The organism is Nocardia sp. NPDC060255 (assembly GCF_042727395.1).
GTDB lineage: Bacteria > Actinomycetota > Actinomycetes > Mycobacteriales > Mycobacteriaceae > Nocardia.
On the sequence record NZ_JBHXAU010000016.1, the window covers coordinates 115,344 to 220,565 of the forward strand.

The following is a 105,222-nucleotide window of genomic DNA, read 5'->3' on the forward strand; positions in this document are numbered from 1 at the left end:
CGCGGAGTTATCCGCGTCGGCTCGTGCTCGCGGCGAGTGCTCACCGCTCGAACCCGACTGCAGGGCCGACCGATGGTCGGCGCCACGTGGCGCGTCCGCTACGCCGGAGCGACTCGGCTCGGACCTGGTCCGCGGCGCGGTGCCGTCGCCACGGACCTCACTCGCGCGGGGGCGATCGGTGCCCGCGCGCCCGTCGCCCGCCGGTCGTCCATCCGGAGTGCCGGCCCGCGGTTGCTCGACGCGCGGCGCGTCTGAGCCGGTGTGTGCACGCACCTCACCGGATGCTGGCCGCGGTGAACTGGATGATGCTGGGGTGCTGCGACTTTCGCCAACCGTCGCGGGGTTGGCCGAGCTCGGATGGGCAGGCGCAGCGCCCGGATTGGCGGGCGTCGGATGGACAGGCGCGTTGGCGACCAGTCCGCCATCGCCATTGTGCAGCGAAACCTGGTCTTTGCCAGTCGATGTGGCATCTAACCGACCGTCGGAACCCGCGCCACGCACGGCATCCGCCTCTGGCGCCACGCCCGCCCGCTGGGTTGCGGCATCGCCCGAATCGGCATGCCCCGCAGCGCGGTCGGCACCGTCGACCGGTCGAGCGCTGCCGTCACCGACCCTGGCTTGGCCGTCGCCATCGCCATGGGCCCGCGTCGAATCCCCGGCCGCCCGGTCCGCGTCGCCCGATCGACTTCCAGCGTCGCCAGCTCTCTGACTGTCGCCAGATCCGTTGGTATCGCCTGAGTTCCGGCCGTCACCACGGCTGTCATCGGACCCATTGATTCCGTCCGAGTTCCGACTGTCGCCCGCTACGCGACTATCCCCAGACCCGTCGGTATCGCTCGAATTCCGCCCGTCACCCGCTCCACGGCTATCCCCAGACCCATTGGTCTCGCCCGGGTTCCGGCTGTCTCCCGCCCCGCGACTATCGCCAGATCCATTGGTCTCGCTCGAGTTCCGCCCGTCACCCGCTCCACGGCTATCGCCAGACCCGTTGGTCTCACCCGAATTCCGACTGTCACCGGATCCGGTGCTCTCACCCGAATTCCGCCCGTTGCCCGCGTCCGCGCCGTTCTGTCGGCCGCTGGTATCTCCCCCGGCACGGCTGTTCGCATCTCCGGCCCCGGCAGGCCTGGTCGCACCGCCGTCACCGGTCGTGCCGCGGCCGCTGCCATCCCCCGCGCCGGCGGGCAGTCCGGCGCCATCCGGCCGAAATCCAACGCGGACACCGTCACTCGAATTCGCCCCGGCACCGCCCGAGCCGTTGAAAATATCGTCGAAGCGGGCGCCGAACCCGGGCCTGTTGAACAGGTCCGGCCGCATCTTGCTCCAAGCATGCTGTGCGCCGACCTTGTTCAAGCCGGACATCGCGCCGTTCGACGCGCCCGCGGTGAACATCCGCCAATCGACCTGGGTGTTCTTCAGGTTGTTCCACGCGTCGCCCAAGCCGTGATGTGCGGTGTCGAGCCCGAATTGCGTGCCGGTCGCGGCGACGAATCCCGCACCGGCGCCCAGCAGACCGGCAGCGGGGCCGGTGATCGCGGCACGCATCCACGGCTTCATCTCCGAGCTCAGCCGGTGGCCGAGCCACTCCCCGAACGGGCCCGCCACCGCACCGCCCGCGGCCGAGCTCACCGCGGTGACGACGACCTGGTCCCAGTTGATCTCCTTGCGGTGACCGTGCTCGACCTGCCACTGCTGCACGCCGAGTTCCTGCAGCGTGCCGAGTACCGTATCGATCGCCACGTGCCGTAGCAGGAACTGCGCCAGCTTCGACGCGACCAGCTTGCCCGCGTGCCGGATGATCGCGGAGACCACCCGCTCGCCGATGATGCGCACCGCCAGCCGGGTGAGCCCGATCGCGGCCGCCTCGACGGCGGGCGCGGTCGGCGGAAACAGCCACGCCGCAGCCATTTCACCGGCCAGCATGCCCAGCGACGACCAGTACATCAGCTTGGCGTACTCGATCTCGGTGCCGACACCGTTGGCGGATTCGCCGATCTGATCGAAGAGTTCGGCCAGCTTGGTCAGCGACTGGTCCTTCTCCGAGCCGTCGCCGGACCGCATGCTGTCGAAGCCCTTGATCATCTCCTCGATGCCGTCACCCTCGGGATAGGCGGTGAGCGAGGCGCTCTTCGCGGCGTCGATATCGCCGAGGATGGTGCGCAGATCGGCGGCGGCGGTGTGCCAATCCTGGGCGAGGGCCCACATCTCGTCTTCGTTGCCCTCGGGCCACTCCATGCCGACAATCGGCTCGAGCCACTCCAGGAAGCCCGGCAGTTCGATCATGTTCGACTATTCCGATATCAGCGGCTCGCCCGGGCGAACGGGCCGCCCCGCAACGGGTTTCGGCGGCTGCCCGCAGCTGGTCCGATCGTCATCCGGGTCGGACCCTCGGTCAGGAGAAACCGTCGCGGTTGCCGTGTTCCATCTTGTCGAGCAGCTCGGCGCTCTTGGTCTGGCCGGTCGAGAAGTTGTCGAGCGAGCCCGCGATGTTCTGCGCGCCGGTGATCATGTTGTCCCGCGAGGAGGTGTAGCCCTTCGCGAAGTTGCTGCCGAGTGAGTCGTTGCCCCAAGGGTTTCCGCGTGCGTTGAGCGACGCCTGCAGGGTGTGCAGCACCGTGTTGATCCGGTCGCGTGCGTCTCCGGTCTTCTGGGCTGCCTTGTAGAACAGAACCGAGTCGTACTGGAATTTGTCCGCCACCGCGTTCCCTCCGCGTATGTGCGAGTCACCCCGCACCTACATCAGCTCGTACGCATCCGACGATGACACCCGATAGCAACTCCCCTGTTGCTCGCACATGAACGGAAAGTGCCGCGACAGTTACATGCAACAACTGGGTACACCTAGCCGTTCACCTGACGAAATGTGCTACGCGCGTTGGTGTTCAACGAGTGGGCGACCCTGGCTCCGTGAGCGGTAGACGCCGAGGTGGCAAACACACCGCCACCGACTGTGGTGCCGGTCGGCACGGCGTTACATGCATCTCGAACCTAGAAAACGACTCGACCATCTCATCGGGGGGGGAATCTCAACCGCACACGGCATCAGCTACGTCGCGGGAGTCAGCGGGCGCCTACGCGGCCCGGCGGCCAGGTTCCGGGGGCATGCGCAGATTGGCGTCGCTTTGTGCATGCCCCCAGATCCCGACTTTGATGTTACATCAAACAATGTGCCGCTGTCTAGCGGCAAGTTCCCCAACGGGGATCCCACCCGCGAGAACAGCCCGTGCTACTGACCGGGCAGCTCGTCGGCCAACTCGGCGATATCGCGTTCGAGGTACCACGCGACGAATCGATTGACCAGCTCGGCCGCCGCCTGACCAGGCACGACCCGGGCGGCAGCCACTCGCTCGGCGAGCACCGCCCGATCCTCCGGCGTGCGCCCCGACTGCCGGAACGACTGCCACGCGGTCCGCTCGAACACGTCGACGAAGCGACGGGCAATGCGATCGCAATCGCCCCGCAATCGCTCCACCTCATCGAGCACCTGGGCCGGCGACGCCCCCGCCGCCGCCAATTGCTCGGCGATCCGAACGAGCTGCTGGTCGGCCACCACGTAGGTGGCGGCATCGAGCGGTTCATACATCCCGGCCGCGACAACCCGGGCGAGACCATGCGGGACGTCACGATACCGATCCGCGAGTTCCGTTGCGGCAACGACCTTTTCCCGGACGGCATGGATCGAACCCGGCTCGCTCGGCGCGCCGATATCGGCAACCACACCGGGCTCGGCCATGCCCTCCGGCTCGGGCACACCGAGGATGTCGCCGAGGTCGTCGCCGCGGTCCCACGCCTCGAGCAATTCCCGGATGCCGTTCAGCTTGATGCCACGATCCAGCAACCGGCCGATGGTGCGTACCCGGTTGAGATGATCGGACCCGTAGAAACCGGTGCGCCCCTTCACCTGTGGCGGCGGCAGCACGCCGCGCTCGTGATAGACGCGCAGGCTCCGCACGGTCGTGCCGGCCTCACGCGCCAGCTCGTCGATCGTAAACTCCGTACCTGCTGCCATAGCTCAAGGAAACCACACCGAAACCTGGCTTGATCGCTGTCCGAGGTCAGCCGAGCCCGGATGACGATCGAGTTTCATGAGATGACATTCATGTACATCTATTGAACGTGCCGTTAAACAGCGGTACGTTACGTAGCGATATGACTGCCGTCACATGAAAGGCCCAGGCATGACCATCGTTCGACCTCCCTCAGAGACGCAGGAGCCGTCCGCCGCACGTGCCCTGCATGCCGAGGACGCGGGCTATCACAAGGCGCTACGCCCACGCCAACTGCAGATGATCGCCATCGGCGGCGCGATCGGTACCGGGCTGTTCCTAGGTGCGGGCGGCAGACTGAAAGACGCAGGCGCAGGGCTTTTCCTGGCGTATGCCGTGTGCGGCGTCTTCGTGTTCTTCATCCTGCGGGCACTCGGTGAGCTGATCCTGCATCGCCCGTCGTCGGGCTCGTTCGTCTCCTACGCTCGCGAGTTCTACGGCGAGAAGCTGGCGTTCGGCGTCGGCTGGATGTACTTCTTCCACTGGTGTATGACCGGCATCGTCGACATCACCGCGATCGCCACCTATGTCCACTATTGGGGCAGCATGCAGGTGATCCCGCAGTGGGTGATCGCGTTCGTCGCGCTGGCCGTGGTGGTCGCCATCAACATGGTGTCGGTCCGCTGGTTCGGCGAGATGGAATTCTGGGCGGCACTGATCAAGGTGATCGCGCTGGTGGGCTTCCTCATCGTCGGCACCATCTTCCTCGCGGGCCGACGCCCGATCGAAGGCAAGAACACCGGGATCAGCGTGATCAGCGATCATGGCGGCTTGCTGCCGAACGGCATCGTCCCGATCGTGCTGTGCACCACCGGCGTCATCTTCGCCTATGCCGCAGTGGAATTGATCGGTACCGCCGCCGGTGAGGCGGAGAACCCGGAAAAGATCATGCCGCGGGCCATCAACTCGGTGATCGCCCGTATCGCGCTGTTCTACGTCGGTTCGCTGGTGCTGCTCTCGCTGCTGCTGCCCTACACCGCCTTCAAGTCCGGTGAGAGCCCGTTCGTCACCTTCTTCTCCAAGATCGGTGTCGGCGGCGCGGGCACGATCATGAACCTGGTCGTGCTGACCGCGGCTTTCTCCAGTCTCAACGCCGGGTTGTACTCGACCGGCCGCATCCTGCGGTCCATGTCGATGAACGGCAGTGCGCCCGCGATGGCGGGACTGATGTCCAAACGAGGCGTGCCCTATGTCGGCATCCTCGCCACCGGCGCGGTCGCGCTGATCGGTGTCGGGCTCAATGCCCTGGTCCCGGACAAGGCCTTCGAGATCGTGCTGAACATGTCGGCACTGGGCACCATCACGGCGTGGGCGGCGATCGTGGTCTGCCAGCTCAAGCTGTGGCGCTGGTCGAAGGAAGGGAAGATGGAGCGGCCCTCGTTCCGGCTGATCGGCGCGCCGTACACGAGCATCGCGACGCTGATCTTCCTGGCCGCGGTGGTCGTGCTCATGCTGTTCAGCAGCAGCGAGGTGCAGCGCGGCGCGGTCATCGCGATGGGCGTGATCATGCTCCCGGCCATGGTCATCGGCTGGTTCTTCGCGCGCGGCCGGGTCATGCGTCTCGCGGAATTACGCGAGGGTTATACCGGCGCGTTCCCGGTGGTCGCGGAGCGTCCGATGGAACATCGCGACCCTCGTATCGCCAAAATATCCCCTGCAAGCAACAACACCGCAACGAACAATGAGGCAGAATCGCGATAGGCCGACCTATCCCCGCCCGCTCCGCTACCACGGTTGTCCACCGGTGTCGCGGAGCGGAGCGGGTTCGGCCGATGTCGTACGCGTTGGTGCTGAGAGGGTCGAATGCCGGAACACTTCAGTGGCTCCGATGACCTCAGCCCGGCGGCGCAATCGACCACCCTCACCCAGGACCCCGCCGAAGCGGCGTTCCGGGCCACCTATGCCTGGGCGACCCGACGAGCATCGCCCACCGAAACCACTCCCTGGTCGCCCGAGCAGGACGATGCGACAGCGGCGGAGGCCGACCCGGGTTCGGAGCGCAGCGTTCGATCCCGGCCGAGTGTTCGCCGGCTCAGCGCGGGCCTGGTCGAGCTGCCGCGGGTGGCGCAGGTCGACCCGGCCACCGCGATACTGACCAATCCCGAAGTGCCCGAAGACAAACGGTTCTGCTGGAAATGCCAGAAGCCCGTCGGCCGCTCGACCGGCGACGGACCCGTCGCATCGGCGGGCAAATGCCCGCATTGCGGGTCACCGTTCAACTTCCGGCCATTGTTGGCGCCCGGCGATCTGGTGGCCGACCAGTACGAGGTGCAGGGTTGCCTCGCGTACGGCGGTATGGGCTGGATATTCCTCGCCCGCGATCGCAATGTCAGCGACCGCTGGGTGGTCCTGAAGGGATTGCAGAACCCGCTCGATTTCGAGGCGCACGTCGTCGCGCTGGCCGAACGTCAGTTCCTGTCGGAAATGGCGCATCCGGGCATCGTCAAGATATTCAACTTCGTCAAACACCGCTCGGCGGACGGAATTCCGTGCGGGTACATCGTGATGGAGTACGTGGGCGGGCAATCGCTGAAGGAAATGCTCGATCTGCGCGCACCCGAACACATTCCCGTCGCCGAGGCCATCGCCTATGTGATGGAGGTGCTGCCCGCACTGGATTACCTGCACTCGTTCGGCCTGGCCTACAACGATCTGAAACCCGACAACATCATGGTCACCGAGGACGAGGTCAAACTCATCGATCTCGGCGCGGTAGCGGCCAGGGAATCCGGCGGCAGTCTTTACGGCACCCTCGGATATCAGGCACCCGAATTCACCACTACCGGTCCGACCATCGCCTCCGACATCCACACCGTCGGCCGGACATTGGCCGCGTTGACCCTGGACATGCCCACCGAACCGCGCGGCCCGAAACTTCCCGGTATCCCGACGGCCGACGAGGAGCCGGTGCTGCGCCGCTATCCCGCCTTCGAGCGGTTGCTGTTGCGGGCGACCGACCCGGATCCGGACCAGCGTTTCCCCACCGCCTACGCGATGTACCGCCAGCTGGCCGGCGTGCTCCGTACCGTCCTCGCCGAGGACACGAATCGGGAATACCCGCAGACCTCCGCCGTATTCGGTTCGCTACGAGGCGATTTCGGCATCGACACGTTGATCCGGCAGACCGAAGGGGTCATCGAGGGTGTGCATCAGGTGCCGATGCTCGACCCGCCGAGTGTCGTGGCCGCACTGCCGGTGCCGCTGATCGACAGCGAGGATCCGAGTGCGGAACTGCTGTCGCCGCTGCTGCATGGTGACCCGCAGCAGACCCTGGACACTCTGCGGCAGAGCACCGCCGACATGACCGCAGGAGCCATCGGCACACCCGAGACCTTCGACCTGGAAGGCACCTTGACCGCGGTCCGGGCGCACCTGGACCTCGGTGCGGTCGAGCAGGCACGCGAATGCCTCGCGCTGTTGCTGCCCGATCACCGCGCGGACTGGCGGATCGATTGGTACACCGGCATCGCGGAGCTGTCCTGCGCCGACTACGCCAAGGCCTACGCACAATTCGATCGCGTCCACTCCATGGTCCCCGGCGAGATCGCGCCGCTGCTCGCGCTGGCCGCGACCGCCGAGCTGCTGCTGCAGACGAACGCCGATGCGCAGAATCAGTGGCGGCGCGCGGCGACCGAGTACTACCGGTCCGTCTGGCGGAACACCCGCGGTGTGGCGAGCGCGGCCTTCGGTCTGGCGCGCAGGCTCGCCGTCGACGGCGACGTGTTCACCGCAGTCGCCACGCTGCGGCAGGTGCCGGATTCGTCGCGCCACCACAACGCCGCGCAGATGACCGCGTGCCTGCTGCTGGTTACCCGTCCGGTGACCGAACTGACCCAAACCGACCTCGACGCGGCGGCGGCGCACCTGCACGCATTGCCGGACGATCCGCGACTGATGCAGCTGCAGGCCATTGTCCTGACCGCCGCGCTGGCATGGCTGAGCAGAGGTGGACAACCAGAGTCGCGGGCCACCATCCTCGGGTTCCGCTATACCGAGACGGGCCTGCGCGGTGGACTGGAATCGACGCTGCGCGCGGTCGCGCGGGCCACATCGAACCGGCTGCATCGCTACGCGCTGATCGATCTGGCGAACGACATTCGTCCCCGTTCCCTCTGGTAGGCAGCGGGTATCGCACCTCCACGCCAGCACGCATGGCGACCCGCGGCTTACCGCCGCATCCGGCACGGCATGATCAATGGCTGTGCGTGTGCTGCTGCAACGAGTGAGCTCGGCCCAGGTGACCGTCGACGACGAGGTCGTCGGCCGCATCGACCCGTCCGCGGCCGGGGTGCCACACGGCCTGCTCGCGCTGGTCGGCGCCACCCACGGCGACACCGAGGCGACCGCGAAAGCGCTGGCAGACAAGGTATGGCGGCTGCGCATCCTCGACGGCGAACGCTCCGCCGCCGACCTGGCCGCGCCGATCCTGGTGGTCAGCCAGTTCACCCTCTACGCCGACACCGCGAAGGGCCGCCGCCCGTCCTGGAACGCCGCCGCACCGGGTCCGGTCGCGCAGCCGCTCTTCGAGGCGTTCGTCCGCGCGCTGCGCGAACTCGGCGCGACGGTTTCGACAGGCCGGTTCGGCGCGCATATGCAGGTCGAACTGGTCAACGACGGACCGGTCACACTGCTGCTGGAAGGTTGACCGCGGCTACCCACGAGTTCCCGCATCGGCGCCGCCGGTTTCGCGCACACCCCCGCGAAGGATCCTGGTGCGCCGAGCCGATAACCGTGACAGACTCGTGCGTTAGAAGGTGCGGGTGGCTCGATGCCGCCGGTTAGCGGAGGATCATGCTGGAAACGAGGGACGCGATGGATCTGGACGCGCTGGAGCGTCGGGTCGCCGCGGATCGGTATGCGGCGCTTGATCGTTCGATCGAGGCGGATCTGCGACTGGCCACCTCGCTCGCCGATCTGGCGAAGGGCTTTATCGCCACCAAGACCAACGGGTCGGTTCGCGACCGGACCAGGGACGCGCTGGCTCCCGCCGAGGAGGCGGTCGCCATCCGGCTGCGGCTGCTCTCCACCGGACAGGTACTGAACGCTCGGCTCGCAGGCGAGCTGAACGAGGCCCTCCGGTCGGTCGAACTCGCGGCACGGGACAGCGGTCGCCGGGAACTCGCGACCACCACCATCCGCCGCGCCTGTGAGGCCTACCGGCAGGTGGCGCGCATCCATCCGGAGGTCGCCGGCCTGTGCGCCGACGGGCTGTCGAAATGTGGTGTGTGGCTTGGCCGTCTCGATCAGGACGCCGCCGTCGCGGCGACCGAAGAGGCCGCGCGGATTCGTAGCGCGCTGGCCGCTGCCGCGCCGGAGCTCTCCGGTAAGTACCTGGCCAGCCTGAGCACGTTGCTGCGGACGCTGATGGTCGGCCGGTCGCGCAAGCAGGCCCTGTCGATGTATCGCGAGCGGTACTCCGCGTTCACCTCGACGAGCATGTCGATCCGGTTGCGCGCCTGCGGGGTTCAAGACCTCGACCTGACGCCGAAGTCGTACAAGGCGCTCGCCGAACTCGGTGTCCGCACGCTGGAGCAGGCCGGGCGGCTGACCCAGCAGCAGATCCTGTTCAAGTCCTCGGGCGATCTGTCGACCGTCGAGGAGATCAACTGGAAGCTGGCCCTGGTCGGCCTGCGACCGCTGCTGCCCGGCGCGGAACCCGATCCGCCGTCGATGCCGGTGCAGATCGGTACCAGCTTCGGCGCACTGAGCGTGTACTGCCCGGTGCCGGACGCGATCGCGCAGATCCGGGCGGCGATCATCGGCGCCTATGCGACCGACGACGCCTATCCGCTGGATCGGGAGAGCTATCTCGGTGCGCGCGAGGAACATTGGAAAATCACCGACGCCGAGGTGAACACCGCGGAGAAGCTCAGCGACGATGTGGTGCTGATCGATCAGCCCTATGGCGGCTGGGTGACGGTGATGAGCCTGCACTGGGAGCTGACGCCGGTCGGCAAGCATCCGCTGGCGCGGCGGCTGTCCCAGGATTGGCCGGTGGCCGCGATCACGGTGACCGAGCACGTCGCCTATGAGCTGTGCTGGTACGAGCACGGCGCGGCCACCCAGTACGCCGCGCTCGGCCGGCCGGCCGGGCAGGCGCCGCTGGACAAACCGTTGGCGCCGTTGGACTTCAAGATGCTGGCCGACCTGAACGCCGACCGCGCGAACGAGACGAAACTTCGCGCGGCGTTTGGCAATACCCAGATGTTCGCCAACCTCACCTATCTGCCGTCGAGCGGCCTGCGGCAGATCAGCGCGAGCACCCCGCTCGCCGAGCACGGTGATCGCGTGCTGTTCTTCCGCACGACACCGTGAGGCGTCACCCGGCGATGGTCGGGCGCACCGGCTGAATGGTCGAATTGCGGCCCCAGATGAACCACACCACCGGGCCGAGGAACGGGAACGCGAGCATGAGCAGCACCCAGATCGCCTTACCGGCAGCCGCGTAGTTGCTGGACCGTAGCGCGCTCACCACACCGGCGATGAACAATGCGATGGCACCGATGGCAATGGCAACGGCGAAGACGCCGAAGGCGATCGAGCCTGCCGTCTCGGTGGCACTGGCCAGGGCGGGAGCGGAAGCGAGAGCAATTGTTGTCATGCCATTCAGCGTAGGGATCGGCCCCACCTCGGCACATCGGTGATCAACCCTGAATTTGCTATCGCAGATATAACCATCGGTGTACGTCGCAGGGATGACCTGGCATACGACGTTGAGAGCGAACCGGTATCAGGGTGGCGGCAGACAATTCAGTATTAAAGTACCCCGCAGTCGCGACAGCACCGTTTGCCCTGCATGCCGAAATCGCGGAACGACGTGCGGTCTGCCCGTCAGCCGGGCGGACGGCGCGAAACCCGCAGGCGAACTTCTCGAGAACTAATTGAACGGAACGTTTATGCCACTCCATGGAGTGCTCTACTGAGATCACGCCCGAACGGTGTCGTAGGTCACCCTCAGTGACCATGACGGACCGGCTCGGGCGGCTTCACCAGACACACGATGCTAGTCGAGGCTCTTCTCATGGATCAACTGGCGTTGGCGGAAACCCCAGCCGCCCGATGCGCCTATTACCGCCATACCTGCGACCTACCCGCCGGATTTCTTCCGGAGATCGGCCGGATCATCGTCCGAGCCGGATTCGTCGGCGCGATCACCATGCCCGCCGCGCTCGGTCAGCAGGTCCACGACGATTTGATACATCATCGAAATCCATTGGGCCCCGTTATTTCTCATGTGCGCTCGAAACGCTGGACCTTTCTGATCCGGCCCGACCTGCCCGACGACGTCCGCCTGTTCGCGGAGCTGTTCCGGCTCAACGTGTCGATCGTGCCGATCGGTGGCGAGATCGCGCTGCCCTCCCCCGCCGACGCGAACGCCGGGTACCGCGAGTGGATTGTCGCACCGGAGAACACCTTTCGGCCGTCCGGCGCGGCCATCGTGGACACCGTGCGCTCCTGCCGGAACATGAGCCCGCGATGACCACGGGCCAGCTTCCCGCGAAACATCAAGTGCTGCAAGCATGTCGAGGTGAGCCGCCGGAGAACAATCCGCTCTTGCACGGCGCGCACCAGCTCACCACGCTGCACGAGCGACGGCTCGGCGCGGGCCCCGAGGCGACCGGCGAAATCGACGCGCTCCGAGCGAGTTTGGTGCGCGACATCGATCGCTGGATCACCGTGCAGCTGCCGCCCGCGCACGGCGCCGCGCATGTGCACACCGAGACGGTCGGCGCCGTGATCGACCGGCTCGCCCAGTTCACCGCCAACGCCTATGCGGCACTGGCGAGTGCCTCCGAATGGGACCTGTGGGACGCGTGGCAGCGCCTCGCGGAACTGGCCGTCGGCTACGACGACCTGGCCGCGGAGGTGAGCGCGGGCGTACGCCGGTTGCCCGGCGCGTCCTAAATCTCCCCCACCCGGCGGCTGCCCGGACTTAGGGTGGGGCGCATGGGGAATACGACGGATCGAGATGCGAGCAAGCGTGCCCTGCATGCCCGTCGGGCCGCCTCCTTCGGCGCCAACGCGACGGACTACGCCGAACACCGGCCGGACTATCCGATAGCGGCCATCCGGTGGGCACTGGCGGCCGTGCCGACCGTGCCTGCGCCGATCGTGCTCGACCTCGGCGCGGGCACCGGCAAGCTCACCGAGGGGCTGCTCGCCGCCGGTGCCACGGTGATCGCGGTCGAACCCGACGACGGCATGCGCGTCGAGTTGATGCGCCGACTGCCCGGCGTGCGGGCGTATGAGGGGACGGCGGAGGCGATTCCGCTCGCGGACGGGTCGGTGGATGCGATCGTGGCCGGGCAGGCGTTCCACTGGTTCGATCAGCAGCGTGCTTTTCCGGAGTTCGCGCGGGTGTTGCAGAAAGGCGGAGTTTTCGCGGCGCTCTGGAACACCGACGACACGCGGGTCGACTGGGTCGCCGAATTGGGGAGCGTTTCGCGGTCGGAGGCCTCGTCACCGCCGCTGGAACTCGGGCCGGCGAAACTCCCCGAGCACCCGCTGTTCGAGGCCTTCGAGACAGCCCAATTCCCGCACAGTCAGCGGCGGACCGCCGAATCGCTGACCACGACGATCGGAACGCACTCGCACACCCTGGTGGTGCCGCAGCAGCAGCGAGCCGAAGTATTGCAGCGCATCTCCGACTACCTGCACAGCAGGCCGGAGACGGCCGAAGGCGAATTCGACTTTCCCCTGGTCACTTTGGTGCTCCGCGCGACCCTTCGGCCCCACTGACCGATTCGTCCGGTCGGCTCGGCCACCCACCGACTACCTGTCGCAAGGGAACTCGCACACCACACCCAATTTCCAGACGTCGCGCCGACCGGGTACGCAGGTGATGAGCGCGAACCGCGTAGTGCGCCAACCGGATTCGAGTAGTGGTCTACTCGCGTCGCACCCACCCGCCCGAACATACGCTGACGGCATAGTTCAGAACGTAGCGATCAGGCCTCAATGTCGACCTGATTCCGACACCCGGGCAGCGCCGCCCGATCAAACGTCACGGTCGCGCGCCACGGGCGCAAGGAACGACGACACCGATCCAGCGAAGCGGCTGGGTATCGCCATCAGGCGAGATCGTCCGGACGGGGGCCGCCACCCCCGCTGGCGTCGGTGCGTATCGACTCCTCGCCACGCAGCGCCTCCGACCCCCAGTGTTCCGAATAACGTTGCGCCGCTCGATCTTCCGCAGGGAGGGGTCGGCAGAGATCGACGGCGCCTATGGTGGGGGCAGGCACAGCGTTGTCTTTGTGCCTGCGGGGCTTACTCCGGGCGCAGCGTGAGGATGCGCGGGCCGTTTTCCGTGACGGCTACCGTGTGCTCCCAATGGGCGGCGCGGGTGCCGTCTACCGTGACGACGGTCCAATCGTCCTCGAGGACCTCGGTTTGCGTGCTGCCGAGGGTCAGCATCGGCTCGATCGCGAGGACCGATCCCACCACGAGCTTCGGACCCTTGCCCGGATCACCCTCGTTGGCCAGGAACGGATCCAGGTGCATTTCGCGGCCGATGGCGTGCCCGCCGTAGCCGTCGACGATGCCGTAGGCGCGGCCGTGCAGCTGTTCGGCCGCGCGGGTACCGAGCTCGATGGCGTGCGACACGTCGGAGAGCCGGTTACCGGGCACCATCGCCTCGATACCGGCCTCCATGGACAGCTTGGTCGCCTCGCTCAGCAGCCGGTCGGCGTCGATGATGTTGCCGACGCCGAACGTCCACGCCGAATCACCGTGCCAGCCATCGAGAATGGCGCCACAGTCGATGGAGACCAGGTCACCCTCGGTCAGGATCTCGCCGGCGGTCGGAATCCCGTGCACCACACGGTCGTTCACCGACGCGCAGATCGAACCGGGAAAACCGTGGTAGCCCTTGAAGGACGGCACCGCACCCGCGTCGCGGATGAGCTGCTCGGCGACCTCGTCGAGCTCCAGGGTGGACACCCCGGGCTTGGCGGCCGCGCGCACGGCGACGAGGGCGCGACCGACGATCGCGCCCGCCGCCGCCATGGCGTCGAGTTCACCGCTGGTGCGAAAAGGCACCACCTTCTTGTTCTTACGGCCGAAGACCATCAGTGGCCCATCGTGAACAGCATCAGCGGCCCAAGGCCTGCAGCACGCGGCCGTGCACCTCGTCGATGCTGCCGACGGCGTCCACCGGGACGACGATCCCGTCGTAGTGCTCGAGCAGCGGCGCGGTCTCGTCGCGGTAGACCACCATCCGGTTGTGGATGACCTCCGCGTTGTCGTCGCTGCGCCCGCTGGTGCGACCGCGGTCGACCAAGCGCTCGATCAGAATCTCTTCCGGCACATCGAAGCTCAGCACCGCGTCGAGCTTCTTGTCCATCTCGGCGAGGATCTTCTCCAGCGCGTCGGCCTGATCGACCGTGCGCGGGTAGCCGTCGAGCACGAAGCCGTTCGCGGCGTCGGTCTCGTTGACCCGCGCCTCGACCATGCGGTTGGTGACATCGCTCGGCACCAGATCGCCGGCATCCATGTACTTCTGTGCTTCGCGGCCGAGCAGTGTCTGCTGGCTGATGTTCGCGCGGAACAGATCCCCGGTGGAGATGTGCGGGACGCCCAGTTTTTCCGAAAGCAGGACGGCCTGAGTGCCCTTGCCGGCACCCGGCGGACCGAGCAGTACAACTCTCACTTGAGGAACCCTTCGTAATTTCGATTCATCAGCTGACTTTCGATCTGCTTCACCGTGTCCAGGCCGACGCTCACCATGATCAGCACCGCGGTGCCGCCGAACGGGAGGTTCTGACCGTTACCGGAAGCGCCGATATCGAGGAAAAGATTCGGCAGGACAGCGACAAGACCGAGGTAGACCGAGCCGGGGAGGGTGATGCGGCTCAGCACATGGTTGAGATAATCCGCGGTGGGCTTGCCGGGGCGGTACCCCGGGATGAAGCCACCGAACTTCTTCATCTCGTCCGCGCGTTCCTCCGGGTTGAAGGTGATCGCGACGTAGAAGTAGGTGAAGAACACGATCAGGCCGAAGTAGATCGCGATGTAGACCGGGTTGCCCGGATTCACCAGGTACTTGGCGATGATGTCCTGCCACCAGCTCGGGTTCGGGTTGTTCTTCGAGGAGGTGAGCTGGGAAACCAGGTTGGGCAGGTACAGCAGCGAGGACGCGAAGATGACCGGGATGACGCCGGCCTGGTTGACCTTCAGCGGTAGATAGGTCGAGGAGCCGCCGTACATCTTCCGGCCGACCACACGTTTGGCGTACTGCACCGGAATTCGGCGCTGGCCCTGCTCGACGAAGATGACCGCGGTGATGATCGCGAAGGCGGCGACACACACCAGGCCGAACACCAGACCGCCACGGCTGTCTAGGATCGACTTGCCCTCGGTGGGGATGCGTGCGGCGATACCGGCGAAGATCAGCAGCGACATGCCGTTGCCGACACCGCGCTCGGTGATCTGCTCACCGAACCACATCACCAGGGCCGCACCGGCGGTCATCACCAGCACGATGATGATCATGCCGAAGATGCCGTTGTCGGCGATGATGTCCTTGTCACAGCCCTGCAGCAGCTGCTTGCGGGAGGCGAGCGCGACCAGACCGGTGGCCTGCAGGATCGCCAGCGCGATCGACAGGTACCTGGTGTACTGCGTCATCTTGTTCTGGCCGGACTGGCCTTCCTTGCGCAGTTCCTCGAACCGCGGGATGACGACGGTCAGCAGCTGGATGATGATGCTCGCGGTGATGTACGGCATGATGCCGATCGCGAACACCGACAGCTGCAGCAGCGCGCCACCGGAGAACAGATTGATCAGCTGGTAGATACCGCCGGAATCACCGCCGGATACCTGCTTGATGCAGTCCTGGACGGCCCTGTAATCGACGCCGGGGGACGGCAGCGCGGCACCCAGACGGTACAACGCGATCAACCCCAGCGTGAAGAGAATCTTCCGCCGTAAGTCCGGAGTCCGGAAGGCCGATACGAAGGCGGAAAGCACAGATCCTCCTGGCGAACGACATGGTGGTCAGGACATGGGAATTCAAGCAATACCCCAGATCCGACGGTGCGGCATCTGGGGACGCTGAAAACCATGACGAGGCTTGGCAGACAACAACTTGAACTCTAACAGTGGCACCGGACGAGCTTTCACTCGTCCGGTGCCATTGACTGCAGAGTACCGTCAGCCCAGCTCGGTGACAGAGCCACCGGCCGCAGTGATCTTTTCCTTGGCCGCGCCGGTCACCTTGTCGACGGTCACCTGGACCGCGACGCCGATCTCGCCGTCGCCGAGGACCTTCACCAGCTGGTTCTTGCGAACCGCACCGGCCGCCACGAGCTCGGCCTTGCCGATCTCGCCGCCCTCGGGGAAGAGCTTGGCGATGACGCCGACGTTCACGACCTGGTATTCCGTGCGGAATCGGTTCGTGAAGCCCTTGAGCTTGGGCAGCCGCATGTGCAGCGGCATCTGCCCACCCTCGAAGGAGGCGGGGACGTTCTTGCGTGCCTTGGTGCCCTTGGTACCACGGCCCGCGGTCTTACCCTTGGAACCCTCACCACGGCCGACCCGAGTCTTCTCGGTCTTGGCACCGGGCGCGGGACGCAGGTGATGCAACTTGATGGTCATGTCAGACCTCCTCAACTGTCACGAGGTGGCGCACGACGTTGATGAGTCCCCGGTTCTGCGAGTTGTCCTCGCGAACCACGGTCTGCCGGATCTTGCGCAGACCGAGCGTGCGCAAACTGTCACGCTGGTTCTTCTTGGCGCCGATCGTGCTCTTGATCTGGGTCACCTTGAGATCTGCCATTACCTGGCACCTCCCGCAGCCTGGGCGCGCGCACGCAGCATGCCCGCAGGGGCAACGTCCTCGAGCGGCAGGCCACGGCGAGCCGCGACCTCTTCCGGACGCTGCAGCATCTTGAGCGCCGCAACGGTCGCGTGCACGACGTTGATGGCGTTGTCGCTACCGAGCGACTTCGCCAGGATGTCATGGATGCCAGCGCATTCCAGCACGGCACGAGCCGCACCACCGGCGATCACACCGGTACCGGGCGAGGCCGGACGCAGCATGACGACACCGGCCGCCGCCTCACCCTGAACCGGGTGGACGATGGTGGAGCCGATCATCGGGACGCGGAAGAAGCTCTTGCGAGCCTCCTCGACACCCTTCTGGATGGCCGCGGGAACTTCCTTGGCCTTGCCGTAGCCGACGCCGACCAGACCGTTGCCGTCACCGACGATCACGAGGGCGGTGAAGCTGAAGCGACGACCACCCTTCACGACCTTGGAGACGCGGTTGATCGCGACGACGCGCTCGAGCTGGTTCTTCTCGGCCTGCTGGTCGCGACGGTCGTTGCCGCCGCGGCGGTCGCGGCCGCCACCACGCTGGTTGTCGGCGCCGCCGCCGGCGGCACCATTCTGCTGTCCGGCGGGTCCGCTGCCGCCGTCACGCCGTTGACGTCCCGGCATCAGACGTTCCTTCCGTTGGTCTTGATCATCAGAACTTCAACCCACCTTCGCGAGCAGCGTCGGCGAGCGCCGCGATGCGGCCGTGGTAGTCGTGACCACCACGGTCGAACACGACGGCCTCGACGCCGGCGGCCTTGGCACGCGCGGCCAGCAGTTCGCCGACCTTCTTGCCCTTGGCCGACTTGTCGCCGTCCAGCGCGCGCACGTCGGCCTCGATCGAGGATGCGGCGGCGATGGTCTGGCCGATCGAATCGTCGATCAGCTGCGCGTGCAGGTGCCGCGAGGAGCGGTTGACCACCAGGCGCGGACGCTCGGTGGTGCCTTCGACCTTCTTGCGCAGGCGGAAGTGACGGCGGGTCTTCGACAGACGACGCGTCGTGGACGCGTCCTTGCCACGCGGCTTGCGCTTGGCGATCTGGTTTTCGGTTTGCGCCATGATCACTTACCCGTCTTTCCGACCTTGCGGCGAACGACCTCGCCGGCGTAGCGGATGCCCTTGCCCTTGTACGGGTCGGGCTTGCGCAGTCCGTGGATCACAGCGGAGATCTGGCCGACCGCCTGCTTGTCGATACCGGACACGGAGAACTTGGTGGGCGATTCCACCGCGAAGGTGATGCCCGCCGGGGCCTCGATCGGCACCGGGTGGCTGTAGCCGAGGGCGAACTCCAGGTTCGAGCCCTTGGCCTGCACGCGGTAACCGACACCGAAGATTTCCATCTTCTTCTCGTAGCCCTTGGTCACGCCTTCGACCATGTTGGAGACGAGGGTGCGGGTCAGGCCGTGCAGCGAGCGGTTCTGGCGCTCGTCGTTCGGGCGAACGACCTCGAGCTGGCCGTCTTCACCCTTGCTGATGGTGATCGGCTCGGCGACGGTCAGCGTCAGGGTGCCCTTGGGACCCTTCACCGAGATGTCCTGGCCGTCGATGGTGATCTCGACACCGGCCGGAATTGCGATGGGCTTCTTGCCAATACGCGACATTTGTCTACCTCCCCTTACCAGACGTAGGCGAGGACTTCCCCGCCTACACCTTGCTTGGCCGCCTGGCGATCCGTGAGCAGACCGGTCGACGTGGAGATGATCGCCACGCCGAGGCCGCCCAGGACCTTGGGCAGGTTGGTGGACTTCGCGTACACACGCAGACCCGGCTTCGAGACGCGGCGCAGGCCCTGCAGGCTGCGCTCACGGCTGGGGCCGTACTTGAGGTCGACAACGAGGGCCTTGCCCACGGTCGCGTCCTCGGTCCGGTAATCGGCGATGTAGCCCTCGCGCTTGAGGATCTCGGCGATGTTCGCCTTGAGCTTCGAGTGCGGAGCCTTCACCTGATCGTGGTACGCCGAGTTGGCGTTGCGCAGACGAGTCAAGAAGTCCGCGATCGGATCAGTCATGGTCATGGTTAGACCTCGACACCTTTCTCGCTACGGTTCCCATGCAACACCGGCGAGCACAAGGCATGCCGATCGTGGGCCTACAGCAATTGGGCTGGTCCGGTCGACGCTTGCCGACCGGATGAGTTCTCAAAATGAGTTCTCGGTGCCAGGGCGGGCCGCAGGAGTCCGGCCAGTCACTGCACACAGACCTGCGGACACAGAGGTGCCCAGGCAACCGGTCTAGTGTAGACAACCCCCAGCTGACGGCCAAATCCGGGGCGGTGACCCCGCCGCTACGCAGTTCCGACGGAGGACCGACTGGGTACGCTTGCAAGTATGACGATCGAAGTGTCGGCCGGCCTGCCGCACGAGATGACCGAGGAGGAGTACCGCCGCCTGCCCGAGTCGATCTCGCGCGAGATCGAGGTTGTGCATGGGCATGTGATCGTCTGCGAATCGCCGGTACCGGAGCACAATCGGGTCGCACGCAGGCTCGCCGGGGCCATGGAGCAGTTGCCGAGTACCGAACCATGCGTGCGCGTCGAAACCGATATCGACGTTGTCCTGTGGCGGGTACCGAAGTTCACCTTCCGCCGACCGGACGTGACGGTTTACCGCTGTCTGCCAGAACGCGGCGCCAAGCCGGAAGCAGGCGATGCGCTGATCGTCATCGAGGTTTCGTCACCGTCTACCGCAGCCGAGGATCTGCTCGACAAAAAAGTTCAGTATGCCCGCGCAGGCATTCCGGCGTATCTAGTCGTTTCTCTCGACACCAAGTACGACATCGAAGAGGTCCGCGAGTTCCGACTCGACGCGCACGCCGCCGAGTACCGGTTACACCGGCTCCATCGCGAAGGTTCCCTCGAACTCGAGCATGTCGTCCTCGGTGAGATCAGCTTCGCCGACCTGACCCGATAGCCGCGCGGCTCGGCCTCCGAGCACACCTCGGGGCCTACGGCTCCTCGGAAGGATCGGACTCCGCATAGATGCGTCGACTCGACCTGAATCCAGACAAGAAGCTCCGCAACCCTGGACGTCACCTGCGCCGACTCGCGCAGTGGCCGGAACGGATCGCCGATCAGATCCCTGACGCGGACATCCTCGCTGATCGACGCTACTGGAACTTCAAGATTCCGGTCTTCAACAAACTGGTCGATTCACGACAAACGACAAACGCAATCCGCAAGACCTGCCTCGCAATCCTGTTCGCCGCCGCCGAAGCGGTCGAACGATCCCCACGCCGCCCTCCCCACAGCCGCGTCGCCTGCCTGATCAGCACACCCGACTTGTTCAGCTCCGAGGTGACAATCTTCCTCTCCGAGGACTACTTCAACGGATTCCGCCCGGTACGGGACACCCAGCGCACCGACTATCCAGGCGGGTGGATCGAAACCTCCCCAGCAGACCCGACATCACTGAACCCGATCCGACCACCCGAGCCGACGGGCCTCGATCTCCTCGGCGGAACAAATTTCCTCGAATTCGACGAGGACTGGCCCGATCTACAGATCACCCGAACCCACTGGACCTGGACCTATCCCCACCATTAGGAAACCCAGCAACCGGTGAGCCGGGTGCGTAACACCCAACGGGACATCATGGCGACAAACGTCGAGTAACCGCTGCGCCATGTCCCGTTCGGCATCCCGAGACACCGAGCTCAGTCCTCGAAAATTCGAAATTCTCTATGTCAGCTATACATCACATTTGCCTACGCTGCCGTTCAAATCTCGGCAAGCTGTCTCTTCATATCGAAAACAAGCAGACCTTCGTAATCACCATAATTTGCCAGGGCCCGAAGGAGCGAGCGCGCTATGGATTCTTCTCGACTCTTGTCAGAGTCCAGATCGCGGACTGTGATCAGGATGGGAAACCTAGAAAATTCTATACCGTAGTCGTCCTCATACGCGTGCGAAGACTCGACTTCGATAACGGACGAGCCCGTCACTGCACGATAGAGTAAAACGGAATCCGACGATGGTTCAGACGCAAGCTTGGCCCCGACGGCTTTGCTGACATCTTCGATCACTTCATCGAACGGCTTCCCGGTCTTCAGAAATATTTCATGATAAGCACTCAAGGGAAATCCTTCCTATGGCCAATTGATCTCCCAGCCGTCTCCAACAATTCGGATACCCTTCATCTTGCCAGCACTGGCACCCAAGAATCTATTCAACCCACGCTGAGCCTCTTCCTGCGAAATCCCACTGGCTCGTGCATCGATTATAGCGTGCTCAGCTTGGCCGCCCGCACTGTTCAGAGCATTTTTAACAGTTACATTCGACGCACCCTCAGCCAGTGATTTGAATTCCGTCGGCACTCCGTCAACAGTAGAATCCGGGGTACGCTCCACGCCCTCCTTGACAGCCTTTACATCTTTTCCTTCATCTGCCAACAGATCAGCAATCTTTCGCTCCTCCTGAGAGAATACCTTCTCCGTCTCATCGATTTTGCCTCGACTTTTGGGAAGCTTTCCAGAGCCATCGGCCTTCTTTCCCAACCGGTCGCGTAAGTCTTTGACGGCCTGCCTGCCCTTTGCGAGAGCGGCCTTCGCGTCCTCGCCGAGCCCCTTGAGTTGCAGCACCTTTCGCGCTCGCCAGGCGGTTACGGCCTCGTTGATCTTCACGGCCCATTTGCGGGCCGATTCTGCGGCTTTGGCGCCGGCGATCAGGCCGCCGACGCCGGTTAGGCAGGAGGCTATGACGATGACCGCCACGTTGATTGCGGCATCTTCGATGATGGATTCGATGAAGCCCTTGATCTCGTTGCGGAGTTCGACGATGGATTTTTTGTAGTCGAGGCAGGTTTTGCTGATCTGGGTGCAGGTGGTGAGGAGTTGGCCGATGGATGTTTCCAGGGTTTTCAGGTCTTCGCGGACCTGGATTGCATCCTTGGAGGTGACGTCGTCGAAGAGGCTGGCGGCGATGGTGATTTTGTCTTTGGCGTTGGTGTTCTGGTAGATCGTGCCGAGGCGGTCCCAGGCGTCGGCCGCCTTGGTCAGCGTGTCGGTATTGCCGTCTGGGAGAGGGCAATTGATGGCGTCGAGTACTTCGATCGACGTTTTCGCCAAGCCTTGCGGTGTTCCGCCCGCTGCCGATGCCGGAAGGGCGTAGGGCCCGAATGTCGCTGTCGATGCGGCGTCGGCCGGTCTGTCCGGCTGCGCTGTGCCTTTCAGCACGGCATCGGATTTGGCGTGTTCGAAACCGAGGTCGTTGAGAGCGGTGCCATATGCGCGCAGGGTCGAAAAGGTCTGGTCGAAGAACGAGACGGCGTCGCGGGCGGACTCGTCGTAGGAGGTCGCCCAGGCGCGGCCGTCTTCGTCTCGGCCTGCCATCTGACCGCAGCCGTTGAGTTCGCCGAAGACGTATTTGAAGCTGTCGTTCAGTGCGGCGGCGGCGTCGAAGCAGTTGGTGGCGGCCTGGTAGTAGACCTTCGGATCTACCTCGAGCTTGGTCATATGCCGAGGATCCGGAGGGTCTGGGATGCGGCGTTGGTGTAGCTGTCATGAGCGGTCTTCAACGCGGTCTCCAGGGCCGCGAGCCCGTCCTGCATGTCGGTTACCCCGACCGCCCACTCCGTGTGTGCCTGGCTGTAGGCCACGGCTGCGGCGCCGGACCATACGCCCTCGACTTCTTTGGCCTTCGCCTCGAGCTGCGCCAGCCGGTCGGCAACCGCGGCCTTGTACGCGCGCATGCGTGCGGCCAACTCCTCGAGTTTGTCGAGGTCGACCGAGAATGCCGGCGTATCAGCGGTCATGAGGTCGTCCCCGGTTCAAGGCAAGTCCAGGGAGCTGAGACCCGAGGCGAAGGACTGGTCGGTAGTGCGGAGCGTCTCAGCGGTCACACCCAGTTTCTCGGCTAGCTCGAGCAGCGCATCCCACACTTGGTCCGCGCCTTCATGGAACTCGTCCCACGCCGCCGAGAATGCGCCCGCGTTGTTCCCCGCCCAGCTGTCGATCGTGACCTTGGTGTCGGTCACCAGCGACGAGTACCCGGACTTCATCTCATCCGCGATCTGGTGCGCCATGCGCCCCAGCGCTTTCACCTCTTCGGGCTCGACCGAAAGCGACGATGGATCTCCCATGGACGACCCACTCCTTTCGACGGTGGCTGAGGTGCTCCGTTCTTACTATGACGCACCAGGTGCAGCCCCGGTTCCGCTGGATTCTGCACCTACGGAACGTCTCGATCGGCAATCGTGCAGCACATTTGATGCAACAACGCCGCAATGCGGCCGTATACGGGGCTTCTGCCTCAGTCAAGCCCACTTCACCGCGACTCAGCAACCTCGATAGGACACCTCAGCGAACGTCACGTGACCTCTATTGGGCGGGCAACAGAGCTGCGCATACTACGTAGGGACTCGCGACGGGCGTAACACTCCGAACGCAGGTCACGGTGTACTGAGCGATACATCTGAAACATTGCCGAGGAGGAACCGCGGGTGAACGTCCTGGTCGAAATGACCGCTTTAACTCTGAGCCGACCCACCGCCGAGGCCGGCGACATCGAGCGCGCGGCCTGGTACGAGGCCAAAGCCAATCTGCATACGTACCTCGCCGGACAAGGCGGCTCCGACGCCGCGCGGGAGACCGCCTTGGCGGTCAGCGCGCACCGGCGCTCGCTGGAATTGCTGCGCAGGCAGAACTGACGAATCAGCACGGCGAATCACGCACAAAGGCACGGCCTCCGTCGGAGACCGTGCCTTTGTTCAGTTTTCCGCTGACGCGGGTGTGCTCAGACGAGCACTAGCTCACCAGGAGCTCTTGTGCACGCCGGGGAGCTCACCGCGGTGCGCCATCTCGCGAAGGCAGACACGGCAGAGGCCGAACTTGCGGTAGACCGCGTGCGGGCGACCGCAACGCTGGCAGCGGGTGTAGGCGCGGACGGCGAACTTCGGCTTGGCCTCAGCCTTGATCCGCAGTGCTTTCTTGGCCATCGTCAGTTCTCCTTGAACGGGAAGCCGAGGTGCTTGAGCAGGGCGCGGCCCTCTTCGTTGTTCGTCGCGGTGGTCACGACGGTGATGTCCATACCGCGCGGACGGTCGATCGAGTCCACGTCGATCTCGTGGAACATCGACTGCTCGCTGAGGCCGAACGTGTAGTTGCCGTTGCCGTCGAACTGCTTCGGCGACAGGCCGCGGAAGTCACGGATACGGGGCAGCGCGATGGAGACCAGGCGGTCCAGGAACTCCCACATGCGATCGCCACGCAGGGTGACCTTCGCGCCGATGGGCATGCCCTCACGCAGCTTGAACTGCGCGATCGACTTGGTCGCCTTGCGGATCTCCGGCTTCTGGCCGGTGATCAGCTCGAGGTCCTTGACCGCGCCGTTGATCAGCTTCGCGTCGCGGGCGGCGTCGCCGACACCCATGTTCACGACAACCTTGACCACGCCGGGGATCTGCATCACGTTGGCGTAGTTGAACTCGCTGTTCAGCGCGTCCTTGATCTCGGCCCGGTAGCGCGCCTTCAGGCGCGGCTGGGTCTGCTCAGAGGTGGTCATGTCAGATGTCCTTCCCGTTGTTACGGGAGATCCGGACCCGCTTGCCGCTCTCCTCGTCGGTCCGGTAACCGACGCGGGTCGGCTTGCCATCGGAGTCGACGATCATCACGTTGGACACGTGGATCGGAGCTTCCTGGGTCACGATGCCGCCCGAAGAGGCACCACGCTGGTTGGTGGAGTTCGCGACGTGCTTCTTGATCCGGTTCACGCCCTCGACCAGGATCCGGTTGCGCTCCGGGTAGGCCTGAATGACCTTGCCCTTGGCGCCCTTGTCCTTACCCGAGATGACGAGCACGGTGTCGCCCTTGTGCACCTTCATGTCAGAGCACCTCCGGGGCCAGCGAAACGATCTTCATGAACTTCTTCTCGCGCAGCTCGCGGCCGACCGGGCCGAAGATGCGGGTGCCACGCGGGTCGTTGTCCGCCTTGATCAGCACGGCCGCGTTCTCGTCGAACTTGATGTAGGAACCGTCCGGGCGACGGCGCTCCTTGGTGGTGCGCACGATGACGGCCTTGACGACCTCACCCTTCTTGACGTTGCCACCGGGGACAGCGTCCTTCACGGTAGCGACGATGATGTCGCCGATACCGGCATAGCGACGCGACGAACCACCGAGAACGCGGATGCAAAGGATTTCCTTCGCGCCCGTGTTGTCGGCGACGCGCAGTCGCGACTCCTGCTGAATCACTTCAGCTCCTCCTGGACCTGGATGTATACGCACGCCGGATTGCCGACCCGACGGGCATGGTCAGTTGCCCTCCGGACGCGCGCCTGCCAGCGGTTTCGTGGCTCCGAATGTGCAACTCGAGAACCAACCACTGGGGGTTCACTGCCGAATTGCGGGCATAGCTCCCGCAGGCAACTGGTCCAGTGTAGGTGAACGCGCAGGTCGGCCCAAATCGGGCCCCTGGTTGAGATCCGCGTCTCCCCGGGCGCGCCATCGCGCGCCGTTACTCTCGGATCGAGCAAGATCAATAAGGAGAAGCACCGTTCGGCTCGACCGTACCGAAAAGGGGATGCTCTTGAGCTCGTCCGCTCGTCTCGATCGCCGCGCCTTCCTGCTCGCCCTCGCGGCTGTGCCCGCCGCGGCGACGTTGGCGTCCTGCGCACAGGATTCGCAAGTTTCGAACGTCCGGCTCACCGGCGTCGACCTGGCCGGGGCGAACCCGGCGATCCGGCCGCAGGACGATCTCTACCGGCACGTCAACGGCAGTTGGCTGGCGCAGTATCAACTGCCGCCGGACAAGTCGTCGTTCGGCACCTTCGACGAGGCGAACGATCGCACCGAGCAGCAGCTGCGCGGCATCGTCGAGGGCATCCGCAATCCGAAGGCCGGCTCGACGGAGCAGCAGATCCGCGATCTGTACGACGCCAGGCTCGATCGCGCCGAGGTCGAGCGGCTCGGCCTGGCACCGATCGCCGACCTGATCGCCGCGATCGACGGCGCGGCGACCAAGGCGGACCTGGCCCGGGTGATGGGTTCGCTGCCGATCTCGGGTCTGATCGGGCTGCAGGTCGTCGTCGATCAGAAGAATTCCAGCAACTACATCGCCATGGTCAGCCAGTCGGGCATCGACGGCAATCTGGACGAGCAGTACTACCGCAAACCCGAGTACGCCGAGCAGATCGCCGCCTACCGGACCTATCTGGAGCACATCGGCGCGGGCGCGAACCTGCCCGATCCGGCCGGCGCCGCGCAGCGGGTGCTCGATCTGGAGACCCGGATCGCGGCGGGCTACTGGGACAGCGTCCGCGACCGCGATCCCGACACCACCTACAACCTGCTCAGCTGGGCCGAATTGACCAAGCTGGCACCGCAATTCGACTGGGATCCGTGGCTGAAGGGCACCACCGACCGGTCGCCGCAGCTGTTCGACAGCCTGGTGGTCCGGCAGCCCTCGTTCGTCACGACCGCAGGGCAGCTGTGGGCCGACGTCGATATCGCGCAGTGGCGGGAGTACCTGCGCCTCGGCGTCGTCAAGGAGTTCGCGCCTTACCTGCCCAAAGCCATCGCGGACGCCGCGTTCGAATTCGTCGACAAGACGCTGCAGGGCAGTGATCAGCGCCAGGAGGCGTGGAAGGACGGCCTCGCGACGGTCAACCAGAATCTCGGCGAGCCGTTCGGCAAACTCTATGTGGCCCAGCACTTTCCGGCGAAGTCCAAGGATCGGGCCAAGGCGCTGGTGGCCGATCTGATGGCCGCGTACCGGCAGGACTTCACCAACTCCTCGTGGATGTCGCCGACGACCAAGACCGCGGCGCTCGCGAAGCTCGACAAGATCGTCGCGAAGATCGGGTACCCGGATAAATGGATCGACTACTCCGGAGTAAAGATCACCAAGGGCAAGCTGGTCGAATCCGTGCGCGCCGTAAGGACTTTCGAGGTCGCTCGGGCCTTCAACAAGCTCGGCACGCCGGTCGACAAGACCGAATGGGGCTTCCCGCCGCAGACGGTGAACGCCATGTACGACCCGAACGCCAACCAGATCACCTTCCCCGCCGCCATCCTGCAGACGCCGTTCTTCGACGCCGACGCCGCGCCCGCGGTCAACTTCGGCGGCATCGGCGCGGTCATCGGCCATGAGATCGGGCACGGCTTCGACGATCAGGGCGCCAAGTACGACGGCGACGGCAACCGGCGCGACTGGTGGACCCCCGAGGACACGGCCGCGTTCGAGGCCAAGACCAAGCAGCTCATCGCCCAGTACGACGCGCTGGTGCCCGAAGGCCTCGACCCGAGCAAGCACGTCAACGGCGCGCTGACCGTCGGCGAGAATCTCGCCGACCTGCGCGGCCTGCAGATCGCACTGGCCGCCTATCGCGCCGCCGCCGAGCGCGACGGCAAACTGCCGGACCTCGAGACGGTGTTCCTGTCCTGGGCCAGGATCTGGCGGCAGCAGGCGACCAAGCAGAAGAAGGAGATGCTGCTCGCCAGGGACGTGCACGCGCCCAACGAGTTTCGCGGCAATCAGGTGGTCCGCAATATCGCGGAGTACTACAGCACGTTCGGCGTCGTGGCGGGCGACAAACTGTTCCTGGCGCCCGACCAGCGCGTCACGCTCTGAGATGGGCCGCCGAGTAGCGCCGACGGCGGGTAGCCTCGGGCGAACTAATTGCGCCTGACGAGGATGCGGTGTCGCCGCATCGGGAGAGGAAATCCTCGTGACACGTCTCGGACAGCTGGACCGTCGTGCCTTCCTGATCGCGCTCGGGGTGGTGCCCGCCGCTGCCGCGCTGGCGTCCTGCTCGAGCGATAGCAAAGCGGCGAGTAAACCGCTCACCGGCGTTGACATGGGTGGCGCGGACGAGGCGATCCGTCCGCAGGACGACCTGTACCGGTATGTCAACGGGAAGTGGCTGCGGGACTACCAGTTGCCGCCGGACAAGGTCTCCTACGGTTCGACGAGCGAGGCGGCCGAACGCACCGAGCAACAGTTGCGCGAGATCATCGACGGCATCAAGGATCCGAAGCCGGGATCCGAGGAGCAGCAGATCCGCGACCTGTTCGACGCCAGGGTGGACTGGGACGAGATCGAGCGGCTCGGCATGACCCCGCTGGCCGAGTTGTTCGGCAAGATCGACGGCGCCGCGACCAAGGCGGACCTGGCGAAGGTCATGGCCGAACTGCCGATCTCCGGCCTGATCGGCATCGGCATCGGCACCGACCGGAAGAACTCGAACGCCTACATCCCGTCGGTCGGGCAGGCCGGACTCGGGCTCGGCGAGCAGTACTACCGCAAGCCCGAATACGCCGACGTGCTCGCGCAGTATCGAATCTTCCTGGGGCGCATCGCCGCCGGTGCGGGGCTGCCCGATCCGGAGGGCTTGGCGCAGCGCGTGTTCGACCTGGAGAAGCGGATCGCGCCCGCGCACTGGGACAACGTGCGCACCCGCGATACCGACGCGACCTACAACGTGTTCAAGTGGGCCGAGATGACCGCTCTGGCACCGACATTCGACTGGGACCCGTGGATGGCCGGGAACACCGACCGGCCGCGGTCGCTGTTCGAGACGATGGTGGTCGGCGAGCCGTCCTTCATCACGGCGGCCGGCCAGTTGTGGACCGAGGTCGACATCGCCACCTGGCGTGACTATCTCAAGATCAGCGTGATCCGGGACTTCGCGCCGTATCTGCCCAAGGCCATCAACGACGCGAACTTCGAGTTCAAGGGCAAGGTGCTCAACGGCCAGGAGGAGCGTCCGGACCGCTGGAAGTACGGGGTCGGGATCGTCGACGACAAGCTGGGCGAGCAGCTCGGAAAAGTGTACGTGGACAAGTACTTTCCGCCCGAGGCCAAGCAGCGGGCCAAGGAGATGCTCGACGATGTGATCGCCGCGTATCGGGACAACTTCACCAACTCGACCTGGATGTCTCCCGCGACCAAGACGGCGTCGATCGCGAAGCTGGAGAAGATCGATCCCAAGATCGGTTACCCGGACAAGTGGGTCGACTACTCGCAGATGAAGATCACCAGGGGCAAGCTGGTCGAATCACTGCTGTCCATCAATACTTTCGAGTCCAAGCGGGCGTTCGCCCGGCTCGGCACCCCGGTCGACAAGACCGAATGGAGCATGTCGCCGCAGACGGTGAATGCCTACTATTCGGCGACCTCCAACCAGATCGTGTTCCCCGCCGCGTATCTGCAGCCGCCGTTCTTCGACAAGGACGCCCAGTCCGCTGTCAATTTCGGCGCCGTCGGCTCGACCATCGGCCACGAGATCGGCCACGGCTTCGACGATCAGGGCTCCAAATACGACGGTGACGGCAACCGGCGGGATTGGTGGACGCCGGAGGACCGAGCCGCGTTCGAAGCCAAGACCAAGCAGCTCATCGATCAGTTCAACGTCCTGGTGCCGGAGGGCCTCGACCCGAGCCAGCACATCAACGGCGAACTCACCGTCGGCGAAAACCTCGCCGACCTGCGCGGCCTGCAGATCACGCTGGCGGCCTTCCGCATCTCGGAGAAGCGCCGTGGCGTCGACAACCCGGACTACAAGACCTTCTTCCTGTCCTGGGCCCGCAGTTGGCGGGAAAAGCAGACCAAGGCGCTGACGGTCCGCTACCTCGCCACCGACACCCACTCCCCCGCCGAATTCCGCTGCAACCAGGTGGTGCGCAACCTGGAGGAGTTCTACCGCACCTTCGACGTGAAGGACGGCGACAAACTCTTCATGCCACAGGACCAGCGCGTCACCTTCTGATCCCCCGCCTTCCCGCACACACTCCGGTGTGCGGGAAGTGCTTGGCAGCCGCCGAATTCGCGGTCTTTGCCGCGGCGAAGGCACGCGGCCATTCACGCGACAACGCAAGCAGATTGTGCAGTTCGGCGGCGCGATCCTCGGCCGGAAGATAAATGGCACTGCGGGATTGCTCGGTTCGGCGCGGCGCGGGAATACCCCGCCGTTTCAGCTCAGCGGCTTCGGCGATCCGCCGGGCATAGGCGCTGATGGTTTCGGCGCGGGGTGAATCGGTGTCGGGGGCGAACTGGCGCAGATGCAGTAGGGCGTCGCCGATTTCGACGGTCATGCGGTACCGGCGGGCGGCGGCGTCTCGGCGCGCCGACGCCTCCGGGTGCAGGACCACCTCGGGGACGGCGTCGGTGAGATCGCGCCAGAGGGGGCGCAGCCGGCGACATTGCCTGCCGGTCCGATCCAGTTCGGCCCGAACGATAATGGCGTTGATCAACGGGATCGCGATCAACCCGGTGAGCACGGCCATGCCGATAAAGGAGCCCACGGCCCCGAAGGTCCCGGGCCTTCCCGGTGGCCCGCCCGATGCCAGTTGCAGCATCGCATAGAACGCGCTGTCTACGCAGTAGACGCCGAAGAGCAGTAGGGCCGAATAGGTCAGCTTCTCGCGCCTTGTCGGCGCCGCGTTACGAAGTTCGCGCACGCAGGCTCGGACGAGCAGCAAACCGGTCCAGGCGAGGACCGGATAGACCGCCGCCCATGCGATCCGCTCCCAGTCGACAATGCGATGCAGGTGTAAACCTGCCTCTTCGGCTCCCGCGCAGATCAATACGAAGGTACCGAAGGTCGCGGCGATCGCGTCGTACCTGCGCTGGCGCCGGCGCCACGTCTGCGGATCGGCTCGATCGAACAGCGCGACAAACCCGAAACAACTGGACATCGACACCGCGCCCACCGCAAGGAACAGCCGCTGCCCGAAATCCGGGTAGCCGAGGCCCGCGGCAATCGCATATCCGAGCACCGCACCGATGTCCCAGATCAGAGTTCGATTAATCAGGTGGTCAATGGTCGTCTCGTTGACGAGCAACCACCGGCCGACCATGATCAGGGCAGCGAACAGGACAACAATCCCGGCGAGCAAGGGCGGAGCAGCGTTCATCGCCGTTGAGAATATGTCCCACGCACTCCGGCCGTTGTCCGTGGGGCGCTGAGCCCTTGCTCAGCGGGCGGGGACCGGGACGGTGTGGGCGAGTTGTTCGGCCTCGGCCAGTTCGGACTGCTCGTCGTGTACGTACTTGTTGCCCGCGAAGAACGAGGCGGCGGCGGCAAGGAACATCATGATCGCAGCGGAGACGAAGACGACAATCAGGCCGGTGTGGAACGGGCCGGTCAGCAAGTGCGGGAAGAATTCCTGGCCGGTGAGGGTGTCGGCGTTGACCCCGGGTTTGGCCAATTCGCCTGTCGGGCCGAGCAATTCCTGGATCGGGTTGTAGCCGAGGAACGCGGCGAACATGCTGGCTACCGGGGGTAGACCGGCGACATCGGCGGCGGCTCCGGCGGAGACACCCTGGGCGCGCAGACCGGCGTCCAGGGCGGACGGCAGGCTGCTGGCGAGGCCGACGACCATGAGCGAGAAGAAGATTCCCATGGACAGTGCGTTGCCGCCGTTGAACAGGGTGCCGCGCATGCCCGAGGCTGCGCCGCGTTGTGCGGCGGGCACGCTGGACATGATGGCCGCGGTGTTGGGCGAGAAGAAGAGTCCGCTGCCGATGCCGTTGAGCAGGATGATCGCGGCGAACACCCAATAGTTGAAGTCGACGGGCACGATCAGCAGCAGCACGAAGGTGATGCCCGCGATCAACGCACCGCCGGTGGTGAACAGACGCGAACCGTAGCGGTCCGACAACCAGCCTGAAGCCGGTCCTGCCAGAAGGAATCCGACGGTCAATGGCAGGAGATAGATACCGGCCCACAGCGGAGTCGACTCGAAACTGAAGCCGTGCAACGGAAGCCAGATGCCTTGCAACCAGATGATCAGCATGAACTGCATGCCGCCACGGCCGATGGAGACCATGAGGTTGCTGAAGTTGCCGAGCCCGAAGGCGCGGTTGCGGAACAGGGCGAGATGGAACATCGGGTCGTCGACTTTGCTCTCCACCACGCAGAACGCGCCCAGTAACGCGATACCGCCGATCACCGCCCCGAGCACCCAGGGACTCGACCAGCCGGTGGCGTGCCCACCGTAAGGCTGGATCCCGTAGGTGATACCGGTGAGCAGCGCAGTGAGGCCGAGCCCGAAGGTGATCGTGCCCGCCCAGTCGACCTTGCCCACCGACCGGATGCCGACCTCGTGCAGCGAGCGGTACGACCAGAACGCGCCGAGCAGGCCGATCGGGACGCTCACCCAGAACACCGCGCGCCAATCCCATTCCGACAGCACGCCACCGATGAGCAGGCCGAGAAACGAGCCCGCGACCGCCGCGACCATGTTGATGCCGAGCGCGGTGCCGCGCTGCTTGGCCGGGAAGGCGTCGGTGAGGATGGCGGTGGCATTGGCGGTCAGCATCGCGCCGCCGACACCTTGGACAACCCGCCAGATGATGATCCACATGGCACCCGCGCCACCGTGGAACGGATCGAAGGACAGCGCGAGCGCGCAGAACGCGAAGACCGCGAAACCCATGTTGTACACGCGAACTCGGCCGAAGAGGTCGCCGAGCCTGCCGAACATGACGACCAGCACCGCCGTCGCGAGCAGGTAGCCCATCAGCATCCACAGCAGGTACCCGACGTTGCCCGCGTCGAGCGGGTTGAGTCCGACGCCGCGGAAGATCGCGGGCAGCGAGATCAGCACGATGGACGAGTTGATCGCGGTGAGCAGCACCCCGAGTGTGGTGTTGGTCAGCACGATCCACTTGTAGTGCGGATGGTCCCGGTCGTAGCGCAACCTGCGGCGGATGGTCGATACCTCGCCGAGGTCGAGATCGGTGGATGGAGACGTCACGGCACAGCCCCTCACAAATGGTTATCTCCGCAAACTATATAATTAGCGGATGTAACGATCAAGACTGCTCGGTGTGATCTGCGACCAGATTGGTCTCGACCAGGAGCTCAGCGCGATCGATCGGCCGACCACGCGCGGGACAAAGCAAGCAGATTGCCGAGTTCGGTGGTTCGGTCGCCCGCCGGGAACGGCACGGCTCGACCCGGATAGGTCGGCGGCGTCCCGTGTGATTTCAGGCGGGCCGCCGCCGAGATACCGCGGGCGTAGGCGTGGAGATCGGTGGTCTCGACGGCGCTCGAATCGGGCACGTATGGCTTCAGGTGCAGCAGGGCATCACGGATTTCGACGGTCATCCGGTACAGGCGCGCGCTCGAGCCAGGGTGATCCTCGTGGTCGAGCGGCAGCACCACCTCGGGCACGGCCGCGGTGAGGTCGTGCCACAGCGGACGCAGGCGACGGCAGTATCTGCCTGCCCGATCGAGACCTGCCCGCGCCAGCAGGGCATTGACCAGCGGAATCGATATCAGCGTGGCCAGGATCGCCAGGGTGCTGAAAGCGCCTACCGCCCAAGCGGTTCCCATGTCCTGCGGCGAAGCCCCGGACAGTGTGCGCAGTGTTCGATACACCGACGCACACGCTGAATAGCAGGCGACGGCGAGTAGCGCCCAGTAGGTCAGCGTTTCCCTGGTCCCCGCGGCGGTGCGGAGTTCGCGCAGGCATGCGCGCCCGAGCGCCACCGCGACCGAGATGAGGACGACATCGGCGGCCACCCACAGCAGACCGTCCCAATCCACCGCCCGCATCGCTGCCGGAAACAGGCCCAGTTCACCGGCCAAGGAACAGAGCAGCACGACCGACCCGGCCGACACCGCCACCGCGTCGTATCCGCGCTGGCGCCGCCAGGTCGTCCGCAGGTCCGCGCCGCCGAGCAGGGCGATGAATCCGACAGTGCTGGACAGCGTCAGGAAACCGACAGCCAGGAAAACCCGCTGCCCCACATCGGGATAGCCGATGCTCGCCACCACCCCGTAGGCGAACACCGCACCGATATCCCAGGTAAGCGCACGGTTGATCAGCCGATCGGCGTGCGTTTCGTTGACCAGCCACCAACGACCACCAGCGATCGCCAACACGAAAATGATGACGATGGTGCTGAATACGGGCGGCGCGGAATTCATCGGGAACGCTCCGACGGCCACACTCGAGCCAGGCAGAGCAGCATCCGCAGCTCGGAATCCCGGTCGGGCGGCCGCGGGGTGACATCGATCCGAGGCTTCGCGGAGGCGACCGCACCTTGCGCCTTCGCCCGCCCTGCCCTGGCCATCAACAACGTATAGCCCCGGGGATCGCCTTCGATCATGCGACGGACCGTGGCATCCTCGGCGACGTCGGGTATGTAGGGCCGCAGCTGCAGCAACGCGTCCCAGATCTCGACCGTCATCCGATAGCGCCGGTCCGCGGGATCCTGGCCGGCCGAATCATCGGGTGGCAGTACCACTTCCGGCACCGCGGCGGTGAGGTCCCGCCACATCGGACCGAGGCGGCGGCAGTGCCTGCTCGCGCTGTCCCACCCGGTCCGCGCGAGCAGCACGTCGATCAGCCGGACCGAGATCAACAGCGTGATCAGGAAGAAGTTGGCGAACGTGACGACGACCCACGCCGCGCCCGGTTCGGACGGTGGCGCCCCGGAAACTGTTCGCACGGCGCCGATCAACGACCCGACGAACCAGTAGCCCGCGAGCAAGAGCAGGGCGGAGTAGAGCAGGATCTCCCTGGTTACCAGGTCGTCTTTGCGTAGTTCCCGAACGCAGACCCGCAGGATCAGCAAGCCCGTAAGGGCACCTATGACCTGGGAACCCGTCCACACCGCGGCCGACCAACCGAACGGCAGCGGGTAATCCATGACGGGTTCTGCCAGCAGCACCGAAGCCGCCGAAACGGCCGCGATCGTATCGTAGGTGGGTTGCCTGCGGCGAGCTCGGTAACGAGCCTCCCCATCGAACAGCAGTCTGGCGAACCCGTAGGCCTGCGCGCCCGCCATCAACCCACAGCCCATGAATACCCGGCTGGCCAGGTCCGGGGCTCCGGCGCCGGTGACAACGCCGTGCAGCAGGATTCCGATCAGTTCCCAGGTGAACAGGCGGTTGATCAGACGATCCATCGTCGTGGTGTTCACGAAGAACCATCGCCCGACCGTGACGATCGCGGCGAACACACCGATCGACAACACGAGCGAAGCAGGCACAGAATTCATCGTCGGTGACAGTAACCCGCGGTAGCTCCTCCGACCATGGGCTGGGTCCGGCCGATCAGCTCTCTGCCGCCCTGCGATAACCACGAACGGCCAGTGCGCCGAAGACCGCGACCAGACCCACCGACCACGCGACGGTCTGAAGCAGCGGTATGGCAACCGGACCGCCGATGGTGAACCCGCGCATCGCCTCCACCGCACAGCTGATCGGCTGGCCGCGCACGATCGGCTGTAGCCACCCCGGGTAGTTCTCGATCGGCACGAAACCCGAGTTGAAGAACATTGCGAGCAAAACCACTGCGGCGAAAATCTGCACCACCTTGTCGCCGATTCGGCTGACGCCCACCGCGATCACCATCGGCGTGAATCCCGCGATGACGATCACCGGAACGATCAGCACACCGAGCACGCCGACCAGGCCCTGCTGGAAACGCAGGCCGAGCACGACGCCGACCACCACCACGATCACCGTCGCCGCCAGCGCGCGCAGGCATTCGGCGAGTAGCCTGCCGAACAGCCCGGCCGAGCGATTGATCGGCAGCACCCAGAAGCGGCGCAGCAGGCCGCTCTCCCGCTCGCCGTACAGCGAAAGACCAGTGCCCGTCGCCCCGTACATGGCTCCGGCCACCGCGATCATCGGCACGAAACCGTAGATGGCGTCGGTGCCGCCACCGAGGTCGAGCGACTTACCGAGCACGAGATCGAACATGAGCAACAGCAGGATCGGCAACACCAATGTCGTGGTCACCACCTCCTGCTGCCTGCTCCAGCGGCGCAGCAGCCTGCCGGTTTCCACCAGGCTCTGCTCGACCAGCCCGCTCATCGCCGCCGTCCTTCCACTCGCACCGACACGATCATGGCCCCGACCAGCAACCCGACCACCCAGACGGCGGCAACGGCACAGGTCGACGTGTACCTGCCTTCGGAAAGCTCACGCAGCGCGCCCGCCACCTGCGACACCGGCTGATTGCGCACGAAGGGCTGGATCCAGCCCGGGAATCCTTGCGCGGGAACGAAACCCGTCGACATCATGAGCAGCAGCAGCTGTGGCGCGAACAGCACCGTCGCGCCGAGCTCCGGATTGGCCGTCGCGGTGCCCAGCGCGTCGGCCGCGATCACCACGGCCGCGCCGAGTCCGAGGACCAGCACCAGGAACGCCACCGCCGTGCCGAATCCGTGGAAGCGGAAACCGAACAGCGAGCCGATGGTCAGCGCGCCGACCAGCGCGGCAAGCGCACGCACCGAGTTCGCGGAGATGCGGGCGGCAGGCGGTATCCACGGCGGCACCGGCATGGAACGCAGCCGAGTGCCCATGCCGCCCGCCACTTCCCGCGCCGCGCGATCGCCGGCGAACATCGCGGTGAAGAACATGGCCTGGATCGCGATCAGCGGCAGCAGGTACTGCGCGTAGTCGATCCCGGTCGCCTCCATCGAACGACGCAGCGGCACATGGACACAGACGAAGAAGGTCAGCGGCGCCGCGAACGCGAGCACCAGGTCGCCCTCGCGCACCGCGGCGCGAATGCCGCGCCCGCTCAACGCGGTCCACTGCATCCCGGGTGGCACCCGCAGGATGGTGGTCATGCCCGCACCTCGCTGGCGGGCTTGGTCAGTTCGATGAACACCTCGTCGAGCGAGGGCCTGCGCAGGGCGATGTCGATGAGTTCGATTTCGGCGTCGGTGATTCGGCGCAGCGCCTCGCCGAGGGTAATGGCGCCGTCCGGTGCGGGCAGCGACACCCGGTCGGCGGACTCGGCGACGGTGATCTCGCCGAGTCCGGTCAGCGCGGTGACGACGGCGGGCAGGTCACCGGGGTCGGCCGGGACCACCTCGCAGTAGCTCGCGCCGGTGCGCGCCTTGAGCTGGTCGGCCGTGCCCTCCGCGATCACGGTGCCCTTGTCGACGACAATGATGTTGTCGCTCAACACATCCGCTTCTTCGAGGTACTGCGTGGTGAGCAGGATCGTGACCCCCTGCTGCTTGAGCGTGCGCACCAGTCCCCACAGGCTCTGCCTGCTCACCGGGTCGAGGCCGGTGGTCGGCTCGTCGAGAAAGACCACCTGCGGCGGCCGCACCAGACCGCACGCGATGTCGATGCGCCGGCGCATCCCGCCGGAGTACTGACCGACCCGCCGATCGGCGGCCTCGATCAGCTCGAACTGGGCGAGCAGTTCGTCGGCACGGGCCTGGGACTCCTTGCGGCGCAAGCCCATCAGGCGACCGAACAGCACCAGGTTCTCCCGGCCGGTCAGCATCTCGTCCAGCGCCGCGTACTGGCCGGTGAGCATGATGGACGCGCGCACCTCGGCGGCTTCCCGCACGACGTCGTACCCGGCCACCACGGCCCGTCCCGCGTCGGGCTTGGTGAGCGTCGACAGCACGGACACGGTGGTGGTCTTGCCCGCCCCGTTCGGGCCGAGCACCCCGAGCACACTGCCCTTCGGCACCTGGAAGCTGATGCCGCGCAACGCCTGCACCTCGCCGAAGGACTTCCGCACGTCCTCGACGACGATCGCGTGCTCGGCCGAAGCCGCGGGCGCCCCCGTTACCCTGCTCGAATCCACTGTGCTGTCTCCATCCCTGCTGCCTGCGAATCGTGCTCAGTACCTATGAATCTCGATCGAGGGCGGACCCGGTGCCACCGGGTCCGCCCTTGTCTCCTGCCCGAATCGGGCAGCTAGCCAAGCAAAGTCACCACCTCGTCCAGCGAAGCGCCGCCCAATATCGCGGTGACCGGTAGCTCACGCTTCAGTTCGATTTCGATGCGTTTGCGTAAATCCAAGGCCTGCAACGAATCCAGGCCGAGCGCGACGAGCGGAACCGATCCGTCGATGGTCTCGGTGGTGTCCATGCCCATCACCGCGCGCAGGGCGAACTGCACCTGTTCGGCGGTGTTCGGCGTGCCTGCCCGGCCCACAGCGGGTTCCGGCTCGGCGACCGCCGGCACGGATGCCGCGACCGGCGCCGTCGATACCTCGGCGAGTTCGGGCGGTAGGTCGCCCAGTTCCAGGGCGCTGAACAGTGGGTCGAAGCCGAAGGCGGAGAACAAGGTAGCGAGCCGGTCCCAGTCCGCGGTCGCGATGATGACGTTCTCCGCACGGACGGTGATGCCCGCGGCGATCGCGCTCGCGGGTGCCATCGGCCGCAGACCGGTACCGCTGATCGCCGCCAGTGCGTCGGCCTGATCCGCACCGACCGCGCGCCAGAGGCCCCACTGCACAGAGGTACTCGCGATGCCGCGGCTGCGGTAGCGTGCGGCCGCCGCATCGAGCATCCGGTTCACTGCGGCGTACACCATATGCCCGCGGCCGCCGATGGTGGCCGACAGCGACGAGCACAGCACGACCCGGCCGTCGGGGGTCCGGGGGAAGTGCCGGACCAGGTACTCGAGGGCGACAACCTTCGGCGCCGCCGCGGCGCGCACCGACTCCGGGGTGAGTTCGGCGGCTGCGGCGTAGTCGACCGCGGCGTGCACGATCAGATCCGCAGGCGTGCCGCGATATTCCTCGGCGAGCACACGCACCGCGGCCTCGTCGGTGACATCGCAACGCCGGACGGCCACCTCGGTGGCGCTCGACCGCTTGATCTGCTCGATCCGTGCGAGTGCCCCGGCAGCACCTCCTGATCTGCTCAGCAAGGTGATCCGGCCGGCACCGCCGCGGGCGAAGTGCTCGCAGAGGTCCAATCCGAGCTTCCCGGTGCCGCCGACGATCACGACCTCGCGCAGATCGCCGGCGTCGAGCGGCGGCATAGTCGAGACATCCTCGGCGACAAGTCGTTTCGCGTAGACGGTGCCACCGCGCAGCGCGAGCTCCGGCTCCCGTGCGGTGTGCAGCGCCACCATGAGCGCCTTTGCCGAGTTCGGGATCGGCTGACCGGCCGCGAGATCCACGTGCCGGAAGGAAACGCCGAGGTGTTCGGCCGCAAGACAACGGAATCCGGCCTGCGCCGCCGCGTGGAAGAGGTTCGGCACGTCCGATTCGAGCACCTGCTCACCACCGACGGTGATCAGCCACACGTCGCGGACACCGTCGAGCCGCGGCAACCGGCCGCGATCACCGAGGAATTCGGCGAGCTCGGCGACCGCGGCGTCGACCTCTAGGTCGCCCAGTTCCGGGAGCACGATCACCGCGGTGTCGAAAACCGTTCCGGCACTGCCGGTTGCCGAACCGGAATCGACGATCGACACGCCATGCAGCGCGGCGGCGTCGCGCAGTGCGGCAACCAGCTCGGCACTGCGACCACCGTGATCCAGCACCGCCATGGTGCGCGGCGGCACCAGGGTGCGGCTGCTCACCCGCACCCAGTCCTCGACGATGCGCTGTGCGGGCACGGTGGGCTGCTCGGCGTCGGCGGAAACGCTCGTCGCGGCGACATTGGCCGCCGCGACGGCCACCGGAGCCGCCGAATGGTCGTAGGCCGCCCACAGATGCTTCGGGTTCATCTGGGTGTTCGGGAAGTCGAACAGCGGAAGCCGTGGCGCGGCAGCCGAATCCACCCGCAACGCGGACCAGTCGTAGCCGAGATCGCTGACCGCGACGAGGCCGAGGTTGCGGGTGAACTCGCGCAGATCGGTGGCCGTCCGGCGCGAGGTGCCGAGCGTCTGGAAGTCACGCTGCGGGGTGACCGTGCTCAGGTTCTCCTGAACCGCGAGGACCAGCGCGGGGTGATCAGCGATCTCGAGGTAGGTGTCGACGCCGTGCTCGGCCGCGAGGGCGATCGCCAGGTCGAAGCGAACTCGGTTGCGCAGGTTCCAATACCAGTAGTCCCCCACCGGCAGGTCGGGGGTGATCGGCGCGCCGAGGGTGGAGCCGATGCATTCGATCTCGGTCGCCGCGAACTCCGGACGATCGAGCTTGGCGGCCAGCGAGTTGTCCAGGAAGCCGTGCCGGAACTCGGTCACCACGGAGGTGTGCGCCGGATAGCCGACGCGAATCTCCTTGGCGAACTTGCCTGCCGCGGTCAGATCGGCGACCACCTGAGCGACGGTATCGCGGTCCCCGCCGATGGCGAGCACGTGCGCGGAGTTGATCACCGACAACTCGGCCCAGCCAGAGTGCCGAGCCAGGATGGCTTCGCACTCCTCGCGATCCACCCCGACGACGGCCATCGAGTACTTGCCTTCCCGGTCCGCCTCCTTGCCCAACGTGTCGATGAGCCCACCGCGCACGGTCACCACGCGCACCGCGTCCGCCAGCGTGACCACGCCGGACACCACCCCCGCGGCGAGTTCGCCCTGGCTGTGCCCGATCGTGACGGCCGGGGTGACCCCGGCGGCCCGCCACATCGCGGCCATCCCGACCATCTGCATGAACAGCGCGGGCTGCACGATGCGCATCGCGTCGTGCTCCGGATCAGCGTCCGCGAGCAGGTAGGACCGCGGCGAGATCTCGAACAGGTCTTGGAAGACCGCCTCGGCCTCGTCGACCGCGGCACGGAAGACAGGCGAACTGTCGTAGAACATCCGGCCCATGCCGGCGTGCTGACTGCCCTGGCCGGGGAAAACGTAGCCGATCTTGCGCGCCTTCGCCGCGCTCCCGACCGCAATGACCGCCGAATGCGGCTCACCGGCCGCGACCGCGCGCAATGCCGCGATGAGCTCGGCGCGCTCGGTGACCATGGCCAGCGCGCGGTACCGCCGGGCGACCCGGGTACGGAACAGCATGTCGGCCACCTGCTCCGGGCCGACAGCCGGACGATCCGCCAGGTACGACAGGATGGCCGCGGCCTCGCGACGCAGGGACTCCGGTGTGTCCGAGGACAGCAGCACCGGAATGCTGCCGTCCGGAAGTCGGTACTCAGACATGGATTTCCTCCTCCAGCACGGGCATCGCGATGACCGCGTGCGCGTTCGTGCCCGCGACGCCGAACGACGAGACGGCGGCGTATCGCACCCCGTCGTGGGGTGGCCACTCCTCCAGCCGTTCGGCGAGGCGCAGCCCCGACTGTGCCCAATCCAGCTGTGTGGTCGGGTTTTCCGAGTGCCTGGTCGGGGCGATCTGCCCGTGCAGGCCGCTCAGCAGCACCTTGATCAGACCGAGAATGCCTGCGGCGGCTTGCGCGTGGCCGAGATTCGACTTGACCGAACCGAGCCATGGACGGCTGTTCTGGTCCCCGGTCGCGCCGTAAACCTGTGCTAGCGCGGTCAATTCGAGCGGATCACCGACCGCCGTCCCGGTTCCGTGCCCCTCGATCAGCTGGACCAGCTGCGGTGCGATGCCCGCAGCACGCACCGTCTTCGCCATCAGCTGGGCCTGCGCCTCCGCGCTCGGCACCGCGATCGGCGCGCCCGTGCCGTTGTGGTTCACCCGGGTGGCCAGGATCTGCCCGTAGATCCGGTGCCCGAGCTGCTCGGCGCGTGATTGCCGTTCCAGCACAACGACACCCGCGCCTTCACCCCACAGCGTGCCGAGCGCGTCGGCCGAATACGGTCGGCACTGTCCGTCGGTGGACAGCGCGTTGGCCTTGGCGAACTCGAAGAACGGGGCGAGTGAGCCCATCACACAGACACCACCGGCCAGCGCCCAGTCGCATTCACCGTTACGGATCGCGGAGGCTGCGAGGTGCACGGCGGACAACGACGACGCACAGGCGGTGTCCACGGTCATCGACGGTCCGGACAGCCCGAGAACGTGCGAGATCCGCCCGGCGACGGCGCCGAGCGCCGAACCGGTGGCCCGATATCCGGTGTGCTCGTTGGCCTCGTCGCCGCGCGGGCCGTACTCGAGGTAGGAAGCGCCCATGTAGCAACCGATTTCGTCACCGGCCAGGCTCGCCGGATTGATCCCGGCGTTCTCCAGCGCCCGCCAGGCCACCCGCATCCCCACCCGGTGCTGTGGATCCATCGCCGCGGCTTCGCGGGGGGTGATGCCGAAGAACATCGGGTCGAATTCGGCTGCGCCGTCGAGGAAACCACCCGCGTCGCGCACCTCGCTCCAGCCATCGGTACCGCCCTTGGCCAGCAGCTGCTCGACCGGCCACTCGCGGTCGCGCGGAAACGGGCCGATCAGATCGCGCGATTCGGCGAGCGCGGACCAGTACGCGGAGAGCGTGTCGATACCGCCCGGTGCTTCGACGGCCAGGCCTGCCACGACGATCGGGTCGTTGTCGATCGGATGTCCGCTCATCGGGTCGCCTCCGCCGACATCGGCTCGGCGGACAGGATTTCCGCGATTCCGTCGACATGGTCGTTGAGATAGAAGTGCCCGCCGTCGAACATGGTCACCGCCAGTTCCCGGTCGGTGTGCTGCTGCCAGGCGAACAGATGGCCGATGCCGACGTGCTCGTCCTCGCTGCCACCCATCACATGGATGCCGGTGCCGACGACAACGTCCTTGGGGCAGCTGTAGGCGTCGAACGCGCGATAGTCGCCCTTCAGCGCGGGCAGCGCCATCCGCATCAGCTCCCGGTTCGACAGCAGATCGGCCCCGGTGCCCTGCAGCCCGCCGACGTGATCGAGCAGCTCGTCGTCCTCGGTCGGGTGCGGCGGCGCATCGGCCACCTGCCACGGCGCGCAGGAACCGGAGATACCGAGCAGCCGCACCCGCACGCCGGCGGCGTCGGCCAGCCTGGCGAACTCGAAGGCCACCATGGTGCCCATGCTGTGGCCGAAGATGGTGATCGGCACGCCCCGGTTGAACGGGGATCGCGCGAATTCGTCGAACGCCTCGGCGGCGGTCTCCTGGATGGTGTCGCGCACCGGCTCCTGCGCCCGATCTTGCCTGCCCGGATACTGCAGCAGGATCACGTCGAAGTTCGCGCTGAGCGCCTTGGAGAAGGGCCGGTACGTCGAGGCGCCGCCGCCCGCGTGCGGACAGATCACCAGTGGTGGGTTGTCCGCCGACCGCGGTTTGTGAAACTTTCGGATCCAGCCGGGTGTACTAGCCATTACCTGATCTCCTGCCTGGCAACGCGATCGCGGTGCTTCACTGCCACATCCGCCGCATGACCAACATCCCCAGGTCCGCGTCGTCGAGGATCTCGGTGTCGCCGATGCGGCGATCGGGGTCCGTGGCGATGGCACGCAGGGTGTTGGTGAAGGCGGCTTCGATGATCTGAATGTCGTTGTCGTCGAAGGAGTCCTCGGCGTAGAAGACGACGACCTGAAGGGGCTCACCGGGGAACAGCAGGTCCGCGGGGAAGATCATCACCAGCAGCGCGTTGTCGGTGGCGCCGCGGCCCTCGAAGGCGATCAGTTCCAGTTGCTCTTCGCCGAGCAGCCGCACCAGCTCGTCGCGGCCCGACGGGTAGGACTGGAACACGAACATGCTGTCGAACAGCCTGCGCGCGCCCGCGATTCGGTTCGCCGAGGTCAGCCGGTACTGCTGGAACTCCATGAGGTCGGCGCGCCGCCGCTGGACGTCGGTGAGCCTGCCGCGCCAGGTCTGCTCGGCGGGTAGCTCGATGGCGACCGGGACGGTGTTCACGAAGCAGCCGATGGCGTGGTCCACCTCGTCGAGGTCGGCCGGGCGGCCGGACACGACCTCGCCGAAAACCGCTGCGTCGCCGCCGGTTACGTAGCGCAGCACGTTGGCCCAGGCGAACTGGCAGACCGCGCTGAAGGTGGTGCCCACCGCGGCGGCCAGCTCGGTCAATGCGTCCGCGACCGCGGCGTCGACCGGGAAGCGGTGCGCCACCGGCACTCCCGAGCCACCCGGCACACGATTCGGGGCGACCACGCACGGCTGGACCCCCGCGAGGTATTCGTTCCACACGGCTTCGGTGGCTTCCTCGCGATCCTCGGTGAGCCGCAGGAACTCCGCGAAAGTCGCCGGGTTGCCGAGCGGTTCGGCGGTGCCGCCGCTGGCGTAGTCGGCGAAGATCTCGCGTGGCAGCAGCTGGCCGGACCAGCCGTCGGTGAGGACGTGGTGCGAGGCGAGCACCAGCATGTGCGCCGCGTCCGGCAGGTGCACTACGGTCGCCCGCATCAGCGGTCCGCGGGACAGATCGAACACGCCCGCCTGATCAGCGTCGAGGAATTCCAGCAGTCGTTGCTGGGCGTCCGGCTTAGTCGAGTAGTCGACCTCTTCGACCAGGAAGTCCATCCGGTCGGCGACGATCGCGTACGGCTGTCCCGCGTGAGATACCGAAATGGCCACGCGCAGATTCGGATACCGGTTCAGGACGTTGTTGAGCGACGTGGTCAGCCGCGGCACATCGAGCGCGCCGCGCACGGTGATCGTGGTCTGCACGGTGTAGGCGTCGCGGCCCGCGCTGCTGATCGCGGTGAAGTACAGGCCTGCCTGCAGCGGCGCGAGGGGATACACGTCGGCATAGCGGCCATAGAGCGATTGCCAGCGGTCGAGATCGAGCTGGGTCACCTCGCGGGCCAGCACGTCGCTCGGGGTCAACCGCCGCGCGGGATCCTCGCGCACCGTCTTGGCCAGCTCGCGCAGCGCACCGGTCCACAGGTCGGCGAACTCGCGGACTTCGGCCTCGGCCAGCGGACCGGACGGGAATCGGAAGGACGCGCGCAGCAGCGGAGAGTCGTTGTCCAGCAACGCGACCGTGTTGATGTCGAGCAGTGCGGGCGCGGGCATGGCCGCGTTCGCGTGGCCGCCGAGGTAGCCGAATTCCGGTGCGGCGTCCCATTCCTTGGCCGCGGTCGCCACGTCGGCGACGGCGAAACGGCCCATGTAGTTGAAGCTGAGCTGCGGCGGCGCGCCGACGGCCAGCGGTGCGGCGGTGTTGGCATTGAGCTGGCGCAGCAGACCCCAGCCGATACCGGAATCCGGTACCGCGCGCAGCTGTTCCTTGACCGCCTTGACCGCGCCGACCATGTCCGGCTCGGCCGCGAGGTCGAGCGCGACCGGATATGCGGTGGTGAACCAGCCGACGGCATTCGCGAGATCGACTCCGGCGAAAAGGGTTTCGACGCGACCGTGGCGTTCCATGGTCAGCTTGACCGTGTCGGCGTCGCGCTCGCGGGTCTGCCGGAACCGCCGGGTCGCCACGGCCAGTGCCGCCACCTGGATATCGAGGAAGTCGCAGCCGAAGGCCTGCGCCGCGGTGGTCATCAGGTACTGGGTGTCGGCGCTGTCCAGCTCGGCGGTGACCTCCCGCACCGTCGCGACCGTGTCGACGGCGGCATCGAACGCGCGGTCGCCGAGCAGCGGGTCGGCGCTGTCCGCGATCTGCCGCCAGAACGGCAGCAGATCGACCACGGACTCGGTCTGCGCGAGCCGGACCAGGTTGGTGTTCCATGCCTGCACCGACGTGCCGAGGTCGGCCGCCGAAAGCTCTTCGTGCGCCCAGAGTCTGCGCAGATCCTCATGGATGACGCGCCAGGACACGCCGTCGACCACCAGGTGGTGCAGCACGAGCAGCAGCCGTCCCGTGGACCGATCGCCGCTGTGCACCCAGGCCGCGCCGACCATCCGGCCCGCAGCCGGATCGAGCGATTCGGCGATGGCGCGCAACTGCTCGTTCAGCACCTGAGTCGCGGTCGATGCCCATGCGGCACTGTCGATCTCGATGTCGCGGAGCACAGGGTGGGGGTACGACTCGCCGGCTCGCGGCACGTAATAGGCGATGCGGCCGTCCGTTCCGGTAGCGAGCCGAGCGCGCAGCAGTGGGTGCCGGTCGACCAAGCCGTGGACGACGGTCGTCAGCCGATCGAGCGAGCTGTCCATCGGGGTCACCAGGGCGGTGGCCTGGCTGTAGGCGGCGTAGTCGGTGCTCTGCTCGGTCAGCAGCGTCGCGATCGGGTTGAGCGGGATCCAGCCGGTGCCGTCACCGGACTCGACCAGCGCGGGCGCGGTCGACAGGTCGATCGGCTCGGTGGCCGCGGCGATCAGCGCGATGGTGCGCGCCGCGAACAACGAACTGGTGGTGATCAGCAGGCCGCGCTTCTTGAGCGCCGAGGCCATCCGGATCGCGCTGATGGAATCGCCACCGAGCGCGAGGAAGTCGTCGTCGGCGGCCAGTTCGACCTGCTCGGCCAGCCCGAGCACCTGCCGGATCACCGCGGCGACCGCCTGCTCGGCCGGGTCGCGCAGGGCACGACCGCGCCCGGTGTCGCTGCCGAGATCCGGCACGGGAAGGGCCCGCCGGTCCAGCTTTCCGTTCGCGGTGAGCGGCAGCGCGTCCAATTTCACCAGCGCCGAAGGGATCATGTAGTCGGGCAGCCGGTCGGCGAGGTAAATCCTTATGTCGCCGGAGTTTTCGGCCTCGGCGCCGGACTCGTACGACGAACCGGGCTCCGGCACGTAGTACGCAACCAGGACTGTGTCGGTGTCGCGCTCGAGCGCGATCGCCGCGGCGGACGCGATGCCGGGCACCTGGCGCAGCACCGAGCCGACCTCGCCGAGTTCGATCCGGTGCCCGCGCACCTTGACCTGATCGTCGATCCGGCCGAGGTACTCCATGCTGCCGCTGGGATGCCAGCGCACCACGTCGCCGGTGCGATACATCCGCGCACCGGGTTCGTCGGCGAACGGGCAGGCGACGAAGGTGGCCGAGCTCAGTCCGGTCCTGTGGTGGTAACCCTGCGCGAGTTGTGCTCCACCCAAATACAATTCACCGGTCACGCCGGGCGGTACCTGCCGCAATCGATCGTCGAGCACGTAGACGTTCGAATTCGATTCGGGCAGGCCGATCAACGCCGAGCGGAACTCCTCCGGTGCGGCCAGCGCGTTCGCGAAGTTCTCGTGCATGAGGTCCATCGCCGCCTCGGTCGGCCCGTAGAGACCGAGCACAGTGCCGCCGAACACCCGGCTCGCCTCCTCGACCAGCGGCGGCGGTACCGCCTCGCCACCGAGGTAGACGAACCGCATCGATTGCAGGCGAGCAGGATCGGGGCCCGCGTCGAGAAAGGCGCGGGTGACGCTCGGCACCAACGACAGCTGGGTGATCCGGTGCCGCTCGATGATGTCGGCCAACGCCTGCACATCGGCCTGCCACCAATCCGGCGGCGGCAGCACGGTTGCCGAGCCGGTGCACAGCGCGTTGACCAGTTCGAAGACCGAGACGTCGAAGCCGATCGGCGCCTTCTGCAGGATTCGCTCGGCGCCGAAACCGAGGTAGTCGCGCATCCACTGGACGTGACTGGCGACCGCGCGGTGATTGATCACCACGCCCTTCGGCCTGCCGGTGGTGCCCGAGGTGTACAGCAGGTAGGCGGCGTCGAGGGGATGGATAGGCCGGCTGAGTTCAACCGGTCGGAGCGGGGAGTCGTCGAGGCGCGCCGCGGCGGCCCGCTCCGCATCGTCGGCGAGGTCCAGGATCGGCACTCCCACAATGTGTTCGGGGTCGAGCGCGCGCTCAGGACTGGCCGAACGCACCAGCAAGGCCGGTTGCGCGTCCTCGAGCATGAACTGGATGCGATTGGCGGGATAGCTCGGATCGATCGGAACATAGACGGCGCCGGTGCGCAGCACGGCCGCGAAGGCCACAGGCAGCCACTCGCTGCGCTCGGCGAAGACACCGACGCGGTCGCCGGTCCGTACGCCACGCGCGAGCAACCGGCGGGCGAGACGGTTCACCCGCGCGTCGAATTCGAGGTAGGTCAGCTCGGTGTCGCCGAAGATCACCGCGACCCGATCGGGGTAGTCGCGCACCGAATTCCGGATCATCGCATCGACGGTCTCCGGCACGACCGGCACCTGAGCGCCGCGCGACCAGGTGTCCACCGCCGCGCGATCCGCGGGCGACAGTACGAGCAACTCGTCCACCTGCCGCGCGGCCGCGGCATTGGCCAGCGTCTGGTCGAGGTAGTCGTGCAACCGCTCGATCGTCGGTGCGTCGAAAAGGTCGGTCCGATAGGTGATCTGCACGTCGACCCGGTCGCTGTGCAGGAACGCCTCGACCGCGATCGGCAGCAGCGAGGCGCCGTGGTCGGCCAACCGCCAGCTGGTGACCGCGCCGGGCAGCTGCGGTCCGTCGATCTTCTGGTCCAGGAACAGCACCATGGTGTCGAACAGCGCCGAGCCGACGTTGCCGGTGGCGCGGTTGACCGCGCGCACCACGCCCTCCTGCGGGAAGTTCTTGTGCCGGAACGCGTCCGTGGTCACCGTGCGCACGTACTCGACCAGCTCGGCGAAGGTGCCGCCACCCGAGCGAGCCCCGAGTGGATCGAGCCGCAACGGGAGCATGTTGCTGAAGTTGCCGATCAGCAACTCCATCCCGGGCTCTTCGCGGTTGGCTACCGTGGTGCCGACGACGACATCGGCCTGCCCGGTGATCTGCCGCAGCGCAAGGTAATACGCGGCGAGGAACACCGCGAACGGTGTCGTGCGCAGCGCCGCGCTCAGGCCGCGCAGGTTGGCGTCCGCCGCCGGGCCGAGCAGCCGGTCCAGCCTGCTGCCGCGCTCGGTGACGGTGACCGGCCGCCGGTTGTACGGCAGGGGCAGTTCGGGGACCTCGCCGTCGAACTGCCGTGCCCAGAAGTCGCTGTCGACCGCGTGATCCGCAGTGTGGAAGCGATCCTGCTCCCACTCCGCGAAGTCGGCGACCTGACGGCGCAACGGCTCGACAGTGATCGAACCGGTCAGCGCCTCGCGGTAGAACCGTTCGACGTCCTTGGACAGTGCGGGCAAAGTCATACCGTCCCAGGCGATGTGCTGGATCACGACGATGACGACGAGCCTGCGTGGATCGACGCGGACGAAGTCGAGCCGGAGGGACGATTCGTTGGACAGGTCGAACGTCTCGTGCGCGGCCGCCTCGACCTGCACGGCGAGTCGGCGCTCGGCCTCGCCCGCCTCGAACTCGGTCAGGTCGAGCTCGCGCACCCGGGGCGCGAGCTTCGGATGGATGTGCTGGTACGGGTTCCCGTGCTCGTCGTTGTGATAGGTGGTGCGTAGCACCTCGTGTCGCCGCACCAGCGCCAGAAAGGCTTGCCGCAGCGCGTCATCGACGACCTCACCGTCGAAGGTCAGCGCCAGGCACAGGTTGTACGCGGTGCTGTCCGGCGAAATCTGCTGGTGCGCCCACACATAGCGTTGCCCGAACGACATGGCCGCGCGGGACGGGTCCCGGCGCTGCGGCACGGTGGGCGTGCCCGCCAGCCCTGCCGCGGCGAGCCTGGCCCGCATCGCTTCCTGTAGGTCTTCCAGCGATCGCATCTACGTCAAACCAATCTCTCTCGAAATATCCGGTGCGGCAACAAATTCCGCGTTACACCAGGGCCGCCGAGGTGGGCAGGCCGATCTCGGCCAGCTCGAGCAGGATCCGCGCCACCTGCACGAGCCGGTCCGGCGCCGGCTCGGCGGCCAGCAGGCCCGCGCTGATCCGGCGTACCGTGCGGCCCTCGAGCACACCGGTGACGCCGAAGCCGTCCACGGCGAGCAGGCCACGGATCTGCCCGGTCAGCGTGGTGGCCAGGATGGAGTTGCCGCCGATATCGAAAAAGTCCGTTTCGACGCCTAGTTGGTCGAGGCCGAGCACCTGGGCGGTGATGTATTCGACAGCGGCCTCCACCTCGTTCGCCGGGGGCACATAGGCTGTGTGGGTGTCGGCGTCCGCGGCGAACAAGGCGGCGATCCTGGCTCGGTCGAGCTTGCCGTTGGCGGTGAGCGGGATATCGTCGAGCACCTCGATGACTTCGGGAATCATGTAGGTGGGCAACAGTTCCCGCAGCTGTGCGGTGATCTCGGCGGTCTCGACCGGCGCGTGCGCGGTCACTGCGGCGGCCAGCCTGCCGGAGTCGGTGATCAGTGCGACGGCTTCGCGCAGCGATGCGAGCCCGTTCAGCGCCGATTCGACCTCGCCGAGTTCGACCCGGTAGCCGCGAATCTTGACCTGGTGATCGGCGCGACCGAGGAAGTCGACGGTGCCGTCCGGTAGACAGCGCGCCAGATCGCCGGTGCGGTACCAGCGCACACCGTCGACCTCGACGAACCGGTCCGCCGTTCGCGCGGTGTCGCCCCGGTAGCCGTCGGCGACGCTCGCGCCGCCGATCCAGAGTTCGCCGAGCACCCAGTCGGGGCAGTCCTCGCGGCGTTCGTTGACCACCCGCAGTCGCACGTTGGCCAGCGGCGTGCCGTAGGGCACGTTGGTCCATTCGGCGGGGAAGTCGTCGGTGACCTCGCAGACGGTGGAATGGATCGCGGTCTCCGTGGTGCCGCCGAGGGCGACGAACCGCAGGCCGGGCACCAGCGCGCGGGCCCGTTGCGCGAGTGCGGTTTTCACCTTGTCGCCGCCGGTGAGCACGAGCCGCAGCGAGCGCAGTTGCTCGGGCGCGGCGAGATCGAGCAGCATGCCGACCAAGCCGGGCGCGCAGTTGAGCACGGTGACGCCGGCGTCCGCGATGAGCGCCGCCCACGCGGCGGCGTCCCGCTCGATCTCCGCGTCGACGCAGGCGAGCGCGCCGCCCAGCGACAGTGGCGCGAAGATGTCGTAGACCGACAGGTCGAAGCCCAACGCGGACAGGCCGATCAGGCGATCGTCCGCGCCGAGGCCGAAGTGCGTGCCGATCGCGTCGACGGTGTTGGCGGCGGCCCGGTGGCTGACCTCGACGCCCTTGGGCTCGCCGGTGGATCCCGAGGTGAAGAGCACGTAGGCGACCGCATCGGGGCTCGTGACCACCGGGCTGTCCAATGGCGTTGCGGCCAAGGCGTTATGGAGGGCGATACCGGTCACCGACTCGGGCAGCGCGTCCGAACCGTCGACCAGTGCTACGCGCGCGCCACCGCGGGCGAAGATCCGGTCACGCCGCGCGTTCGGCTGGTCGGTGCCGATCGGCAGGTAGGCCGCGCCCGCGGCGAGCACGCCGAGTACCGCCGGAATCTGCTTGTGCCCCTTCGGGATAACGACGGCCACGGTGTCGCCGGGCGCGACGCCCGCGTCCACCAGCGCGCGGGCGACCGCCAGCGCCTGCGCGGACAGTTCGCCGTAACCGCACGACCCACCGTCGCGCCAGCGCAGTGCCACCCGGTCCGGATGCTGTTGCGCGAGTGCGAAGAACGCGTCATGCAGGGTGCGCTTGCCCAGGTCGACAGTGCTGTCGTTCGCCGAATCACGGACCGCGCGCTGCGCTTCCGGCAGCGCGATGGTCAGCTCGGCGGACCAGTCGGCATCCGGCCGCACGAGTGCGGCCAGGGTGGCACGGAATTCGGCGAACATCGCCTCGACGACGCCCTCGGGCAGCGCGTCGCGGCGGATGTCCCAGTTCACCAGCAGACCGCCGGCCAGCTCGACCACCTGAGCGTCCAGATCGACCTGCGGTCCCTGCGAGAGGATCCAGACCGGCTCGCCGAAGACGCGAGTGACCCGCTCGGAGAACAGCTCTCCCAGATCTAGCCCCGAGGTGAAGACCACCGACGGCGTGACGGGCGCGCCGCGCAACCTGCCGAGATCGCGCAGTACATCAAGGCCCTCGTAGCCGGAGTGCGCGGCCGAGGTGTGCAGCTCACGCTGCAAACGCTTCGCCCTGGCCACCATCGACTCCGTCGTGCGCGCGTCGACATCGACCAGCACGGAGTTGGTGAAATCACCGACCACCCGGTCGATCTCGTCGTGCAGCGGCTCGCGGGCGAACAGCGGCAGGTTCAGCAGGAACCGTTGCTGGGCCGACCAGCGCGCGATGGCCTCGCTGAACACGGTGGCCAGCGCGACGGCGGGGGTTACCCCGTTGCCGTGCGCGTACTGCTGCAGCCGCGCCCTGTCGGCGGGATCGAACCAGTGGTGCAGCCGGATGCTGCGCGCCGGGTCCGGTCGCTCGTTCTCCGGCACCACCGGCAGCGACGGGATGTCGGGCAGCGTCGGCGCCTTCTGCTCCCACCACCGCGCGTCGGCCGAATTGTCCGGTGCGGTGCGCTCTTTGGCCGCGAGGTACTCGCGGAAGGTGAAGCCGAGAGGCTCGAGGGTGTCGTCGTCCGCTTCGTACAGCGTGGCCAGGTCGTCCAGGATGCGCCGGTAGCTCTGCGCGTCGGCGGCGACCATGTCGACGTCGAGATGCAGTCGGTGCGCGCCGTCCGGCAGCACCGTGACGGCGATGTCCACCACCTGTCCGGCCGCCACATCCATGCGCTGATGGCTCTTTTCCTGGCGGATGCGGCTCAGCTCGGCCTCGACGTCGGCCTCGGCCCGCGCGCTCAGGTCGAGCGTGTGGCACACCGGAACCAAGGGCTCCGGCAGGATCCGCTGCGTTCCGCTGTCCAGGAATTGGGCACGCAGCATCGCGTGCTGGCGCACCAGCCGGTCGGCCGCGCGGCGCATCCGATCCGCCCGCAGGCCACGGCCGTCGAACTCGACATAGAGGTGGGCCGCCACGCCGCCGAGTCGCTGATCCTGCCTGCGACCGACCCAATACGCGTGCTGCATTGTCGCCAGCGCGAATTCGTCATCGGCGGCACCGGTCTCGACGACCGGAACCGGCGCGGCCTCTTCGGCGAGCTGGCTTACGCCCAGCAATTCCGCCCACGCGGCGATCGTCGGGGACAGTGCGAGAGTGGAACTGCGCACCTCGTAGCCCTGCTTGCGCCACTTGGCCGCAAGGTGCATGAGCTTCATCGAGTGCATGCCCAGACTCACCAGATCGTCGTCGTAACCCACCGTTTCGGGTGCTACGCCGAGGTCTGCGGCCACCATGTCGCGCAGTTCAGTCTTGCCGAGCATCAGACTCCTCACCAGCCGAGAATCAAGCAAACAGGCTGCAAAGGCAAGCCTTACCTAACTTCAAAGCATCGTAACCTATGAAGGCCGCCCGGAGGCGGAGTGTGGTTTGCCTAACCTATTTTCAATGCGTGGTCATCGGCACATCGCCGGTTACCGCTCCGCCGTGGGCGAATTCGGTCAGCACTCCCGCCAAGCGGTCGACCCGGACGTCGATGTCCGCATCGCCCAAAACCGCAGAGTTGACATCGAATTGGGCGACCAGCGACGATCCGCCGTCCCTGGGCACGACCGCCGTCGTGACATCGACCGTGAAACGCACCGGCAGGTCGGGATGACCCGCGACACCGAACTCGGCGGTGAACTCCGCGAGCGGTGCCGGCGACCACGGTCCGCTGCCGAAACTCAACACGTCGAACCTGCCGAGATGATTGAGCCGCAGCTGACCACGGGCCGCGTGGGTGCGCTCGCGCAGTGGCGGCGAACCCACACCCGGTGTCCAGTCGTCGATCTCGGCCAGCGGAACCAGCACGGTCTCTTCCACGGTGAACCAGCCGACCTGACGGGTGTCGTCGTCGGCGGGGCGGCCGTGCGATTCTCTGGTCAGCGCGACCCGCCCCTCGGCGTCGGCGCTGTCGGCGAACGTGCGCACACAGGCGAGAATCAGGATGTCCTCCACCGAGATTCCGGTATCCGCGCACCGCGCGAGCAGCCGCTCGGTGCGTTCGGGCCCGAGTTCGAGCACGCGCTGGATCACCTTGGCCGCACGATCGGTGGCGGGATCGGTGTGCCTGCCGCCGAGCGCGGCACCGAGGATCGGTAACCGCGCGCTCGTCGCTGGGCCCGCGGCAGTTTCCCTGGCCGCCTCGTTCAGCGGAAGGTGGCCCTGTTCGAGCCTGCGGAGGTCGTCGACGAGGATCAGCCAGGACACGACGTCGACGGCGAGATGATGGATCGACAAGAGTAGGCGGCGCCGACCCGGTCCGCCGTCGAGCAACGTTGCCGCGAACATCCGGCCCGTCGCCGGATTCAGCCGGTCGACGGTCTCGGCCAGCCGGGCGGCGGCGTCGAGCGACGAGTCGGCGACCACCGTCAAATATGTTGCCGCGTTGGCGGATTCCTCGACGACCAGCACCGGGGTGTCGCCGACGTCGAGGCGGGAACGGAGTGTTGGGTGGGCGTACGCCAAGGCATCGAGCCGCTCGGCGATCAGCTCGACCGACGCGTCGTCGGGAAGCGTGATCACCTGGCTCTGCGCCAGGTAGCGGTAGTCGCCGTTGGCGATGATCTCGTGCGCGAGCGCGGTGAGCGCAAGGACGGTGCCCGCCGGGGTGTGCGCCGCCTCGGCCGTGCCCGCCGCTTCCGCGCTATCGAGCTTGCCCGCGAGATCCCGCAGATCCGCCGCGGCGACAACGTCTTTCGCGGTCACCCGATAGCCCGCGCCGCGCAGCCGGGACACCAGATCGATGATGCCGATGCTGTCGATGCCCAGATCGACCAGGCTGTCCAGCACGCTCACCGCGGCCGTGCGCCCCGCGCCGATCGCGGCGATCAACCCGAGCAAGGTCCGCTCGGTGTCCGTGGCGGGCGCCGTCACGACGGCGTCGGTGACCGGTGCGTGCAGCAGCGCGGTCGCGGCGTGCACATCGAGTTTGTCGTTGCGGTTCAACGGGATCTGGTCGACGTGCACGATCCTGGTCGGCACCAGGAATCGTGGCAGCCGCAGGGCCAGGTCCGCGCGGATCTCGGCGACCGAGCGCTCGGCAACGACCAAGGCGCCCAACCTGGTTCGGCCGTGCTCCACGAAAGCCAGTGCGGCGGCGTGCTCGACGCCGTCGAGCTCACGCAACACGACCGTCGCCTCGTCGGGCTCGACCCGATAGCCGTTGATCTTGACTTGGCTGTCGATGCGGCCCTCGTAGACCACCGTGCCCTCGGTGGTCCGGCGGACCAGATCACCAGTGCGGTAGCGCCTTCCGGCCACTCCGGCGACGAACGCCGCTGCGGTCGTCCCCGGCCTGCCGAGGTAGCCGAGCGCGAGTTGCGCGCCGGACAGGTACAGCTCGCCGTGGCCGCCCGGCGGTACTGGACGCAACCGGTGATCGAGCACCTCGGCGGACAGTCCGTCGAAGGTGCGCCCGATGGTGGGTGCCGCATGCTCGTGCACGTCGGCCATCAGCGCTTCGACGGTGGTTTCGGTCGGTCCGTAGAAGTTGATGACGCGGGTGGTCGGCAATCGGCGCAGTCGCGTCCAGGTGTCCTGGCTGATCGCCTCGCCCCCCAGCGCGAGCACCAGTAGCGGGCAGTACTCCCCTGCGTGCTCGGCGGATTCGGTAAACAGTCCGGCGGCGATCAACCGGCACAACATCGAGGGTGAAGTATCGAAGATATCGATCCGCTGCTGCTCGATGGCCGCGACGATCTGCTCGGCGTCGGTGCGCACCTTGTCGCCGAGCAGAACGACCGCATGCCCGCTGAGCAGGGCGACGGTCGGCTGCCAGGCGGCGTCGAAGCCGGTCGACCAGCCGTGGCCGATCCGCAGTTGCCGCCCGGTCCGCGCACTGAGCGGCGCGAAGATCCGGCGCTCGTGGTTCGACCAGTGATTCAGCAGCGCGCCGTCCGGCACCACCACGCCCTTGGGGCGACCTGTGGTGCCGGAGGTGAACACGACGTAGCAGGGTGAGTTCCGATTCGGCTGCGAGACAGGGTTGTTCGCGGCCGGTGCGCCGGGCTCGCCGAGCACACGCAGCCCGCCGTCCTGGTCCGGCACGGCATGGGTGACCTCGCGGCCCTGCTCACGCACCAGACTAAGCGTCTCGGCGAGCGATTCGACGCCGAGCACGACGCCGACGTTCGCAACCTCGAACATGTAGGCCAGCCGATCGGCGGGCGTCGCCGGATCCACCTGCACGCACAGCGCACCGGCCAGGCCGATCGCGAACGGCGCGTGCAGCACTCGGCGATCACGGGGCAGCACCACCGCCACCGCATCGCCGAGCCGAACGCCCGCGGCGCGCAGATTCGCCGCCAATGCCGTTACGGCCGCGCCGAACTCGGCGAAGGACTGCTCCCCCATCGAGTCGATCACAGCGGCCTGCGCGCCTGCCCGCGCAGCGGCGGCGAGCAAAGCCTCGGGCACCGAGGCGTCGGCCACCGGCGGCTGCGGTGCGGCGGCCAGCACGGCGGGTTCGTCGTCGAGCAGCAGATCGATATCGCAGCCGCGCTCGGCCTCGATCATGCGGCGCATGACCGCAAGTAACCTGCGCGCCAACTGATCCGGATCGAATCGATCCACCAGGTCCGGGCGGATCTCCACCCGGGTGATGAGCCGCTGCTGCTCCACCACCGGCACCACCGCGATCGGATAGTGGCTCGGCGAGTCGATCCGGCGCGGCACCATGGTGGCCCCGCCGGCCAACTGCATCGAAGTGGTGATCTCCCCGAGTGGCGTGTTCTCGAAGACCAGCAGGGTGTCGAAGAGTTGTCCGGCGTCCGCGTGCTTGGTGATCTCGGCGATGCCCAGGTATTCGTGCGCTCGTAGCTGTGCCACCGTGCGTTGCAGTTCCGCGCCGATCGTCGCGGGCGGCCGTTCGTCCATCCGCACCCGGACCGGGATGGTCGTGACCAGCGCGCCGACCAGTCGATCGGCGTGCGGCAGCGAGGCATCGCGCCCGGATGTGGTCTGCCCGAAGACCACGTCGTCGCGGCCGGTCAACCCGGAAAGCACCCGGGCCCAGGCCATTTGGCAGACAGTGTTCAAGGTTATGCCACGGGAACGGGCCCAGCTGGTGACCAATTCGGTTTCCGCACGGTCGAATTCGGCCGTGCCGAGCACCGGGATATCGGCCGGCGCGGGCGGTGCGAGCATCGGCATCGGCGCCAATCCGGCCAGCGCCGCGGTCCAGGCCGCGATCGAGGCGGCGGTGTCACGGGTGGCCAGCCAGGCCGCGTGCTCGCGCAGCGGTGGTGCCGGGGGCAGGGCCGATCCCGCGCCGCCGTACAGCGCGATCAGGTCGGCGAAGATCAGCGGGATGGACCAGCCGTCGACCACGATGTGGTGTGCGGTGCAGATCAATTCGTAGGCGTGCTCGCCGACCCGCGCCGCCGTCACCCGGAACAGCGGGCCGTTGTCCAGGTCGATGCGCAGGCGCCCCTCGTCCCAGTAGAGCTGCTGAGCCGCGGCTTCCGGATCGTCGGCGTCGCGCAGATCGACCTCGCGCCAGCCGATCCGGCCCGCCGAGGTGATGACGAGCACCGGATGCGGCAGGCCGTCGGTCAGTACCGCCGCGCCCAAGTGCGGATACCGTTGCAGCACTTCGTCGAACGCCGCACGCAAGCCGGGCAGATCGCCCAGGTTGTCGATCCGGGCGGCGAAGGTCACCAGGTACGGATCGACGTCGCCCGACATGGTGCTGACCGAGTAGAGCCCACGCTGCAGCGGCGACAGCGCGACGACGTCGAGGATCTCGGTGGTCACCGCGCGCCGAACTTGTTGCCGAGCGCGGCCAGCGCCGCCGGATCCAGGCCAGAGGCGCTCATCGGCGCCGCGGCCGGGGCGGGCGCAGCCGCGAGGGGCGTACCCTCGGCCAGCTGCGTGGCGAGTTCGTGGACTGCGGGGAAGGCGAACACCGTTTGCACGTCCAGCACGTAACCCTGTTCGGCGAGGTCGGTGACCAGGCGCAGCGCGGCGATCGAGTCACCGCCGAGGGAGAAGAAGGTGTCCTCGCGGCCCACCTCGTCGTCCTCGTCGAGTTCGAGCACCTGCCGGATCGCCGCCGCGACAACGCGTTCCGCATCGGTGCGCGGTTCGCCGCCGAGCCCGGGGCCGCCCAGTGCACCGCCCGCCGCCCCGGCCTGGGTGAACAGCACCGGGCCGGTGGGTTCGCCGGTCCCGGCGGCCCATGCCGTGCAACGGCTTTCGAGGTGCGTGGCGAGTTCGTCGAGGGCATGCCGGCCGGACAGGGCCGGGAAGTCGAGGGTGACGAGCGCACCGTCGGCGTCGATCGCGACATCCACCACCAGGTCGACCCCGTACGGGCGCGCGGTCCGCCTGCTCAGTTCACGCACTGTGTATTCGGGCGTGCTGAGCACCAGCGGTCCGCCGTCGCGCACGCCGACCAGCACCTGGAAAAGCCCGCCGGTCACCACCGCGGCGGTGCCCTTCAGCTGATGGGTGAGCCGTTCGATCCGGGTTCGCGCGTTGGCGCGAGCCTCGGTGAGGCAGGTCACGGTGGCGGCGATGAGTTCACGGGGCGTGCCGCTCCGTACCGAATCCAGCCGCAGCACCAGCTGATTGGCGATATTGCCGAGGAGCGCGCCCGGCTCGGCCGTCGCCCGCACGGGCTCGACCAGACCCACCGGGACGTCCTCGCCGAGGCCCGCCTCGCTCAGCACTCGCGCGAGCAGCGCCACGAAAGTGGCGCCCGGGTCGCCGCCGTCGAGCAAGGCGTCGAGCGTGCAACGAGTTATGCGGACGACCCGGCGCGGTCCCTCCGCGCCGGGCTCGTCGTCGAGCACGGGGACCGCGCGTTCGGGCAGTTGCGCCAGCCGCGCCGTCCAATAGGCCAGGGCCGGGTCGTCGCCCGCACCCAGCTCCTTCAGCTGTGCGGCGACCAGACTGCGGTACTGCGCGGCGGCGGGCTCGGCCTGGCCGTGCTCATAGGCCGCGAACAGCCCGGTGGCCAGCTGATCGAGCGTGCGGTCGTCGGCCGCGACCGGATGCACGGTGATCGAGACGACCGCACGGCCCGGCAGTGCGTAGCGCCGGATCCGGATCGGGATCTCGCGCACCAGATCGAAGCGATGCACGGCGTCGGACCGCAACGCGGACTCCAGTGCGGCACTGTCGATCCGGGCCGTTTCGAGCACGGCATCCGGCACCGCGACAACGCGCTGATAAGGCACCCGACGGTCGTCCGGGAAGACGGTCCGCAGGATCTCGTGCTCGGTGAGCAGCGCGATGGCCGCCTGCTCGAACGCCTCGTCGTCGAGTTCCCCGGAAACCTCCAGCGCGAGGAACAGATTCGCCGCGGCGGTGCGCCGCAGGCGTTCCGGCAGCAACACGGCCTGCTGCGCGAGCGACAGCGGCGTGCCGCGGTCACCGGCGGTGGTGGCTCCGTTCACGTTTCGCACAGGCGAAGCTGACATTTGCGATCCTTCCGGGTACCGAGCCAACCGCACGAGGCGCTGCTTCGGCATAGCTACCGATCAAACAAATCGGGGTGGATGGCAACAGCCATCCACCCCCGTAGTCAGGTTAGCCTAACCTAAATCATTCGAACAGACCAGCCCGCCTACTTGTTCAGCGCGGCCAACGTCGGATCCAACTTCTCGAGCACATACGGCACCGACAGCGGGGTCGGGATGTTGATGGCGCTGATCGTCGTCACGTCGACGAAGGCGATCCCGTTGTTGCGCACCGACGGCAGCTCGTCGTAGCCGGGGAGTCGCTTGAACTTCTCCTCGAAGGCGGGGATCGCGCCGCAGACCAGCAGGTCGGAGGTCAAGTCGCCCAACCGTTCCGGCGACAGCGCGAGTCGGCCGCCGGTCGGCGCCTCGGCCGCGATCTTCGCCGGGATGGCCATGCCGAGCCGGTTGAACAGCGCGGCCGAGCCGTCCTTGGGATCGGCCAGCACCATCAACTGCGCGGGACCGGTCAGCATGCAGGTGAGGAAGGTCTTGCCACGCAGGCCCGGATAGCGGTGCGCCACCTCGTCGATGCGGCCGTTGACATTCGCGACCAGCTTGTCCGCCTCGGCCTCCTTGTGCAGCACCTTGCCGAGCGTGACGAGCTGATCCGACCACTGATCGATCTGCGCGTTGGGCGTCACCGGACCGATGGTCGGCGCGAGCTTGGCCAGCTTCTCGTACATCGCCTTGTCGACCATGAAGCCGGGCACCAGGATCAGGTCCGGTTCCAGCGCGGCGATCTGCTCGACCACATCGGCGCCCATCTTCAGCACCTTGGCGTCGTTCAGCGAGTCCGGCACCCACGGCACCTTCGATTTCGCGCCTTGGGAAACGTTGTCGGCGTAGCCCACCGGCGTCACGCCCAGCGCGAGCGTGGCGTCGAGCCACTGATTGCCCAGCGTGACAATCCGTTTCGGGGTGCCGGTGACCGAGGTCTGCCCCATCGAGTGGGTGATGGTGACATCACCGGACCCGCCGCCGCTGCTGTCGTCGGATCCACAGGCGGCGGAGGTGAGCAACAGGCCCACCGCCAGCACCGCGAAAGCCCGGCCGACCATGCCACGACCCCATCCCGCCGTTCTTCGGCCCAGCTGCATTTCCGTTACTCCTTGTATCGCGGATCGCACCTGGTCAGGGCGATCCTCACCGCAAAAGTCAAGGCTGAGCAAATACCAGCCAGCCCTCGTCGGTCCAGGACGCACGATCACCGGTGCGCACCAACCAGCCCGGCGCGAACGGGTCGGCCAGGAACGGTCCCGCCGCCGCGCCGCCCTCCCGGCCGACGGCCGCGCCGCCGATGAAGACCTCGCCGAGCACGCCGGGACGAACCGGCCCGCCCCGTTCGTCCAGCACCAGCACCCGCGCGCCGGGAATCGGCCGGACCCGCCCGCTACCGTCCAACGGGCCGCGGGCGACCGCGCCGACGTACTCCGGTGACGCGTAGGCGATGGTGGCCACCGCGCCCGGCGAGACCGCCGCGAGCAACGCGGGAAGTGTTGGCGCAGTGTCGATTCCGGTGATATCCCAGCGGCACACGGTGGTGGCAGGCTGATCGGCCCGCGCGATCTCGGCGGCGATGGCCGCCTCGGTGACCACATGGGTCACCGCGAATTCCGTGATCAGCGCGACCAATTCGGCGGCATCGGCACACTGCGACTCGGTGGCGACGATCAGCATCGCGCCGTCGGCGAGTGCGGCGAACAGCTCGACGGCCGCACGCACGTCCAGATGTCGCATCGCGAGCAGCCGCACGTCGGCCGCCCGGTACGCCGGATCGGCGCGCCCGCACCGGCGATCCCCGGCGACCGCGCGACGATCCGCGACCGCCACCGCCAGCGCTGCGGCATCGGGCAGCACTAAATCGTGTGCGGCACAACTGGATTCCGGCGAGGTGCAGATCAGCGTCGTGACAAGCCGGACCAACCGGCCGGCCGTATCGATCGTCGGTGCCACCTCGTCGGGCCGCCCGGCGGCCAACCGCGCGAACACGTCACCGTAGGTGAGCACCTTCGCGCCGTAACGGACGGCCGTGCGGGCACCGGGAAAGCCGTGACCGCGGCGGATGACCTCGGCCAGGTCGGGCACCTCGTCGAGTTCCACGCCGGTGGACCACTCGCCGAGCACCCGCTCGCGTTCGGCGGCGGTCAATTCCGCAGGCACCACCACGGGTGTCGCCTCGATCAGCGCGGCGAGACCGGCCACCGTCGGATTGTCGATGAGCACACGCACGTCGATCTCGATGCCGAACTCGGCACGCAACCGCGGCACCAGTCGATTGGCCAGCAGCGAATGCCCGCCGAGATCGAAGAACGAGTCGTCGGCGCCGACCCGATCCAGGCCGAAGATCTCCTGGTACAGCTCGACGAGCCGAATCTCGGTGGCAGTGCCGGGCTCTCGATAACCATGCGCGACCCGGACCGGCTCGGGCAACGCGTCCCGGTCGAGCTTGCCGTGCTTGGTCAGCGGGATCTCGTCGATCAGGGTGAACGCCGAGGGCACCATGTACTCGGGCAGGCTCGCGACCAGGTGGGTACGCACCTGCTCGAGGTCGAGACCATCCGCCGCGGCGACCACGTAGGCGGCGAGCATCGTGCCGATGGATCGATCGGCCACCGCGACCACCGCGCAGTGGCCGACGCCGGGATGCGCCGCGATGGTGGCCTCGACCTCGGCGAGCTCGATGCGGAAGCCGCGCACCTTCACCTGCGCGTCGGCGCGGCCGACGAATTCGAGCACCCCGTCGGCGGCGCGACGCGCCAAATCGCCTGTGCGATACAGCCGCTGGCCGGGCAGGAACGGATCGGCGACGAAGCGTTCCGCGGTCAGGTCGGATCGGTGCAGATAGCCGCGGGCCAATTGCGCTCCCCCGAGGTAGATTTCGCCGACGACACCGTGCGGGACCAACTGCAGCCGGTCGTCGAGCAGGTAGCAGTACACGTTGCGGTTCGGCACGCCGATCGGCACGATCCGGGTGCCCTGCGGGCCGTCGACCGGCAGGTGCGTCGCGGAAACCACAGCCTCGGTCGGCCCGTAGTGGTTGCGCAGTTCGGCGTCGAAGACACCGGCGAACCGGTCGGCCACCTCACCGAGCAAGGCCTCGCCGCCGACCGGAACATGGCGCAGCGCACGCCATTCGCTCACTTCGGGCAGCAGCAGGAAGGTGCTCAGGGTCGACGGGACCATATGCAGCACAGTGATGCCGTAGCGGGCGATCAGATCGGCGACGTACGGGATGTCGCGGAACGCGGCGGGCTTCGGAATCACCAGGCACGCACCGACAGTCAGCGTGACGAAGATGTCGAGCAGTGAGGCGTCGAAGCTGACCGGGGACGATTGCAACAGCCGATCCTCGGCGGTGATCCCCCACTCCGCGCCGAAGCCGACCAAGTGCTCCGCGATCGCCGCATGCGAAACCGCTACGCCCTTGGCCTTTCCGGTCGATCCCGAGGTATAGATGAGGTAGGCGAGGTTGCCGGGACGCAGCGGGCGCACCAACTCCGCGCCGGTCGGATCGTGATCGGGCAACCCGGCCGCGGCCTCTTCCGCCGCCATGAGTTCGACCATGCCGAATACCAACCGGGGACCGGCATCCCGGTAGAACTCCTCGATGCGATCGTCCGGATCGGCCGGATCGATCGGCAGGTAGGCCCCGCCGGACTTGAGCACCGCGAGTACCGCGACGACGAACTCGACCGAGTTGCCCAGCCGCAGCGCGACCACGTCCTCGCTGCCGACGCCCTGACTGATCAGCCAGTGCGCCAACCGATTCGCGCGCCGATTGAGCTGGTCGTAGGTCAGCGACACCGCCGCGGTGTGCTCGTGGCGCGGGGCAACCACCGCCTGCGCGGCCGGAGCGGCCGAAACGGTGCGCTCGAACAGCGCGACCACGGTACTCGGTGGGGTGACGATCAGTTCGCCGTGCGACTGGGCCAGCAGCCGCGAACGATCTTGCGCGCCAAAGATATCGAGGTCGCCGACCCGCTCTTCCGGTGCGCTCAGCGCGCTGTCGAGCAGCCGAACATAGTGCGCGAGCAACTGTTCGACGAGTTCGTGTTCGATTTCGCCGGCCCAGTATTCGGCCTCGAGATGGACACCGTGCGCGTCGAAGACGGTGGTGACACGCAGCGGGACCTGAGGCTCTGTGCGACCGAGGTCGAGTCCGGTGGCGGTGACGCCGTCGAACTCGAAACCGCGCGGCGCCTCGCGGACGCCGAAACCGACCCGCACCAGCTGTTCCAGCCCGTCCCTGCCGTTGCCGCGGCCCGGGTTGATCTCGCGGATCACCCGATCGATGCCGACGTCCTGATGCGCGAACGCCGCGGCGCAGGTGTCGCGCACGCTCGCCGCGAAGCCGGCGAAGGTGTCCTCGGGACGGACCGCCGCCCGCAACAGCACGGTGTTGCCGAAATAGCCGATGACCGACACCGCGTCCTCGCCGCGGGTCGAAACCGGCACCGAGACAAGGAAATCCGTGGCTGCCGTGTAGCGATTGATCACCGCGTGGAAAGCGGCGAGCCCCACCGCGAACGGCGTCGAGTCGGCATCGCCGGCGAACGCGTACACCCGGCCGATCAGCTCAGCGGAGATCGGCAGCACGCAGCGCCCGGTCCGGCGAGCCTCGGTGTCCGCGGCGATCGGCTTGCCCGGCAGCTCGAGCGACTCCGGCAGCGGACGCAGCGTGCGGCGCCAGTACTCGACCGCGGCGTTATCGGGTTCGGCCGACTTCGCGTCGTTGCCGAGCTCCGCGACCTCGACGAACTGAGTGGCGCGCTCCGACGGCGCAACACCGTTGTACGCGGCGTTCAACTCCGCGCGCAGCACACTCCACGAATCGTCGTCCCAGCAGATCGTGTGCGCGACCAGAATGACGACTACGTCGTCGGGTCCGGTACGCACCAGGGTGAATCGCAGCGGCGCCTCGTCGGCCAGCGCGAACGGGCGGCCGAACTCGCGGCGCGCCAGCACTTCCAGCCGCCGGGCCCGGCTCGGTTCCGCCAATTCGGACAGATCGTGTTCTTGCCACGACGGCTGCACGTCCGGCCGGGCGAGCTGGAACGGCTCCCCGTCCGCGCCCAATCCGTAAGTGGTGCACAGAATGTCGTGCCTGGCCACGACGGTGTCGACTGCGGCACGCAATCGCGGCACGTCCAACGGCCCGGTCAGGCGGTACGCGACGCAGATATTGAGCGTGGTGTCCTCGGGATCCCGGGTCTGCAAGAACCAAGCGCGACGCTGAGCGGCCGACAGCGGATACCGCTCAGCGTTGATGTTTTCGTTCGGTGGCAGAGCGGATCGGCTGTCCCGCAGGCGATGCTGGGGAGTAGCAATAGTCGACATGATTCCTCAACCCCCCGGTTGAACGTTGCTTCCGGTCCGCACGCGTAACCGCGCGTACCCCCCGGCAACCGTCAGCCGCGCACCGACTCTGGCGCGGCTGTGAGATAGCCACCGCGCCTGAAGAATTCGGCACCGTCGTGTTCGACCCCGTCCGCCGTGCGAATCCGGGTGAGCACCAGGGCGTGGTTGTGCCCGCGCACCGGATCCGGCCCGCACACCACGGCACCGCCACCCTCCTGCACCACGACGCGACCCGCGGTGCCGCCGTAGCGAGCCGAGGAAACCGACGCGGCGAGCACCTCGATCCGTTCACCGCGATAGCCGGCGTACGCCCGCGGGTACGGCTCGGACAACGCGCGCACGAAACGCTCCAGATCGACTGCGCCCCAGCGCCAATCGATCTCGCTGTCCCGGTCGGCACGCTTGTGGAAGTAGGTGCGTTCGGCTTTGTCCTGTGGCCGCCAGACCGCATTCCCGGACTCCAGCAGGCGCAGCGCCTCGTGCACCGCGCCGGGAATCAGGTCCATCCCGGCGAGCACCAACTCGGTTCCGGTGGCGCCCGGCGGAATGGGCAGCGCACGCTGCACCAGGATGTCACCGGCGTCCAGTTGCTCGTCCATCCGGTGCACGGTGAGCCCGAATTCGGACTCGCCGCTGATCAGCGCCCACAGCACCGGCGAGAAACCGGTGAACTTCGGCAGCAGCGAATCGTGCAGATTGAGCGTGCCGTACGGCGGCAGGGCATAGAGCTCGGCGGGCATCCAGGTGTACCAGCTGTTCACCACGATGACGTCCGGCTCGGCCCGCTTGACCAGATCGATCGTCGCGGCGTCGGCCCGCTCGGTCAGATGCACCGGGATCCCGTGGTCGCGAGCGAGCTCCTCCACCGAATCCGACCAGATCGCTTTGTAGGACTGCGCGCTGGCCGGGTGGGTGACCGCGAGCACCACCTCGTGCTCCGAATCGAGCAGCGCCTGCAGGGTTTTGCGGCCCCAGGTCTGGAAGCCGAACGACACGATGCGCATTAATCGAACCTCATCCTCGAATCTAAGTAAGGCTAGCCTAGCCTATTGGTTGCTCGCTGTGTTGTGGCGTGCGCGATCGGCCGGGACGGCGGCAGCGCCGAGGCGAGCACCCGATCCGACAGTTCGCCCAGGCAACTGAGGTTCGGGAAGCCGGGCCCCTGCGCGAGGCCGGCGAGATTGGGCAGGTAGAGCTTCGTATCCAGACCGGCGATCGCGAGATCGTGCCCGATCGACGCCTCGATCCGCGCCTGGGTGATCGGCCCGCCGACGGCGAGCTCGACCAGATCCGCGGCGTCGGTGTCGAACAACTCGAGGAACCACAGCGGTTGCCCGCCGGTTGCGTCGACCACGAGATCGAAGGTGTGCACCTGATCGGGACGCAGCTCGTTGCGCAGCGTGAGCGCGACGCCCTCGCCCTGCTCGGCCATCCGGACCACCCGCCCCTGCAGGTGGTGAACTCGGCTGTCGCCCAACAGGTTTTCCTGCACGCGCACCGAGAAAACGCCACGGTCGGTCCGCCGGACGACGTCGCGCCGCTCCTGGATGCTCAGCGCACGCCACTTGGCCGGATCGCTGTACATGGAGTTCTCGAAGTAGCTTTCGCCGCGGGTGTAGATGGTCGCGGCGGGTGAGATCACCGACACCGTGAGCACGTCGTGGCGGACCAGTTCGTCCATCGCCGAACCAGCGGTCTCGCCGCCGCCGATCACCGCGGCCCGCGACGAGGCGGGCAGGCTGCGCTTGCCGACGAGATCCCAGAAGTCCGCGATGCTCAGCACTTTCGGATGGTCGGCGAGCGCACGTCGCGAGTGCCCGGGACCGGTGATCATCAACCGGTCGGCCTCGACCACACTGACCGCGCCGTCGGCGGCGGCCACCGAGACCGCCCAGCCGTCGGCGGTCGGCGAGATCGTGCGGACCGAGCCGAGCACCAGCTCGAGGTCGGTCCGGCGCGCAACCCACTGCAGGTATTTGGCCCAGACGTGATGGTGCGGACTCGGGCGGCCACGGTCCACCCATTCCGCATAGGTGCCGCGCCCGACCAGGAACGAGGTCCAGCTGAACGCCATCATGGCCTCGTTGATCGCATGGTTGTGACCGCGCGCCCAGGTCGAGTGATACGGGAAGCCGACATCCTTCTCCGGACTGGTGCCGAGCCGGTGCTGACCGTCGGTCCAGCCGCCGCTGGGCAGCCAATTGCCGCCCACCGCTTGCGATTCCACGACGATGACCTGCGGTGCCGGTAAGCCGAGCGTCCGCAGCACGTGCGCTTTCGCCGCAACGGCCATCGCTTTCGGGCCAGCACCGACCACGAGAAGTCTGTCCACCGGATCTCCTATCTGTGATTCCAGCCACCTCGCAGCTATCGATCGAGCCGTTAGCTGCGACGACAGTCGGCGGTGTCGATCGACCCGCGACGTCGGGCGGGTGGCCCGCCCATGTATGCATAGGCTTACCTTATATTGATGGGCAGTGCCAGCCTTGTGGCGAAGACCCCAGGCGCCGCACCACCACGCCCCAAAGGAATGGAAATACACATGATCAAGCGCAAAGCCCACGCGGCTACCGCAGCAATCGCCCTTACCGCCGCCGCTTTCGGCGTCTTCGGCACGGTGGTCACCGCCGCTTCCGCAACCGCGGCGCCGTCCATCGTGCGCACCGCCGCTCCGTCGGCCGGCGAGCTGCAGTCCAAGCTGTCCCTGGTGTTGAACTCCGGGGCGTCGCGCTCCGCCCGCGCGGCCGAACTCGAGGGCGGCGAAGCCGACCTCGCGGTCATCGAACGGATCGGCGGCGTCATGGGCAGCGTGCCCGGCCTGACCTGGAACGTGCAGAACGCGAGCGCGGCAGGCGACACCCTGAACGCCGACCTGATGGTCACCGTCCCCGGCTACGGCACCTTCCCGCCGATCCAGATCGCGTGGCGGCAGCTCAACGGCACCTGGAAGCTGACCAGCGAGTCCGTCGACACCATCGCCTACTACGCCGGGCAGCAGCGCTGATCGCTTATGCCGCAACGACATCGGGCTCCGTGCGTGGCACGGAGCCCGTTTCGCCGGGCTACCGCGCGACTTTCTACTTTACTTAGGCTAGCCTTATTCGCATGGGTAAAGGAGCCAATGGCCTCATCCTGAAGGCGTGGCGGGCCGACGACTACAGCTTCCGGGTCACCTCGACCGAGAGCATCACCGACAAATACCAGCGCATCGGCTTCACCGCCGACGGCTTGCTGGCGGCGCACCCCGTGCACCCCACGCAGTGGATCAGGCTGTGGGTCCCCGAGGCCGAGAGCGACAAGCTCTACCAGCGCGGCTACACGCTGGTCGATCAGGATCCCGAGAACGACCACTTCTACATCGAATTCGCGCTGCACGGCGGACCGGCCAGCACATGGGCGCAGCGGGCGCAGGTCGGCGACGAGATCGAAGCCTGCGTGCTCGGCTCGGATTTCACCATGCCGGAGACGGCCCCGAGCGAATACGTCGTGTTCGGCGATACCGCCTCGCTGCCCGCGGTCAACTCGCTGCTCGACGCGATCGGCGACACCCCGGCGCGGGTCTGGCTGGAATGGCAGTACGAATCTGACACCACGCTGCCGGTGCGCAACAAACCGCACCACCAGGTGACCTGGGTGCAGCGCATCGATGACGGCAGATTGCTGCGTGAGCAGGCACACGAGATCTCGTGCGCGAAGGATGCTTACGGCTGGGTCGCCTGCGACGGCCACACCACGCGTTCTATCGTGAAGACTCTCAAGAGCACCCACGAGCTGCCCAAAACGGCGATCAAGGCCCGCGCCTACTGGAAGTAGCGCGCCGGTCAGCCGATCGGCGGGGTCCGGGTTCATCCCAGAGGATGACCTGATCACGACCTACTGTCGACGCGCGATGACACCCTCGTCCGCCAGGCTTGTACTCGTACTCGAGGCCGGTCGCGCAATACCGGCGCGGCCCGGTGCCGGAGTGGGAGGTCAACTGGCATGTCGATCCTGGATGCGGTACTCGGGTTTGCCGTGCTCGCCTTCGCGGTGACGGCGGTGGCCGCGCCGTCTATCGCGCTGCGCGTCGCGGCCATCGCGGTGCCCGCGTTGCTCGCGGGGTGCGTGGCGCAGTGGCTGATCGAGGGGTTCTACTGGCAGTTCGCGCCGACGTATCTGCTGCTGGGCGCGGCGACCGGACTCGTTGTCCGGCAGTGGAAATCGCGCGGCGGCGGGTGGACGACGCTCGCCAGGGTCGGGGTCGGACTCCTGCTGGTGCCTGCCGCTCTTGCCTGGGCGCTGGTGCCCGTGCCCAACCTGCCTCGGCCGAGTGGGTCCTACGCCGTGGGTACCGAGGTCCTTCGGCTGGTCGATTCGAATCGGCCGGAGCCCGCCACGGATGCGCCGAACGACCACCGCAATGTCGTTGTGCAGGCGTGGTATCCGGCCGACCCGGCGGCGCACGGAAAGCGGTCCGCCTATCTCGACGGCCACGGTCAGCTGCCGGAGCGGGTCACGGTACTGCCCAGCTTCATGATGCGTGGGTATGACCGCATCGATACGCACGCCCTGCTCGACGTGCCGGTCAACGCCGACCGGACCCGCTGGCCGGTGGTGCTGTTCTCCCCCGGATATGGTGCGCCGCGCGCCTTCTATACCGGGCTGGTCGCCGACCTGGCCAGTCGCGGGTTCGTCGTACTCGCTGTCGATCATCCTTACGAGGCGGCGGTCACCGAGCTCGCCGACGGAACCATCGCGACACCGCACGAGCACTTTCTCGACGACGATCCGGACCAAACCCGTTACATGAGCGGACAACTCGATGTGCGCACCGCCGACCTGCGTTTCGTGGTCGATCAGCTCGAGCGCCCGGAAATCATGGGCCCCAGGCTGTTCGGACACCTCGACACCGAACATGTAGCCGCCATCGGGCATTCGTTCGGCGGGGCGACCGCGGCCGCCGCGCTCGCGACCGATCCGCGGCTCAAAGCGGCGGCTAACATCGACGGCACGCTGTACGGCACGCTGCCGCAACAGTCGTTGACGAGGCCGTTCCTCCTGCTGGAAAGCGATCACGAGGAAACCGGCCACGGCGCAGCGTATCTGGACGGCAATCGCGCGCTGCTCGACCGGCTACAGGCGGGGGGCTTCCGCTACGAGATCGCCGAGGCCAACCACTACAGCTTCACCGACGCACCGCGGTTCTTCGCCGATCCGGCCAGATTCCTGATGGCCCACGTGATGGGCGGCGCCAGGGGACCCCGGCAAACACAGCGGGCCACCAACGACATACTGACCGCGTTCCTGCGCGAGCCGTTCGGTGGCGGTCGAGGTGATGTCGCGGCGGCCGCCGCGCGCTACCGGGACATCGACGGCGGGCCGGTGCGCTAGGCCTGCTCGCGACGATCGACGCCGCGAGCAGGCCCGGGGGGTGTTTCGGTCAGACCGCGACCGGCTCCAGCCGCCAGCCCGTCGCCCGGGAGCGCTCGTTCCAGAAGTCGGCGTAGCGCCCCTCCGCCGCCAAAAGCTCGGCGTGTGTACCGCGTTCGACGATCCGGCCGCCATCCAGGAACAGGATCTGGTCGGCGTGCGCGATGGTCGCGAGCCGATGCGCGACGACGATGACCGTCTTGTCCCTGGTCAGCTGATGCACACCGCGCACCACCACCGCTTCGCTGTGCGGGTCGAGCGCGCTGGTCGCCTCGTCGAGCAGCACGATCGGCGCGTCCTTGAGCAGCGCGCGAGCGATCGAAACCCGTTGCCGCTCACCGCCGGAGAGCGAGACACCGCCCTCGCCGACGGCGGCGTCGAGACCGTCGGGCAGCCGCTCGACGATCTCGTCGACCCTGGCCGCCGTGGCCGCGCGCCACACCTCGTCGTCGGTGGCCGTCGGCTTGCCGATCCGAATGTTGTCCGCCACCGAACGATTGAACAGATAGACGTTCTGGAAGACCAGCGACAGCTGATCCAGCAGCGTGTCCGAGGGCTGATCGCGGACATCGTGCTCGCCGACGAGCACCCGGCCCGCGTCGACGTCGTAGAAGCGCGCGGCGAGCCGCAGCAGCGTGGTCTTGCCCGATCCGCTCGGTCCGACGATCGCGGTGGTCGTGCCGGCCGGCACGCGGAACGTCAGGTCGGCGAGCACCGGCTCACCCGGGCGGTAGCCGAAACTGACGTTGTCGAACTCGACCGCGGGAAGACCCGGTGTGACATCGGTTTTCGCCTCGGGCAGCACCGACTCGACGAACAGCTCGGTGACCCGATCGACGGCGCCCGCCGCCGCGCGCAGGCCATTGGCGAGCTGGGCGGCCTGATTCAGCGGCTCGATGAAACGGGAGCTGACGGCGATCAGCGCGATCGCGGCGGCGGCCGAGATCGCGCCGCCGGTGAATCGGCCGACCACGACATAGCAGAGCACCAAGAAGACCGCCTGCACGAACAGCGAGAACACGATCAGACCCGGCACCGCGGTGAACACCATCCGGGTGACCGCCGAACGCTGCCGGTGCAGTGCGGCGTCGAGGGCACGGTTGCCTGCCCCGACCGCGCCGAACGCCCGCAGCACCGGCTGGGCCTGCGCGAATTCGACCACCCGGGCGTCGGCTTCGGCCGCCGCGGCGTGCACCCGCTCGTCCGACCCGGTGTAGGCCCGGTTGGCCAGGTTGTTCACCACGACTAGCACGGGTGCCGCGAGCAGCATGGCCAGCGAGATGCGCCAGTCGATGAGCAGCATGCCCACCGCGACGCCGAGTGGCACCACAACGCTGTTGAGCACCTTGGCGAGCAGATACGCGACGGTGCCCTGTATTTCGCGCACGTTCTCGACGGCGATCCTGGATAGCTTTCCGGCGCTGGCGGTTTCGAACCAGCCGAGCGGCAGCGCGTTGAGGTGATCACCGATCCTGGTCTGCAACCGAAGCTGCATGCCCACCGCGATGCGCAGGCCGAGAACCGCTTGCAGATAACCGAATATCGCGACGCTCGCGACGGCCGCGATCATCAGCAACGCCCAGAACCAGGCCCGGCCGAGGTCACCGTCGAACAGCGCCTCGAGCAGCGGAACCAGCAGCAGATAGGCGGCCGCCTGGCTCAGTGCCTGCGCGGTGATCGCGGCGAACAATTTCGGTGTCAGCGGGGCGAACTCGTCCGGGACGAGCCCGAGCACCTTGCGAATCATCGCGCCGCCTCCTTTTCGATGAGAGAGACGGCACCGAGCGCCGCCTCGTTGATTTCCCAGAGCCGCTGATAGGTGCCACCGGCGGTATGCAGGCTCAGGTGGTCGCCCTGTTCGACGATGGTTCCGTTCTCCAGCACCAGGATTCGGTCGACGCCGGTGATGGTGTGCAGCCGATGCGCGATCACCAGGACGGTCCGTCCGGCGACCAGCACGGCGAGCGCGTCCTGCACCGCGGCCTCGGATTCCGGGTCCGCGAACGCGGTCGCCTCGTCGAGCACCAGCACGGGACTGTCCGCGAGTAACGCCCGCGCGATCGAAAGTCGTTGTGCCTCACCGCCGGACAGGCTGGCGTCGACGCCGATCTCCGAGTCGTAACCGCGCGGCAAGGCCAAGATCCGGTCGTGGATCTGTGCGGCCCGGGCCGCTCGCTCCAGCGCCGCGTCGTCGGCTTGTTGATCGGCCAGCCGCAGGTTCTCCCTGATCGTGCCGCGGATCAGCCGCACGTCCTGGAAGACGAATCCGACGGTGCGATAGAGCTCTTCGCTGGCGAACTCGCGAATATCGCGGCCTCCGATGGTGATTCGACCGGAGTCGACGTCGTAGAAGCGCGGCACCAGCTTGCCGAGGGTCGATTTGCCCGACCCGCTCGGACCGACCAGCGCGGTGATGGTGCCCGGGCGCAGCTCGAGGTCCAGATCGTGCAGCACCTGCTGGTCCGTACGGTAGCCGAAGCTCACCGACTCGAACCGGACCACGCCGTGCTCGGCGTCCGCCTCCGGCGAATTCTGCGTCCCCGCAACCAGTTCCGGCGTCTGCTGCAGCTCGTACAGCCGCAACGCCGCGGCGCCTGCGGCGCGCAGCGCCTGTCCGCCGTAGCCGAGCCCGAGCAGCGAACTGCCGAGGCCGAGGCCGACCAGCAGGAACGGCAGCACGTCGAGCGGGCCGAACCAGTCGAGCCCGACGCCGACCAGCCCGGCGAGGACGATCAGCAGCATCACGAACACCGGCGCGATCACCACATCGGCGACGGACTGCAGCCGGATCATCGGCGTCTTCCACCGGTCCAGGCTGCGCGCCTGACCGTCCACCGCGGCCTGGAACTCGCTGTGCGCCTTGCCCGCCTGGCCGAATGCGCGGACGACCTGGATGCCGTCGACGAACTCGATGGTCGCCTCCTGCGCCTGGCGTTCCCACCGGTTGTAGACGGCCAGCTTGTCCCTGCTGTCCTGGTCCATCATCTTGCTGAGCGCGATCGCGTAGGCCGCCAAGGGAATCAACAGCACCAGCGTCAGGCGCCAGTCGACGGTCACCAGGTACCCGAGGGTGACGACTGGCACGATCACGGCGCCGACGAACTCGAGCCTGGCATGCGCGACCAGATAGTGCAGTGCCTCGACGTCGTCCTGCAGGTACTTCTTCACCTCGGTGGAGGTGCGCTCGCCGAACCAGCCGAGCGGGACCCTGGTCAGCTTGGCCGCGAGCGCCCGGCGGACGGTGAGCTGGTAGCCCGCGTCCACCAGGTGCGACCAGGTCAGCGCGAGCGCCTGCAGCAGGCCGCGCGCCAGCAGCACGAGCATCGCCGCCCACACCAGTCGCCACACCCGGTCGGTGTCGACCTGATCGGCGAGCAACTCGCGACAGGCCTCGACGATCAGGATGAACGGCACCACGGCGCACACCGAGGCGACCGCCATCAGCATGCTGGCCAGCGTCAGTGTCCGCCGGACCGGCGCGAGAATCTCCTTCCGCGCCAGCGCTTCCTGTTGTTTGCGCGCCTTCTGCACCGCTCGGGGCGGTCGGTTCCCCGTCTCCGCCGCAGGAAGCGGCGCGACCTCCACCGTCATAGCTTGTTGCCTCTCACCATCGTTGGATCTGCTCAACGAACCGGACTCATCCTCACACAAGATGCGCCAGTAATGTAGGTTAGCCTAAGTTATCTACGCAAGGGCTGGTCAGCGGCGGTAGGCAGGACCCATGCGGCGCGCGGCGGGGCACCCATGCCGAGAACGGAGCGAGCGGATACTCATTCGATCCGCTTTCAGAAACGTTCGCGTTTATCGCGGAATTGATTGTCGCACTGTGGACTTGTTCCGGCCATCTGCGAAAACGGCGCGATACTCGTGTCTTTCGACTGCCCGTCATACGGCGGAATGCTCCATGAACGACGGTCCAACCAGGCCCGATAGCGCCGATACATGGCTAGCTTCTTCTCCATACGGAAGTACCGCGTTTGGAGTCGTGAATATGTTTGTTACACAGGTCATTTCCACAATTGCGCGTTGCTCGGTCGATCCCGGCGAGCTGACAACCGAGCAGGCGCACCGCGCCATGCAGGTGCATTTGAATTGCAGCGTCGACGTGTGCCGGGTGCGCCGTCGCGCGCGCCGGACGCTGGTCGAGGCGCGGCGGATGGTGCTCGACGAACGTGCGACGCCCTAGCGCGGAATCCTCCCGGTCGTCGTGGTGTTGTTCCCCACATGACCACAACGGCATCCGATCGATCCGCGCCCGTCGTCGACCCGAGCACCGCCTTCGGCGCCACCGTGGCCGAGCGTCTCGACAAAGAGCCCGTCATCTGGCTGACCACCGTCGGCTCGACCGGGACCCCGCAACCCAACCCGGTGTGGTTCCAGTGGCGGGACGACGAGTTCCTGCTGTTCAGCAAGCCTGATCAGGCCAAGCTGCGTAACCTGGTCCGCAATCCGCGCGTATCGCTGAACTTCAACAGCACCGAATGGGGCAGTGCCGTCGTAATATTCACCGGCACCGCGCGTATCGATGACGTCGCCGCCGCACCCGATGAAATCGCTACGTACACAAAGAAATACGTCGAGGGTCTGAAAGACATCAAGATGACCGCCGAGCAGTTCTTCGCCGAATACTCCACGATCGTCCGGATCCGCCCGGATCGCCTGCGCGGCTTCTGATTCGGCGGCCGAGATGTTCGAATCGCCGTCCCCGGCGGCCGCTTGGCAGCATCGCGGCGTGCGCACCGGTTTCGAAATCGCCTACTTCAAGGTGACCGAGACCGGTGTGCAGATCGATGGATGCACCACGGCGGTCGAGGAGGACGAGGTGTGGGCGGTGGACTATCAGATCGTCCTCGACCCGTCCTGGCACACCCGACGAGCGACGGTCGCGACCCGCCGTCGCGGCGGCTGGCACACGGTTCAGCTGAATACCGACGGCGCGGGCAACTGGACGGTCGACGGCGTGCCGAACCCCACGCTGAGCGGCTGCCTCGATGTCGACCTGGAGGCTTCGGCGCTGACCAACGCGTTCCCGGTGCATCGGCTCGGCTTGGCCATCGACACGACAGCGGATGCGCCCGCGGCCTACGTGCACGCTGTCGGGTTGGAGGTGATCCGACTGGAACAGGGTTACCACCGAATCGCCGACGACGGCCCGCACCAACGCTTCGCCTACACCGCACCGCAGTTCGATTTCACGAGCACGCTCACCTATGACGAGTCCGGCTTCGTCCTCGACTACCCGGGCATCGCCCTGCGCGCCCACTGACCGAGGGCGGCGATACCCGGCGAAATGGCCGACGACTAGGGTCGATGCCGATGAGAAGGCGGCAGAAACCGCCGTTGCCCAAGCGGCACGGCCTGGACCCGGCCCGGCTCCGGCTGCCGGAGGAGGGTGACTGGGCGACGATTCGCGACCACTTGGTCGAGCGGTTGCCCCGGGTCGATCCGGCACGTATCGATGAGCTGTTGAGCGAAGGCGGCATCGTCGATCTCGACGGGCCGATCGCGCCGGACGCTCCCTATGCTCCCGGCACCGCCGTGTGGTTTCACCGCGATCTGCCCGTCGAGACGCCGGTGCCGTTCGACCTCACCATCGTGCATCGCGACGCGGACCTGCTCGTCGTGGACAAGCCGCATTTCCTCGCGACCATCCCGCGCGGCCAGCACATTCTGCAGACCGCGCTGGTGCGGCTGCGCAGGGAACTGGAGCTGCCGGAGTTGATTCCGGCGCATCGGCTGGATCGGGTGACGGCGGGGCTGGTGCTGTTCATCATCAACCCGGCGCGGCGCGGGGCGTATCAGACTATGTTCCACAACCGCACGGTCCGTAAGGAATACGAGGCGATCGCGCCGTTCGATCCCGAGCTGGCGCTGCCGCGTGTGGTGCGCAGCCGGATCGTGAAGGAGAAGCACGTGCTCGCGGCGCAGGAGGTCGAGGGCGAGCCCAATGCCGAGACCTCGATCGAACTGGTCGAGCAGCGCGACGGACTCGGGCGGTATCGACTGCGACCGCTGACCGGGCGCACCCATCAGCTGCGGCTGCATATGAATGGTCTCGGCGTCCCGATTCTGGGCGACGACTTCTATCCGTTGATCACCGATAAGCCGGTGGACGATTTCACGCGTCCGCTGCAGTTGCTCGCGGCGTCGCTCGAATTCACCGATCCGATCAGTCACGAGCCGCGGCAGTTCGTGACCACACGCAAGTTGCAGGCCTGGACGGATCCCGCTGGGTGGGCCGGCTGACGGCACTGAAGGTCAGCCGGCCCATGCGCCCGCCGCGGGGCTCAGGCCACGCCGGGCGCGGCTCGTTGAACTGAAACAAGTTCCAGTCAGAGTAACCCGCGCGCGGCGACGCCACATCGAGACCCGTATATCCGGCGAATTCGGGTAGACGGACAGCAATGACCACTCGAGCGGCGGCCCCGGCACCCATCCGTACACTGGGCGGGATGCTCGCACAGGACCTCGAGGAAGCGGCTGCGCCCCGCCACAAATTGCATGCTTATGCCGATGTGGCCGTGGTTGTCGTCGTCTTGGTGGGAACAAACCTGATCGCGCACTTCACCACCGCCTGGGCCAGTATTTTGACCGTGCCCGTGGCCGCCGTCGTGCTGCTGGCGATGATGCGCCGGCGTGGACTGCATTGGCATGAGCTCGGTCTCTCACCGCGATACTGGCGGCGCGGGACGCTCTACGCCCTCGGCGCGGTCGGCGTCGTCCTCACCGCGGTCGCTATCGGCGCGATATTGCCGATTACCCGTCCGTTCTTCCTGGCCGATCGCTACGCCACCATCTCCGGGGCGCTGATCGCCTCGATGATCGTGATTCCGTTGCAGACGGTGATTCCCGAGGAGCTGGCGTTTCGCGGGGTGCTGCACGGCACGCTCGATCGGGTTTATGGGGCGCGCGGTGTCTTCGCGGCGGGATCGCTGCTTTTCGGGCTCTGGCATATCGCCTCGTCGCTCGGATTGACCAGTAGTAATCGCGGCCTGTCCGGGTTTGTCGGCGGCGGTGTCGCGGGTCAGCTCATCGGCATTCTGCTCGCCGTCATTGCCACCGCGGGGGCGGGTGTCGTATTCACCTGGCTGCGCCGCCGCAGCGGGAGCCTGCTCGCGCCGATCGCGCTGCATTGGTCCGTCAATGGTGCGGGCGCGCTGGCCGCCGCCATTGTCTGGCATACAACTTTGTCCTGAACCGACGCCGTCCGACGTCGAAATCGGGCACAGCCCACCGGAATTCCCGCCGGTATTCGAACGCATTCCGAACCGCCGTCGACGGCGTGTTGCTCAAATCGGCGTGTCACAAGATCAGCGAAGTATTCGCACTGGTTTTCGAGCGTCGGCATTGACCTCGGCCGGTGGCCGGTTTAGCCTCAGTGCGATCACACATACGTTCGAGCAAGTAGGTCTGCTGACGATCTGCTCCGGGAAGGCTCGCGATGCGCGACGAACAATCCACCGGTAGTTCCGAGATCGCCGCGTTGGCGCAGCGGGTTGAGACGGCTCGCGGAAAACTGCCGCTGCAGCACGACGCCGCGCTGTTCGAGGTGTTATCCGAGGGCGAGATCGGGGCGGAACGCGAACTCGCGGAATGGGTTCGGGCGCAGCGGCGCAAGCAACGGCGCCGGGCGGTCGAGGAAGAACTGGCCGCCGAGAAACGAGACCGGCGCAGCGCAGCCGCTATCCGGCGCTCCGACGAGGCGGACGAGCGGTGGCATCGGCGGGCGCTGGCCGCGCGGCGGCGGGTGTCGAGCGAGGATGCGCGGCTGGCGCAGCTGTATCGGCGGGCCGAGTGGTCGTCCCGGGCACTGATCGCCGTTGTCGTGCTCGGCATGGTGTGGGCCGGGGTGAACGTGCAGCACAACCTGGTGCCGAGCGGGGACATGGCCGACCCGCTGTACTGGTTGAGCTACGGCATCGAGGCGATGATCTCGATCCCGATCATCACCATCATGGTCGCCGCGACCACCGCCGCCCGCTGGGGCCGCGAGCTCGCGCGCGGCAAAGTGGTGTTCTTCGAGACCGCGCTACTCGGCACCACCATCGCGCTCAACGCAGGACCACACCTGGCCTCGGGGTCGTTCGGCCGCGCCGCGGAATACGCGATCGCACCCGTCATGGTCGGTGTCGTGATTTGGTTGCACGCGTGGGTTTCCGCGCGGTACGCGCTGCTCATCGATGGCGCGCCGGTGGTGGATCGAGATGCGACGGTGGTTCGGCATCGCGTCAGCGACCGGGATACGCGCGTCGGGCTCACCGTCGATGCACCGGATGACCGCCGCTGGCTGCTCAGTGGAGTCGATCCCTATGCGGCGACCACCGCCGCGCGATTGCCTGGTGCTGAAGCTGGTCCGGTCGGAGACGTCGACACATCGGATCGCTCGCGGACCGATCACACGGAGCCGGTCACCGCGCCGTCGACCAATGGGCATGCGGTGCGGTCGTTCTCGGCCGATACCGCCTACCCGCTGACCGACTCTCGACCGTCGACCAACGGGCAAGCCGTTCAGGCCTCTTCGGCAGCAACTGCCCACCAACTGCTCGGCGCGGCCAATGACTCTCAGCTGTCGGCCAATGGACACGCCGTGCGAGCCTCCTCGGCCGACGCTGCGCACCGACTGCCCAATGTGCCTAGCGAACACAACTCGCGGGCGGCGACCAACGGGTATGCCGTTCAAGCGGTTCCGGCTGACGCTGCCGACCACCTGCCCAGCGCGTCCGGCGGCTACGGCTCTCAGTCATCGACGAACGGACACGCCGTGCAGGCGTCCTCGGCCGACACCGCCCACCGATTGCCCGACGCACCTAGCGACCACAACGCGCGGCCATCGACCAATGGGCACGCTGTTCAAGCGGTCCCGGCTGACCGGCTGCCAGAGACTCCGGTCGGCTACGACTACCAGACGTCAACCAACGGTCATGCCGTGCACGCGTTCTCAGCTGACGCTGCCCACCCATTGACCAATGCGCAGGCGACCAACGGGCATGCCGTTCAGGGGATTCCGGCCGACAATCGTCACCAGGCACAGTCGACGGCCGACGCACATGAGTCCAACAATGGCGGGCTCACGATCCCGTTCTCGGCAATCGACGGACACCCGCTGCACGCTGAAGCGCACGACTCACGTTCTGCCACACCAGCCGACAACGCTCACTACTCGGCTAACGGCATTGCGGCACAGCCTGACTCGACGAGCGGTTCTCGCCAGCAAGCGGACCCGCGCGACGCCGAGACACCTGCCCAACAGTCTTTGCCCAACAATGGCCATCCGGCCACGACCAACAGACACGCTGCCGCCAACGGCCACGCGGTGACGAACGGCCACTCGGCAGTGACGAATGGCCACGCAGTTACCAATGGCCACGCGGTGACGAACGGCGACTCAGCGATGACGAATGGTCACCCCGTCACTAACGGACACGCTGCCGATGGCGGGCGCCCCGTGCCGACCAACGGCGACACGGCACAAATCAACGGCCACGCCGTCGGCAATGGCCGTGTCGTGCCAACCAACGGTCACGCCGCGCTCAACGGCCATGCCATGCAACTGTTCCCGGTGAACGACATCCCGCGCAAACGCATCGATCCCGACACCGTCACCCCGGCTCCCGAAACAACCACCGACGCCCATCGCGGCGACGAGCCAGAAGAGCCTCACACTGGTGACCCCATTCGTAAGGCTGCCGCAACGATCGCCGACACGGTCGCGCAAGGGATCTCGAATGCGGCTGCTCCTCGCCCTACCAGCCGAAAGTCGGCCGCTCCCAACGTCTCTGAAGCCGAAGTCGAACAACTCGTCTTCGACGAGAACCTCGAGCCGCCCCGGCCCACCGTGCGCGCCGCGTCTGTCGGCATCGTCGGCCGGGTACCCGTCGAGGTCGAGGTGGACCCGGAACCGGTGGACGACGAGGACGAGATCGACGGGGACGAAGTCACCGCGCTCGCCCGCGAGATCGCCCGGCGCGGCATGTCGAACCTTTCCGTCGAGCAACTCACCCAGATCTTTCGTCTCGCCGACGAATCCTGGCTGACCCCGGGCATCGCCAACGAAGTGGGCGTCTCCCGCGCCGCCGTGGACCGCGCGGTGGAGGCGGGGATCAAGGTCCGCCGCCCCTACGCCATCAGCGGCTGACCTACAGCTGGTCGTCATCCGACCGGTGAACAGCGAAAAGGGCTGCCCTCCAGAAGCATCGGAGGGCAGCCCTTTCGGTCTTACTTACCGCCGTTCACCGGTACTCGACCAGCCGCCCGTCGCACCACTGGGCGCGGTCAGCGGACGATCGTCCCGCGCGGAGTGCAGCGACTCGCCCCGCTCGGACGACCCACCGGACTTCTCGTCCCCATGCCCCGGCCACCAGGCGCGGTGCCCGAGCAGCGCCGTCAGCGCCGGGGTGAAGAACATCGCCATCACGAAGGCCGCGATCCCGATGCCGACCGAGATGGCGAATCCCATCTGCGAGAGCACATTGTTGCCCGCCAACATCATCGAGGCGAAGGTCCCGGCCAGAATCAAGCCCGCCGCCGCGACCGTCGGCCCCGTGTGCCGCAACGCAAGTGCCGCAGCCTGTTTCGGGTCGTTTCCCGCGCGGGCTTCTTCCCGCAAACGCGCCACCATCAGGATGTTGTAGTCCGTGCCGAGCGCGACCACGAACAGGTACATGATCACCGGCAGCGTGAAGATCAGCCCGGATTCCCCCTGAATGTGCTGGAACACCAGTACCGCCGCGCCTAGCGTGGCAGCGAATCCGAGGAACACCGACGCCATCAGATACCACGGCGCGACCAGGCTGCGCAGCAGCAGGGCGAGCACGATCATGATCAAGATGGCGGCCACCGGGAACACGATGGCGTAGTCGTGGTTCATCGCGTCCTGGAAGTCGACGAAGACCGCCGTCATGCCGCCGACGGCCGCGGTGGTTCCGGCCGGTGCCGCCGCGTGCGCGGCATCCCGCAGCGGATTGCGGACCGTCTCGAGCGCGGCGTCCGACTCGGGTGCCGAGGTGAGCGTCACCTGGAAGTCGGCCGTCGCCTTGTCCGCGGACAACTGCGGCTCGCCCACCTGGCCCACGCCGGGCACTGCGGTCAGCGCCGCCCGATAGGTCGTGAGCTGGTCGCTGGTCAGCGCGCCGCCGGTCGAGCGAAGCAGCACGTCCGAGGGCTGGGTGGCACCGGCGGGCATGCCCTTGAGCAATTCCTTGTTGTAGACCACCGATTCGGAGGCGGCCGAGGTCGAACCCGAACTCAGATCGAAGGTCGGATTGAACCCGACGGCCACGATGCCCAGCGCGACGAGCACGCCACCGGAGACCAGGGCGAACGCCGCGGGCCGACGCCCGAGCGCGCCGCCGAGCGCCGCGAACCGCGCACCCTTCGGCTCCGCCTGCCACGCCTTGGACGGCCAGAACACCTTGGTGCCCAGCAGCGAAACGATGGCGGGGACCAGGGTGAGCCCGGCCAGCAGCGCCACCGCGACCGCGATCGCCAGCGCCGGACCCAGGGCCCGGAACATGCCAAGGGTGGACAGGGTCAGCGCCATGAACGCGATGATCACCGCGGCCGCCGCGGAGGTGATGGCCTCGCCGACCCGGGTGACCGCACTGACCATGGCGGTCTTCGGGTCCTCCCCCGCCCGCAGCCGTTCCCGGTAACGGAACATCAGGAACAGGATGTAGTCGGTGCCGACGCCGAACAGCACTACCAGCAGGATGGCGTTCACCGAACTGTCGATCTTCAGGTCGAAAGCCTTGGCCACCATGGCGATCAGCCCGGTGACCACGCTGGAGACCGCGCCGATGGTGACGATCGGCAGCAGCGCGATCACCGGGCTGCGGAAGATGATCAGCAACAACACCAGGATCAAGACGATCGTCGCGGCGCCGATGATGGCCATGCCCTTGTTGCTCGACTCGACCTGATCCAGCATCTGCGCGGCCTGGCCGGTGATGCCCGCCTTCAGCTCGGTGCCTTGCACCTGCGCCTTCAACTCGCCACGCAGCGCCTTGACCGCATCGCTCTGCTTCGTGTCACTCGCGCTGGTCACCTTCGTCAGCTGCACCGCGATCACCTGGATCAGCCGGTTCTCCGACGGCGGGAGCGCCTGTAATCCGGTGACGTCCTTGATGTTCGCGCCGGTGAGTTTCGCGCCGATCGACGCGACCGAGGCAGCGTCCGTCTCGCTCAACGGCGCATTGTCGGCACGTGCGAAGACGATGAGCGCCGCGGGTGCCGCGCTCTGCGGAAAAGCCTTCTGCTGCATGTCGAGTGCCTGGATCGACTCGTAATGCGAAGGCAGGAAGTCGGATTGGTCGGTGGTCGAGGTGAGTGTCGGCGCCGCGGCCACCACACCGACGATGATGAGCAGCCACAGGCCGATCACCTTCCACGGATGGTGTACGACCAACTGCCCGAGTCGAGCAAACATGGGGGACAAGTCCTTTCGGTATCCGAGCCGCAGCTCAGATGTCGAGATCCTCGATGGGCGGGTGCTCGGTCGTGTCGACGAGGGTGCGGAAGATCTTGGCCGGAATCCGATCCCGCAGTTCCTCGAACGAATCCACCACCTCCAGGGTGGAGTCGCCCCAGCTCTGCTCGTCGAAATCGAAGCCGCGCCAGTCCTTCTTCTTGAATTCCTTGACCCAGTCGGTCATCACCGAGAAGTCGGTCCAGTCCGTCGTCTTCTTGTGCACCGCATACTTGCCCTTACGCCCCAGATAGACCCGAACCACCTCGACGCCAACCGTGTTGAACTGCGTCGACTCCCCCAGGAGCCGACCGACAAACCGCTGCGTCCGCCCACCTCCGGGCCCCACCTTCACCATCACCTCCCGAAACTCGTCCGCCTCCCCCTTCGAGAAGCTCACAACCTCATCGACCACATGCTGTGATTCCATGACGACTCCATCCATAAGTGAGTGCGCATGCGCGCATAGATCCTCCAGTCGACGAACCCCATGCAAGCCCTCGCCGACCCCCTCAGATCTTCATTTCTTTCCGGTCCCGAGCCGCCGCATCCCAACGCCTCGTTCCCGCCCAACTATATGTAGATGTATACGTATAGCGCAAGACCTAACCGCAACATCGCATCGCCGACCTCCGCAGGTGCCGACCCGTCCGACCGACACCGGACACCGAATGACCTCTGTGGGCGAAATCAGAGCAGCTATCGTTAGGAACATGACCGCCACGTATGCCTACGACGAGCAGCCGAGCAGCGGGCATCCACTGAGCCCAGGCGCGTCGCCACAGGACATCCGCTCGGCGCTGTTGCCCACCGACCGTGCCGAGTTCGATGCCGCGTACGCACAAGCGCTTAGCTACGCACGAGAGAGCCTTGATCTAACGGAGCTGTTCCGCACCCTCGAGCATTGGCGACGCACCGCGCTTCTGCAGAGCGACCGGGAGAGCTACCGTCAGGTAGTTCGCAAAGCAGCGAAGTTACTTACCGGCGAAGAGATTCCAGAAGACGAGCCGCTCGAGGTCACCCGAGCCAAGGCTGGCATGTAGGTGTACCGCGTCGAGACCGACCCGGACGTTCATCAACAAATCGCCGCACTTCCCGCAGCCGCACTCGTGTCATTTGCGGAGCTGAGAGTCACGCTCGAAGTCAGTCCATGGAGCGGCGACTCGATCAACAGCGCGAAGGCAGACGCACCAGTAAGGACAATGGCGTTCGGCCAGAACCACGAAGGACTGGTTACGTACCTTGTCGTGGACGGACGCAGGGAGGTCCACATGCTCATTGTTCAGTGGATCGGCGACTAGCAAACGACGGAAGTAATGCAATCAGATCAGGCGCTGACTTGGGTTGCTGCCGCTGGCTCTTTGAGGATTGCGGAGCGGCGGCCAGCCCGGAGGGTGAGGAGCAAAGGGAGGCCTAGGCCTATTGCTATGCCCAGAGTTGCGGCGGCGGCGAAGCCTGCGGGGAAGCCGCCTGCGTCGATGGCTATGCCGGCCAGGGAGCTGCCGATGCCGTTGCCGAGGGTGAGGGCGGCGGCGTGCCAGCCGATGGCTTCGCCGCGGCCGCCTTCGGGGACGATGCGGCTCATTTGGTCGATGGAGGCGGTAATTGTTGGGGCGCAGAATAATCCGGCGATGAGGCCGGTGATGGCGAGGGAGATGGGGCCGATGGCGAAGGCCATCGGGATGGTGACCGCGCCTAGGCCTGCGAGCAGGAGGTAGGTCGAGATGGGGCGTTGCAGTGCGCCGTAGACGAGGCCGCCGACGACCGAGCCGAAGCCCCAGACGGCAAGGACGACACCGAGCCACTGCTGGGCCCCGAATTCGCGGATGGCGGAGACGAAGGTGAGTTCGGAGCCGGACAGGACGGCGATGGCCGCGCTCGCGCCGACGCACAGGGCGACGAATTCGATGCGGAACCAGCTGCGGCGCGGGACGGCGGAACTCGATCGGTCGGCGTCCGCGGCGGAGCGCAGTGGCGGATTCCGTACCCAGAGCAGCACACCGGCCAGCACCAAAGTCATTTGCACGAAGTACAACACCATCGTCGTCGACCAGATACCCGCTGCGGCGACGCCGACGATCGGCCCGACCATGAACGCACACTCGACGGACACCGCTTCCAATGCGAGCGCGGGCTGACGGTTCTGCTCGGTGGTCGCCGCGATGACAGCCTGCCGGACCACGGTGAAGATCGGGACGTCGAAGAGTCCGGCGATGGCGGCCAGGATGAGCAGCGGAACGTAGTCGACGAACGGTGCGATCGACCAGCACACCGCACCGACCAGGATGGACGGCGCGATGGTGCGGCGCAGCCCGAACCGATCGAGCAGCCGCCCGCGCCACGGCCCGCTGAGCGCGATGCAGACCGTGACGATCGTGCTCAGCGCACCGGCCTGCACATAAGACCCGTGCAACGTCTGCACGACGTGCAGCGCGAGCAGCACCGCCCCGGCGAAGAATGGGATGCGCACCAGGGCCCCGAGCAGCAGCACATTACGCACCGCCGCACTCGACAGAACTACCCGATAGGACCGCACCAACCGAGCTTGTCACGCCCCACCGACAACCCGCTACCGATTAATCCCATGAATTCAGCCGCCCCGACAACCCGCCGCGAAACCCCCAACAAGCAAGCCGTGGTTCACCTTTCACCCCCAGGCCCCACCCAGTCAAGATCTGCACTGTCTCTCGGGATCCGCACTGGATATAGGGACCTAGAGTCAGTGCAGATCCCGAGAGAGAGTGCAGATCTAGCCGTGCGTGCACGGCGGGCCGAACGGGACGCGGCGTGGAGCTTCCGGCATGCTGATCTGGCTGCGGTTGCGTTCCCGAGCCTTTCTCGCCAACGGCAATCGGCGAGCCTCGCTGCGCATGAGTTGTGCAGCTGCGTATCAAATTGCTGGCAATTCGATGCGCGGGTGCGTAACTCGTGCGCGGGAAGGGCTTCTCGCTGTTGGTAGTTCGGATCCTGTGCTGGTTTTCGGGATCCGCCCCTCCCCAGGGAGGGTGCGGAGTCTGAAAGTGGGTGCGACCGTTGACTATCGAGCGCGGGGCAATGTGTTCAGTCCGCGAGACCGGCGCGGTCGAGCAGGTAGTCGATCATGGGCTCGTAGTACTCGGGGAAGACGCCATCGTCGAGGGGGACGGTGACGGCGATTTTGCCCTCGGCATGTCCGGCGAAGAGGGCGGGGTCGTTGCAGTCGGCGAATCCGACGGTGTCTATTCCGGCCTCGCCCGCCGTCCCGGCCCAGCCGTGGTCGGCGATGACGAGATCGGGCCAGGACTGCTCGGGGCTGTCGCGTAGTTCCTGCAGCATGGCCTGCATCGGGTTCGGGTCGTGGGTGTGCTGCATCCGGCCGCCGGTGCTGAGCGCGGCAACGCCTGAGGTGTAGACGATTTCGCGAACTCGCGATCCGTTCGCGGTGATGACCTGGTACGACCATCCGGCCGCCGGCGTCAGCACCGTGCAGCCCGCCGCATGCAGCGCATCCTCGACGGCTCGATACACACCCATCAGCGGTCCCGGGTGACCCGTCGCCAACAGCACCGTCTCCTGATCACGCGCCGCACGCCCGATCCTGGCGCCCATCTCGTCGAGCGCCGCGATGGTCAGATCCACGCCGATGGTGTCGGCTCCCTGCCGGTGCCGCGGATCGGGGTTGACTCCGCACAGCCGCGCCATCATGTCCAGCGTCTGATCGAACGTCCAATCCTTCAACACCAAACCGAACTGATACCCAGGATCTTTCGCCACCATCCGGCGGTAGTGCGCCAGGTTCCCCTCCCGTGGCGTCGCGACATCCCCCGCTATCCGAGTCTGCAGCAGATGCTTCCGCAACAGCGCTCGATCATATGGCTGCACCAACAAACCCACCTCCGCATCGGCCGACGCTGCTACCGAGGCCAGGCGCATCGACGCAGTTTCGCCGTCAATACGACACTACAAGGAGGGACTGCGGGTGTCCGATTACTCCGCTGGTTCGAGGAAGGGGTTCCGGACCTCGAGCCCGAGGAAGTCCCGCCCGTGCTGAAGGTCTTCCGACAGTAGATATTTCGCGCCGGACTGGGAAGCGGCCTCGATGATCAACGCATCCCACCAAGACACTGTGTGTTGTTCAGCGAGGAATGAGGCGTTCATGATTATCAAGGGGTCCGTGTCGCGGGTACACCATTCGCTGTAAATCGCGATGACGCGCCGGGCCTTCGAGGGGCTCATCCGTGGCGACAACTTGCGAGTTGCGGTGTTGTAGAACTCCTGAAGCACCTGTGTGCTGAGCAGTCCGGCGCCGCGAGACCACAGATCCGCCAGAACGTTCTGAGCGATGTGGTGGCGTTGGCCTGCTTGGATATCGTGCGCATAGACCAGGACGTTGGTGTCGATAAAGGTGCGCTCAACCTCGGTCACGCGTGCCTCCGTTGCCCTCGGTCGTACAGATCCTCCCGACTCCAGCTGATGTGACCTCCGTGGCCTTCGGCATTCGCCATCAGCTCGAGGGCCTGTTGTCTCGCATACTCGTAGCGCTCAGCATCCTGAGCGATCTCGCGCAGATACTGCGCCACCATCGCGCTGACCGACGTGCCCCGCTGCACCGCGATCACCTTGGTGGAGGTGATCACCTCTTCATCCAATTGAAGCGTCAGATTCCTTTTGGTCATGCCACAGGATATCACGTGGTCCACGTAGAAATCACGTGGAATTCATGTGCGTTCCGGAAACGGCGAAGGCCCGCCTCCCAAATGGGAAGCGGGCCTTCGACATACAGACCGGAAAGGCTTACTTGGCCTTCTCCAGCACCTCGACCAGACGCCAGCGCTTGGTCGCCGACAGCGGTCGGGTCTCCATCAGCTGGACGCGGTCGCCGATGCCGGCGATCTCGTTCTCGTCATGCGCCTTCACCTTGGAGGTGGTGCGAATGATCTTGCCGTAGAGCTTGTGCCGGTTACGGTCTTCCAGCTCGACGACAATCGTCTTGGTCATCTTGTCCGAGACAACGTAACCGACCCGAACCTTGCGGCTGGCGCGCTGCTCTGCTTTCTGTTCGCTCATGCCGCATCTCCCTTGTCAGCGGGTCCGGAGGCCAGACCGAGCTCGCGCTCGCGCATGACCGTGTAGATGCGCGCGATCTCGTGACGGACCACGCGCAGCCGACGGTTGTTGTCCAGCTGACCCGTCGCCATCTGGAAGCGCAGGTTGAACAGCTCTTCCTTGGAGTCGCGCAGCTTCTGCACCAACTCTTCTTCGGTGAGCTCGCGGAGCTCTGCGGCCGGTGTTTCGGTAGCCATCAGAACTGCTCCTCCCTGGTCACGATCCTGCACTTCATCGGGAGCTTGTGCATCGCGCGGCGCAGGGCCTCGCGAGCGATCTCCTCACTGGGGTAACTCATCTCGAACATCACGCGGCCGGGCTTGACGTTCGCGATCCACCACTCGGGCGAACCCTTACCGGAACCCATGCGGGTCTCGGCAGGCTTCTTGGTGAGCGGGCGATCCGGGTAGATGTTGATCCAGATCTTGCCGCCACGCTTGATGTGGCGGGTCATCGCGATACGTGCCGACTCGATCTGCCGGTTGGTCACGTAAGCCGGCTCCAGCGCCTGGATCCCGTACTCGCCGAACGCCACCGAGGTGCCGCCCTTGGCCATGCCGGAACGACCGGGGTGGTGCTGCTTGCGGTGCTTGACCTTACGAGGCATCAGCATTGCGTCAGCCCTCCTGTGTCTCTGCCGGAGCGTCCACCACCGCGGTGGCGGCGCGCCCGGCCTCGGTGCTGGTCGCCGTGGTACCGGCGGAGCCGGACCGACGCGGGCGAGACGGACGCTCGCGGCGCGGACGATCACGATCGCCTGCCGGAGCGCTGGCGGCGGCGAGCTCACGCTTGCCACCGACGATGTCGCCCTTGTAGATCCAGACCTTCACGCCGATGCGACCGAAGGTGGTCTTGGCCTCGTAGAGGCCGTAGTCGATGTCGGCACGCAGCGTGTGCAGCGGGACGCGACCCTCGCGGTAGAACTCCGAGCGCGACATTTCGGCGCCACCGAGGCGGCCCGAGCACTGCACGCGGATGCCCTTGACGTTCGGCGAACGCATGGCCGACTGGATGGCCTTACGCATCGCACGACGGAACGCCACGCGGTTGGACAGCTGCTCGGCCACGGCCTGAGCAACGAGCTGCGCATCCGATTCGGGGTTCTTGACCTCGAGGATGTTCAGCTGCACCTGCTTCTTGGTGAGCTTCTCCAGTTCGGCCCGGATGCGATCGGCTTCGGCGCCACGGCGACCGATGACGATGCCCGGACGAGCGGTGTGGATATCGACCCGAACGCGATCCCGCGTCCGCTCGATCTCCACCTTGGAGATGCCCGCCCGCTCCATGCCGGTGGCGAGGAGCTTACGGATGGCGACATCTTCCTTGACGTAGTCCGCGTACTGCTTGTCCGCGTACCAACGCGACTTCCAGTCGGTGGTGATACCGAGGCGGAAGCCATGGGGATTGATTTTCTGTCCCATTTACTTTGCCCCTCCCTTCCGGCGGTTGCGAGTTGCTCCACCGGCGGTGGGGATGCTCTCGACCTCGATGGTGATGTGGCTGGTGCGCTTGCGAATGCGGAACGCACGACCCTGGGCACGCGGCTGGAACCGCTTCATGGTCGCGCCCTCGTCGACGTAGGCCGTCGAGATGACCAGGGTGGCCGGGTTCAGGCCGAGGTTGTTCTCGGCGTTCGCCGCGGCGCTGGCCACGACCTTGGCAACCGGCTCGCTCGCGGCTTGCGGCGCGAACCGGAGGATCGCCAGTGCGTCCTCGACTCGCTTGCCGCGGACCAGGTCCACGACACGGCGAGCCTTCATCGGGGTCACGCGAACGTGCTTGGCCGTTGCGCGTGCGGTCGGGTTCTGCGTCTCAGTCGTCATCGCCGCTTGCTCTTCCGGTCGTCCTTGATGTGGCTTCGGAACGTCCTGGTCGGCGCGAACTCACCGAGCTTGTGCCCGACCATGTTGTCCGAGACGAACACCGGCACGTGCTTGCGACCGTCGTGGACGGCGAAGGTGTGACCGATGAAATCGGGGATGATGGTCGAACGACGCGACCAGGTCTTGATGACCTGCTTCGTGCCCTTCTCGTTCTGCACGTCCACCTTCGCGAGGAGGTGGTCGTCGACGAACGGGCCTTTCTTGAGGCTGCGTGGCATTTCTTACCTCCTCCTTCAGCGCTTGTTCTTGCCGGACTTGCGGCGGCGGACGATGAGCTTGTCGCTCGGGCGGTTGGGCTTGCGGGTACGGCCTTCCGGCTGTCCCCACGGCGAGACCGGGTGGCGACCACCGGAGGTCTTACCTTCACCACCACCGTGCGGGTGGTCGACCGGGTTCATCACGACACCACGGACGGTGGGGCGACGGCCCTTCCAGCGCATACGGCCGGCCTTGCCCCAGTTGATGTTCGACTGCTCGGCGTTGCCGACCTCGCCGACGGTGGCGCGGCAGCGCACGTCGACACGACGGATTTCACCGGACGGCATACGCAGCGTGGCGTAGGTGCCTTCCTTACCGAGCAGCTGGATGCTGGATCCGGCCGAACGAGCCATCTTCGCGCCGCCGCCCGGACGCAGCTCCACCGCATGGATGGTGGTACCGGTCGGGATGTTGCGCAGCGGCAGGTTGTTACCCGGCTTGATGTCGGCCGTGGGGCCGGACTCGATCGGGGTGCCCTGCGCGATGCCCTTGGGCGCGATGATGTATCGCTTCTCGCCGTCCACGAAGTGGAGCAGCGCGATGTTCGCGGTGCGGTTCGGGTCGTACTCGATGTGCGCGACCTTGGCCGGGATGCCGTCCTTGTCCAGTCGACGGAAGTCGATCAGACGGTAGGCCCGCTTGTGGCCGCCACCGCGGTGCCGAGTGGTGATGCGACCGTGCGCATTACGACCACCCTTGCTGTGCAGCGGACGGATCAGCGACTTCTCGGGGGTCGACCGAGTGATCTCAGCGAAGTCCGAAACGGACGACCCGCGGCGACCGGGGGTTGTCGGCTTGTACTTACGAATTGCCATGAGTTCTTCTCTTCTTTCTGGAGTCCCAGGCGCTTACGCGACCGGGCCTCCGAAGATCTCGATGGGCTTGCTGTCGGCCGAGATGGTCACGAGCGCGCGCTTGGTGTTCTTGCGCTTGCCGTAACCGAAGCGGGTCCGCTTGCGCTTGCCCTGACGGTTGGCGGTGTTGACGCTGGTAACCGTGACACCGAAGACCTTCTCGACGGCGATCTTGATCTGCGTCTTGTTGGAATCCGGGTGCACGATGAAGGTGTAGGTGCCTTCCTCGATGAGTCCGTAGGACTTCTCCGAGATGACCGGCGCCAGCAGGATGTCGCGGGGGTCGGCGATGGTGGTCACTTGCTCTCCTCCTGTGCCGCCTCGGCGGGGCCGTGCACGAAGGCGTTGAGTGCCTCCACGCTGAACACGACCTCGTCGCTTTCCAGCACGTCATAGGTGTTGAGCTGGTCCGGCGCGATCGGGTGCACGAACTCGAGGTTCTGCACGCTCTTCCAGGCCGCGATGTCCTCACGTCCGAGGACGAGGAGGAACTTCTTGCGGTCCGACAGCTCCGCGAGGAAGCTCTTGGCCGTCTTGGTCGACGGGTCCTGCCCGGCGACCAGTTCGGTGATCACGTGGATGCGCTCGTTACGCGCCCGGTCCGAAAGTGCTCCACGCAGTGCGGCGCGAATCATCTTCTTGGGGGTGCGCTGGCTGTAGTCGCGCGGCTGTGGGCCGTGCACGACGCCACCACCGGTGAACTGCGGCGCGCGGGTCGAGCCCTGACGGGCGCGGCCGGTGCCCTTCTGCCGGTACGGCTTCTTGCCACCACCGCGGACTTCACCGCGGGTCTTGGTGGAGTGCGTGCCCTGGCGGGCCGCGGCCAGCTGCGCGATGACCACCTGGTGCATCAGCGAGATGTTCGCGGTCACGTCGAAGATCTCCGAGGGGAGTTCGACGGTGCCATTGGTCTTGCCGCCCAGTTCCTTGACCGGAAGGGTCAGGTTGGCCTTCTTCTCCAGGCTGGTCATGCGTGCGCACCACCCTTCACTGCGCTCTTGACGATCACGACGTTGCCGCGACGACCCGGGATCGCTCCCTTGATCAGCAGCAGGCCGTTTTCGGCGTCAACCTTGTGAACCGAGAGGTTCTGCGTGGTGACGCGGTCGTTGCCCATCCGGCCCGACATGCGCATGCCCTTGAACACGCGGCCGGGGGTGGCGCAGCCACCGATGGAGCCGGGACGACGGTGCACAGCCTGCGCACCGTGCGAGGCGCCCTGACCGGCGAAGCCGTGACGCTTCATGGTGCCGGCGAAGCCCTTGCCCTTGCTGGTACCCGTCACATCGACGTAGGCGCCCTCTTCGAAGACGTCGGCGTTGATCTCCTGGCCGACCTCGAAGGTGGACGCGTCGGCGACGCGGATCTCGGCAACGTGGCGACGCGGGGTGACACCGGCCTTGGCGAACTGGCCGGAGACCGGCTTGTTCACCTTGCGCGGGTCGATGGCGCCGAAGGCAACCTGAACGGCGCTGTAGCCGTCGCGTTCCACGGTGCGGATCTGGGTGATTACGTTCGGTCCGGCCTTGATGACGGTCACGGGGACGACGCGATTCTTCTCGTCGAACACCTGGGTCATCCCGAGCTTGGTGCCAAGGATGCCTGCCGCGGGCCTGTTCTTGTTGTCAGTCATATCTCCAGTCCCCGTCACTGAATGTTGACGTCGACGCTGGCCGGCAGGTCGATGCGCATGAGCGCGTCGACCGTCTTCGGCGTCGGGTCGAGGATGTCGATAAGCCGCTTGTGCGTACGCATCTCGAAGTGCTCGCGCGAGTCCTTGTACTTGTGCGGCGAACGGATGACGCAGTACACGTTCTTCTCGGTCGGCAACGGCACCGGGCCGACGACGCGGGCCCCAGTGCGGGTCACCGTCTCAACGATCTTGCGCGCTGACGCGTCGATCGCCTCGTGGTCGTAGGCCTTGAGCCTGATGCGGATCTTCTGTCCCGCCACGCTAAGTGTCCTTTTCTCCGCTTATACCTTCGTGATCCGGAAGCTGGCTTCCGTACCACCCTCAATTTGCACAGCCCGAACACACGAAGACGTCTCACGTGAGACCGCGATCAGGCACGCATGCCTAACCCTCGCCGCTGTTCATCTGTCATGGTTCTCCGGTCCACGCGGTCGGGCGTGTCGCCCATCCGCTCATTCCTCGGCCCCGGACAGAACTTCATCTCAGGCCTGGAACCGTGTTCCCGGACGTACCCACACCGGTTGACCCGATGAGGTACACGATTGTTGGTACTCGCCTCGCCTAGCCATCCCGTCTCACACGGAAACAGGCACGGCACTGGTACAAGGCAACCCGAACAGTATGCCCGACGAGGTCGGCTACTTCAAATCCGGCCCCTGCGAGCTGCTCCGCCCAGGTCATCGGCATGACGGCGGAGCAGCAAGGGCTACCTACAGATCAGCGCAGGGCCTGAAACACGAGCAGGTTCCGGTTGGCGTCGCTCGGATCGACTCTGCCGTGATAGAGCCGGGCCGGATCGACGATGCCGATGGCCACTATGCCGCCGGGCGTCTCGGCGGCTTCGGCGATGACGTCGGAAATGTTGCCGTATTCCAGCGACCCGTCCGCGCCGACCAGCCACGAGGTCGGGTCGGCGTCGATCAGGCCATTGCTCATCCAGAGTCCGTCGAGCAAAGCGGGGATGGGGCTGTTGCTGAGGGCGACGGTCTCGGAATGGTTGAGATCCAGCACCCCGTAGATACCCGCCTCCGGCGCGAACTCCGGCGACACGGCGGCGGCCTGGCCCGCGGTTGTCGCGCCGAGCACGGCAAGACCGAGCGCGGTGACGGCCCCGGCGACAACAGTACGAATACGCATGATCAGAAACTCCAGTTTTCCTGCACACCAACACAAATGGCGGTGGCCCCCAATCACGTCACAGATCGACGCAACGCAACAACTTAGCAAGTCGGCCATATGCCCGAATAGTCGAGATGGCCATTTCCCACGTGAGTTGCGGCACACTCGACAGGCCGAACTTACTCAGCAGTAAGATGAGCGCATGACGAAAGAGACTGCGACCCTCCGCAGCTGGAAGAAGCTGCCGGACAACCGGCTCGGCCACACCCTGTTCTCGCTGGGCATGGTGGCCAGGGTGCCGTATTTCGGCACGGTGCTGCCGAGCGTCGTGCGCCTCGAGCCGGGGCTGTGCGAGGTGACCTCGCCGAAGTGGTTCGGCATCCACAACCACCTCGGCACCTATCACGCCATCGCGGCGTGCAACCTGGCCGAGGTGGCGATGGGCATGCTGAGCGAGGCGACCGTGCCCAGCACCCACCGCTGGATCCCGAAGGCGATGAACGTGCAGTACCTGGCCAAGGCGGAGACCAGCCTGCGGGCCGTCGCGAAGCTGGACCAGATTCCCGACTTCACGACGATCACCGCGGGCCAGAACCTGATCGTGCCGGTCTCGGTCTACGACAAGCACGGCCTCGAGGTCGTGCACGCCGACATCACCACCTGGGTCACCCCGGCCTAGTTCGTCAGCAGGGCAGCGCGCGGTTGTCGTTCGCCAGTGTGCTGAGCACGATCGCGGCGGCCCGCGTATCACCAAGCAGGCCACTGTGATTCGCGATATCGGTCGGGCAGCCGTCTTGCAGCCAGATGTTGCGATCGTCGCCGGTTGGCGCGGCGAGCAGCGCGGTCTCCTGCGGAGTGATGATTTCGTCGGCGCGGGAGGCGAGGGCCGTGTACCGGACACCGGGCACGGTCTCGCCTCCCGCGTTCAGCCGGTTCAGCAGCGGTGACCCAACCACCTGCTGCTGGCCCGGAGTTCCGAAGACCTGGGCCGCGATCTCCGCGTTGTCCAGGCCGAGCGAGGCGAGATCCGGATAGTTCGTGCGGAGCCCGCCCCAGGTCGAGCCCCGATACGGGGTGCCGAGGGTGATCACCTGGGTCACCGCGGCCGCGCCCTGCGCGCGCAGGTATTGGCGGATGACGTTGCCCCCGGTGGAGTGTCCGACGAGCGCGATCTGCCGGGCGCCGGTGGCGCGCTGCACGGTCTGCACGACCTCGTTGAGCTCGGTGGCCATCCGATCGATGTCGCCGACGCCGTAGATGGTGCGGCCGAGCATCGCGGCGCCGACGGGGCCGATACCCATTGTGCCGGAACCGGCTTGGCCGCTCACCACCTCACGCAGGCCGGGCGTCGGGCCCAGGTCCGCCGCGAAAACGCAGTAGCCTTCGGCCCGCAGCAGCGGCGCGAGCAGGGCGAAACTGTTGGGTGCGTCGGTGCCGGAGCCGTGCACGAGCAGCACCGGCTGCGGGCGCTCGGCCGAGGGGTGGCAGGCCATGTCGTTGGCGCCCGCGAAGGCCGGGATCGGCGGGGCGGCGGCCGCGGCGGGGGCCTGCAGTACGGCCGCGCAGGCGGCAGCGAGGGTCAGGCCGACGATTCTCGCGGCCTGTTTCCGAATCCACATTCTTAAATTCCCAACGGCGCAGACAGCGCAGGCCACGAGTTCTTCAACGCGTCTTCCCAATATCCCCAAGAATGGGTGCCGTCCGGGTGAATATCATATGTCGCGGGAATACCTAGACTATTCAGGCGAGTTTGCATATTTCGTGAGCAGTAATTCGTGCCCGCCTCGATGACGCCGCCCTTGATGATTTGAGCCGCGTAACCGTCGACGCCGGGCAACGAATACTTGCCGTTCAATTCGTCGTACTTTCCGGGCAGCCCGCCGCCGCTGGAAATGTAGATGGACTTGCCGCGCAGCCCCTCCGCCTGCACATACGGATCGTTGGCGGCCCAGCGCGGATCGTTGGCTGCGCCGTACATGTTGTCCACGTGCGCCCAGCCCCAGGTCTCCACGGTGAGCCGGACGAACTCCTGGCCGACCGGGTCGCTGATCTGCGCGCAGCCGCTGTAGGCGGCGACGCTGGAGTACAGCGCGCCGCTGGTGGCGGCGAGCGCGAGGGTGGTGGTGCCCGCCATCGAGAAGCCCGCGATGGCGTTGCGGCCGCTGGTCGCGAAGTATTTGTCGATCAGCGGCGGCAATTCGCGTGTCAGAAAGGTTTTCCACTTCTGGCGACCCAGCCGCGGATCGTCGTTGACCCAGTCCGCGTAGTAGCTGAACATGCCGCCGATCGGCGAGACCACGTGCACGTTCTTCGTCGAAAGGAACTGCATCGCATCGGTTTCCGTCGCCCAGGTGACGCCGTCCTCGCCGCCGCTCGCACCTTGCAGCAGGTAGAGCACCGGCCGGGGCACGCTGGTGTCGGCCGCGCGCTGCGTCTCCACCTGGATATCGCGATCCATCGCCGCGGAATGAATTGTCAACGTGAGCTTTCGCGCATCGTGCTCTTGCACCGAAACAATCGACGACTCCGCCGGCGCCCCATGCGCCGGTGCAGGCATAATCGCTATAACAGCCGCACCGACTGTGACTGCGAGCACACTTAGCCAGCCACGGTTGCTGCCTCTCATGATTCCCCTTCTCCAGAACGCGAAACCACCCGCGTACGGCGCCAAGACTACGGGGAGAAACAGCACCTTTTCATCACTGAAGTTGCTGGGCCACCAATTCTGGGGGCACGAATGCGCGCGATTATCGGAATGCTTGCTTTCACTATGTTTGCTTTGCCGGGAGACCCGATTTCCGGGGGCTCGATGTGCCGGGGTAGTTGCGTCGCCCCCGCCGCAGCGGATTGAATGCCCTCATGGGTGTCAGCGCGGTCCGAGATGTCGACGTGTGCGTGGTCGGGCTCGGTCCGACCGGCCGGGCGCTGGCGCATCGCGCGATGCGAGCCGGACTCAGCGTGGCCGCCGTCGACCCGCGACCGGATCGGCTCTGGCCGCCCACCTACTCCTGCTGGGTCGACGAACTGCCGGGCTGGCTGCCACCGAGTGCGATCGCGAGCACGATTCCGCAGCCGACGGTGTGGGCCAAGACCGAACACCGCATCGATCGCCCCTACTGCGTGCTGTCGAAAACCGGCTTGCGCGAGGCATTCCCGCTCGACGACGCCACCGTGCACACCGGCCGCGCCACCCGGGTCGACGCGCACGTCGTCGAACTCGCCGACGGCACGACGATCACCGCCGCCGCGGTATTCGACACCCGCGGCCTGCCCACCCTCGGCCGGCGCCGGGCCGCCAGCGCGCACGGCATCTTCGTCGCCGCCGAGACGGCCGCGCCCATGGTCCAGGACGGTGAAGGGCTGCTGCTGGACTGGCGGCCGGAAAACGGCGCGGGCCCCGACGAGCCGCCGTCGTTCCTCTACTCCGTACCGCTCGGCGACGGCACGGTGATCTTCGAGGAGACCAGCCTCGGCCTGCGCGGCGGCATGCCACAGCACGAGCTGCGCAAACGCACGTTGAATCGCCTTGCCGCGCACGGCATCCGGCTGACCGGCGACGAGCCGACCGAGGCGGCGCACTATCCGCTCGATCAGCCGCCGCCGAAAAAGGGCGTCGCCCAGGCTGTTCCGTTCGGCTCCCGCGGCGGCATGATGCACCCCTGCACCGGCTACAGCGTCGCCGACTCGCTCGCCCTGGTGGACACCGCGATCACCGCACTGCAGCAGGACCGCGACCCCGTCGCCGAACTGTGGCCGCGCCCAGCCCGATTGGTGTACTGGATGCGGATGCGCGGCCTATGGGGCATGGGCCGCCTGACCACCGACCAGTCGATCGCCATGTTCGACGCCTTCTTCAGCGCCTCCCCGCGCGGACAGCGTGCCCTACTGTCCGCGCACGACGACTACACCGCCCTCGGCGCCGTCCTGTTCAACACCGTCGCGCATACCTGGCCGTTCCGCTGGCGCTACGACCTGGTCGGCTGGACCCACCGCAATCGCTGGCTGGACTACGACTTCGATCAGGCGCCGGTCTCCGCCGCCCGGCGATAACCGCGCACGGCCGGGTAGGCGAACACCACGATCAGGCCGAGCGTCCACAACACGGTCTTCATCAGCGGGTCCGCGACCGGTCCGCCGTAGGACAGTCCGCGCATCGCGTCGATCGCACAGCTCATCGGCTGGTTCTGGATCGTCGACTGCAGCCACGTCGGGTAGGCGAAGGCCGGTGCGAAGCCGGTGTTGAAGAACATCAGCAGGGTGTTGATGATGCCGATGATGTTCACCAGCATCACGCCCTCGGTGATGGTGGCCAGCGCGGTGACGAGCACGGCGAAGGCGACGCCGAACAACACCGGGATCCCGATCAGTGCGAGGCCGGCGAGGGGGCCCTGGTTGAATCGGAAGCCGAGCAGCAGCCCGACTCCGATGACGAACAGAGTGGTGACCAGGACACGCACGGCCTCGGCCAGTAGGCGTCCAGTCAGACCGGCCGCTCGGTGGATCGGCATAGTCCAGAAGCGGCCGAGCAGGCCGGTCATCTTCTCGCCCTTGAAGCCGAGTGCACTGACCACCGCGCCCGACATCGCGGCGACCAGCGTGAGCAACGCCATCTGGGCGTAGATGCTGGGCTGACCGGTGTAGCCGGTGATCGCCTTGCCGAGCACGATCTTGAACATCAGGAGTGTCAACGCCGGATACACCAGCGTCTGAATCGTCGTCGCGGGATCGCGCGCCCACACAAGCAGCAATCGCTTGCACTGGATCAGGCTGTGCGCGACCCAGTTGCTCAGCGAGTTCTCGGGTTTCGCCGTCACCTCGGGCAAGGGCGTATTCCACGAGATCTTTTCGGTCTCGTCGATCGGCGCCACAGGGGTCTCCACAGAACTCATGATCGCCTCACGCTCGCCCACACTGCCAGCGGGATGAACACGAGCGCGAGCCCGATCACCCAGGCCAGCGGCACCCACAACACTTGCCAGCTCACGCCGCCCGCGGCCATGTCACGCAGCGCGAAGGAGAACTGGGAGACCGGCTGATTGCGCACGAACCCTTGAATCCAGGTCGGGAAGTTGCGTTCCGGAACGAATCCGCAGGAGAGCATGCCAAAGATCAGCGTCGGCAGGGTCAGCGCCTGGCTCAACGATTCCGGGCTCTTGGTCAAGCTGCCGAGCGCGTCGGCGCCGAGCGCGAGCGTGGTGCCGATCGCCAAGGAGAACAAGCAGAACAACGCTGCCTGGCCGAAGCCGGCGACGAATCGGAAGCCGATCATGTAGCCGAAGAGCACCGCCGCGGTCAGCGAGGTGATCGAGCGAACCAACCCGGCCGCGATCCGCGCGGACAGCGGAACCAGCATGCCGATCGGCATGGTCTGCATTCGCGTACTCAGCCCGGTCAACGCCTCGAACGCGGCCAACTGCGCGTTCGACATCATGGTGAAGGCCATCGTCTGCAACACGATGATCGGCATGACGTACTGGGCGTAGTCGATGCCCTGGAACTTCATCACGAAGCGCAGCGGCAGGTAGAAGCCGAGGGTGAACACCAGCGGCGTCACCACCGCGACGATCAGCTCGCCCTTGGTGGCCATGGTCCAGACGATGCGGCCGGACAGCGCGCGCCACTGCGCGAACGAGGACAGCCGGGCCTCGGGTAGGTCCGCGAACAACGCGGCCGCGTCGGCGGCCCGGTCGGGGGCGGTAGCGGTGGTCACGCCGTGCCGCCCGAATGTCCGGTGATGGAGAGGAAGACGTCGTCGAGCGAGGGCCTGCGCAATGCGATGTCGGCCAGTTGGATGCCCGCGGTGTCGAGCCTGCGCAGCGCCTCGGTCAGCGTGGCCGCACCCTCCGGCGCCGGAATCGAGAGCCGGTCACCGCCGTTGAGGCCGGCGAGCACCGCGGCGGGCACCAGATCGCCGAGCGCGGTGGCGGTCGGGCGCAGCTGCTTCGGGTCCAGCGGGACCACCTCGCAGTAGCTGCCGCCGGTCTTCTCCTTGAGCTCGTCGGCGGTGCCCTCGGCGATCACCGTGCCCTTGTCGATGACGATGATGTTGTCGCTGAGCACGTCGGCTTCCTCGAGGTACTGCGTGGTGAGCAGGACCGTGATGCCCTGGGCCTTCAGCGCGTTCACCAGATCCCAGACGCCTTGGCGGCTGCGCGGATCCAGGCCGGTGGTCGGCTCGTCGAGGAACACCACCTCCGGCCGCACCACCAGACCGCACGCGATGTCGACTCGGCGACGCATGCCGCCGGAGTAGTGCCGCACCGCCCGACGGCCCGCGTTCACCAGGTCGAATTCCTCGAGCAGGGTGTCGGCCCGCTTGCGCGCCGCGGACTTGGTCAGGCCCATCAGGCGGCCGAACAGTTCCAGGTTCTCCCGGCCGGAGAGGTTCTCGTCGAGTGCGGCGTACTGACCGGTCATCATGATCGACCGGCGCACCCCCGCCGCGTCCTTGAGCACGTCGTGCCCGGCGACCACGGCGGTGCCGGAGTCGGGGCGGAGCAGCGTGGACAGGATCTTCACCATCGTCGTCTTGCCCGCACCGTTCGGCCCGAGAATGCCGAGGACGGAGGCGCGGTCGGCAACGAAGCTGACCCCCTGCAGTGCATGCACATCGCCGAACGACTTCCGCACATCCGTCACCCGGACCGCTGGCTCACTGGCATGCAGATCTGCTTGGTTCAAGCTCGGCATCAACTCTCCACTATCGGCAATTGCGGCGACTCGTGGTCGCCGGAGCGCGCGCGTATACGTCCCCCTAGGAGATCCGTAGCGCTTGGCGTGATGTTACCGGCATGCAGCCTTCGCACCGGGGCGCCCGCGCATTACCCAACAGAAGCACAGACTAAATGTGTCCTTACTCACACCTGCCGATATCGGTCCGGCGCGACGCGGATCGGCGCTGGTGGACCGTGTCAAGGGCAGCGTGGTGGCGGCGAACGAGCCTTGTCGGCCCGTCGCGGCGACCATAGTCTGCTAATTGGGGGAACACTCACTCGTCCGCGGCGGCCGCCTCGCAAGTGGCCCGTACGCCGATTTCGATACTGCGAGAGGTGATCATGGCCGAGTCCGCGCAGCCACAGGTGGCGGCGCAGCCCGGAGGATCGGGCCGATCGAACGTGCTGACGTCCTATGACCCGCGCACCGGCGAGACCGTCGGCAACTACGCCGTGATGGGCGCGGGCGAAATCAATCGAACGGTGCGCGCCGCCCGCGCGGCCGAAAAATGGTGGGCCGAGCTGGGATTCAGCGGCCGCAAGCGCTGGCTGCTCGACTGGAAGCGCGATATCGCCCGTCGCGCAGGCGAATTGGCCGAGATCCTGTCCGAGGAAACCGGAAAACCGGAGGCGGACGCGGTAATCGAGGTGATGCTCGCGGTCGAGAACCTCGACTGGGCCGCCCGCAACGCGGCGCGCGCGCTCGGCAGGCACAAGCTCGGCTCCACCTGGCTGACCCGCAACCAGCGCGCCTCGGTCGGCTACCTGCCGCTCGGCGTGATCGGGGTGCTCGGTCCGTGGAACAACCCGGTGTTCACGCCGATGGGGTCGATCGCCTACGCGATGGCCGCGGGCAACACGGTGGTGTTCAAACCGCACGAGCTGACCACCGGTGTCGGCGTCTGGCTGGCCGACAGCTGGACCAGGCTGGCGCCGAATCAGCCGGTGCTGCAGGTGGTTACCGGCGATCACGCGACCGGCAACGCGCTGTGCCGGGCCAAGGTGGACAAGATCGCCTATGCCGGTTCGGATTCCGGCGCGCGCGAGGTGATCGCGCTGTGTACGCAGACGATGACGCCGGTGGTGGTGGAGCGCGGCGGCAAGGGCAGCATGGTCGTGCACGTCGACGCGAAGCTCGACGACGCCGCCGAGGCCGCGGTGTTCGGGGCGATGGCCAATGCCGGGCAGAACGCCACCGGGATCCAGCGGGCCTACGTCGCGGAGTCGGTCTATGAACCGTTCCTGGAGCTCGTGGTCGCGCAGGCCGGCAAGCTGCGCCCCGGCGCCGACAAGCGTGCGTCGTACGGCCCGATGATTCTGGAATCGCAGGTCGAGGTGGTGCGCAAGCAGATTCGCGATGCGCTGGCCCGCGGCGGCCGTGCCGTGGTCGGCGGCATGGATTCGATTCGCGAGCCGTACATCGAACCGGTGGTGCTTGCCGAGGTGCCCGAGGAGAGTCTCGCGATCACCGGCGAGGGCATCGGGCCGGTGCTGGTCGTGAACAAGGTGACCAGCATGGAAGAGGCCGCACAACGCATCAACGCGGTGGGCCATGACGTCGCGGTCTCGGTGTTCACCAGGGACGTGCACGAGATCGAGACCTTCGCCGAGCACCTGCGGGTCGGGGTGGTCACCATCAATTCCTCGACCGCCTACGCGGGCATTCCCGCGTTGCCCTTCGGCGGTGTCGGTGAGTACGGGCAGGGCCATAGTCACGGCGATCAGGGACTGCGCGAGTTCAGCCACACCCTGGCCATCGCCCGCAAGCGCTACAAGGCACCGGTCAATCTGTCCACCTTCGACCGGCACCCCCGCCATTTACGGTTGGCCAAGACCATCTTCCGTATCCGGCACGGCCGTCGCACCTGACGCACGCTTCTTGATTTCCGGCACCTGGAATCGCATGCGAATTCCGGTGCGGGACATTAGAAGGCGTGCACGGTTAGGGCTTGTTGCCGAGCAGGACGGCTTGCATGAGAGCGGTGACCCGGGCCAATTGTGGTGGGCGGGAATCGAATCGGAGCAAACGGCCGACATCGATTACCTGGCCGATCGCGGCGTGCACGCGGAAACGTGCCTCGACTGGATCACCGTCCAGAAGATTGGCCCACTCCAGAACGTTCTGGCGTTGAATGGCGCGCAGTTTGTGTTGTTCGGCCGGCGGCAGGTTGCTGAATTCGGCGTAATAGACCGGCATGATCTCCGGCATCGCGAAGGTGAGCCGGGCCTGGCGCTCGGCGATACGGCGCACCGCGTCCTCACGGCTGGTCGCCTCGGCCAGCGCCTCGGTGATCGCGAGGGCGACCCGATCGCCGGTCCGGTAGAACGCGGCGGCGAGCAGATCGGACTTGCTCGCGAAGTAGCGGTACACGCTGGAGGCGTTGATGCCGACGGCCGCGCCGATCTCCTCGATGCTGGCCTCGTGATAGCCCTGCCTGCCGAAGATCCGGATCGCCTCGGTGAGCAGCTGTTCGCGTTTCGACGACACCGGCAGGCCGCGCGTGACGGGTCCCGGATCGGGTTCCGGCGACGCGGGCGGCAGCTCGGCGCGCAGGATCGCCCACGCCATGTCGTGCAACAGCGGCAGCAGTCTGGCACCGGACAGCGCGCTGCGGTGCGCGGAGATGCTGGCGATCGCGCTGAGCACGGCGGCGGCCAGCATCGCCACATCGGCGGGCGGGGCGTCGGGTCGCAGCAGCGCGATGGGCTCGGCGAGGGTGCCGTTCAGGTCGTCGTAGATCTTTCTGATCCGGACTCGATCTTCGCGTTCCAGGTAGCGCCGCTCCCAGCGGTACAGCCCGGCCTCGCGGCGGATCTCGATGGTGTGTTCGCTGATCGCCCGGATCAGCGCGTCCAGCCGCTCGACCGGTGCCAGCTGCGAGTTGTCCGCGGCGCGAGCGACATTCAGCAGATGCCTGGCGCCCTCTTCGGCGGCGGCGACGAGCAACGCGTATTTGTTCGTGAAGTGCCGATACAGCGCGGGCCCGGAGATGCCGACCTCGGCGGCGATCTCGTCGACGCCGACCGGGTAGTACCCGCGATCGCTGAACGCGCGTGCGGCCGCCCGGATGATCTGCACCTTGCGATCCTTGGGCCGACGACGCACCGGCGCACCCGTCGCCCGACCGCCTGCGGGATCACTGCGCGCGGCCGGCGTATCGGCGTCCGGCCGCGCGGAAGCGAGGCCGACCTCGCTGCGATCCGCGACCATGCACCTCTCCGTTCTCCGGCGGCGCCGCTGGTTGACAGCGCCCGACAATGGAACCTAAGTTAACCACAATTCGCAAAGTTAACCAGTATTCATGGCAGGGTAGCCGCTGAGTTCCAGCGTAGGAGCAGACAATGAGAGAGCGAAGCGAACGAATCATGTGCCAGCGCGCATTGCGCATGACGCAGCCGAGCGCCAGCGAGGCGGAGTCATGAGCAATACCGATTCCGCGGCACCGGCCGCGCCCGCCACCCCCGAACCGCGGTTTACGGCGGTGCACGACGGCAAGGTGCTGCGGGTGACCATCACCAACCCGAAGCGCAAGAACGCCGTCGACTACGACACCATGCTCGCCCTCGGCGACACCTTCGTAGCGGCCGCCGCGGATCGCTCGGTGCGGGTGATCGTGCTGACCGGCGACGGCGGCGATTTCTGTACCGGCGCCGACCTCTCGGCCACCGTGCGGGAAGCCCAACGCGGCATCACCCCCGATATGACGATGGACGTCGCGAACCGCTTCGTGAAGTCCATCGTCGACTGTCCGGTCCCGGTGATCGCCCGCGTCAAGGGCGCCGCGGCAGGTGTCGGCGTCGCCGTCGCATTGGCCGCTGACCTGGTCTACGCCAGCGAGGATTCCTACCTCCTGCTCGCCTTCATCAATATCGGCCTGATGCCCGACGGTGGCGCGGCCGCCATGATCGCCGCCGCGGCAGGCCGCCCCCTCGCCGCGGAGATGGCCCTGCTCGGCGAGCGCCTCCCCGCCCCCACTGCAAAACAGGCAGGCCTGTTCACCGCGGTCCTCCCCGAAGCCGAACTCGACGCAAGGGTCGAAGCCGCCGCCGCGAAGATCGCCACCGGCCCCCGCCGCGCCCTCGAACTCACCAAGCAAGCCCTCAACCAAGCAACACTGACCGCCCTCGACCCAGCCCTCGCAGCCGAAAAGTCCGGCCAGACCGAACTTTTGACGTCCCCCGACTTCCTCGAGGGCGCCACCGCCATGCTCACCAAGCGCAAGCCGGTCTTCCAAGATTGACCAAAGGCAAAGCTGAAACTCGCCCACGCGACAACTGATTTCGCAAGCACATGGGTAACTCGCTGGGTACCGGCTAACTCCACCGCGCGTCGCCAACGTCACGATCAGCACACGAGTCTGGCCTGGAGTCGCGGAGAGGCGGACCAGCCAACTGATTTCGCGACAACATGGGTAACTCATCGGGTACGGGCTAACCCAACCCACCACCTCACCGCCGGTCGCCAACGCAACTTCCGACGCGCACGAGTCTGGCCTAAAGGCTCGGAGAGGCGGGACAGCTAAGCTCCTCCGCTATGGGCTACCTGGTTACCGGGGCAACTGGGTTCATCGGTCGGTTCCTCGTCCCCGAGCTGCTGAAACGCGAGGGGATCATCCATGTGCTGGTGCGGCCGGGCGCCGAGTCCGCCGACCGGTTCACCTGCTGTGCCCGCGAGTGGGGCGCGGCGGATCGGGTGCGGCCGGTGCCCGGTGATCTCGGTGCGCCCGGTCTGGGTATTGATCCGGCGTGGCTGGCCGAGCATCGCGGCTCGATCGACCATGTCTTCCACCTGGCGTCCAGCTATGACCTCGCCGAGCGCAGCGACGGCACCCGGCATCTGGTCGATGTCGCCGAGGCCCTGAAAGCCGGTCTGCTGCATCATGTCTCGACGGTCGAGGTGGCCGGTTCGGCGGAGGGCCTGTTCACCGAGGACATGTTCGACGAGGGCCAGGTGCTGGCCACGCCGACGCAGCAGGCCAAGTTCGAGGCGGAACGGATCGTCCGCGGTGCCGCACTGCCCTGGCGGATCTACCGCCCGTCGATCGTGATCGGCCATTCCAGAACCGGCGAGATCGACCGGATCGACGGCCCGTACTACTTCTTCCGACTGCTCCGGATGGGCGCGCAGCTGCCACGAATCCTGCCGGTGCTGGTACCCAAGCTCGGCGAAACCAACATGGTCCCGGTCGATTTCGTGGCTCGCGCACTGGATCATCTTGCGCACCAACCAGCCTCGAACGCCACCACCTACCACCTGGTCGACCCGCGCCGCCAGAGCGTGGCCGAGGCATTGAACCTGTTCGCCGACGAGGCCGGCGCACCACACCTGGTCGAGGTGATGCCGAAGCGCGCCCTCGACCTGATGCTCCAGGTCCCCGGCGCAAGCTGGCTCCTCCCCCACATCGGCGTCCCCCGAGACATCCTGGAACACAGCGAATTCACCTGCTGGTTCGACTGCCGCAACACCACCACCGCCCTCAAGGGCACCGACATCAAAGTCCCACCCCTGGCCGGCTACGCCCCCCTGATCTGGAAGTACTGGATCGAAAACTGGGTCTGATGCCCAGACAACAACGCAGACACCACATTCGAGCAGAGTCGTATGGTCGCTAACCGATCTTCACCAGCAACCATATGACTCTGCTCGATGACGCCAACAACCATATGACTCTGCTCGATCACGCCAGCAACCATTCGACTCTGCTCGCCTCGATGACACCAGCACCCACCTGACTCTCTTCGCTTTCCCCAGCATCTTTCAACCGGACCACAGCCAGTCCTCACGCTGGAACACAAGCGTTGCCCATCACAAGCCGCGGAAGAGCAGGCCGGGTACCCCACCTGA

92 protein-coding genes (1 of these 92 cut by a window edge) are annotated in these 105,222 nt (G+C 66.7%); 27 read left to right on the forward strand and 65 right to left on the reverse strand.

Translation table 11 applies throughout. The features are described 5' to 3' along the window. The 3 genes from ACFWF1_RS27090 to ACFWF1_RS27100 all read right to left on the reverse strand — a co-directional run. Positions 1-2,283: the beginning of a hypothetical protein gene (locus ACFWF1_RS27090; RefSeq protein ID WP_379286763.1), read on the reverse strand. Its footprint begins 7,032 nt before the window's first position; only the first 2,283 of its 9,315 coding nucleotides appear in the window; it begins with the start codon at positions 2,281-2,283; its stop codon lies beyond the left edge, outside the window. A gap of 109 nt (positions 2,284-2,392) precedes the next feature. Further along, positions 2,393-2,698, reverse strand: coding sequence for a hypothetical protein (locus tag ACFWF1_RS27095; protein WP_379286761.1), 306 nt, complete (start codon positions 2,696-2,698; stop codon positions 2,393-2,395). Between the two features lie 528 nt (positions 2,699-3,226). Continuing rightward, on the reverse strand, positions 3,227-4,009 hold the full coding sequence (locus ACFWF1_RS27100; protein ID WP_379286759.1) for a MerR family transcriptional regulator: 783 nt from the start codon (positions 4,007-4,009) through the stop codon (positions 3,227-3,229). 169 nt (positions 4,010-4,178) lie between these two features. Here ACFWF1_RS27100 and ACFWF1_RS27105 point away from each other — a divergent pair, with 169 nt between their 5' ends. From ACFWF1_RS27105 to ACFWF1_RS27120, 4 genes are all read left to right on the forward strand, one after another. Then, the gene (locus ACFWF1_RS27105; RefSeq protein ID WP_379286757.1) at positions 4,179-5,747 is read left to right on the forward strand and encodes an amino acid permease; all 1,569 of its coding nucleotides are present in this window, start codon (positions 4,179-4,181) and stop codon (positions 5,745-5,747) included. Positions 5,748-5,849: 102 nt separating this feature from the next. Then, a complete protein-coding gene (locus ACFWF1_RS27110) occupies positions 5,850-8,165 on the forward strand; it encodes a serine/threonine-protein kinase PknG (protein WP_379286755.1) in 2,316 nt (771 codons plus the stop codon). 82 nt (positions 8,166-8,247) lie between these two features. Further along, on the forward strand, positions 8,248-8,691 hold the full coding sequence (gene dtd / locus ACFWF1_RS27115; RefSeq protein WP_379286886.1) for a D-aminoacyl-tRNA deacylase: 444 nt from the start codon (positions 8,248-8,250) through the stop codon (positions 8,689-8,691). A gap of 146 nt (positions 8,692-8,837) precedes the next feature. Then, positions 8,838-10,361, forward strand: coding sequence for a hypothetical protein (locus tag ACFWF1_RS27120; RefSeq protein WP_379286753.1), 1,524 nt, complete (start codon positions 8,838-8,840; stop codon positions 10,359-10,361). A 4-nt stretch (positions 10,362-10,365) separates the two neighbouring features. Here the strand turns inward: ACFWF1_RS27120 and ACFWF1_RS27125 are convergent, their stop codons facing one another. After that, positions 10,366-10,647 (reverse strand): PLD nuclease N-terminal domain-containing protein, encoded by a 282-nt coding sequence (locus tag ACFWF1_RS27125; RefSeq protein ID WP_379286751.1) that lies wholly within the window; start codon positions 10,645-10,647, stop codon positions 10,366-10,368. Between the two features lie 420 nt (positions 10,648-11,067). On the opposite strand from ACFWF1_RS27125, the gene ACFWF1_RS27130 reads away from it, so the two are divergent. Genes ACFWF1_RS27130 through ACFWF1_RS27140 form a run of 3 tightly spaced genes read left to right on the forward strand, consistent with a single transcriptional unit; the run spans position 11,068 to position 12,785 of the window. Beyond that, positions 11,068-11,526, forward strand: coding sequence for a DNA-directed RNA polymerase subunit beta (locus ACFWF1_RS27130; protein ID WP_379286749.1), 459 nt, complete (start codon positions 11,068-11,070; stop codon positions 11,524-11,526). Continuing rightward, positions 11,523-11,951, forward strand: a complete 429-nt coding sequence (locus ACFWF1_RS27135; protein WP_379286747.1) for a DUF4254 domain-containing protein — start codon at positions 11,523-11,525, stop codon at positions 11,949-11,951. Before ACFWF1_RS27130 ends, ACFWF1_RS27135 begins: the two co-directional genes overlap by 4 nt. A gap of 42 nt (positions 11,952-11,993) precedes the next feature. Further along, positions 11,994-12,785 (forward strand): class I SAM-dependent methyltransferase, encoded by a 792-nt coding sequence (locus ACFWF1_RS27140; RefSeq protein WP_379286745.1) that lies wholly within the window; start codon positions 11,994-11,996, stop codon positions 12,783-12,785. A gap of 528 nt (positions 12,786-13,313) precedes the next feature. Here the strand turns inward: ACFWF1_RS27140 and map are convergent. From map to rpsH, 9 genes are all read right to left on the reverse strand, one after another. Then, positions 13,314-14,114, reverse strand: coding sequence for a type I methionyl aminopeptidase (map, locus tag ACFWF1_RS27145; RefSeq protein ID WP_379286743.1), 801 nt, complete (start codon positions 14,112-14,114; stop codon positions 13,314-13,316). A 22-nt stretch (positions 14,115-14,136) separates the two neighbouring features. After that, positions 14,137-14,694 (reverse strand): adenylate kinase, encoded by a 558-nt coding sequence (locus ACFWF1_RS27150; RefSeq protein ID WP_379286741.1) that lies wholly within the window; start codon positions 14,692-14,694, stop codon positions 14,137-14,139. After that, positions 14,691-16,013: a preprotein translocase subunit SecY gene (gene secY / locus ACFWF1_RS27155; protein ID WP_379286739.1), complete on the reverse strand. Its 1,323-nt coding sequence runs from the start codon at positions 16,011-16,013 to the stop codon at positions 14,691-14,693. The genes ACFWF1_RS27150 and secY overlap by 4 nt, the downstream gene beginning before the upstream one ends. A gap of 183 nt (positions 16,014-16,196) precedes the next feature. Continuing rightward, positions 16,197-16,640, reverse strand: coding sequence for a 50S ribosomal protein L15 (gene rplO / locus ACFWF1_RS27160; RefSeq protein ID WP_379286737.1), 444 nt, complete (start codon positions 16,638-16,640; stop codon positions 16,197-16,199). Between the two features lies 1 nt (position 16,641). Further along, the gene (rpmD, locus tag ACFWF1_RS27165; protein WP_150404110.1) at positions 16,642-16,821 is read right to left on the reverse strand and encodes a 50S ribosomal protein L30; all 180 of its coding nucleotides are present in this window, start codon (positions 16,819-16,821) and stop codon (positions 16,642-16,644) included. After that, positions 16,821-17,483, reverse strand: a complete 663-nt coding sequence (rpsE, locus tag ACFWF1_RS27170) for a 30S ribosomal protein S5 (protein ID WP_379286735.1) — start codon at positions 17,481-17,483, stop codon at positions 16,821-16,823. Before rpsE ends, rpmD begins: the two co-directional genes overlap by 1 nt. Before the next feature lie 28 nt (positions 17,484-17,511). Beyond that, entirely contained in the window at positions 17,512-17,919 is a 408-nt protein-coding gene (gene rplR / locus ACFWF1_RS27175) for a 50S ribosomal protein L18 (protein WP_379286733.1), read from the reverse strand. 2 nt (positions 17,920-17,921) lie between these two features. Continuing rightward, the gene (gene rplF / locus ACFWF1_RS27180; protein WP_379286731.1) at positions 17,922-18,461 is read right to left on the reverse strand and encodes a 50S ribosomal protein L6; all 540 of its coding nucleotides are present in this window, start codon (positions 18,459-18,461) and stop codon (positions 17,922-17,924) included. A 14-nt stretch (positions 18,462-18,475) separates the two neighbouring features. Continuing rightward, positions 18,476-18,874 carry a 30S ribosomal protein S8 gene (rpsH, locus tag ACFWF1_RS27185; RefSeq protein ID WP_069161946.1) on the reverse strand — a complete coding sequence of 133 codons (399 nt, stop codon included), beginning with the start codon at positions 18,872-18,874 and terminating at the stop codon, positions 18,476-18,478. Positions 18,875-19,186: 312 nt separating this feature from the next. Between rpsH and ACFWF1_RS27190 the strand changes: the two genes are divergently transcribed. Continuing rightward, positions 19,187-19,768, forward strand: coding sequence for a Uma2 family endonuclease (locus ACFWF1_RS27190; RefSeq protein ID WP_379286729.1), 582 nt, complete (start codon positions 19,187-19,189; stop codon positions 19,766-19,768). A gap of 68 nt (positions 19,769-19,836) precedes the next feature. After that, complete coding sequence (locus ACFWF1_RS27195; protein ID WP_379286727.1) at positions 19,837-20,400, forward strand: DUF3916 domain-containing protein; 564 nt, start codon at positions 19,837-19,839, stop codon at positions 20,398-20,400. 173 nt (positions 20,401-20,573) lie between these two features. Here ACFWF1_RS27195 and ACFWF1_RS27200 read toward each other — a convergent pair whose 3' ends face one another. The 4 genes from ACFWF1_RS27200 to ACFWF1_RS27215 are packed head-to-tail and all read right to left on the reverse strand — an operon-like array spanning position 20,574 to position 22,933. After that, entirely contained in the window at positions 20,574-20,930 is a 357-nt protein-coding gene (locus tag ACFWF1_RS27200; protein WP_379286725.1) for a hypothetical protein, read from the reverse strand. Between the two features lie 12 nt (positions 20,931-20,942). Next, positions 20,943-22,307, reverse strand: a complete 1,365-nt coding sequence (locus ACFWF1_RS27205) for a hypothetical protein (protein WP_379286724.1) — start codon at positions 22,305-22,307, stop codon at positions 20,943-20,945. Beyond that, entirely contained in the window at positions 22,304-22,606 is a 303-nt protein-coding gene (locus ACFWF1_RS27210) for a WXG100 family type VII secretion target (protein ID WP_379286722.1), read from the reverse strand. The genes ACFWF1_RS27205 and ACFWF1_RS27210 overlap by 4 nt, the downstream gene beginning before the upstream one ends. Before the next feature lie 15 nt (positions 22,607-22,621). Then, positions 22,622-22,933, reverse strand: a complete 312-nt coding sequence (locus ACFWF1_RS27215; protein ID WP_379286721.1) for a WXG100 family type VII secretion target — start codon at positions 22,931-22,933, stop codon at positions 22,622-22,624. Positions 22,934-23,293: 360 nt separating this feature from the next. Here ACFWF1_RS27215 and ACFWF1_RS27220 point away from each other — a divergent pair, with 360 nt between their 5' ends. Next, positions 23,294-23,500: a hypothetical protein gene (locus ACFWF1_RS27220; protein ID WP_379286720.1), complete on the forward strand. Its 207-nt coding sequence runs from the start codon at positions 23,294-23,296 to the stop codon at positions 23,498-23,500. 102 nt (positions 23,501-23,602) lie between these two features. On the opposite strand, the gene ACFWF1_RS27225 is transcribed toward ACFWF1_RS27220, so the two are convergent. Genes ACFWF1_RS27225 through rplN form a run of 4 tightly spaced genes read right to left on the reverse strand, consistent with a single transcriptional unit; the run spans position 23,603 to position 25,043 of the window. Further along, positions 23,603-23,788 (reverse strand): type Z 30S ribosomal protein S14, encoded by a 186-nt coding sequence (locus ACFWF1_RS27225; protein ID WP_040731429.1) that lies wholly within the window; start codon positions 23,786-23,788, stop codon positions 23,603-23,605. 2 nt (positions 23,789-23,790) lie between these two features. Beyond that, complete coding sequence (gene rplE / locus ACFWF1_RS27230; protein WP_107654148.1) at positions 23,791-24,354, reverse strand: 50S ribosomal protein L5; 564 nt, start codon at positions 24,352-24,354, stop codon at positions 23,791-23,793. A gap of 1 nt (position 24,355) precedes the next feature. Next, positions 24,356-24,673: a 50S ribosomal protein L24 gene (rplX, locus tag ACFWF1_RS27235; RefSeq protein ID WP_150404095.1), complete on the reverse strand. Its 318-nt coding sequence runs from the start codon at positions 24,671-24,673 to the stop codon at positions 24,356-24,358. A 1-nt stretch (position 24,674) separates the two neighbouring features. Beyond that, positions 24,675-25,043: a 50S ribosomal protein L14 gene (gene rplN / locus ACFWF1_RS27240; RefSeq protein WP_107654146.1), complete on the reverse strand. Its 369-nt coding sequence runs from the start codon at positions 25,041-25,043 to the stop codon at positions 24,675-24,677. 328 nt (positions 25,044-25,371) lie between these two features. Between rplN and ACFWF1_RS27245 the strand changes: the two genes are divergently transcribed. Continuing rightward, complete coding sequence (locus tag ACFWF1_RS27245) at positions 25,372-27,420, forward strand: M13 family metallopeptidase (protein WP_379322226.1); 2,049 nt, start codon at positions 25,372-25,374, stop codon at positions 27,418-27,420. 97 nt (positions 27,421-27,517) lie between these two features. After that, on the forward strand, positions 27,518-29,557 hold the full coding sequence (locus ACFWF1_RS27250) for a M13 family metallopeptidase (protein ID WP_379286715.1): 2,040 nt from the start codon (positions 27,518-27,520) through the stop codon (positions 29,555-29,557). On the opposite strand, the gene ACFWF1_RS27255 is transcribed toward ACFWF1_RS27250, so the two are convergent. The 18 genes from ACFWF1_RS27255 to ACFWF1_RS27340 all read right to left on the reverse strand — a co-directional run bounded on the left by ACFWF1_RS27255 (position 29,547) and on the right by ACFWF1_RS27340 (position 66,232). Beyond that, positions 29,547-30,704: an MAB_1171c family putative transporter gene (locus ACFWF1_RS27255; protein ID WP_379286713.1), complete on the reverse strand. Its 1,158-nt coding sequence runs from the start codon at positions 30,702-30,704 to the stop codon at positions 29,547-29,549. The genes ACFWF1_RS27250 and ACFWF1_RS27255 overlap by 11 nt on opposite strands. A gap of 60 nt (positions 30,705-30,764) precedes the next feature. Further along, positions 30,765-32,549 carry an MFS transporter gene (locus ACFWF1_RS27260; protein ID WP_379286711.1) on the reverse strand — a complete coding sequence of 595 codons (1,785 nt, stop codon included), beginning with the start codon at positions 32,547-32,549 and terminating at the stop codon, positions 30,765-30,767. A 107-nt stretch (positions 32,550-32,656) separates the two neighbouring features. Beyond that, entirely contained in the window at positions 32,657-33,727 is a 1,071-nt protein-coding gene (locus tag ACFWF1_RS27265) for an MAB_1171c family putative transporter (protein WP_379286709.1), read from the reverse strand. Continuing rightward, positions 33,724-34,803: an MAB_1171c family putative transporter gene (locus ACFWF1_RS27270; protein WP_379286707.1), complete on the reverse strand. Its 1,080-nt coding sequence runs from the start codon at positions 34,801-34,803 to the stop codon at positions 33,724-33,726. The genes ACFWF1_RS27265 and ACFWF1_RS27270 overlap by 4 nt, the downstream gene beginning before the upstream one ends. A 55-nt stretch (positions 34,804-34,858) precedes the next feature. Further along, a complete protein-coding gene (locus tag ACFWF1_RS27275) occupies positions 34,859-35,623 on the reverse strand; it encodes an ABC transporter permease (protein ID WP_379286705.1) in 765 nt (254 codons plus the stop codon). Beyond that, complete coding sequence (locus ACFWF1_RS27280; RefSeq protein ID WP_379286703.1) at positions 35,620-36,384, reverse strand: ABC transporter permease; 765 nt, start codon at positions 36,382-36,384, stop codon at positions 35,620-35,622. The genes ACFWF1_RS27275 and ACFWF1_RS27280 overlap by 4 nt, the downstream gene beginning before the upstream one ends. Beyond that, a complete protein-coding gene (locus ACFWF1_RS27285) occupies positions 36,381-37,364 on the reverse strand; it encodes an ATP-binding cassette domain-containing protein (RefSeq protein ID WP_379286701.1) in 984 nt (327 codons plus the stop codon). Before ACFWF1_RS27285 ends, ACFWF1_RS27280 begins: the two co-directional genes overlap by 4 nt. A gap of 113 nt (positions 37,365-37,477) precedes the next feature. After that, the gene (gene nbtC / locus ACFWF1_RS27290; protein WP_379286699.1) at positions 37,478-40,606 is read right to left on the reverse strand and encodes a nocobactin polyketide synthase NbtC; all 3,129 of its coding nucleotides are present in this window, start codon (positions 40,604-40,606) and stop codon (positions 37,478-37,480) included. Then, positions 40,599-41,927, reverse strand: a complete 1,329-nt coding sequence (locus ACFWF1_RS27295) for a polyketide synthase (protein ID WP_379286697.1) — start codon at positions 41,925-41,927, stop codon at positions 40,599-40,601. The genes nbtC and ACFWF1_RS27295 overlap by 8 nt, the downstream gene beginning before the upstream one ends. After that, positions 41,924-42,688 (reverse strand): thioesterase II family protein, encoded by a 765-nt coding sequence (locus tag ACFWF1_RS27300; RefSeq protein ID WP_379286695.1) that lies wholly within the window; start codon positions 42,686-42,688, stop codon positions 41,924-41,926. The genes ACFWF1_RS27295 and ACFWF1_RS27300 overlap by 4 nt, the downstream gene beginning before the upstream one ends. Before the next feature lie 37 nt (positions 42,689-42,725). Next, positions 42,726-48,863, reverse strand: a complete 6,138-nt coding sequence (locus tag ACFWF1_RS27305; RefSeq protein WP_379286693.1) for an amino acid adenylation domain-containing protein — start codon at positions 48,861-48,863, stop codon at positions 42,726-42,728. 52 nt (positions 48,864-48,915) lie between these two features. After that, complete coding sequence (locus tag ACFWF1_RS27310; protein ID WP_379286691.1) at positions 48,916-52,356, reverse strand: amino acid adenylation domain-containing protein; 3,441 nt, start codon at positions 52,354-52,356, stop codon at positions 48,916-48,918. A gap of 121 nt (positions 52,357-52,477) precedes the next feature. Next, positions 52,478-56,830 carry an AMP-binding protein gene (locus tag ACFWF1_RS27315; protein ID WP_379286689.1) on the reverse strand — a complete coding sequence of 1,451 codons (4,353 nt, stop codon included), beginning with the start codon at positions 56,828-56,830 and terminating at the stop codon, positions 52,478-52,480. Beyond that, a complete protein-coding gene (locus tag ACFWF1_RS27320) occupies positions 56,827-58,500 on the reverse strand; it encodes a condensation domain-containing protein (protein WP_379286687.1) in 1,674 nt (557 codons plus the stop codon). Before ACFWF1_RS27320 ends, ACFWF1_RS27315 begins: the two co-directional genes overlap by 4 nt. A gap of 146 nt (positions 58,501-58,646) precedes the next feature. Next, positions 58,647-59,639, reverse strand: coding sequence for an ABC transporter substrate-binding protein (locus ACFWF1_RS27325; protein ID WP_379286685.1), 993 nt, complete (start codon positions 59,637-59,639; stop codon positions 58,647-58,649). Positions 59,640-59,697: 58 nt separating this feature from the next. Continuing rightward, a complete protein-coding gene (locus ACFWF1_RS27330) occupies positions 59,698-63,879 on the reverse strand; it encodes an amino acid adenylation domain-containing protein (RefSeq protein WP_379286683.1) in 4,182 nt (1,393 codons plus the stop codon). Between the two features lie 71 nt (positions 63,880-63,950). Further along, the gene (locus ACFWF1_RS27335; protein ID WP_379286681.1) at positions 63,951-64,904 is read right to left on the reverse strand and encodes a methionyl-tRNA formyltransferase; all 954 of its coding nucleotides are present in this window, start codon (positions 64,902-64,904) and stop codon (positions 63,951-63,953) included. Positions 64,905-64,936: 32 nt separating this feature from the next. Next, positions 64,937-66,232 carry a SidA/IucD/PvdA family monooxygenase gene (locus tag ACFWF1_RS27340; protein ID WP_379286679.1) on the reverse strand — a complete coding sequence of 432 codons (1,296 nt, stop codon included), beginning with the start codon at positions 66,230-66,232 and terminating at the stop codon, positions 64,937-64,939. Positions 66,233-66,442: 210 nt separating this feature from the next. Here ACFWF1_RS27340 and ACFWF1_RS27345 point away from each other — a divergent pair, with 210 nt between their 5' ends. The 3 genes from ACFWF1_RS27345 to ACFWF1_RS27355 all read left to right on the forward strand — a co-directional run bounded on the left by ACFWF1_RS27345 (position 66,443) and on the right by ACFWF1_RS27355 (position 69,270). Then, entirely contained in the window at positions 66,443-66,904 is a 462-nt protein-coding gene (locus ACFWF1_RS27345) for a hypothetical protein (RefSeq protein ID WP_379286677.1), read from the forward strand. 101 nt (positions 66,905-67,005) lie between these two features. After that, a complete protein-coding gene (locus tag ACFWF1_RS27350) occupies positions 67,006-67,713 on the forward strand; it encodes a siderophore-interacting protein (protein WP_379286675.1) in 708 nt (235 codons plus the stop codon). Positions 67,714-67,881: 168 nt separating this feature from the next. Next, positions 67,882-69,270 carry an alpha/beta hydrolase family protein gene (locus ACFWF1_RS27355; protein WP_379286674.1) on the forward strand — a complete coding sequence of 463 codons (1,389 nt, stop codon included), beginning with the start codon at positions 67,882-67,884 and terminating at the stop codon, positions 69,268-69,270. A gap of 49 nt (positions 69,271-69,319) precedes the next feature. Here the strand turns inward: ACFWF1_RS27355 and ACFWF1_RS27360 are convergent, their stop codons facing one another. Beyond that, a complete protein-coding gene (locus ACFWF1_RS27360; RefSeq protein WP_379286672.1) occupies positions 69,320-71,056 on the reverse strand; it encodes an ABC transporter ATP-binding protein in 1,737 nt (578 codons plus the stop codon). Then, positions 71,053-72,900 carry an ABC transporter ATP-binding protein gene (locus ACFWF1_RS27365; RefSeq protein ID WP_379286670.1) on the reverse strand — a complete coding sequence of 616 codons (1,848 nt, stop codon included), beginning with the start codon at positions 72,898-72,900 and terminating at the stop codon, positions 71,053-71,055. The genes ACFWF1_RS27360 and ACFWF1_RS27365 overlap by 4 nt, the downstream gene beginning before the upstream one ends. A 400-nt stretch (positions 72,901-73,300) precedes the next feature. On the opposite strand from ACFWF1_RS27365, the gene ACFWF1_RS27370 reads away from it, so the two are divergent. The 6 genes from ACFWF1_RS27370 (at position 73,301) to ACFWF1_RS27395 (ending at position 79,444) form a co-directional block, all read left to right on the forward strand. Further along, positions 73,301-73,495 (forward strand): hypothetical protein, encoded by a 195-nt coding sequence (locus ACFWF1_RS27370; RefSeq protein WP_379286669.1) that lies wholly within the window; start codon positions 73,301-73,303, stop codon positions 73,493-73,495. Positions 73,496-73,533: 38 nt separating this feature from the next. Next, the gene (locus ACFWF1_RS27375; RefSeq protein WP_379286667.1) at positions 73,534-73,983 is read left to right on the forward strand and encodes a TIGR03667 family PPOX class F420-dependent oxidoreductase; all 450 of its coding nucleotides are present in this window, start codon (positions 73,534-73,536) and stop codon (positions 73,981-73,983) included. 13 nt (positions 73,984-73,996) lie between these two features. Continuing rightward, a complete protein-coding gene (locus tag ACFWF1_RS27380; RefSeq protein WP_379286665.1) occupies positions 73,997-74,575 on the forward strand; it encodes a putative glycolipid-binding domain-containing protein in 579 nt (192 codons plus the stop codon). 50 nt (positions 74,576-74,625) lie between these two features. Then, positions 74,626-75,555: an RluA family pseudouridine synthase gene (locus tag ACFWF1_RS27385; RefSeq protein ID WP_379286664.1), complete on the forward strand. Its 930-nt coding sequence runs from the start codon at positions 74,626-74,628 to the stop codon at positions 75,553-75,555. Between the two features lie 206 nt (positions 75,556-75,761). After that, positions 75,762-76,505: a CPBP family intramembrane glutamic endopeptidase gene (locus ACFWF1_RS27390; protein WP_379286662.1), complete on the forward strand. Its 744-nt coding sequence runs from the start codon at positions 75,762-75,764 to the stop codon at positions 76,503-76,505. A gap of 245 nt (positions 76,506-76,750) precedes the next feature. Beyond that, on the forward strand, positions 76,751-79,444 hold the full coding sequence (locus tag ACFWF1_RS27395; RefSeq protein WP_379286660.1) for a hypothetical protein: 2,694 nt from the start codon (positions 76,751-76,753) through the stop codon (positions 79,442-79,444). 84 nt (positions 79,445-79,528) lie between these two features. Here the strand turns inward: ACFWF1_RS27395 and ACFWF1_RS27400 are convergent, their stop codons facing one another. Together ACFWF1_RS27400 and ACFWF1_RS27405 are read right to left on the reverse strand one after the other, a co-directional pair. Further along, positions 79,529-81,733 (reverse strand): MMPL family transporter, encoded by a 2,205-nt coding sequence (locus tag ACFWF1_RS27400; protein ID WP_379286658.1) that lies wholly within the window; start codon positions 81,731-81,733, stop codon positions 79,529-79,531. Between the two features lie 34 nt (positions 81,734-81,767). Continuing rightward, on the reverse strand, positions 81,768-82,202 hold the full coding sequence (locus ACFWF1_RS27405; protein WP_379286656.1) for an EXLDI protein: 435 nt from the start codon (positions 82,200-82,202) through the stop codon (positions 81,768-81,770). A gap of 283 nt (positions 82,203-82,485) precedes the next feature. Between ACFWF1_RS27405 and ACFWF1_RS27410 the strand changes: the two genes are divergently transcribed. Further along, positions 82,486-82,815 carry a DUF6247 family protein gene (locus tag ACFWF1_RS27410; protein ID WP_379286654.1) on the forward strand — a complete coding sequence of 110 codons (330 nt, stop codon included), beginning with the start codon at positions 82,486-82,488 and terminating at the stop codon, positions 82,813-82,815. Between the two features lie 284 nt (positions 82,816-83,099). Here ACFWF1_RS27410 and ACFWF1_RS27415 read toward each other — a convergent pair whose 3' ends face one another. From ACFWF1_RS27415 to ACFWF1_RS27490, 16 genes are all read right to left on the reverse strand, one after another. Beyond that, entirely contained in the window at positions 83,100-84,272 is a 1,173-nt protein-coding gene (locus ACFWF1_RS27415) for an MFS transporter (protein ID WP_379286652.1), read from the reverse strand. Positions 84,273-84,832: 560 nt separating this feature from the next. Continuing rightward, complete coding sequence (locus ACFWF1_RS27420; protein ID WP_379286884.1) at positions 84,833-85,633, reverse strand: phosphatase; 801 nt, start codon at positions 85,631-85,633, stop codon at positions 84,833-84,835. 105 nt (positions 85,634-85,738) lie between these two features. Then, positions 85,739-86,176 (reverse strand): PIN domain-containing protein, encoded by a 438-nt coding sequence (locus tag ACFWF1_RS27425; protein ID WP_379286651.1) that lies wholly within the window; start codon positions 86,174-86,176, stop codon positions 85,739-85,741. Further along, positions 86,173-86,427 (reverse strand): DUF6364 family protein, encoded by a 255-nt coding sequence (locus tag ACFWF1_RS27430; RefSeq protein ID WP_379286649.1) that lies wholly within the window; start codon positions 86,425-86,427, stop codon positions 86,173-86,175. Before ACFWF1_RS27430 ends, ACFWF1_RS27425 begins: the two co-directional genes overlap by 4 nt. A 118-nt stretch (positions 86,428-86,545) precedes the next feature. Next, a complete protein-coding gene (gene rpsQ / locus ACFWF1_RS27435; protein ID WP_357386124.1) occupies positions 86,546-86,818 on the reverse strand; it encodes a 30S ribosomal protein S17 in 273 nt (90 codons plus the stop codon). Next, entirely contained in the window at positions 86,815-87,054 is a 240-nt protein-coding gene (rpmC, locus tag ACFWF1_RS27440; protein WP_039822417.1) for a 50S ribosomal protein L29, read from the reverse strand. Before rpmC ends, rpsQ begins: the two co-directional genes overlap by 4 nt. Then, the gene (rplP, locus tag ACFWF1_RS27445) at positions 87,054-87,470 is read right to left on the reverse strand and encodes a 50S ribosomal protein L16 (RefSeq protein WP_357386121.1); all 417 of its coding nucleotides are present in this window, start codon (positions 87,468-87,470) and stop codon (positions 87,054-87,056) included. Before rplP ends, rpmC begins: the two co-directional genes overlap by 1 nt. Before the next feature lie 4 nt (positions 87,471-87,474). Continuing rightward, the gene (rpsC, locus tag ACFWF1_RS27450; protein ID WP_040731339.1) at positions 87,475-88,278 is read right to left on the reverse strand and encodes a 30S ribosomal protein S3; all 804 of its coding nucleotides are present in this window, start codon (positions 88,276-88,278) and stop codon (positions 87,475-87,477) included. Further along, positions 88,279-88,680 (reverse strand): 50S ribosomal protein L22, encoded by a 402-nt coding sequence (gene rplV / locus ACFWF1_RS27455; RefSeq protein WP_357386119.1) that lies wholly within the window; start codon positions 88,678-88,680, stop codon positions 88,279-88,281. It lies immediately after the preceding gene. Beyond that, positions 88,677-88,958 carry a 30S ribosomal protein S19 gene (rpsS, locus tag ACFWF1_RS27460; RefSeq protein WP_357386117.1) on the reverse strand — a complete coding sequence of 94 codons (282 nt, stop codon included), beginning with the start codon at positions 88,956-88,958 and terminating at the stop codon, positions 88,677-88,679. Before rpsS ends, rplV begins: the two co-directional genes overlap by 4 nt. Before the next feature lie 15 nt (positions 88,959-88,973). Continuing rightward, positions 88,974-89,813, reverse strand: coding sequence for a 50S ribosomal protein L2 (gene rplB, locus ACFWF1_RS27465; RefSeq protein ID WP_357386115.1), 840 nt, complete (start codon positions 89,811-89,813; stop codon positions 88,974-88,976). A gap of 33 nt (positions 89,814-89,846) precedes the next feature. Continuing rightward, the gene (rplW, locus tag ACFWF1_RS27470) at positions 89,847-90,152 is read right to left on the reverse strand and encodes a 50S ribosomal protein L23 (protein ID WP_040731336.1); all 306 of its coding nucleotides are present in this window, start codon (positions 90,150-90,152) and stop codon (positions 89,847-89,849) included. Continuing rightward, positions 90,149-90,823 carry a 50S ribosomal protein L4 gene (gene rplD, locus ACFWF1_RS27475; RefSeq protein WP_357386113.1) on the reverse strand — a complete coding sequence of 225 codons (675 nt, stop codon included), beginning with the start codon at positions 90,821-90,823 and terminating at the stop codon, positions 90,149-90,151. Before rplD ends, rplW begins: the two co-directional genes overlap by 4 nt. Beyond that, positions 90,820-91,485, reverse strand: a complete 666-nt coding sequence (gene rplC, locus ACFWF1_RS27480; RefSeq protein WP_150404057.1) for a 50S ribosomal protein L3 — start codon at positions 91,483-91,485, stop codon at positions 90,820-90,822. The genes rplD and rplC overlap by 4 nt, the downstream gene beginning before the upstream one ends. A 14-nt stretch (positions 91,486-91,499) precedes the next feature. After that, positions 91,500-91,805, reverse strand: coding sequence for a 30S ribosomal protein S10 (gene rpsJ / locus ACFWF1_RS27485; protein ID WP_003938093.1), 306 nt, complete (start codon positions 91,803-91,805; stop codon positions 91,500-91,502). Positions 91,806-92,262: 457 nt separating this feature from the next. Then, positions 92,263-92,682: a hypothetical protein gene (locus ACFWF1_RS27490; protein WP_379286645.1), complete on the reverse strand. Its 420-nt coding sequence runs from the start codon at positions 92,680-92,682 to the stop codon at positions 92,263-92,265. 184 nt (positions 92,683-92,866) lie between these two features. On the opposite strand from ACFWF1_RS27490, the gene ACFWF1_RS27495 reads away from it, so the two are divergent. Next, a complete protein-coding gene (locus tag ACFWF1_RS27495; RefSeq protein ID WP_357386111.1) occupies positions 92,867-93,343 on the forward strand; it encodes a hotdog fold domain-containing protein in 477 nt (158 codons plus the stop codon). Between the two features lie 4 nt (positions 93,344-93,347). Here ACFWF1_RS27495 and ACFWF1_RS27500 read toward each other — a convergent pair whose 3' ends face one another. Further along, a complete protein-coding gene (locus ACFWF1_RS27500) occupies positions 93,348-94,283 on the reverse strand; it encodes an esterase/lipase family protein (protein WP_379286643.1) in 936 nt (311 codons plus the stop codon). A 2-nt stretch (positions 94,284-94,285) separates the two neighbouring features. Next, entirely contained in the window at positions 94,286-95,290 is a 1,005-nt protein-coding gene (locus ACFWF1_RS27505) for an alpha/beta hydrolase (RefSeq protein ID WP_379286641.1), read from the reverse strand. A gap of 233 nt (positions 95,291-95,523) precedes the next feature. On the opposite strand from ACFWF1_RS27505, the gene ACFWF1_RS27510 reads away from it, so the two are divergent. Next, positions 95,524-96,714 (forward strand): lycopene cyclase family protein, encoded by a 1,191-nt coding sequence (locus ACFWF1_RS27510; protein ID WP_379286639.1) that lies wholly within the window; start codon positions 95,524-95,526, stop codon positions 96,712-96,714. Here the strand turns inward: ACFWF1_RS27510 and ACFWF1_RS27515 are convergent. From ACFWF1_RS27515 to ACFWF1_RS27525, 3 genes are read right to left on the reverse strand one after another with little or no spacing between them, the layout of a single operon-like run. Next, positions 96,684-97,553, reverse strand: a complete 870-nt coding sequence (locus ACFWF1_RS27515) for an ABC transporter permease (RefSeq protein WP_379286637.1) — start codon at positions 97,551-97,553, stop codon at positions 96,684-96,686. The two genes, ACFWF1_RS27510 and ACFWF1_RS27515, sit on opposite strands and share 31 nt — an antisense overlap. Then, positions 97,550-98,374: an ABC transporter permease gene (locus tag ACFWF1_RS27520; protein WP_379286635.1), complete on the reverse strand. Its 825-nt coding sequence runs from the start codon at positions 98,372-98,374 to the stop codon at positions 97,550-97,552. Before ACFWF1_RS27520 ends, ACFWF1_RS27515 begins: the two co-directional genes overlap by 4 nt. Beyond that, positions 98,371-99,354: an ATP-binding cassette domain-containing protein gene (locus ACFWF1_RS27525; RefSeq protein WP_379286634.1), complete on the reverse strand. Its 984-nt coding sequence runs from the start codon at positions 99,352-99,354 to the stop codon at positions 98,371-98,373. Before ACFWF1_RS27525 ends, ACFWF1_RS27520 begins: the two co-directional genes overlap by 4 nt. 365 nt (positions 99,355-99,719) lie before the next feature. Between ACFWF1_RS27525 and ACFWF1_RS27530 the strand changes: the two genes are divergently transcribed. Further along, the gene (locus tag ACFWF1_RS27530; protein WP_379286882.1) at positions 99,720-101,246 is read left to right on the forward strand and encodes an aldehyde dehydrogenase family protein; all 1,527 of its coding nucleotides are present in this window, start codon (positions 99,720-99,722) and stop codon (positions 101,244-101,246) included. A 73-nt stretch (positions 101,247-101,319) separates the two neighbouring features. Here ACFWF1_RS27530 and ACFWF1_RS27535 read toward each other — a convergent pair whose 3' ends face one another. Next, a complete protein-coding gene (locus ACFWF1_RS27535) occupies positions 101,320-102,588 on the reverse strand; it encodes a TetR/AcrR family transcriptional regulator (RefSeq protein ID WP_379286632.1) in 1,269 nt (422 codons plus the stop codon). A gap of 208 nt (positions 102,589-102,796) precedes the next feature. Here ACFWF1_RS27535 and ACFWF1_RS27540 point away from each other — a divergent pair, with 208 nt between their 5' ends. Both ACFWF1_RS27540 and ACFWF1_RS27545 read left to right on the forward strand, forming a co-directional pair. Beyond that, positions 102,797-103,618: an enoyl-CoA hydratase-related protein gene (locus tag ACFWF1_RS27540; RefSeq protein WP_379286630.1), complete on the forward strand. Its 822-nt coding sequence runs from the start codon at positions 102,797-102,799 to the stop codon at positions 103,616-103,618. A gap of 293 nt (positions 103,619-103,911) precedes the next feature. Continuing rightward, entirely contained in the window at positions 103,912-104,937 is a 1,026-nt protein-coding gene (locus ACFWF1_RS27545; RefSeq protein ID WP_379286629.1) for an SDR family oxidoreductase, read from the forward strand. Positions 104,938-105,222 lie beyond the last annotated feature (285 nt).

What these genes read in the sequence shown, in the direction of transcription:
- rplO (WP_379286737.1), bottom strand. Translation starts at nt 16,640, where the DNA reads ATGACCATCAAGTTGCATCACCTGCGTCCCGCGCCCGGTGCCAAGACC.
- ACFWF1_RS27370 (WP_379286669.1), top strand. Translation starts at nt 73,301, where the DNA reads ATGTTTGTTACACAGGTCATTTCCACAATTGCGCGTTGCTCGGTCGAT.
- ACFWF1_RS27410 (WP_379286654.1), top strand. Translation starts at nt 82,486, where the DNA reads ATGACCGCCACGTATGCCTACGACGAGCAGCCGAGCAGCGGGCATCCA.
- rpsC (WP_040731339.1), bottom strand. Translation starts at nt 88,278, where the DNA reads ATGGGACAGAAAATCAATCCCCATGGCTTCCGCCTCGGTATCACCACC.
- ACFWF1_RS27225 (WP_040731429.1), bottom strand. Translation starts at nt 23,788, where the DNA reads ATGGCCAAGAAAGCACTGCGGATCAAGGCTGAGGCCAAGCCGAAGTTC.
- rplC (WP_150404057.1), bottom strand. Translation starts at nt 91,485, where the DNA reads ATGACTGACAACAAGAACAGGCCCGCGGCAGGCATCCTTGGCACCAAG.
- ACFWF1_RS27120 (WP_379286753.1), top strand. Translation starts at nt 8,838, where the DNA reads ATGCTGGAAACGAGGGACGCGATGGATCTGGACGCGCTGGAGCGTCGG.
- ACFWF1_RS27525 (WP_379286634.1), bottom strand. Translation starts at nt 99,354, where the DNA reads ATGCCGAGCTTGAACCAAGCAGATCTGCATGCCAGTGAGCCAGCGGTC.
- ACFWF1_RS27500 (WP_379286643.1), bottom strand. Translation starts at nt 94,283, where the DNA reads ATGTGGATTCGGAAACAGGCCGCGAGAATCGTCGGCCTGACCCTCGCT.
- rpsQ (WP_357386124.1), bottom strand. Translation starts at nt 86,818, where the DNA reads ATGAGCGAACAGAAAGCAGAGCAGCGCGCCAGCCGCAAGGTTCGGGTC.
- ACFWF1_RS27510 (WP_379286639.1), top strand. Translation starts at nt 95,524, where the DNA reads ATGGGTGTCAGCGCGGTCCGAGATGTCGACGTGTGCGTGGTCGGGCTC.
- ACFWF1_RS27210 (WP_379286722.1), bottom strand. Translation starts at nt 22,606, where the DNA reads ATGACCGCTGATACGCCGGCATTCTCGGTCGACCTCGACAAACTCGAG.
- ACFWF1_RS27190 (WP_379286729.1), top strand. Translation starts at nt 19,187, where the DNA reads ATGACGATCGAAGTGTCGGCCGGCCTGCCGCACGAGATGACCGAGGAG.
- ACFWF1_RS27325 (WP_379286685.1), bottom strand. Translation starts at nt 59,639, where the DNA reads ATGCAGCTGGGCCGAAGAACGGCGGGATGGGGTCGTGGCATGGTCGGC.
- ACFWF1_RS27305 (WP_379286693.1), bottom strand. Translation starts at nt 48,863, where the DNA reads ATGCGATCGCTGGAAGACCTACAGGAAGCGATGCGGGCCAGGCTCGCC.
- rplP (WP_357386121.1), bottom strand. Translation starts at nt 87,470, where the DNA reads ATGCTGATGCCTCGTAAGGTCAAGCACCGCAAGCAGCACCACCCCGGT.
- rpmD (WP_150404110.1), bottom strand. Translation starts at nt 16,821, where the DNA reads ATGGCAGATCTCAAGGTGACCCAGATCAAGAGCACGATCGGCGCCAAG.
- rplX (WP_150404095.1), bottom strand. Translation starts at nt 24,673, where the DNA reads ATGAAGGTGCACAAGGGCGACACCGTGCTCGTCATCTCGGGTAAGGAC.
- rplD (WP_357386113.1), bottom strand. Translation starts at nt 90,823, where the DNA reads ATGACCAGCCTGGAGAAGAAGGCCAACCTGACCCTTCCGGTCAAGGAA.
- ACFWF1_RS27540 (WP_379286630.1), top strand. Translation starts at nt 102,797, where the DNA reads ATGAGCAATACCGATTCCGCGGCACCGGCCGCGCCCGCCACCCCCGAA.
- ACFWF1_RS27125 (WP_379286751.1), bottom strand. Translation starts at nt 10,647, where the DNA reads ATGACAACAATTGCTCTCGCTTCCGCTCCCGCCCTGGCCAGTGCCACC.
- rpsE (WP_379286735.1), bottom strand. Translation starts at nt 17,483, where the DNA reads ATGCCGGGACGTCAACGGCGTGACGGCGGCAGCGGACCCGCCGGACAG.
- ACFWF1_RS27375 (WP_379286667.1), top strand. Translation starts at nt 73,534, where the DNA reads ATGACCACAACGGCATCCGATCGATCCGCGCCCGTCGTCGACCCGAGC.
- rpsS (WP_357386117.1), bottom strand. Translation starts at nt 88,958, where the DNA reads ATGCCACGCAGCCTCAAGAAAGGCCCGTTCGTCGACGACCACCTCCTC.
- ACFWF1_RS27335 (WP_379286681.1), bottom strand. Translation starts at nt 64,904, where the DNA reads ATGCGCATCGTGTCGTTCGGCTTCCAGACCTGGGGCCGCAAAACCCTG.
- ACFWF1_RS27495 (WP_357386111.1), top strand. Translation starts at nt 92,867, where the DNA reads ATGACGAAAGAGACTGCGACCCTCCGCAGCTGGAAGAAGCTGCCGGAC.
- ACFWF1_RS27205 (WP_379286724.1), bottom strand. Translation starts at nt 22,307, where the DNA reads ATGACCAAGCTCGAGGTAGATCCGAAGGTCTACTACCAGGCCGCCACC.
- ACFWF1_RS27380 (WP_379286665.1), top strand. Translation starts at nt 73,997, where the DNA reads ATGTTCGAATCGCCGTCCCCGGCGGCCGCTTGGCAGCATCGCGGCGTG.
- ACFWF1_RS27330 (WP_379286683.1), bottom strand. Translation starts at nt 63,879, where the DNA reads ATGTCGACTATTGCTACTCCCCAGCATCGCCTGCGGGACAGCCGATCC.
- ACFWF1_RS27295 (WP_379286697.1), bottom strand. Translation starts at nt 41,927, where the DNA reads ATGAGCGGACATCCGATCGACAACGACCCGATCGTCGTGGCAGGCCTG.
- ACFWF1_RS27490 (WP_379286645.1), bottom strand. Translation starts at nt 92,682, where the DNA reads ATGCGTATTCGTACTGTTGTCGCCGGGGCCGTCACCGCGCTCGGTCTT.
- rplB (WP_357386115.1), bottom strand. Translation starts at nt 89,813, where the DNA reads ATGGCAATTCGTAAGTACAAGCCGACAACCCCCGGTCGCCGCGGGTCG.
- ACFWF1_RS27245 (WP_379322226.1), top strand. Translation starts at nt 25,372, where the DNA reads ATGCTCTTGAGCTCGTCCGCTCGTCTCGATCGCCGCGCCTTCCTGCTC.
- ACFWF1_RS27505 (WP_379286641.1), bottom strand. Translation starts at nt 95,290, where the DNA reads ATGAGAGGCAGCAACCGTGGCTGGCTAAGTGTGCTCGCAGTCACAGTC.
- ACFWF1_RS27365 (WP_379286670.1), bottom strand. Translation starts at nt 72,900, where the DNA reads ATGACGGTGGAGGTCGCGCCGCTTCCTGCGGCGGAGACGGGGAACCGA.
- ACFWF1_RS27255 (WP_379286713.1), bottom strand. Translation starts at nt 30,704, where the DNA reads ATGAACGCTGCTCCGCCCTTGCTCGCCGGGATTGTTGTCCTGTTCGCT.
- ACFWF1_RS27395 (WP_379286660.1), top strand. Translation starts at nt 76,751, where the DNA reads ATGCGCGACGAACAATCCACCGGTAGTTCCGAGATCGCCGCGTTGGCG.
- ACFWF1_RS27545 (WP_379286629.1), top strand. Translation starts at nt 103,912, where the DNA reads ATGGGCTACCTGGTTACCGGGGCAACTGGGTTCATCGGTCGGTTCCTC.
- ACFWF1_RS27400 (WP_379286658.1), bottom strand. Translation starts at nt 81,733, where the DNA reads ATGTTTGCTCGACTCGGGCAGTTGGTCGTACACCATCCGTGGAAGGTG.
- ACFWF1_RS27110 (WP_379286755.1), top strand. Translation starts at nt 5,850, where the DNA reads ATGCCGGAACACTTCAGTGGCTCCGATGACCTCAGCCCGGCGGCGCAA.
- map (WP_379286743.1), bottom strand. Translation starts at nt 14,114, where the DNA reads ATGGTCTTCGGCCGTAAGAACAAGAAGGTGGTGCCTTTTCGCACCAGC.
- ACFWF1_RS27350 (WP_379286675.1), top strand. Translation starts at nt 67,006, where the DNA reads ATGGGTAAAGGAGCCAATGGCCTCATCCTGAAGGCGTGGCGGGCCGAC.
- ACFWF1_RS27360 (WP_379286672.1), bottom strand. Translation starts at nt 71,056, where the DNA reads ATGATTCGCAAGGTGCTCGGGCTCGTCCCGGACGAGTTCGCCCCGCTG.
- nbtC (WP_379286699.1), bottom strand. Translation starts at nt 40,606, where the DNA reads ATGTCTGAGTACCGACTTCCGGACGGCAGCATTCCGGTGCTGCTGTCC.
- ACFWF1_RS27385 (WP_379286664.1), top strand. Translation starts at nt 74,626, where the DNA reads ATGAGAAGGCGGCAGAAACCGCCGTTGCCCAAGCGGCACGGCCTGGAC.
- rplF (WP_379286731.1), bottom strand. Translation starts at nt 18,461, where the DNA reads ATGTCGCGTATTGGCAAGAAGCCCATCGCAATTCCGGCCGGTGTCGAG.
- ACFWF1_RS27195 (WP_379286727.1), top strand. Translation starts at nt 19,837, where the DNA reads ATGCGTCGACTCGACCTGAATCCAGACAAGAAGCTCCGCAACCCTGGA.
- ACFWF1_RS27100 (WP_379286759.1), bottom strand. Translation starts at nt 4,009, where the DNA reads ATGGCAGCAGGTACGGAGTTTACGATCGACGAGCTGGCGCGTGAGGCC.
- ACFWF1_RS27300 (WP_379286695.1), bottom strand. Translation starts at nt 42,688, where the DNA reads ATGGCTAGTACACCCGGCTGGATCCGAAAGTTTCACAAACCGCGGTCG.
- ACFWF1_RS27355 (WP_379286674.1), top strand. Translation starts at nt 67,882, where the DNA reads ATGTCGATCCTGGATGCGGTACTCGGGTTTGCCGTGCTCGCCTTCGCG.
- ACFWF1_RS27310 (WP_379286691.1), bottom strand. Translation starts at nt 52,356, where the DNA reads ATGCTCGGCAAGACTGAACTGCGCGACATGGTGGCCGCAGACCTCGGC.
- ACFWF1_RS27105 (WP_379286757.1), top strand. Translation starts at nt 4,179, where the DNA reads ATGACCATCGTTCGACCTCCCTCAGAGACGCAGGAGCCGTCCGCCGCA.
- ACFWF1_RS27320 (WP_379286687.1), bottom strand. Translation starts at nt 58,500, where the DNA reads ATGTCAGCTTCGCCTGTGCGAAACGTGAACGGAGCCACCACCGCCGGT.
- ACFWF1_RS27275 (WP_379286705.1), bottom strand. Translation starts at nt 35,623, where the DNA reads ATGAGCGGGCTGGTCGAGCAGAGCCTGGTGGAAACCGGCAGGCTGCTG.
- ACFWF1_RS27515 (WP_379286637.1), bottom strand. Translation starts at nt 97,553, where the DNA reads ATGAGTTCTGTGGAGACCCCTGTGGCGCCGATCGACGAGACCGAAAAG.
- ACFWF1_RS27135 (WP_379286747.1), top strand. Translation starts at nt 11,523, where the DNA reads ATGACCACGGGCCAGCTTCCCGCGAAACATCAAGTGCTGCAAGCATGT.
- ACFWF1_RS27390 (WP_379286662.1), top strand. Translation starts at nt 75,762, where the DNA reads ATGCTCGCACAGGACCTCGAGGAAGCGGCTGCGCCCCGCCACAAATTG.
- ACFWF1_RS27215 (WP_379286721.1), bottom strand. Translation starts at nt 22,933, where the DNA reads ATGGGAGATCCATCGTCGCTTTCGGTCGAGCCCGAAGAGGTGAAAGCG.
- rpmC (WP_039822417.1), bottom strand. Translation starts at nt 87,054, where the DNA reads ATGGCTACCGAAACACCGGCCGCAGAGCTCCGCGAGCTCACCGAAGAA.
- rpsH (WP_069161946.1), bottom strand. Translation starts at nt 18,874, where the DNA reads ATGACCATGACTGATCCGATCGCGGACTTCTTGACTCGTCTGCGCAAC.
- ACFWF1_RS27280 (WP_379286703.1), bottom strand. Translation starts at nt 36,384, where the DNA reads ATGACCACCATCCTGCGGGTGCCACCCGGGATGCAGTGGACCGCGTTG.
- ACFWF1_RS27130 (WP_379286749.1), top strand. Translation starts at nt 11,068, where the DNA reads ATGGATCAACTGGCGTTGGCGGAAACCCCAGCCGCCCGATGCGCCTAT.
- ACFWF1_RS27530 (WP_379286882.1), top strand. Translation starts at nt 99,720, where the DNA reads ATGGCCGAGTCCGCGCAGCCACAGGTGGCGGCGCAGCCCGGAGGATCG.
- ACFWF1_RS27140 (WP_379286745.1), top strand. Translation starts at nt 11,994, where the DNA reads ATGGGGAATACGACGGATCGAGATGCGAGCAAGCGTGCCCTGCATGCC.
- ACFWF1_RS27430 (WP_379286649.1), bottom strand. Translation starts at nt 86,427, where the DNA reads ATGACCAAAAGGAATCTGACGCTTCAATTGGATGAAGAGGTGATCACC.
- ACFWF1_RS27535 (WP_379286632.1), bottom strand. Translation starts at nt 102,588, where the DNA reads ATGGTCGCGGATCGCAGCGAGGTCGGCCTCGCTTCCGCGCGGCCGGAC.
- ACFWF1_RS27405 (WP_379286656.1), bottom strand. Translation starts at nt 82,202, where the DNA reads ATGGAATCACAGCATGTGGTCGATGAGGTTGTGAGCTTCTCGAAGGGG.
- ACFWF1_RS27265 (WP_379286709.1), bottom strand. Translation starts at nt 33,727, where the DNA reads ATGAATTCCGCGCCGCCCGTATTCAGCACCATCGTCATCATTTTCGTG.
- ACFWF1_RS27345 (WP_379286677.1), top strand. Translation starts at nt 66,443, where the DNA reads ATGATCAAGCGCAAAGCCCACGCGGCTACCGCAGCAATCGCCCTTACC.
- ACFWF1_RS27270 (WP_379286707.1), bottom strand. Translation starts at nt 34,803, where the DNA reads ATGAATTCTGTGCCTGCTTCGCTCGTGTTGTCGATCGGTGTGTTCGCC.
- rplV (WP_357386119.1), bottom strand. Translation starts at nt 88,680, where the DNA reads ATGACGACTGAGACGCAGAACCCGACCGCACGCGCAACGGCCAAGCAC.
- rplE (WP_107654148.1), bottom strand. Translation starts at nt 24,354, where the DNA reads ATGACCACCTCTGAGCAGACCCAGCCGCGCCTGAAGGCGCGCTACCGG.
- rplR (WP_379286733.1), bottom strand. Translation starts at nt 17,919, where the DNA reads ATGGCGCAAACCGAAAACCAGATCGCCAAGCGCAAGCCGCGTGGCAAG.